The 115,343-nt window shown below is 64.2% G+C and carries 107 protein-coding genes and 2 pseudogenes (1 of these 109 running past the window's edge); 45 read left to right on the top strand and 64 right to left on the bottom strand.

The genetic code is table 11. The features are described 5' to 3' along the window. Positions 1-520, bottom strand: the beginning of a protein-coding gene (locus tag DFR67_RS09800; protein ID WP_245937875.1) for a citrate/2-methylcitrate synthase. 599 nt of this gene lie to the left of the window's left edge; only the first 520 of its 1,119 coding nucleotides appear in the window; it begins with the start codon at positions 518-520; its stop codon lies off the left edge, out of view. Between the two features lie 105 nt (positions 521-625). Between DFR67_RS09800 and DFR67_RS09795 the strand changes: the two genes are divergently transcribed. From DFR67_RS09795 to DFR67_RS09785, 3 genes are read left to right on the top strand one after another with little or no spacing between them, the layout of a single operon-like run. Next, complete coding sequence (locus DFR67_RS09795) at positions 626-1,864, top strand: citrate synthase (protein ID WP_110469541.1); 1,239 nt, start codon at positions 626-628, stop codon at positions 1,862-1,864. 31 nt (positions 1,865-1,895) lie between these two features. Further along, a complete protein-coding gene (locus tag DFR67_RS09790) occupies positions 1,896-2,303 on the top strand; it encodes a carboxymuconolactone decarboxylase family protein (protein WP_110469346.1) in 408 nt (135 codons plus the stop codon). Between the two features lie 3 nt (positions 2,304-2,306). Further along, positions 2,307-3,053, top strand: a complete 747-nt coding sequence (locus tag DFR67_RS09785) for a DUF429 domain-containing protein (protein WP_110469345.1) — start codon at positions 2,307-2,309, stop codon at positions 3,051-3,053. On the opposite strand, the gene DFR67_RS09780 is transcribed toward DFR67_RS09785, so the two are convergent. Together DFR67_RS09780 and DFR67_RS09775 are read right to left on the bottom strand one after the other, a co-directional pair. Continuing rightward, positions 3,050-3,535 (bottom strand): PPOX class F420-dependent oxidoreductase, encoded by a 486-nt coding sequence (locus DFR67_RS09780; protein ID WP_110469344.1) that lies wholly within the window; start codon positions 3,533-3,535, stop codon positions 3,050-3,052. The genes DFR67_RS09785 and DFR67_RS09780 overlap by 4 nt on opposite strands. 29 nt (positions 3,536-3,564) lie before the next feature. After that, a complete protein-coding gene (locus tag DFR67_RS09775) occupies positions 3,565-5,088 on the bottom strand; it encodes an acyl-CoA synthetase (protein WP_110469343.1) in 1,524 nt (507 codons plus the stop codon). A 123-nt stretch (positions 5,089-5,211) separates the two neighbouring features. Here DFR67_RS09775 and DFR67_RS09770 point away from each other — a divergent pair, with 123 nt between their 5' ends. Beyond that, the gene (locus DFR67_RS09770; protein ID WP_170135208.1) at positions 5,212-6,732 is read left to right on the top strand and encodes an amidohydrolase; all 1,521 of its coding nucleotides are present in this window, start codon (positions 5,212-5,214) and stop codon (positions 6,730-6,732) included. A 78-nt stretch (positions 6,733-6,810) separates the two neighbouring features. Here DFR67_RS09770 and DFR67_RS09765 read toward each other — a convergent pair whose 3' ends face one another. Continuing rightward, the gene (locus tag DFR67_RS09765; protein WP_342766723.1) at positions 6,811-7,632 is read right to left on the bottom strand and encodes a type IV toxin-antitoxin system AbiEi family antitoxin domain-containing protein; all 822 of its coding nucleotides are present in this window, start codon (positions 7,630-7,632) and stop codon (positions 6,811-6,813) included. A 187-nt stretch (positions 7,633-7,819) separates the two neighbouring features. On the opposite strand from DFR67_RS09765, the gene DFR67_RS09760 reads away from it, so the two are divergent. Further along, positions 7,820-9,319 carry a SulP family inorganic anion transporter gene (locus tag DFR67_RS09760; protein WP_110469539.1) on the top strand — a complete coding sequence of 500 codons (1,500 nt, stop codon included), beginning with the start codon at positions 7,820-7,822 and terminating at the stop codon, positions 9,317-9,319. On the opposite strand, the gene DFR67_RS09755 is transcribed toward DFR67_RS09760, so the two are convergent. Beyond that, positions 9,320-9,529 carry a dodecin gene (locus DFR67_RS09755; RefSeq protein WP_084839531.1) on the bottom strand — a complete coding sequence of 70 codons (210 nt, stop codon included), beginning with the start codon at positions 9,527-9,529 and terminating at the stop codon, positions 9,320-9,322. A 174-nt stretch (positions 9,530-9,703) separates the two neighbouring features. On the opposite strand from DFR67_RS09755, the gene DFR67_RS09750 reads away from it, so the two are divergent. Then, entirely contained in the window at positions 9,704-11,887 is a 2,184-nt protein-coding gene (locus DFR67_RS09750) for an FUSC family protein (protein WP_110469341.1), read from the top strand. A 195-nt stretch (positions 11,888-12,082) separates the two neighbouring features. Beyond that, positions 12,083-12,253 carry a hypothetical protein gene (locus DFR67_RS30475; RefSeq protein WP_158539937.1) on the top strand — a complete coding sequence of 57 codons (171 nt, stop codon included), beginning with the start codon at positions 12,083-12,085 and terminating at the stop codon, positions 12,251-12,253. A 133-nt stretch (positions 12,254-12,386) separates the two neighbouring features. On the opposite strand, the gene DFR67_RS09745 is transcribed toward DFR67_RS30475, so the two are convergent. Together DFR67_RS09745 and DFR67_RS09740 are read right to left on the bottom strand one after the other, a co-directional pair. Then, positions 12,387-12,689, bottom strand: a complete 303-nt coding sequence (locus tag DFR67_RS09745; RefSeq protein ID WP_146240412.1) for a hypothetical protein — start codon at positions 12,687-12,689, stop codon at positions 12,387-12,389. After that, on the bottom strand, positions 12,686-13,099 hold the full coding sequence (locus tag DFR67_RS09740) for a hypothetical protein (RefSeq protein WP_146240411.1): 414 nt from the start codon (positions 13,097-13,099) through the stop codon (positions 12,686-12,688). Before DFR67_RS09740 ends, DFR67_RS09745 begins: the two co-directional genes overlap by 4 nt. A 188-nt stretch (positions 13,100-13,287) precedes the next feature. Here DFR67_RS09740 and DFR67_RS09735 point away from each other — a divergent pair, with 188 nt between their 5' ends. Beyond that, positions 13,288-13,644: a UBP-type zinc finger domain-containing protein gene (locus DFR67_RS09735; protein WP_110469538.1), complete on the top strand. Its 357-nt coding sequence runs from the start codon at positions 13,288-13,290 to the stop codon at positions 13,642-13,644. Between the two features lie 39 nt (positions 13,645-13,683). On the opposite strand, the gene DFR67_RS09730 is transcribed toward DFR67_RS09735, so the two are convergent. Further along, a complete protein-coding gene (locus tag DFR67_RS09730) occupies positions 13,684-14,103 on the bottom strand; it encodes a VOC family protein (RefSeq protein ID WP_110469338.1) in 420 nt (139 codons plus the stop codon). Between the two features lie 107 nt (positions 14,104-14,210). Between DFR67_RS09730 and DFR67_RS09725 the strand changes: the two genes are divergently transcribed. The 4 genes from DFR67_RS09725 (at position 14,211) to DFR67_RS09710 (ending at position 18,382) form a co-directional block, all read left to right on the top strand. After that, entirely contained in the window at positions 14,211-14,798 is a 588-nt protein-coding gene (locus DFR67_RS09725) for a TetR family transcriptional regulator (protein ID WP_110469337.1), read from the top strand. Positions 14,799-14,864: 66 nt separating this feature from the next. Next, positions 14,865-15,740, top strand: coding sequence for an NAD(P)H-binding protein (locus tag DFR67_RS09720; protein ID WP_110469336.1), 876 nt, complete (start codon positions 14,865-14,867; stop codon positions 15,738-15,740). Positions 15,741-15,805: 65 nt separating this feature from the next. After that, complete coding sequence (locus tag DFR67_RS09715) at positions 15,806-16,696, top strand: alpha/beta fold hydrolase (protein WP_110469335.1); 891 nt, start codon at positions 15,806-15,808, stop codon at positions 16,694-16,696. Between the two features lie 111 nt (positions 16,697-16,807). Then, on the top strand, positions 16,808-18,382 hold the full coding sequence (locus DFR67_RS09710; protein WP_110469334.1) for an MFS transporter: 1,575 nt from the start codon (positions 16,808-16,810) through the stop codon (positions 18,380-18,382). Between the two features lies 1 nt (position 18,383). Here the strand turns inward: DFR67_RS09710 and zwf are convergent, their stop codons facing one another. Genes zwf through DFR67_RS09695 form a run of 3 tightly spaced genes read right to left on the bottom strand, consistent with a single transcriptional unit; the run spans position 18,384 to position 21,735 of the window. Then, the gene (gene zwf / locus DFR67_RS09705) at positions 18,384-19,856 is read right to left on the bottom strand and encodes a glucose-6-phosphate dehydrogenase (RefSeq protein ID WP_245937855.1); all 1,473 of its coding nucleotides are present in this window, start codon (positions 19,854-19,856) and stop codon (positions 18,384-18,386) included. A 60-nt stretch (positions 19,857-19,916) separates the two neighbouring features. Beyond that, entirely contained in the window at positions 19,917-20,468 is a 552-nt protein-coding gene (locus tag DFR67_RS09700) for an NADPH-dependent FMN reductase (protein WP_245937854.1), read from the bottom strand. Beyond that, complete coding sequence (locus DFR67_RS09695) at positions 20,452-21,735, bottom strand: hypothetical protein (protein ID WP_110469535.1); 1,284 nt, start codon at positions 21,733-21,735, stop codon at positions 20,452-20,454. Before DFR67_RS09695 ends, DFR67_RS09700 begins: the two co-directional genes overlap by 17 nt. A gap of 129 nt (positions 21,736-21,864) precedes the next feature. On the opposite strand from DFR67_RS09695, the gene DFR67_RS09690 reads away from it, so the two are divergent. From DFR67_RS09690 to DFR67_RS09675, 4 genes are all read left to right on the top strand, one after another. Continuing rightward, on the top strand, positions 21,865-22,737 hold the full coding sequence (locus DFR67_RS09690; protein ID WP_245937853.1) for an arylamine N-acetyltransferase family protein: 873 nt from the start codon (positions 21,865-21,867) through the stop codon (positions 22,735-22,737). Between the two features lie 141 nt (positions 22,738-22,878). Next, on the top strand, positions 22,879-23,160 hold the full coding sequence (locus DFR67_RS09685) for a hypothetical protein (protein WP_245937852.1): 282 nt from the start codon (positions 22,879-22,881) through the stop codon (positions 23,158-23,160). Further along, entirely contained in the window at positions 23,157-23,591 is a 435-nt protein-coding gene (locus DFR67_RS09680; protein ID WP_110469333.1) for a riboflavin kinase, read from the top strand. The genes DFR67_RS09685 and DFR67_RS09680 overlap by 4 nt, the downstream gene beginning before the upstream one ends. A gap of 200 nt (positions 23,592-23,791) precedes the next feature. After that, entirely contained in the window at positions 23,792-24,784 is a 993-nt protein-coding gene (locus tag DFR67_RS09675) for a helix-turn-helix domain-containing protein (protein WP_110469332.1), read from the top strand. Between the two features lie 27 nt (positions 24,785-24,811). On the opposite strand, the gene DFR67_RS09670 is transcribed toward DFR67_RS09675, so the two are convergent. Next, positions 24,812-25,909 (bottom strand): carboxylate-amine ligase, encoded by a 1,098-nt coding sequence (locus tag DFR67_RS09670; RefSeq protein WP_110469532.1) that lies wholly within the window; start codon positions 25,907-25,909, stop codon positions 24,812-24,814. Between the two features lie 133 nt (positions 25,910-26,042). Between DFR67_RS09670 and DFR67_RS30220 the strand changes: the two genes are divergently transcribed. The 3 genes and pseudogenes from DFR67_RS30220 to DFR67_RS09655 all read left to right on the top strand — a co-directional run bounded on the left by DFR67_RS30220 (position 26,043) and on the right by DFR67_RS09655 (position 27,306). Further along, positions 26,043-26,363: a hypothetical protein gene (locus tag DFR67_RS30220; RefSeq protein ID WP_146240410.1), complete on the top strand. Its 321-nt coding sequence runs from the start codon at positions 26,043-26,045 to the stop codon at positions 26,361-26,363. A gap of 19 nt (positions 26,364-26,382) precedes the next feature. Continuing rightward, positions 26,383-26,676 carry a hypothetical protein gene (locus DFR67_RS09660; RefSeq protein WP_110469531.1) on the top strand — a complete coding sequence of 98 codons (294 nt, stop codon included), beginning with the start codon at positions 26,383-26,385 and terminating at the stop codon, positions 26,674-26,676. A 20-nt stretch (positions 26,677-26,696) separates the two neighbouring features. Then, a pseudogene (locus DFR67_RS09655) lies at positions 26,697-27,306 on the top strand (flavodoxin family protein). Here the strand turns inward: DFR67_RS09655 and DFR67_RS09650 are convergent. Together DFR67_RS09650 and DFR67_RS09645 are read right to left on the bottom strand one after the other, a co-directional pair. Next, positions 27,300-28,643 (bottom strand): NAD(P)/FAD-dependent oxidoreductase, encoded by a 1,344-nt coding sequence (locus DFR67_RS09650; RefSeq protein ID WP_110469330.1) that lies wholly within the window; start codon positions 28,641-28,643, stop codon positions 27,300-27,302. The pseudogene DFR67_RS09655 and the gene DFR67_RS09650 sit on opposite strands and share 7 nt — an antisense overlap. 105 nt (positions 28,644-28,748) lie before the next feature. Then, positions 28,749-29,690, bottom strand: a complete 942-nt coding sequence (locus DFR67_RS09645) for a methionyl-tRNA formyltransferase (RefSeq protein ID WP_110469329.1) — start codon at positions 29,688-29,690, stop codon at positions 28,749-28,751. A 203-nt stretch (positions 29,691-29,893) separates the two neighbouring features. Here DFR67_RS09645 and DFR67_RS09640 point away from each other — a divergent pair, with 203 nt between their 5' ends. From DFR67_RS09640 to DFR67_RS09625, 4 genes are read left to right on the top strand one after another with little or no spacing between them, the layout of a single operon-like run. Beyond that, positions 29,894-40,114, top strand: coding sequence for a non-ribosomal peptide synthetase (locus DFR67_RS09640; RefSeq protein WP_110469328.1), 10,221 nt, complete (start codon positions 29,894-29,896; stop codon positions 40,112-40,114). Further along, positions 40,111-41,820, top strand: coding sequence for an ABC transporter transmembrane domain-containing protein (locus DFR67_RS09635; protein WP_245937850.1), 1,710 nt, complete (start codon positions 40,111-40,113; stop codon positions 41,818-41,820). Before DFR67_RS09640 ends, DFR67_RS09635 begins: the two co-directional genes overlap by 4 nt. Next, positions 41,817-43,613, top strand: coding sequence for an ABC transporter ATP-binding protein (locus DFR67_RS09630; protein ID WP_110469327.1), 1,797 nt, complete (start codon positions 41,817-41,819; stop codon positions 43,611-43,613). Before DFR67_RS09635 ends, DFR67_RS09630 begins: the two co-directional genes overlap by 4 nt. Beyond that, complete coding sequence (locus DFR67_RS09625) at positions 43,606-44,922, top strand: lysine N(6)-hydroxylase/L-ornithine N(5)-oxygenase family protein (RefSeq protein WP_110469529.1); 1,317 nt, start codon at positions 43,606-43,608, stop codon at positions 44,920-44,922. The genes DFR67_RS09630 and DFR67_RS09625 overlap by 8 nt, the downstream gene beginning before the upstream one ends. A gap of 10 nt (positions 44,923-44,932) precedes the next feature. On the opposite strand, the gene DFR67_RS09620 is transcribed toward DFR67_RS09625, so the two are convergent. After that, entirely contained in the window at positions 44,933-45,799 is an 867-nt protein-coding gene (locus tag DFR67_RS09620) for an alpha/beta fold hydrolase (RefSeq protein WP_110469326.1), read from the bottom strand. Positions 45,800-45,965: 166 nt separating this feature from the next. Between DFR67_RS09620 and DFR67_RS09615 the strand changes: the two genes are divergently transcribed. Further along, complete coding sequence (locus DFR67_RS09615) at positions 45,966-47,075, top strand: NAD(P)/FAD-dependent oxidoreductase (RefSeq protein ID WP_110469325.1); 1,110 nt, start codon at positions 45,966-45,968, stop codon at positions 47,073-47,075. On the opposite strand, the gene DFR67_RS09610 is transcribed toward DFR67_RS09615, so the two are convergent. Continuing rightward, the gene (locus tag DFR67_RS09610) at positions 47,063-47,596 is read right to left on the bottom strand and encodes a hypothetical protein (protein WP_245937849.1); all 534 of its coding nucleotides are present in this window, start codon (positions 47,594-47,596) and stop codon (positions 47,063-47,065) included. The two genes, DFR67_RS09615 and DFR67_RS09610, sit on opposite strands and share 13 nt — an antisense overlap. A 59-nt stretch (positions 47,597-47,655) precedes the next feature. Beyond that, entirely contained in the window at positions 47,656-48,333 is a 678-nt protein-coding gene (locus tag DFR67_RS09605) for a hypothetical protein (protein WP_110469324.1), read from the bottom strand. Between the two features lie 65 nt (positions 48,334-48,398). On the opposite strand from DFR67_RS09605, the gene DFR67_RS09600 reads away from it, so the two are divergent. Then, entirely contained in the window at positions 48,399-49,184 is a 786-nt protein-coding gene (locus DFR67_RS09600; protein ID WP_110469323.1) for a sulfite exporter TauE/SafE family protein, read from the top strand. 247 nt (positions 49,185-49,431) lie between these two features. Here DFR67_RS09600 and DFR67_RS09595 read toward each other — a convergent pair whose 3' ends face one another. The 10 genes from DFR67_RS09595 to DFR67_RS09550 all read right to left on the bottom strand — a co-directional run bounded on the left by DFR67_RS09595 (position 49,432) and on the right by DFR67_RS09550 (position 58,006). After that, complete coding sequence (locus DFR67_RS09595) at positions 49,432-51,066, bottom strand: solute symporter family protein (RefSeq protein WP_110469322.1); 1,635 nt, start codon at positions 51,064-51,066, stop codon at positions 49,432-49,434. After that, positions 51,063-51,425: a DUF485 domain-containing protein gene (locus tag DFR67_RS09590; RefSeq protein WP_110469321.1), complete on the bottom strand. Its 363-nt coding sequence runs from the start codon at positions 51,423-51,425 to the stop codon at positions 51,063-51,065. The genes DFR67_RS09595 and DFR67_RS09590 overlap by 4 nt, the downstream gene beginning before the upstream one ends. Positions 51,426-51,566: 141 nt before the next feature. Beyond that, the gene (locus DFR67_RS09585; RefSeq protein ID WP_110469528.1) at positions 51,567-53,348 is read right to left on the bottom strand and encodes a sodium/solute symporter; all 1,782 of its coding nucleotides are present in this window, start codon (positions 53,346-53,348) and stop codon (positions 51,567-51,569) included. Positions 53,349-53,362: 14 nt separating this feature from the next. Beyond that, the gene (locus DFR67_RS09580; RefSeq protein WP_110469320.1) at positions 53,363-53,740 is read right to left on the bottom strand and encodes a DUF485 domain-containing protein; all 378 of its coding nucleotides are present in this window, start codon (positions 53,738-53,740) and stop codon (positions 53,363-53,365) included. Continuing rightward, the gene (locus DFR67_RS09575; RefSeq protein WP_211324988.1) at positions 53,737-54,549 is read right to left on the bottom strand and encodes a LytR/AlgR family response regulator transcription factor; all 813 of its coding nucleotides are present in this window, start codon (positions 54,547-54,549) and stop codon (positions 53,737-53,739) included. The genes DFR67_RS09580 and DFR67_RS09575 overlap by 4 nt, the downstream gene beginning before the upstream one ends. Before the next feature lie 64 nt (positions 54,550-54,613). Beyond that, positions 54,614-55,087, bottom strand: coding sequence for a nuclear transport factor 2 family protein (locus tag DFR67_RS09570; RefSeq protein WP_211324987.1), 474 nt, complete (start codon positions 55,085-55,087; stop codon positions 54,614-54,616). A gap of 65 nt (positions 55,088-55,152) precedes the next feature. Then, a complete protein-coding gene (locus DFR67_RS09565) occupies positions 55,153-56,358 on the bottom strand; it encodes a sensor histidine kinase (RefSeq protein ID WP_110469319.1) in 1,206 nt (401 codons plus the stop codon). 29 nt (positions 56,359-56,387) lie between these two features. Beyond that, positions 56,388-56,684 (bottom strand): hypothetical protein, encoded by a 297-nt coding sequence (locus DFR67_RS09560; RefSeq protein ID WP_084839564.1) that lies wholly within the window; start codon positions 56,682-56,684, stop codon positions 56,388-56,390. Between the two features lie 102 nt (positions 56,685-56,786). After that, complete coding sequence (locus DFR67_RS09555) at positions 56,787-57,374, bottom strand: TIGR03086 family metal-binding protein (RefSeq protein WP_110469318.1); 588 nt, start codon at positions 57,372-57,374, stop codon at positions 56,787-56,789. An 83-nt stretch (positions 57,375-57,457) separates the two neighbouring features. Further along, positions 57,458-58,006 carry a MepB family protein gene (locus DFR67_RS09550; protein ID WP_110469317.1) on the bottom strand — a complete coding sequence of 183 codons (549 nt, stop codon included), beginning with the start codon at positions 58,004-58,006 and terminating at the stop codon, positions 57,458-57,460. 155 nt (positions 58,007-58,161) lie between these two features. Here DFR67_RS09550 and DFR67_RS09545 point away from each other — a divergent pair, with 155 nt between their 5' ends. Further along, positions 58,162-58,785 (top strand): DUF3558 family protein, encoded by a 624-nt coding sequence (locus tag DFR67_RS09545; protein WP_110469316.1) that lies wholly within the window; start codon positions 58,162-58,164, stop codon positions 58,783-58,785. 22 nt (positions 58,786-58,807) lie between these two features. Here DFR67_RS09545 and DFR67_RS09540 read toward each other — a convergent pair whose 3' ends face one another. Next, positions 58,808-59,281: a TspO/MBR family protein gene (locus DFR67_RS09540; protein ID WP_110469315.1), complete on the bottom strand. Its 474-nt coding sequence runs from the start codon at positions 59,279-59,281 to the stop codon at positions 58,808-58,810. Positions 59,282-59,458: 177 nt separating this feature from the next. Here DFR67_RS09540 and DFR67_RS09535 point away from each other — a divergent pair, with 177 nt between their 5' ends. Beyond that, positions 59,459-59,959, top strand: a complete 501-nt coding sequence (locus tag DFR67_RS09535; RefSeq protein WP_110469525.1) for a hypothetical protein — start codon at positions 59,459-59,461, stop codon at positions 59,957-59,959. A gap of 20 nt (positions 59,960-59,979) precedes the next feature. Here the strand turns inward: DFR67_RS09535 and DFR67_RS09530 are convergent, their stop codons facing one another. From DFR67_RS09530 to DFR67_RS09500, 10 genes are all read right to left on the bottom strand, one after another. Further along, positions 59,980-60,621 (bottom strand): TetR/AcrR family transcriptional regulator, encoded by a 642-nt coding sequence (locus DFR67_RS09530; RefSeq protein ID WP_110469314.1) that lies wholly within the window; start codon positions 60,619-60,621, stop codon positions 59,980-59,982. A gap of 80 nt (positions 60,622-60,701) precedes the next feature. Next, the gene (locus DFR67_RS09525) at positions 60,702-60,935 is read right to left on the bottom strand and encodes a hypothetical protein (RefSeq protein ID WP_110469313.1); all 234 of its coding nucleotides are present in this window, start codon (positions 60,933-60,935) and stop codon (positions 60,702-60,704) included. Continuing rightward, positions 60,932-61,900 carry an LLM class flavin-dependent oxidoreductase gene (locus DFR67_RS09520; RefSeq protein ID WP_110469312.1) on the bottom strand — a complete coding sequence of 323 codons (969 nt, stop codon included), beginning with the start codon at positions 61,898-61,900 and terminating at the stop codon, positions 60,932-60,934. Before DFR67_RS09520 ends, DFR67_RS09525 begins: the two co-directional genes overlap by 4 nt. Next, complete coding sequence (gene lanM, locus DFR67_RS09515; protein WP_158539936.1) at positions 61,900-64,641, bottom strand: type 2 lanthipeptide synthetase LanM; 2,742 nt, start codon at positions 64,639-64,641, stop codon at positions 61,900-61,902. Before lanM ends, DFR67_RS09520 begins: the two co-directional genes overlap by 1 nt. 132 nt (positions 64,642-64,773) lie before the next feature. Next, the gene (locus DFR67_RS09510; protein ID WP_110469310.1) at positions 64,774-66,960 is read right to left on the bottom strand and encodes a peptidase domain-containing ABC transporter; all 2,187 of its coding nucleotides are present in this window, start codon (positions 66,958-66,960) and stop codon (positions 64,774-64,776) included. Next, positions 66,957-69,938, bottom strand: coding sequence for a type 2 lanthipeptide synthetase LanM family protein (locus tag DFR67_RS09505; protein WP_110469309.1), 2,982 nt, complete (start codon positions 69,936-69,938; stop codon positions 66,957-66,959). Before DFR67_RS09505 ends, DFR67_RS09510 begins: the two co-directional genes overlap by 4 nt. Positions 69,939-70,033: 95 nt before the next feature. Next, entirely contained in the window at positions 70,034-70,186 is a 153-nt protein-coding gene (locus tag DFR67_RS30470) for a hypothetical protein (protein ID WP_158539935.1), read from the bottom strand. A gap of 34 nt (positions 70,187-70,220) precedes the next feature. Beyond that, positions 70,221-70,364 (bottom strand): hypothetical protein, encoded by a 144-nt coding sequence (locus tag DFR67_RS30465; RefSeq protein WP_158539934.1) that lies wholly within the window; start codon positions 70,362-70,364, stop codon positions 70,221-70,223. Positions 70,365-70,379: 15 nt separating this feature from the next. Further along, positions 70,380-70,547, bottom strand: a complete 168-nt coding sequence (locus DFR67_RS30760) for a class II lanthipeptide, LchA2/BrtA2 family (protein WP_168187149.1) — start codon at positions 70,545-70,547, stop codon at positions 70,380-70,382. 33 nt (positions 70,548-70,580) lie between these two features. Beyond that, positions 70,581-70,745 carry a plantaricin C family lantibiotic gene (locus DFR67_RS09500; protein ID WP_084839579.1) on the bottom strand — a complete coding sequence of 55 codons (165 nt, stop codon included), beginning with the start codon at positions 70,743-70,745 and terminating at the stop codon, positions 70,581-70,583. Between the two features lie 270 nt (positions 70,746-71,015). Here DFR67_RS09500 and DFR67_RS09495 point away from each other — a divergent pair, with 270 nt between their 5' ends. Continuing rightward, positions 71,016-74,735, top strand: coding sequence for an nSTAND1 domain-containing NTPase (locus DFR67_RS09495; protein WP_110469308.1), 3,720 nt, complete (start codon positions 71,016-71,018; stop codon positions 74,733-74,735). Between the two features lie 22 nt (positions 74,736-74,757). Here DFR67_RS09495 and DFR67_RS09490 read toward each other — a convergent pair whose 3' ends face one another. Continuing rightward, the gene (locus DFR67_RS09490; RefSeq protein WP_158539933.1) at positions 74,758-75,045 is read right to left on the bottom strand and encodes a hypothetical protein; all 288 of its coding nucleotides are present in this window, start codon (positions 75,043-75,045) and stop codon (positions 74,758-74,760) included. A gap of 152 nt (positions 75,046-75,197) precedes the next feature. Here DFR67_RS09490 and DFR67_RS09485 point away from each other — a divergent pair, with 152 nt between their 5' ends. Further along, complete coding sequence (locus tag DFR67_RS09485; RefSeq protein ID WP_110469306.1) at positions 75,198-75,977, top strand: class I SAM-dependent methyltransferase; 780 nt, start codon at positions 75,198-75,200, stop codon at positions 75,975-75,977. Positions 75,978-76,119: 142 nt separating this feature from the next. Next, complete coding sequence (locus DFR67_RS09480; protein ID WP_110469305.1) at positions 76,120-77,607, top strand: phospholipase D-like domain-containing protein; 1,488 nt, start codon at positions 76,120-76,122, stop codon at positions 77,605-77,607. A gap of 77 nt (positions 77,608-77,684) precedes the next feature. Here the strand turns inward: DFR67_RS09480 and DFR67_RS09475 are convergent, their stop codons facing one another. The 6 genes from DFR67_RS09475 to rsgA all read right to left on the bottom strand — a co-directional run bounded on the left by DFR67_RS09475 (position 77,685) and on the right by rsgA (position 83,172). Next, entirely contained in the window at positions 77,685-78,368 is a 684-nt protein-coding gene (locus DFR67_RS09475; RefSeq protein ID WP_110469304.1) for an NUDIX hydrolase, read from the bottom strand. Beyond that, positions 78,329-79,729, bottom strand: coding sequence for an adenylosuccinate synthetase (locus DFR67_RS09470; RefSeq protein WP_110469303.1), 1,401 nt, complete (start codon positions 79,727-79,729; stop codon positions 78,329-78,331). Before DFR67_RS09470 ends, DFR67_RS09475 begins: the two co-directional genes overlap by 40 nt. Next, positions 79,729-80,688, bottom strand: coding sequence for a hypothetical protein (locus tag DFR67_RS09465; RefSeq protein WP_110469302.1), 960 nt, complete (start codon positions 80,686-80,688; stop codon positions 79,729-79,731). Before DFR67_RS09465 ends, DFR67_RS09470 begins: the two co-directional genes overlap by 1 nt. Positions 80,689-80,754: 66 nt before the next feature. Continuing rightward, on the bottom strand, positions 80,755-81,654 hold the full coding sequence (locus tag DFR67_RS09460) for a hypothetical protein (RefSeq protein ID WP_110469301.1): 900 nt from the start codon (positions 81,652-81,654) through the stop codon (positions 80,755-80,757). A 107-nt stretch (positions 81,655-81,761) separates the two neighbouring features. Next, positions 81,762-81,977, bottom strand: a complete 216-nt coding sequence (locus DFR67_RS09455; protein WP_110469300.1) for a hypothetical protein — start codon at positions 81,975-81,977, stop codon at positions 81,762-81,764. Positions 81,978-82,098: 121 nt separating this feature from the next. Then, positions 82,099-83,172 (bottom strand): ribosome small subunit-dependent GTPase A, encoded by a 1,074-nt coding sequence (gene rsgA, locus DFR67_RS09450; protein WP_110469299.1) that lies wholly within the window; start codon positions 83,170-83,172, stop codon positions 82,099-82,101. 284 nt (positions 83,173-83,456) lie between these two features. Between rsgA and DFR67_RS09445 the strand changes: the two genes are divergently transcribed. After that, a complete protein-coding gene (locus tag DFR67_RS09445) occupies positions 83,457-83,780 on the top strand; it encodes a hypothetical protein (RefSeq protein WP_110469298.1) in 324 nt (107 codons plus the stop codon). Here DFR67_RS09445 and DFR67_RS09440 read toward each other — a convergent pair. Further along, the gene (locus tag DFR67_RS09440) at positions 83,762-84,736 is read right to left on the bottom strand and encodes a helix-turn-helix transcriptional regulator (RefSeq protein WP_110469524.1); all 975 of its coding nucleotides are present in this window, start codon (positions 84,734-84,736) and stop codon (positions 83,762-83,764) included. The genes DFR67_RS09445 and DFR67_RS09440 overlap by 19 nt on opposite strands. Before the next feature lie 98 nt (positions 84,737-84,834). On the opposite strand from DFR67_RS09440, the gene DFR67_RS09435 reads away from it, so the two are divergent. Further along, positions 84,835-85,230, top strand: coding sequence for a RidA family protein (locus DFR67_RS09435; RefSeq protein ID WP_211325002.1), 396 nt, complete (start codon positions 84,835-84,837; stop codon positions 85,228-85,230). Between the two features lie 33 nt (positions 85,231-85,263). Here DFR67_RS09435 and DFR67_RS09430 read toward each other — a convergent pair whose 3' ends face one another. Continuing rightward, the gene (locus DFR67_RS09430) at positions 85,264-86,493 is read right to left on the bottom strand and encodes a cation:proton antiporter (RefSeq protein ID WP_110469296.1); all 1,230 of its coding nucleotides are present in this window, start codon (positions 86,491-86,493) and stop codon (positions 85,264-85,266) included. 296 nt (positions 86,494-86,789) lie between these two features. Here DFR67_RS09430 and DFR67_RS09425 point away from each other — a divergent pair, with 296 nt between their 5' ends. After that, complete coding sequence (locus DFR67_RS09425) at positions 86,790-87,146, top strand: DUF2254 family protein (protein ID WP_146240408.1); 357 nt, start codon at positions 86,790-86,792, stop codon at positions 87,144-87,146. A 62-nt stretch (positions 87,147-87,208) separates the two neighbouring features. Next, positions 87,209-87,691 carry a DUF1877 family protein gene (locus tag DFR67_RS09420; RefSeq protein WP_110469294.1) on the top strand — a complete coding sequence of 161 codons (483 nt, stop codon included), beginning with the start codon at positions 87,209-87,211 and terminating at the stop codon, positions 87,689-87,691. A gap of 43 nt (positions 87,692-87,734) precedes the next feature. Here DFR67_RS09420 and DFR67_RS09415 read toward each other — a convergent pair whose 3' ends face one another. From DFR67_RS09415 to DFR67_RS09395, 5 genes are all read right to left on the bottom strand, one after another. Next, positions 87,735-88,163: a nitrile hydratase accessory protein gene (locus DFR67_RS09415; protein WP_110469293.1), complete on the bottom strand. Its 429-nt coding sequence runs from the start codon at positions 88,161-88,163 to the stop codon at positions 87,735-87,737. Further along, positions 88,160-88,762: a nitrile hydratase subunit alpha gene (nthA, locus tag DFR67_RS09410; RefSeq protein WP_110469292.1), complete on the bottom strand. Its 603-nt coding sequence runs from the start codon at positions 88,760-88,762 to the stop codon at positions 88,160-88,162. Before nthA ends, DFR67_RS09415 begins: the two co-directional genes overlap by 4 nt. Next, positions 88,759-89,469: a nitrile hydratase subunit beta gene (gene nthB, locus DFR67_RS09405; protein WP_110469291.1), complete on the bottom strand. Its 711-nt coding sequence runs from the start codon at positions 89,467-89,469 to the stop codon at positions 88,759-88,761. Before nthB ends, nthA begins: the two co-directional genes overlap by 4 nt. Positions 89,470-89,712: 243 nt before the next feature. Next, complete coding sequence (locus DFR67_RS09400; RefSeq protein ID WP_110469290.1) at positions 89,713-90,579, bottom strand: AraC family transcriptional regulator; 867 nt, start codon at positions 90,577-90,579, stop codon at positions 89,713-89,715. A 113-nt stretch (positions 90,580-90,692) separates the two neighbouring features. Further along, on the bottom strand, positions 90,693-91,637 hold the full coding sequence (locus DFR67_RS09395) for an alpha/beta hydrolase (protein ID WP_245937848.1): 945 nt from the start codon (positions 91,635-91,637) through the stop codon (positions 90,693-90,695). 76 nt (positions 91,638-91,713) lie between these two features. Between DFR67_RS09395 and DFR67_RS09390 the strand changes: the two genes are divergently transcribed. Continuing rightward, positions 91,714-92,244, top strand: a complete 531-nt coding sequence (locus tag DFR67_RS09390) for a TetR/AcrR family transcriptional regulator (protein WP_110469288.1) — start codon at positions 91,714-91,716, stop codon at positions 92,242-92,244. Positions 92,245-92,299: 55 nt separating this feature from the next. Here the strand turns inward: DFR67_RS09390 and DFR67_RS09385 are convergent, their stop codons facing one another. Beyond that, a complete protein-coding gene (locus DFR67_RS09385; protein WP_110469287.1) occupies positions 92,300-93,127 on the bottom strand; it encodes a MerR family transcriptional regulator in 828 nt (275 codons plus the stop codon). A 116-nt stretch (positions 93,128-93,243) separates the two neighbouring features. On the opposite strand from DFR67_RS09385, the gene DFR67_RS09380 reads away from it, so the two are divergent. The 3 genes from DFR67_RS09380 to DFR67_RS09370 are packed head-to-tail and all read left to right on the top strand — an operon-like array spanning position 93,244 to position 95,770. Further along, positions 93,244-93,582, top strand: a complete 339-nt coding sequence (locus tag DFR67_RS09380) for a nuclear transport factor 2 family protein (RefSeq protein WP_211324986.1) — start codon at positions 93,244-93,246, stop codon at positions 93,580-93,582. After that, positions 93,579-94,418, top strand: a complete 840-nt coding sequence (locus tag DFR67_RS09375; RefSeq protein WP_110469286.1) for an SDR family NAD(P)-dependent oxidoreductase — start codon at positions 93,579-93,581, stop codon at positions 94,416-94,418. The genes DFR67_RS09380 and DFR67_RS09375 overlap by 4 nt, the downstream gene beginning before the upstream one ends. Positions 94,419-94,459: 41 nt before the next feature. Continuing rightward, the gene (locus DFR67_RS09370; RefSeq protein WP_110469285.1) at positions 94,460-95,770 is read left to right on the top strand and encodes an MFS transporter; all 1,311 of its coding nucleotides are present in this window, start codon (positions 94,460-94,462) and stop codon (positions 95,768-95,770) included. On the opposite strand, the gene DFR67_RS09365 is transcribed toward DFR67_RS09370, so the two are convergent. After that, on the bottom strand, positions 95,745-96,767 hold the full coding sequence (locus DFR67_RS09365) for an ABC transporter substrate-binding protein (protein ID WP_245937847.1): 1,023 nt from the start codon (positions 96,765-96,767) through the stop codon (positions 95,745-95,747). The two genes, DFR67_RS09370 and DFR67_RS09365, sit on opposite strands and share 26 nt — an antisense overlap. Positions 96,768-97,174: 407 nt before the next feature. Between DFR67_RS09365 and DFR67_RS09360 the strand changes: the two genes are divergently transcribed. The 4 genes from DFR67_RS09360 (at position 97,175) to DFR67_RS30460 (ending at position 99,852) form a co-directional block, all read left to right on the top strand. Continuing rightward, on the top strand, positions 97,175-97,831 hold the full coding sequence (locus DFR67_RS09360) for a hypothetical protein (protein ID WP_146240407.1): 657 nt from the start codon (positions 97,175-97,177) through the stop codon (positions 97,829-97,831). Further along, positions 97,828-99,012 carry a PrsW family intramembrane metalloprotease gene (locus tag DFR67_RS09355; protein ID WP_110469282.1) on the top strand — a complete coding sequence of 395 codons (1,185 nt, stop codon included), beginning with the start codon at positions 97,828-97,830 and terminating at the stop codon, positions 99,010-99,012. The genes DFR67_RS09360 and DFR67_RS09355 overlap by 4 nt, the downstream gene beginning before the upstream one ends. Before the next feature lie 439 nt (positions 99,013-99,451). After that, positions 99,452-99,697, top strand: a complete 246-nt coding sequence (locus DFR67_RS09350) for a hypothetical protein (RefSeq protein ID WP_110469281.1) — start codon at positions 99,452-99,454, stop codon at positions 99,695-99,697. A gap of 8 nt (positions 99,698-99,705) precedes the next feature. Next, positions 99,706-99,852, top strand: coding sequence for a hypothetical protein (locus DFR67_RS30460; protein ID WP_158539932.1), 147 nt, complete (start codon positions 99,706-99,708; stop codon positions 99,850-99,852). Between the two features lie 13 nt (positions 99,853-99,865). On the opposite strand, the gene DFR67_RS09345 is transcribed toward DFR67_RS30460, so the two are convergent. The 8 genes from DFR67_RS09345 to DFR67_RS09310 form a co-directional block, all read right to left on the bottom strand. Continuing rightward, positions 99,866-101,461 (bottom strand): MFS transporter, encoded by a 1,596-nt coding sequence (locus DFR67_RS09345; RefSeq protein ID WP_110469280.1) that lies wholly within the window; start codon positions 101,459-101,461, stop codon positions 99,866-99,868. Positions 101,462-101,524: 63 nt separating this feature from the next. Further along, positions 101,525-101,725, bottom strand: a complete 201-nt coding sequence (locus tag DFR67_RS09340; RefSeq protein ID WP_146240406.1) for a three-helix bundle dimerization domain-containing protein — start codon at positions 101,723-101,725, stop codon at positions 101,525-101,527. A 68-nt stretch (positions 101,726-101,793) separates the two neighbouring features. Beyond that, complete coding sequence (locus tag DFR67_RS09335) at positions 101,794-103,104, bottom strand: diacylglycerol/lipid kinase family protein (RefSeq protein ID WP_245937846.1); 1,311 nt, start codon at positions 103,102-103,104, stop codon at positions 101,794-101,796. A 23-nt stretch (positions 103,105-103,127) separates the two neighbouring features. Then, on the bottom strand, positions 103,128-104,846 hold the full coding sequence (locus DFR67_RS09330; RefSeq protein WP_110469277.1) for a SulP family inorganic anion transporter: 1,719 nt from the start codon (positions 104,844-104,846) through the stop codon (positions 103,128-103,130). A gap of 10 nt (positions 104,847-104,856) precedes the next feature. Then, a complete protein-coding gene (locus tag DFR67_RS09325) occupies positions 104,857-107,601 on the bottom strand; it encodes a cation-translocating P-type ATPase (RefSeq protein ID WP_245937845.1) in 2,745 nt (914 codons plus the stop codon). A gap of 37 nt (positions 107,602-107,638) precedes the next feature. Beyond that, complete coding sequence (gene ppk2, locus DFR67_RS09320) at positions 107,639-108,448, bottom strand: polyphosphate kinase 2 (protein WP_245937873.1); 810 nt, start codon at positions 108,446-108,448, stop codon at positions 107,639-107,641. Between the two features lie 60 nt (positions 108,449-108,508). After that, positions 108,509-108,946 (bottom strand): DUF7144 family membrane protein, encoded by a 438-nt coding sequence (locus DFR67_RS09315; protein ID WP_110469275.1) that lies wholly within the window; start codon positions 108,944-108,946, stop codon positions 108,509-108,511. Positions 108,947-109,053: 107 nt separating this feature from the next. Further along, entirely contained in the window at positions 109,054-109,437 is a 384-nt protein-coding gene (locus tag DFR67_RS09310; RefSeq protein WP_110469274.1) for an SHOCT domain-containing protein, read from the bottom strand. Positions 109,438-109,781: 344 nt separating this feature from the next. Here DFR67_RS09310 and DFR67_RS09305 point away from each other — a divergent pair, with 344 nt between their 5' ends. Continuing rightward, on the top strand, positions 109,782-110,432 hold the full coding sequence (locus tag DFR67_RS09305; protein ID WP_110469521.1) for a response regulator: 651 nt from the start codon (positions 109,782-109,784) through the stop codon (positions 110,430-110,432). A gap of 10 nt (positions 110,433-110,442) precedes the next feature. Here the strand turns inward: DFR67_RS09305 and DFR67_RS09300 are convergent, their stop codons facing one another. After that, entirely contained in the window at positions 110,443-112,152 is a 1,710-nt protein-coding gene (locus tag DFR67_RS09300; protein WP_110469273.1) for a GAF domain-containing sensor histidine kinase, read from the bottom strand. Positions 112,153-113,074: 922 nt separating this feature from the next. Between DFR67_RS09300 and DFR67_RS09295 the strand changes: the two genes are divergently transcribed. Next, entirely contained in the window at positions 113,075-113,908 is an 834-nt protein-coding gene (locus tag DFR67_RS09295; RefSeq protein WP_158539931.1) for an iron-siderophore ABC transporter substrate-binding protein, read from the top strand. 442 nt (positions 113,909-114,350) lie between these two features. After that, positions 114,351-114,962, top strand: coding sequence for a DUF6328 family protein (locus DFR67_RS09290; RefSeq protein ID WP_245937844.1), 612 nt, complete (start codon positions 114,351-114,353; stop codon positions 114,960-114,962). A gap of 104 nt (positions 114,963-115,066) precedes the next feature. Here the strand turns inward: DFR67_RS09290 and DFR67_RS30455 are convergent. Continuing rightward, positions 115,067-115,343 (bottom strand): annotated as a pseudogene (locus tag DFR67_RS30455) (alpha/beta hydrolase family protein); the annotation flags it as partial.

The following is a 115,343-nucleotide window of genomic DNA, read 5'->3' as shown; positions in this document are numbered from 1 at the left end:
GCTCGGGCTCGTTGCCCGACAGGCAGTAGAGCCAGTTCTCCGCGGTCGAGAGATCCTCGCGGGGCGCGAGCGGATCGTTGCCGGTGCGTATACGATGCAGCGCAGAAAGAATAGTCGGCGTGACGGCCGCGACGGCCAGCGCGTCGGCGATCCGTTGCTCCGGGCCCGCATCCCACATGGGCAGGCTGCGGCGCGTGAGCGCGGTGGCCGACAACATTGTTCGCAATCCGGCGAGCAGCTGGCGTTCACCTCCGGCCAGGGCCACCGTCCGCAACAGCGGGGTCAGCTCGGGCGGGATGGTGCGTAGCGCTCTGACCGTGTCACGAAAGTCGGCCAGTTCGCCGGGGTCGGGAAGCCTGCCGTGGACGAAGAGATGCCACACTTCCTCGAAACTCCGGCTGGTCGCGAGATCTATGGCCGAGTACTGCCGGTACTGGTAGAAGCCCTCGTCTCCGTTGACGTCTCCGACCTTCGTATCCGCCACCACGACGTTGCTCAAACCCGGTGGTGCCACCATCATCGACATTGTTTCTCCGATCACTGTTTCGACCCTGTCCTACAGTCACATTCGACCCTCGGTCAGATGTATGTCAATGTTGATCAAATCAATGTTCATGGAGGAGAGATGCCCGGTACATCCGCCCGGCGCCGACGCGGCCCCACCACACCGCTTCGCCACGACGGCCGCGACTACCTGACCACCGCTCAGGTGTGCCGCATGCTCGGAGTCAAACCTCAGACGGTGTACGCCTACGTCAGCCGCGGCCAGCTCACCAGCGGGCGGATCGACGGCGTACGTGGAAGCGTCTTCCTCGTCGACGATGTCGAAGCCCTCACGCGGCGCTCGGTGAGCAGGCCACCGGCCGGCATGGTCGAGCGAATCCGTACTCACATCACACTCATCGACGACGACCACCTCTATTACCGCGGCCAGGACGCCACCGCCCTCACCGCTGCATGTGACTTCGAGCAGGTGACGGAACTGCTGTGGGACGTGCGACCGGAGCGTGGGCCGCAGTTGTTGCCGGACCGCACCTTTCGGCAGATCGAAGGCCTGTGCCGAGCACAAGATCGTCGCATCGATGTCATCCGCCTCGTGGTCGATGTTCTCGGCTCCCGTGACAGGTTCCGCCACGAAAACGCATCGGTGGACGTCGCAGCCCGCACCCGCGACATCTACGCCAACACCCTCCGAGCTCTTCCACTTCTCAGTGATCGTCCGGTACGGGTCAACACCTTTGCCGCGCAGCTCTGGCCGCGGCTGACACACGTTCCGGCCAACTCCCGCCGTGTCCGGGTCCTCGATGCCGCTCTGGTACTTCTCGCCGATCACGATCTGTCCGCCGGTACGATCGCCGCCAGAGTGGCGGCAAGTGCACGCGGAAGCATCTACTCGGTGATCAGCGCCGGTCTCGGCGCCCTCGACGGCACGCTGCACGGTGGCGCGACGACGCAGGCCTACCGATTCCTCACCGCTGCGCTCGACGATCCAGTGGGAGCACTCGCCTCGTACACGGCCGCCGGACTACCGGTTCCCGGTTGCGGCCACGTCGTTTATCAGCATCGAGATCCCCGCGCGGATGCTCTGTTCGAGTTGCTCGAATCGGCAACCGGTGGCGATCGAGCGGTGCTGGGTGCACTGGATGGGCTACGTCCGCAACTGGCCCGCACGGTCGGGGGTTTCATGAACTCGGACATGGCGCTGGCTGCGCTGGCCTTGCGTTACGAGATGGGTCCGGACGCCGCCGAGACCATCTTCGCGCTGGCCCGCATCGCCGGTTGGGTGGCCCATGCGCTGGAGGAATACCAGGAGCCACGGCTCCGGTTCCGGCCTCAGGGCGTGTACGTCGGTGTGCGTCCGTGAAGCGGCAGCACACCGTGGAAGGATCGACAGCATGACTCCCGATGACGCGACCGACACAGACCCTTCGCGCTATGAACCCGGACTCCGGGTACGCCGCGAGGTGATGGGCGACGAGTTCGTCGACAGGGCCCTGTCTCGCACGCAGGGCACCGAATCGGAGGCGGTGCAGACGGCCATCACCGACCTGGTCTGGGGCGGCGTCTGGACCCGACCCGGCCTCGAACGCCGAGATCGCAGCCTGCTCAACATCGGGCTGCTGACCGCTCTGCGCGCACATGAAGAACTCGCCGGACATGTACGCGGCGCACTTCGAAATGGACTGTCTCGCACAGAGATCACCGAAGCCGTCATCCACACCAGCGGGTACTGCGGTGCACCCGCGGCGATGTCTGCCATGCGCATCGTGCAGGAAGTCTTCGACAACACCCCCGCCGACTGACGGATGCGCACCCTCGGTATCGACCTCGCCTCGCAGCCTGAACGCACCGCAATGGCGACGATCGAGTGGTCCTCTACCGGCGCGAAGGTCGTCGATGTACGCACCACGGTCACCGATGAGATGATCCTGACCGAACTGCGGATGGCCGACCGGGTCGGTATCGATGCACCGCTCGGCTGGCCGGATGCCTTTGTCGACATCGTGACGGCACACCACGGCCACGACAGCACGAGCGAGAACGACCTGTTCGCCGAGCCCGGTGTCACCCGCTTCGTCCGCAGGATGACCGATGAATGGGTTCGTGCGACAACAGGTTTGGTTCCGCTGAGCGTGTCGGCCGATCGCATTGCGTACGTCGCGCTGAGGGCGGTCCGTCTACTGGCCCGGGCCGATGGCCCCGAGTTCGATTCCAGCAGGGTGACCGGAACCGCGGTCGAGGCGTATCCGGCTGCAGCACTGAAGACATGGGGCTTGAGTCACAACAGGTACAAGGGGAAGACGAACTACGAGGTCCTCGCGCGGTTGATCGACGATCTGCGCGCCCTCGCACCCTGGCTCGATTTCGGGCCACATCGTGCGCTGTGCACCTCCAGCGACGACGCTTTCGATGCCGTGATCACTGCACTGATCGCGCGAGCTGCGGCTCTCGGAATGACCGTATTGCCCGATGCTGCGCAGCTGTCCGTGGCCGAGCGGGAGGGCTGGATTCACGTGCCCGGTACACCGCTGACCGCGCTCGCGCCTGGCTAGCTGTCCTGCGAGTCAAGCTTCGCGGCGATGTCTGACGGGAATCCGCCGGTGGCGAGCGGACCCCATCGGGTGGGGGTGATACGAATCAATGACTTGTTCTGTAGCCGCATCGCTGCCCGATATTCGTCCCAGTCGGGATGCTCGCCGGAGATACTCCGGAAGTAGTCGACCAGCGCGTCCTCGGCCTCCGGCATGTTCAGGACCTCGGCGGTGCCATCGACCTGCACCCAGGCGCCGTTCCAGTCGTCCGACACCACGCAGACGCTGACATTCTCGTCCCTGCTCGCGTTGTTCGCCTTCGCGCGTCCCGGGTACGTGGAGATGACGATGCGTCCCTGGTCGTCGACCCCACCGGTCACTGGTGAGAGTTGGGGTCCACCGTTCTTTCTCACGGTGCTGAGCAACATCTTGTGCCGCGGCCGGATGAAATCCAGCAGCGCAGCGAGGTCGACGTCGGTGTTCGTTGCAACTGTGCGGGCCATGTCATCCACCCTAGCCGCGCGCGACTGTCCTACAACTCCGCCCGCAACTCTCGTTTGAGCAGCTTTCCGCTCTGGTTCCGAGGAAGCTCGTCCACGAACACAACACGTTTGGGCACCTTGAAGGGCGCGATCTGCTCCTTGACGTGGGCGATCAGGTCCTCGGCCGCCACCTCGCCGGCATCAGGGCGAAGGACGACCACCGCGGTGATCGCCTCGATCCATTTCTCGTCCGGCGTCCCGACCACCGCGACCTCTGCCACGCCTGGATGTGTGTAGATCACGTCTTCAACTTCGCGAGAGGCAACGAGGATGCCGCCTGTGTTGATGACGTCCTTGATCCTGTCGACCACAGTGATGTAACCCTGGGCGTCCCTGGTGACCAGATCCCCGGAGTGAAACCATCCGTCGCGGAACGCTTCCGCGGTGGCTTCCGGATTGTTCCAGTATCCCTGGCACAGCTGAGGCGAACGGTAGAGGACCTCTCCGGCGGTGCCGTCGGGGACGTCGTTGCCGTCGGTGTCGACGACGCGGGTCTCGACGAAGAACACCGCCTTGCCGCAGGAAGCGGGCCGGTCGGCATGATCTTCCGGCTGCAGAACTGTTGCCAGTGGCCCGATTTCGGACTGTCCGAAACAGTTGTAGAACTCGATCGCCGGGTAACGCTCCCGCAAACGGTTGAGGACCGTCACCGGCATGATCGAGGCCCCGTACTGTGCCTTCGTCAGCGACGACAGATCTCTGGTGTCGAGGTCGGGGTGCCCGGCCAGCGGAACCCACACCGTAGGCGCGAGGAAGAGTGACCCGATCTTTTCGTCTTCGATACGACGAAGGATTTCCGGGATGTTCGGGGTCTCCATCAGACTCACGGTCGCACCCACCGACAGGTACGGAAGCATGAACACATGCATGCCCGCCGAGTGGTACAGGGGCATCGCGACGAGCGGGTTGTCGCTCTCGGTGAACGACAACGCAATCACCGACGATACGTACTCGTGGACCATCGCACCGTGGGTCATCATCGCGCCCTTGGGCTTTGACGTGGTTCCCGAGGTATAGAGCAATTGCACCAAAGCCGACTCGTCGACGTCGACAGCCACCACCGGGATCTCACCCCCTGACACCGCGTCCAGGAGTGACCCCGGCTCGTCACGCAACGTGATGACCTGCCCGACCTCCAGCTCCCCCGCAACTGCAGTCAGGTTCGCCCGCAGCGCGGGGTCGACCAGCACCGCGCGACTGCCGGAATTCTGGATCAGGTAGGACAGTTCCCCACCTTTCAATGCGTAATTGACGGGGACGTGGACCAGACCGCCACGGGCACAGGCGAGAAATCCCACGACGTAGGCATCTGAGTTCGTCCCGTATGCCGCTATCCGGTCCCCCGCCACGAACCCGAGCGATAGCAGGTGTGCTGCGGCGCGTGTCACCGCCGCGTCGAGTTCGGCATACGTCCACATCCGATCAGCAAATCGGAGGGCAATCCGGTCAGGGAACTTTGCCGCAGACCGTCGAAGGACTCCATCGACGGTGCTGGCACGTGACGATGTGCTCATACCTCGGACTTTATAGGAAGTCCTAGTATCGGTCGGTGCTGTTCGGTGGCAAAGAACGCCCACCCGCCGGTGAGATGTCGGGCACGTTGCGCCCCGGCCTCGCCTACTGGAAAGTGATGACCCGTGGCCACATCGACCTTCATACGCGGCATCCGGCTCGTGCCGGTCAGGACCGCCTCGGCGCCGGACTCGCCCGTCGACATCAGGATCGACAACGGCATCGTCGCCGAGATCGGCCGGGATCTGCGGCCCCGTTCCGACGACCATGTGCTCGACGCTGCCGGGCGTTGGGCCATCCCGGGACTCTGGGATGCGCACGTCCACCTGACCGCGTGGTCGCAGGCCAGGGCCAAGCTCGATGTCTCCGGTACGGCCAGCGCCGCCGAGGTGGCCCGGATCGTCGCCGACCACGTTGCCTGCCTGCCGGCCCCTTGGCAGGGCGGGGCGATCATCGGATATGGATTCCGGCCTGCGACCTGGCCGACCGCGCCGACCGTCGCAGAACTCGACGCCGTCAGCGGTGCGCATCCGGTGATCCTCGGCAGCGCCGACATCCATACCGGCTGGTTGAACTCCAAAGCACTGGCGCTGCTTGGGGTCGAGCCCCGGACGGGTCCGCTGCTCGAGAGTGAGTGGTTCGACCTGCAACCGGCCGTCGCTCGGCTGACTGCAGCAGGCGGTGACGCCGACCTCATGCTCCGAGCCGCCGTCGCCGACGCCGCGGCAGTCGGGGTGGTCGGGGTGGTCGACTTCGAGATGGCCGCAAACCACCTCGACTGGCCGCGGCGCTTCGACGCCGGCATCGATCAGTTGCGCGTGCGCCCGGTCACCTATGCAGAACACCTCGATGACGCCATCGCCGCGGGTTTACGCACTGGTGCCACCTTCCCCTCCGGCCACGGGTTGCTGACCCAGGGCTCGCTGAAAATCTTTTCGGACGGGTCGCTCAACACCAGAACGGCGTACTGCTGTGAACCGTATGCCGATGGGTACGCACTTGAATCACCACGGGGCCGGCGGGTGTACACCCTCCCCGAGCTCGAGGACCTGCTCACCCGCGGACGCCGAGGCGGCTTCGACATCGCACTGCACGCGATCGGTGACGCGGCCGTCGATCAGGCGCTCACCGCATTCGATTCGACGGGAACCCGCGGCTCCATCGAGCATGCGCAGTTGATCCGCCTCGCAGACATCGCCCGGATGCGTGCGCTGGGAATCCGCGCCAGCGTGCAACCGGCTCACCTCCTCGATGATCGCGACGTCACCGATCAGTGCTGGCCCGACCGGGCCGACCGTTGTTTTGCGTTGCGATCGATGCTCGACGGTGGAGTGGAACTCGCGCTCGGATCCGATGCTCCGGTGTCACCTCTCGATCCGTGGGTCGCGATGGCAGCCGCGGTTCACCGTGCGACCGGCGACGACGCCCCGTGGAATCCAGCCGAGTCGCTGACCGTCGAGCAAGCGCTCGCGGCCAGTACCGACGGCCAGGGCACGATTGGGGTCGGCAGCCGGGGCGACGTTGTCCTTGTCGACGACAACCCGTTGAAGTCGACCGGCAGCACCGCAGAAGCCGCGCACCTGCTCACGAACATCGGCGTTGCGGCGACGGTGGCCGCCGGCCGGGTCACCCACTTGGCGATGTAGCCCTGAAAACCGGCAAATAGGACGCCATCGAGGGCATATACCCCTCCGCGGCCCTCTATCTGCCGGTTTTCAGGGCCATCAACGTCTCCGGTGGCGGTCGGCCCTCGTGATCGCCCGGATGTCCGCGAGGACTCCTTCCCACCCGTACATCACATCGTCGTACGTGACTCGCATCGTCAGCCAACCGTCGACCAGAGCGCGGCGATCTCGTCGACGATCGTTCTGGTAACTCTCCAGGCTGGTGTGATGACTGATGCTGTCGCATTCGATGATCAGGCGTCCGATCCTCAGGTCGGTCCGGCCCACGCCCGCGACCCGCGGTTGGACGACCACCGCGAACCCCTCTGCGCGCAGGCGTACGCGGGTGATTGATTCGGTGCCTGATTGGGCATCAGGATCACATCGTTGTAAGAGTGCGGATACCCTGTGCGCGCAGTCGCCCATCTCCGACACCATTTGCGGGACCGTCATCCCGGCGTTGTTCATTGCCGAGTCGCACGTGGCGATCCAGTGCTCACCGCTCATACATCTCGCCGCGCTCAGCAGTGCGACGGGAATCGGATCAACCGCGGTCAGGGCTGTGGGTGGGCGTCCGAAGCCGACGCAAGCCCGGGCACTCTTCAGTTCTCCGTCCCTGGTCGGTCGCATATGCACCTGCTGGTAGCCAGGCGCTACCCAGAGTCTGTGTTTCCGCAACGCCGACACACAGGCAAGAACGCCGCCGGTACGCACTGCGGCGACAACATCCGGGTCAGCGGTCGCTGTTGCATACCAACCGCGCCGCAGCCCGGTCAGCAGGCCGGTCTGTGCGTGCCGACGGATCTGCCAGGTGCTGAGACCGTGCTGGAGCAGTTCCTTGGTCGAGTACACACCGAAGTCCATGCTGATGAGACGTTTCACCGACGAGTTCAGCTTCAGTACCCTGAACACCGGCAAATACGAGGCCACCAAGGGCATATACCCCTCCGCGGCCCTCTATCTGCCGGTTTTCAGGGCAACCCTCGGTGAGCGCGCTCAGTTCGCCTCGACCGAGGCACAACGGTTAGGTTTTGCCGTGCCCACTTCCAAGCCCGTCTTGCATTCGCAGATGCCTCCGGCGACGGTGCGGTCGGTCCTCCGCTCACCGGCACAGCTGCGTCGCGAGGTCCTTGCCGGACTCGTTGTCGCGCTGGCGTTGATTCCCGAGGCGATCTCTTTCTCGATCATCGCCGGGGTCGATCCGCGGGTCGGCCTTTTCGCGTCCTTCACCATGGCCGTGACCATTGCCTTCGTCGGAGGACGACCGGCGATGATCTCCGCGGCGACAGGCGCGGTGGCACTGGTCGTCGCCCCGGTGGTGACCGAATACGGTCTCGATTACCTGATTGCCACGGTGCTGCTGGCAGGTCTGCTGCAGATCGTGCTGAGCCTCATCGGCATCGCGAAACTGATGCGCTTCGTGCCGCGCAGTGTGATGACCGGATTCGTGAACGCTCTCGCGATCCTCATCTTCATCGCGCAACTGCCACATCTGTTCGGCGACGACATCCCCTGGCTCGTCTACCCGCTGGTCGCGGCCGGATTGGCGATCATCGTCCTGCTACCCCGGATCACGTCCGCGGTGCCGTCCCCGCTGATCGCGATCGTGCTCATCACGGGCGTCGTCACCGTCTTCGGCTGGAGTGTCCCGACCGTCGAGGACGAGGGCGCACTGCCCGATTCGCTTCCGTCGCTGCTGTTGCCCGATGTGCCGTGGACGATGCACACCCTGTCCATCATCGCGCCGTACGCGCTCGCCATGGCACTGGTCGGATTGATGGAGTCACTGATGACCGCGAAGCTGGTCGACGACATCACCGACACCCATTCCAACAAGACCCGCGAAGGGTGGGGCCAGGGCATCGCGAACCTGGTCACCGGATTCTTCGGCGGCATGGGCGGCTGCGCGATGATCGGTCAGACGATGATCAACGTCAAGCAATCCGGCGCCCGCACCCGGCTGTCGACATTCCTGGCAGGCGTGTTCCTGCTGATCCTCGTGGTGGTTCTCGGCGACGTGGTCGGGGTGATCCCGATGGCGGCGCTGGTCGCCGTGATGATCATGGTGTCTGTCGGCACCTTCGACTGGCACAGCATCCATCCGCGGACGTTGCGCATCATGCCGATCCCGGAGACCACTGTCATGTTGGTGACGGTGGCGGCCACCGTGGCGACAGAGAACCTGGCCATCGGCGTCGTCCTCGGTGTGCTGACCGCGATGGTGATGTTCGCGCGGCGGGTGGCGCATCTGACGTCTGTCGATGCGGCCACCGAGGTCGACGACAGCGGCACGGAACCGACCGAGATCCGGCGGTATCGGGTGCGCGGCGAACTGTTCTTCGCCTCCAGCAACGACCTCGTCTACCAATTCGACTACGCCGGTGACCCGGACGCCGTGATCATCGACCTCAGCGATGCCGACGTCTGGGACGCTTCGACGGTGGCGAGTCTCGACGCCGTGCTCGGCAAGTACCGGGCACAGGGCAAGACCGCCACCATCGTCGGTCTCGAGGGCCCGAGCCTACAGCGGCTCGAGCGATTGTCGGGCCGACTCGGCGCCGGCGACTGACTAGTCCTCGAGTTTGAAACCGATCTTCAACGTCACCTGGAAGTGCGCGATCTCGCCGTTCTCGACGTGACCGCGGGTTTCCTTCACCTCGAACCAATCGACGTTGCGTAACGACTTGTTGGCCCTGGTGACTGCACCTTTGATGGCATCGTCCGTACTGACGGTCGAGGTACCGACGATTTCGGTGACCCGATAGACATTGTCGCTCATGTGCTTCTCGATTCTGTTGTGCCGGTGGTCGATCGCAGCTGACCGCTTACACGTTGCAACGTTACTGATCTCTTCTCGGCGGGGCGGCGAACACGCGGACATCCCTGACAATCAGCACGTCCGGGAGTCGACAGAGCCAGGCGCACCCGACGGCTAGCGGGTTACGATTCGCCCATGGGCACCCGCGTCCCCGGACTGCTGTCGACGTTCGAGGACGCCATGCGCCGCCGCGACCCCGGATTCGACGCGCTTCGACGCGCCATCCGACCGGCGATCGTCGTTCCGATCGGTGCCGCGATCGCGTTGCAGCTCGGCGGCGCACAGACTCCGCTGTTCACCATCTTCGGCTCCTTCGCGCTCCTTGTGCTCGTCGATTTTCCCGGCACGAGGGGCCGACGAGCGGTGAGCTATGCGGTACTCGCCGTGGTGGGCTACGCCTTCATCACAGTGGCCACGTTTCTGGCCAAACCAGGCTGGCTCGGCGCACTGTCGATGCTCGTGGTGGGTGTGGTCGTCTCGTTCGCCGCCATTCTCAGTTCGAGTTTTTCGGCGGCCCAGCGGGCTGCGTTGCTGCTGTTCGTACTACCGGTCGCCTCCCCGGCGGGTCCGCTGGCAGATCGGCTGCTCGGCTGGACTCTCGCACTCGCGTTCAGCGTTCCGGCTGCGTTGTTCCTGCTGCCACCGCGACACCACGATGAGTTGCGGGAACGGGCACGGGACGTGTGTGCGGGACTCGCCGCCCGGCTCGAGCAACGACCGCACGAGGCAGGACCGCCCGAGCGCGGCGCCGGCATCGACGACGCCATGGATCGACTGCGCCAGACCTATCTCGGCTCGGACACCAGGCCTGCCGGGTTGACCGCAGGCAGCCGGGCGCTGATCCGGGTGGTCGACGATCTGGAGTGGCTCACGTCCCAGGTGTCGACCGGGAAGACCTTTCTGCCTGAGGCGCTTCGGGGTCCGGCTGTCCGAGTGCTGCAGGGGTCCGCCGATGTGCTCGCTCCCGCCGGTCGACCCGACTGCGAGGAGTTGAGGGCCGCCGTGGACGAGCTCAGCACACTGCTGCGCAACCGGTTCGGCGCCAATATCGAAGCGATCGTCGCCGACGACAACGAAGCCGACGCGGAGGCGTTGGGTGTGTCGCTGCTCGATGCCCACATGGTCTGCAGCACGGCCAACCTGATTGGCCGCACTGTGGCGTGGGCGGCGGCAGCCGATGCCCGACCGGTGATCAAGAAAATTCTCGGCAGTCAGCTACCGCCGACCGGTGCCGCCGACCTCGTCCTCACCGAGTTCGCCGCGACCAGGATCTCCGTCTCGCCGGGCCTGATCAAGAACTCGGTCATGGCCCGCAATGCACTGCGTACCGGTGTGGGACTGGCCGCCGCCGTGGCGTTGATCCAGGTTGTCCCTGTGCAACACGGATTCTGGGTGGTACTCGGCGCGATGTCGGTTCTCCGTTCGAGCGCGCTGACCACCGGATCCAACGTGGTCCGCGCAGTTCTCGGTACGGCAGCCGGTTTTGTCATCGGAGCCGGCGTGGTCGCCGTTCTGGGGACCAACGAGGTCGCTCTCTGGATCGCGCTTCCTGTCGCGGCATTCGGCGCCGCCTACATCCCCAAGGTCATCTCGTTCGCCGCCGGACAGGCAGCGTTCACTGTCCTGGTGATCACCCTCTTCAACGTTCTCGATCCATCAGGCTGGCGCATCGGATTGGTCAGGGTCGAGGACATCGCGATCGGATGCGCAGTCGCTGTCGTCGCTTCGTGGTTGCTGTGGCCGCGCGGGGTTGCCACCGCCGCGTGGGCTGCCCTCGACGATGCCGCAGCCGTGCACCTGCGCTACCTCACCGCCGCGGCAGGCAGGATCACCTCAGGACCGAACGCGCGGATCGAGGCCGTGCTCACTGAGCTGCGCACCGAGAGTCTTCTGGCCTACCGATCCGCTGATGATGCTGCACGGCAGTACCTTTCAGAAACCGGTACAGCGGTCGATCAGCGAACGCCGGTCGTGCGAGCGGTGAACCGAGCGATTCGCCTGCGTATCATCGCGGACTCCGTGGCCGACCTCGACCCCACCGAGAATCCCTCGAGCGCCGGCCCACGTCTGTGTGCGGTGCTGGACAGACACATCGCCCTGATCACCCATCCGTTGACGTGGACGGCAGTCTCGACCGCACCGGAACGGATCGCCGTCGAGGCCGTTTCCGCACTTCGTGCCGATACCCGCGAGAACGCGATCGCCACCGAGCAAGCGCGTCCACTGATCGCCACCGCGGCCTATCTCGGTGAACTCGAACTCCTCCAGAACGCCGGCACAGCACAAGACCCTGCCGGAGCCGGTCAGCCGATCAACTGACGCGACCAATCGGTCCTCGCCTACGGCCGACGGGCAATGTTAGTGCCCGTAAATCAGTTGTTGCCACCCATTTTCTGGCGCAACACTGTCCTGACCTGCACAACCGACCGGTGCTGCGGGTTTTGGCAGAAAGTTTGCCAATACTGTCAATTCAGCCACTGTTGGCAAGAAGTATTTGAACGGATAGTTACTGCCATGGAACTCTTGGTGATCTTCGGACCGGCCCTCGTGGCCGGATTGATTGCGACGTACCAGAATCGGTCGTCGCTCGGGGCGCCTCACGGCGTCGGGTTCGAGCCGGACTCCGGCCGCGCCCAGTTGGAGCTGGAATTGGTCAATCGACGCGACGTGCTCGGACATGGCTGAGCCGGAGCCTGCACAGAGCGCCCCTGTTGCCGTCGAAATAGAGCTGCTCCGATCGTTCAAAGCAACTGCAGCGCTGCGCAGTTCCTTGCAGTGGCGCCTTCCTGGCGCAGGAGCGATCGGACCGCTAGTCCCGCTACGCGGCCTGTCGGGGTACACCGATGACGTGGCGCGCGAAATCGTCTATACGGCCACCGCCGGACTCGGACTGCACTTCACCGATCAGCAGATAGCTGCATTCGGAGATTGTGTCGCCGACCTCGCTGATCTGATCGATCATGCGGTCGCGGGCCGGTTGAACCGCCTCTACCGCGCGGCCGACCCCCAGCGCGGCCTGCGCACTCCGCAGCCGTGACCCGAACGTCGCCGTGACCACTGCCGCCTCGTAGGCGGTGAACAACAACGCGCGGTACATCTTCCACGCATCCTCGCTCTTCAATGCGGGACCACCCGCCATAGCGAGCGCAGCCAGATACTGCTCCACGAGGCCCTGCTCGTGGACGCGGCGGAGGTCGGGCTCGAGCGACGTCGCGTCGACGGCGGGATCACCGCTGCGGTTGCGCGGCGCGGATGTTGTACCGCAAGCGAACTCAGACCTCTCACGCTCGAGAGCCGGCGGGCAGAGCGTACGAATGCTGCCAGGTCGTCGATCAGCAACACCGAGGAGCCGGTGCGTTGATCCCACATCGCGACGAACAGCGAACGCGGCACATGCTCGTCACCGTCGAGAGACCACCGGGCCCGCAGGGTGGTTCCCTCGTCGGTGGCCGTCACCGCGACCGATTCGACCTGTCCGGGCAGGACCGACGACAACCACTGCGGCGTGAGTTGATCCACAGCGTTCGGCAACGGGCCAGGGCGACGGGATCTGGAGGCACGAGCGACCTCGCCACGTTCGACACCAACTGCTTCATGGTTCCCGTTCTCGCCTCGCCGACGTTGCAACGCGCAATCTCCGCCGGTCTTGTATGAAGGTAATGCCCGGCCCACATCTCATGGTCGTGTTCGGGCAGAGGACGAACGAGAGGTCTGTTGACATGACTACCCCAGAGATCGACCCCACGGTCCCACCGAGCGGGACCGGTTGTCTCGACTGCGAAAAGAGCGGTGGCTGGTGGTTCCATCTGCGCCGATGCACCGGTTGTGGCCACATCGGTTGCTGCGACGATTCATTGTCGCGGCATGCGTCGAAGCATGCGTCCGATACCGGTCACCCGATCATCCGTTCTTTCGAACCCGGTGAGGACTGGTTCTGGAACTACGAGACCAACGACTACTACAACGGGCCCGCGTTGGCCCCGCCGCAATCGCGGCCGGCAGACGAGACCGCCCCGGGGCCGAAGGGCCATGTTCCGGAGAACTGGGTGAGCCTGCTCCAGAACCGCACCGATTGATCGAGGTGTCGGCGTCGTGTGGTCGGCGCAGGTGGCACGTCACTCGTTGGCACCGACCGCGAACGCCGCCGCATAGCTCTCGTCCGGCTCGATCGGGGTGATGACATCGATGAGAACACCCTCCGGGCCGGTCACGATGAAGTGGCGCTGACCGAACTCTTCAGATCGGATCGGGAGCAGGGCCTCGAGCGGCCCGTCCGTGACCAGGCGTTGGTATTCGGCGTCCACGTCATCGACCTCGACATTGAGCAGCACGCCCGTCGACCCCTGGCCGCGGTGGCCGTCGGGGATCGTCGGGTGCGCGGCGTCGAGCACTGCGAGTTCGAACTGATCGCGGCGCATGCTCACGTACCAGTCCGCTTCGAAGGTGATGTCGAATCTCAGATGGTCATGGAAGAAGCGTGCGGTCGCGGCCACATCGTCGGTCATCAGGACGGGGTAGAAACTGGTCAGCACCATGACGATCTCCTATAGATACTTTGTGTATGTATTCTCGCCCTCTATAGATACACCGAGTATGTATAGTTTCGCAACGGGTAGATGACACGGCACGGGAGGCGCGGTTCATGGGCAGGGCGAGCAAAGAACAGAGCGAGCTGACCGCGGCCCGCATACTCGACGTCGCGATCAACGCCTTCGGATCCCGTGGGTTCACCGCGGTCGGCCTCGAAGACGTGGCCGCAGCCGCGGAGGTCACCAGAGGCGCTGTGTACCACCATTTCCAGAGCAAATCAGGACTGTTTCGGGCGGTACACGCCGAAACCCAGCGCCGCGTCGGCCAGGCGGTCGACGAAGCGACAACCGGCATCGACGATCCCTGGGAGGCCCTCGAGGTCGGATGCCATGCTTTTCTGCGAGCGAGTGTTCAGACCGACCGACGCCAGATCATGCTCATCGATGCACCGGCGGTGCTGGGCTGGGACGTCTGGCGAGCCCAGGACGCCGATAATTCCGGCCGGTTGCTGCTGGCGGTTCTCAGCGAACTCGACGACGCCGGCCTCCTCGACGTCGCGTCGGTCCCGGCAGCCAATGCTCTCCTGACCGGCGCCATGAATGAAGCCGCGCTGTGGATCGCGGCGTCGGAAACACCGGCCCAGAGCACCGACGACGCCTGGCGCACCCTCCGCAAGATCGTGCGCTCACTCCGCGCCTGAGCCGACCTTGTCGGTGCCCGGAGGCACCATGGGTGCACCAGCGCTCTGCGACGAGAGAGGTGCCCTATGACCATCGTGGTGACGACTCCGACCGGACGCGTGGGATCACGCGTCGCGGAACTGTTGATCCAAGCAGGCGAACGTCCCCGCTTGCTCGCCCGCGACGCCGAACGGGTCGACTCGGCTCTGCGCAGATGCAGCGACGTCGTCGAGGTCGATCTGGGTGAAGCCGACGAGGTGGCCGCCGCGTGTGCCGGCGCAGACACTCTCTACTGGGTCGATCCACCTACTACCGACGACGACCCGATCGCCGGCTATGACCGGATGGGCGCGAGCGCGGCGCACGCGATCACCAACAGCAGTATCGGCCGTGTGGTGTTCCAGAGCAGCGTCGGCGCCGAGGCGCGCGGCGGATTCGGCGAGATCGACGGCCTGGGTGCCACCGAGGAGAGATTGAACGGGACCGGCGCGGATGTGACGCATCTTCGGTGTGGTTACTTCTTCAGCAACCTGCTCATGGATCTCGACTCGCTGCGCGCGGGCCATCTGTTCACGACCCTCCCGCTCGAGAAGGCCATACCGCTCGTCGATCCCAGGGACATCGGCGAGGTCGCGGCCGCGCTCCTGCTGTCCCGGTCCTGGTCAGGCCGACGTACCCAAGGCGTACACGGTCCAAGGGATATGTCGTTCACCGACATCGCGAACACCCTGACCCAGACCGTCGGACACTCGATCACCGCGGTACAGGTCAGCGATGACGACGTCGCGCAACAACTGCTCGGACTGGGGATGACGCCGGCGCAAGTCGACGGCATCGTCGGCATGATGCGCGGCATGCGCGGCGATTTCACTCCCGAGGACCCCCGCGACGTCCATACCACCACCCCGACAACTCTTGCAGCGTGGTCTTTTTCGACGCTGCGGCCGGTATTGCTGAACTGAACGGACACCAATGGCGGGGACGTGTCCGTAATCTACGGTGAGATCTTGCCGCCGAGAGGACACCGATGCCGACCGAGTTCGATTTGCTGCCCGAGAACGCCGAAGAGATCGGGCTCGGGTCGACGCCCTTGCCCACGGTGACGCGCGTCGACACCGAGGTCGACGGTCATCTGACGAGCGCACTGAAGTGGACGGCGGAGCCACCTCGACTCGTCTTACTGCACGGGGGCGGCCAGAACGCGCACACCTGGGACAGCGTCCTGCTCGCCCTCGGGGTGGCGGCCTTGGCCATCGATCTTCCCGGACATGGGCATTCGGCCTGGCGTGACGATCACGACTACCGCCCTCTTCCCAACGCCCCACTGGTCGCGGCGACGATCCGCGAACACGCACCTCACGCCGAACTTGTGGTCGGGATGTCCCTGGGCGGACTGACGACCATCGCGATCGCGGCGCGCGACCCCGGGCTCATCGAGCGCGCGGTCCTTGTGGACGTCAGTCCCGAGTCACCGCGACGGTTCTCTGAACTCAGTGGCAAAGACCGGGGCACGGTAGCCCTCGCCAGCGATGGCCCCGATACCTTCGACGACCTCGAGGAATTGATCGAGCTGACTGCGATGGCCGCTCCCAACCGGAGCAAGTCGGCGATCCGGCGGGGAGTCATCCACAACACCCGTCAGCTCCCCGACGGCCGCTGGCAGTGGCGCTACGACCGCATGCGTGAACAGATCGACTCCGAACCGCTCTGGGATGCTTTCTCGGCGAGCACGATCCCGTACAAACTGGTGCGCGGCGGTGCATCCGCGTTCGTGGCCGATGCCGATGTCGACGAGTACCGGCGCCGGCGCCCCGACATCGACGTCGTCACCGTTCCCGGGTCGGGGCATTCGGTGCAGAGCGATGCCCCCCTCGAACTGGCCGAGATCATCCGGACCGTGCTGGACAAAACCAGATAGCACGAAGGGTTTCGACGCCGGCACAGACTCTTTCGCGATACCCTCGTTCGGACCTGTGCAGATCAGTGCGGTCGAAGGTGGTGCGTCACGCGCCGATGAGGGGAGTCATCGATGGCGGCCGAGATCGTCGACAAGGCGCCACCCAAAGCGAAGCTGGTACTCGGCACCCTGATCTTGGTGGCCGGGGTCGCCAACATCAACCTCGCGGTGGCCAACGTCGCCTTGCCCGACATCGGAAAGGCGTTCGACGCCAGCGCAGTCGGGCTCAACCTGGTCGCCGTGGGGTACTCGCTCGGACTGGCTGCATCGGTTCTGTACTTCGGCGCGCTCGGGGACCGGCACGGCCGCAAGCGGATGCTCGTCATCGGCATGAGCCTGTCGATCCCGGCATCGCTGATCGCCGGCTTCGCCCCCAGCATCGAGGTGCTCTTCGCAGGACGTCTACTGGGCGGTATCGCCGCCGGACTCGCCTATCCGACCACCCTCGCGATCATCACCGCCCTATGGCAGGGGGCGAGTCGCACCAAGGCCATCGCTGCGTGGTCGGCACTGGGAGGCGCGATCTCGGCGCTCGGCCCGGTTCTGTCCGGCGGCTTGCTGGAGGTGTTCAGCTGGCATTCGGTGTTCTTGGTGACCCTGCCACTGGCGGTGATTGCCCTGCTCGCGGCCTGGAAGCTCGTCCCGGCTGACAGCGGAGACGCGTCCGAGAAAGTCGACAACCTCGGCGGTGTCTTTTCGATCGTGTTCATCGGCGCGATGGTGTTGTGCCTCAATTTCCTTCCGATGGCGGGTGCCGGTCTTCTCGCCGCCGTCCTCGGCGCATTGGCGGTGAGTGCGGCGATCGCATTCTTCATCCGTCAGCGGCACGCGAGCACACCGCTGTTCGACCTGAAGATCGCCGCCCGCCCGACCTTCTGGGTGGCCGCATTCGGTGGTGTCGTCGTCTTCGGCACCCTGATGGGTGCCATGTACATCGGCCAGCAGTACTTGCAGAACGTGTTGCATTATTCAACGCTCGCGGCCGGGGCATCAGTCCTGCCCGCAGCGATCAGCATGGTGTTGGTTGCACCGCTCTCGGCGCGCCTGGTGGAGGCCCGCGGGTCCCGCGTGACATTGCTGATCGGCTTCGCCTTCATCGCGATCGGCATGGTGGCGGCCATGGTCCTGTGGACCGAGACCGCCCACTACTGGCGGGTCGCGTTCGTCTACGTCTGCATCGGACTCGGGGTCGGCGTCGCGGGCACCCCGGCATCGCGCTCGCTCACCGGATCCGTCCCGCTCTCCCGGGCGGGGATGGCCTCGGGGATGTCCGACCTCCAGCGCGATCTCGGTGGCGCCATCATGCAGTCGATTCTCGGCGCCATCCTCACCGCCGGGTATGCCCACAACCTCTCGAAGCAGATCGCGGGTTCACCGGATGCGAGCACCATCACCGACCAGACGCAGGCGGCGTTGACCAAGTCGTTCTCCAGCGCCGAAGACCTGGCCGCGCGGTACCCCGACCACGCCACCGAGATCCTCACGGCCGCGCGAGAAGCCTTCGTCCACGGGGACTTCCTCGCCTACGGCGCGGCGATCGTCGTAGTGCTGGGCGGCGCCCTGGTGGTGACGTTCTGCTATCCGGATGTCACCAAAGAGCGGGAGCTGATGAAAGAGTATGCCGCCGAGGATGTGAGCGCGATCTGACTCAGGTCTCCTTGCGGCCCCGCCAGATCCGTTCGAACGGCAAGCGCCACGCGTGCGGCGCGATGAGCTGGTGAATTGCGTTGGGGCCCCACGAGCCCTGGTCGTAGCTCCGCACCGGCGGCGGGTTCTCGAGCAGCGGGGCCGAGACCTCCCATAGTCTTTCGATGCCCTCCGCGGTCGTGAAGAGGGTGTGATCGTTCTTCATGGCATCAAGGATGAGACGCTCGTAGGCTTCGAGCACCATCCCGACCGAATCGGTGTCCTGCATCGCGAACTGCAGACTCAGTTTGTCGAGTTTCATACCCGGCCCGGGCTTCTTGCCGTAGAACGAGAGCGAGACCTTGAACGCGTCGGCGAGATCGAACGTCAGATGATCGGGGCCGTGCTGTCCGACACCGGATCCGTCCGGGAACATACTCTTCGGCGGCTCGTGAAAGGCGATGGAGATGATGCGCTGGCCTTCGCCGAGGCTCTTGCCGGTGCGCAGATAAAACGGGACGCCTGCCCAGCGCCAGTTGTCGATCTCTGCTTTGAGCGCGACGAAGGTCTCGGTCTCGGACTCCGGGGCGACACCTGGCTCGTCGCGGTAACCGGCGTACTGACCGCGCACCACATTGTGGGGATCGAGCGGTCGCATCGACCGGAAGACCTTGTTCTTCTCCTCCCCGATGGGCCCCGGCGCCAGCGCGGTCGGTGGCTCCATGGCGACGAACGCGAGGATCTGGAACAGGTGGGTGACCACCATGTCGCGGAACGCACCAGTCGACTCGTAGAAGTGCGAACGACCTTCGAGCGACAGCTTTTCGGGAACGTCGATCTGTATGTAGTCGATGAAGTTCCGGTTCCAGATCGGCTCGAACAGGCCGTTCGCGAATCGGAACGCCAGGATGTTCTGCGCCGACTCCTTGCCGAGAAAGTGGTCGATACGGAAGATCTGTTCTTCTTTGAACCATTGGTGGATCGAGGCATTCAGAGCCACCGCGCTGTCATGGTCGGTACCGAACGGCTTCTCCATGATCACGCGGGAACGCTTCACGAGGTTGGCCTCGTGCAGCATTTCGAGTACGGCCATCGCAGCCTTCGGCGGAACGCTCAGATAGTGCAGCATCCGGGCCTCGCGGCCGAGCACGTCGAGTTGCTCACGTACCGCCGCCGCAAGCGCCTCGGCGCCGTGGCCCTGCGGGACATACGTCAGCGTCGCACCGAACTCGGCGGCGGCTTCGGGGGTGAAGACCCGGCTCGAGAACTCACTGCACGCCTTGACCCCGATCTCGCGAAAGCCTTCGCTGTCCATGTCGTCGAGCGAGGTGCCGACGATCCGCATCGGCGGGGCGAGTTTGGACATGAAGAGGTGAAACAAGCCGGGCAGGAGTTTGCGGCGCGCCAGATCTCCTGTGGCACCGAACAACACGACGACGTGCGGGGGGAGTTCCCGCTTCTCTTGTGCCCCGCGGGGCTCGATCACATCGGTCACACCGTTGATCGTCCCACTTTCGGGCGGTTCGGGCGCGACAACCGAACCAGCCCTCGCCAATCAGCTGACTGCGCGTGCCACGTTCGTCAGCGACGCGAAGACCGCTGAGTATTCGGCAGCTGCCTTCTTGATGAAGTCGTCGAGTTGCGGCAGCTCGTCGATGACGAAGTACAGACCACGGCCGGGTATGGCCGCACCGAGTTCTAGCAGGAGCGGCGCGAGGGTTGTCTGGGGAGCCAGTGAGTGCGTCAGGTCGCCGCCGGTGAACACCGGGATGGCGACCACACCTTTGAGGCCGTCGGTGCCGTACTGATCGAGAAATGCCTTCAGCAGTCCGGTGTATGACGCTTTGTAGGTCGGGGTGGCGAAGATGACCAGATCGCTGGCTGCAACCGAGGTCTTGGCTGCGGTGACCTTCTCCGAGCCCCACTGGAACAGCTCGCCGGCGATGTCGGCGAGCTCGAGGACCTCGAGGTCGTAGGTTCCTTCACCGAGCAGCGCCGGGACGAGCGCCTCGGCGACAGTACGGGTCCGCGATCCCGGCTTCGGATTACCTACGACTACAGAGACCTTCACAGGGTCGGACATCGGGTTGTCAGCTCCAGACTTCATCGTGGCGGGTATGGCTCGGCAGATAGGCGCCGGGCCCGAACTTGTGATCATAGAAACCTCGATCGAGGTTCTGTGCTTGCAGATACATGAGCACGTGGACAGTCGGAACGGTGCCCGGCAGCTTCCCGAACCGTTTGTAGATGTACTCGGCCTGCACAGTGACGAGCTCTTGAAGATTCTGCGCGGGAAGATATTCGGATCTGACCTTCGGTGTATCCGACCAGGGTCCCGGGGTGTCCGGATGTCCGGGGCCACCGGGGCCGAACTTGCGCTGGTAGTACTTCTGGACGCCGTCGGCCACGGAGTCCACGAACGGGGGCACCAGCGTCTCGAACACGCCCTCGAGCCCGGTCGCGTTCGGGAACGCCCAACGATCGTCGGTGTCGTATGAGAATCCCAGACCCGGCGCCTTCGGGTCGCCACTGGCGCCGAGCACGCTGAGTCGGTCGAGTCCGTCGAACGTCCAGCCGCCCAGGCCGAGACCTTGCAAGAGCAGCACGCCCGTGTTGGTGGCGGTCGCCAGCTCCGCGCTCGCCTCGGCCAGGGTGTACTGCTCGACGAATGAGAGCGGCACCGGATCGTCGAAGTGCGTCAGAGATGAGAACTTTTCGATGCCGGGGACGGGATTGTCGTGCACATCGTCGTAGATCACGTATCCGTTGGCGGCGAAGAAGTTGAGGTTGGCCACCAGATGCTCGGAGAGATCGGCGACCGGGAATGCCAGCAGACTGCCGGGCCAGTTCGCGATCCAGGTGTTGTGGCCCTCCATGTAGGGCTCTTCGCGCGGCAGCACCAAACGGTCCGACGACAGCTGCCGATAGCTGTCCGCGGTCGATGAGATCCACGACTCGATGTCCGCAGGCTCGGCGGTCAGTTCGCGCTGCGGCGCGGCGTCTCGGGAGCCGAAGAAGTACGTTCCCGAGTCGTCGGTGAAGAACAATTGGCTCGTGTGGAAGGCCGCCGCCGACGGAAACGTCCGCCCGCCCGCCGACCCCGGGTAGTTCGGCACGTTAGGCGCATATCCGGGATGGCGCGTGATCCCGAAGTTCCAGCCCGTCACCCCGGCCAGCACACTGATGATCAACGCCCGCTCGACCTCGGTGATGGAACGTGAAGGCTCGGTCGATTCATAGGCCAGCGGGCCGTCCGGGATGCTGCCGCCGACCGGGAAGCGCCGCGACCGACGGCCGACTATCGCATCGAGCAGGGAGAACTGCCCGAGTTCGGCCAGCGCCTTCCGGTGTTGCTCCGAGATCTCCAGACTCACGTGCGTGACGTTACGACACCGCGGCAGGGTTGCCACGGGTTTGAGTCGGTTTGAGTTTGATCTGTTGTATGCCGAACCACGCCGCGCCGGTGTTGACTTCAGGTCGACTTGAGGTTCCATCATCGAGAGATGAGCAGCACAGACATGAGCACCCCTCGGCCGAGCACCACGGCCTCATCCGCGATCGATCTCGATGCCTATTTCCGCCGCGTAGGGCATGCCGGGCCCGCCGCACCCACCCTTTCGACCCTGCAGGCGCTGGTGGCCGCGCACACCCGCACCATCGCATTCGAGACACTCGACCCGCTGATGGGCGTGCCGGTCATGGACCTCGGCGCGGCCGCACTGGCCGAAAAGCTGATCACTCGCGGGCGGGGTGGCTATTGCTATGAGCAGAACGGCCTGATGCGGTACGTGCTGGCGGAGTTGGGGTTCACGGTCGAAGCCTATGCCGGAAGGGTGGTGTGGATGTTGCCCGCTGACGCCGCGACACCAGCCAGGACGCATCAGGTGCTGTCGGTGATCGTCCCCGACACCGGGCTCGAGTATCTCGTGGACGTCGGCTTCGGCGGCCAGACGCTTTCATCGCCGATCCGCATGGTTCTCGACGAGGCGCAGCAGACACGACACGAGCCCTACCGCATCACCCGGCATGGCGACGAACGGATGCTCGAAGCATTGGTCCGCGACGTGTGGCAGCCGCTGTATGTGTTCGCTCCGACCCCCGCGCCGCAGATCGACCTCGAAGTCGGCAGCTGGTACGTGTCCACTCACCCTGCGTCGGGGTTCGTCGTGGGGATGACGGTTGCCAGGGTCACCGACGACGCGCGCTGGAACCTCCGCGGGCGACACCTGTCCGTGCATCGCCGCGATGGGACGTCGACGAAGACGGTTCTGAAATCTGCAGGCGCCGTCGTCGAGCTACTCGAACGGCGCTTCGGTATCGATCTGACCGGGATCGAAGGTCTCGAGCGGCGGATTTCTCAGGTTCTCGACACCTGAGTCTTCAGCCCCGGATGAGGTTTCGAAAACATGAGTTTGGTTACTCTTGCTCAAAGATGTGATCCATTCGGTGGTTCAACACAGTAAATCCACGATATTTTGTGGTTAAGGTGAGCCCACTTACGCAAGAAAGGGCGTGCCATGACTTCCCAGCCGAACGCGGCGCCGCACAGTGATTCCGATGAGGGCGATCGCGACAATGCTTTCGCCATCGACGCCCGGGTGGTGATCTCCGAGGGCAGGTCAGGAAAGATCGTCGACGACTTCGGTCCCCCTGTCGAGGGCTCGGTGGTGGACCTCGGCGAAGGCCGCGAGACCAGACCCCGCCGCTGGGCAGTTGCCCTCGACGACGGCGACCTGGTGTTCGTGGACGACGAGGACCTCGAACCAGAGAGCAGCGGTCCCGCTACGCTCGAGGAGTGAACCTCCTCGGATACGCAGCGGGTGAAATCGTCCGCGGCGAAGGTCGAGGTGCCCCGATGGGGTACCCGACCGCGAACATCGCCGCCGAAGACGAGAGTCGGATCCCCGACGACGGCGTGTACTTCGGGTGGTTCACCCTCGCGGACGGCGACCCGCCCCGGGGCAGCTTGCACGCGGGTACCTGGCTGCCGGCCCTCGTGTCGGTCGGCAAGAACCCGACCTTCGACGGCCGCGAGCGCACCGTCGAGGCGTATGTCCTCGATTTCGACGAAGACCTCTACGGCGCGCATGCGATCACCGAACTCACCCACCTGGTGCGCACGCAGGAGCAGTTCAACTCGATAGATGAACTGATCGTTGCGATGGACGGCGACAAGGCCGCTGCGCGGACGCTGATGTCGCAGTACCCCGGTCGGCCGCAGGATTCCTGATCGCCCGGGCGGCCGAGTCGGCCGCCGGTGACACGTTGTGCCGTACCGCGTTGCCTGCGCTGACGCCGGCAGCGATCGCGCGGACGGAACTCCAGAACTTTTGCGCCACGTGGCGGTTTTCAATACCCATGCTTCGATCCTCGGGCACTGCCGACGCCCTCAACAGTGGCACCAATGCCCACTATCGATAAGATAGTGACATGGCCACCACCGTCGACACCGAGCCTCGTCGAGTAGCCGTTCTCGCATACGACGGGATGACAGCGTTCGAGATGGGCATCGCGGCAGAGATCTTCGGCCTCTCGGAATTGTCCGATCTCTTCTGGCCTGGGGTCGATCGACCCTGGTACGACCTACGGCTGTGCACCGAGACCCGCGACAAGGTACGCATCGTCGGCGGCGCCACACTGAGCACTCCCCACGGTCTCAGCGAGCTGGCTGCCGCACACACCGTCATCATCCCGAGTGTCGCCGACATACGCGCGCCCGTCTCACCGCGGCTCATCGACGCCGTCCGCGAGGCCGCCGATCGCGGTGCCCGAGTGGTCTCGTTCTGCTCCGGCGCCTTTGTCCTCGCCGCGGCAGGCCTCCTCGAAGGCAAGCGCGCGACGACCCACTGGCGCTACACCGCGATGCTTCAGGAGCGTTATCCCGCAATAGATGTCGACCCGCGACCACTCTACGTCGACGAGGGGGCGGTGCTGACGAGCGCCGGGTGTTCAGCCGGCGTCGACCTCTCACTACATCTCGTACGTCTCGACTACGGCCCTCAGATCGCGAACGTCGTCGCCCGGAGCCTGGTGGCCGCCCCGCACCGGTCCGGCGGCCAGGCACAATACATCGAGAGCCCGATGCCTGACCACGGCGACGACACCACCATCACCGACAGTATGACTTGGGCTCTGGCACACATCGATCTGCCGATCAGTCTCGACGAACTGGCCGACCGGGCGATGATGTCCCGGCGCAGTTATCTGCGGCAGTTCACCAAGGCCACCGGAACCACCCCGATCAAATGGTTGATAGCACAGCGCATCGACATCAGTCTGGAGCTGCTCGAGACGTCCGACCTCTCGGTCGAACGCATCGCGGGAATGGTCGGATTCGGTTCGGTGGTCACCTTCCGTCATCACTTCACCCGAATCATGAACACCTCACCCAGTGAGTATCGGAGCACCTTCACCGCCGCCTGACGGCCATACCGTCGCACCGGCGAAGATCTACTCTGCTGCGATCGTCTGGGTCGCGGCATGTTCCAGCACAGCCTGGACGCCGGACTCCACGAAGACCCGGCGTTGTTGCGCCGCTCCGTTGCCCTTCGCGAAGGTGCGGGCCACCCCGTCCCGAACCGCAGCTTTCTCGCCCAGCAGCTCCAGGGCCTCCGAGACATGTCCGACCAATGCGTCGACTGCCGCTCGAGCGGCAATCACTCCATCGCCGAGCGGGTCGAGCAGCGAGCCCGCGACTCCGTCGCGGGCAGCACGCCACTTACCGAGTCGCAGGAGTTCGGGATCGATCGCCGGCCCGCTCGGCCCACCGCGTTCGATCGCGGCCAACTCGGTCATCACCAACGCGCGGACAAGGGTTGCGTACACGACGGTTTCGGAGGCAGTGGCCGGCACATCGGCGACCCTGATCTCGACCGTCGGATAGTCCCTGGAGGGCCGCACATCCCAGTAGATCATTCCTTTGTCGAGTGCCGCACCGACCGTGAGGAGGCGGCTGACCGCAGCGTCGTAGTCGTCCTCCGAATCGAAATGTGGCAGCGGTCCGGCACTCGGCCATCGCGCCCAGAGGACCGATCGCCAACTGCTGTATCCGGAGTCCACCCCGCTGTGGATCGCCGAGTTCGTCGTGAGTGCCAGCAGCACCGGAAGCCAGGGGCGCAGCGCATTGCCGACGGCAATGGCTCTCGCCCGGTCCGGGACCTCGACGTGCACGTGGCACCCGCAGACACCCTGTTCGCGTGCCAGCAACCCGAAGTTGTCCGCGATCCGCCCATAACGCTCGGTGGGCGACACCGGCCGCGCATCACCGGCCGCCGGTGGCACGCCACAGGCCAGCACGCGACCACCGACCTCGCGAGCGGCGAGGTCGGCTGTGCGCCTGCTACTCACCAGATGACTGTGCAGTTCTGCCGCAGTGTTCAAGATGGGGGTAGCGGTCTCGACCTGGCACGGGGTGAGTTCGAGATCGAGATCCAGTCCCAGTGAGTCCGCAACATGGCGGACGGCGTCGCCCTTCATGAACGGGGCCCCCGACTCCGCGTCGACGAGCAGCAGTTCCTCTTCCACCCCAAACGTGGGTGCGGTCATCACTCGAGTCATGACGTTCCCTCCACCCGCTGTACAGAGGCGTTTCTTCCGGTCCCGACCGGTGCTGGTTTGTTTTCGAGCACTCTCACTGGGTACCCCGAGACCGAACTCATCTACCGAACTCGGAAGGAGCGAGATGACCAGAACAGAGAAGCCCAGATCTGTGAGACGAACTGTCCGCTCGAGGCTGGTCCTCCCGGTCGGATGGTCGGGGTTGGTGGCATTGATCGCCGGTACAGCCGCCCTGGCGATGACGCTGATCACGCTGGCAGGTGGGCACATGCAAGCGGCACTGCTGTGCGGCGTGGCGGCCATCGGACTGAACACCTGGGCATTCTTCGCCTACCGCGCGACGGATGCGTTCAGCGATGACCACCTCGAATACCTCAAGGCTCGTAGAGACCACGCCATCTACCGCACGCACTATCCGCTGCGGGGTGAGCATGGATCGCAATGACCGACAACGGGACACGCTGATGACCAACGACGTCGAAAAGCGCTGGAACGACCCCGCGGCGCTCCGCGGTGCGGGTGTGTACATCACGGGAGTCGTGGTGATCGCCGGCATCTGGCTCGTCATCGCGCTCACAGTCGGATCTGCTGGACTGGCATGGACTTTCGGCGTCACCGCGATACTCCTGTGCGGCGGCGTCGGGGCATTGATCCGCGCGTACCGGGTGTGGAGACGTGGAGGAAGCTGGCCCATCTGGCAGGGCGCCGGATGGCTGCTGTTCGCGCTGATGCTCGCCTCGCTGGGTCTGGCCACCTGAATCACCCGAAGGAACTCCAGATGGATTCACTCACTGCGCTCGCCCTGGTCTGCAGCCTCAAACCTTCGCCTGCGACGTCTAGTACCGACCTGCTCGCCGGTCAAGTCTTGAAGCAGCTCTCCGAACACGATGTCGGCGGACGATCCCTACGGGTTCTGGATTACGACGTCAAACCCGGTGTCGAGCAAGACATGGGCGACGGTGACCGGTGGCCGTCCATCCGCGAGGCCATCTACGCCGCCGACATCTTGGTGCTCGCGACACCCACGTGGGTCGGGCACATGTCCAGTGTGGCGCAACGCGTTCTGGAAAGGCTGGATGCCGAGTTGTCTCCAGACCGATGACGAGAACCGCCCGGGGATGGTCGGCAAGGTGGCCGTGACCGCCGTCGTCGGCAACGAGGACGGCGCGCACAAGATCACGGCCGACCTCTTTCAGGCTTTGAACGACATCGGCTTCACCATTCCGGCGCAGGGAGGCACCTACTGGAACGGTGAGGCGATGAGCACCGTGGACTACAAGGACCTCGACAGCACACCCGACCCGGTCGCCACCACCAATGCCGCGCTCGCCAGGAATGCCGTACACCTCGCATCGCTGCTCAGGTCGAAGCAGTATCCGGCCTACTGATTGGCTTCCTTATCCGCATTTTTGAAGTACTGATTCCGCGCGATCCGCGAATCCCCGAACGTGACCGCGCGTTCCCGCCGCGAGTTGGTCAAAATCGTCGCGCCCCAGTTCAGCAGTGTCCCTGCACGGTTACGCGCACCGGACAGGAATGCGATGTGGATGACACCCCACGAGATCCAGCCGAGGCTCCCCGACAGATGCAGGGGTCCGGCCTGGATGAGCGCGTGGCCGCGCGCAACATACGCCGCATTGCCCAGGTCTCGGTATTTGAACGGCGTCCGTGGCGCCTGGCCTGACTCGACCTCCGCAGCGATCAGTTTGCCCGCGTGGCGTCCACCCTGCATCGCGACCTCGGCCACACCCGGCAGCTTGTCGCGGGACGACATGTCACCGACGACCCACACATTCGGATGGCCGGGCACCGACAGATCCGCTTCGACTGCGATGCGCCCGCTACGATCCTGCGGCACCCCGAGCGCGGTTGCGAGCGCCTTGGCGAACGGCACCGCCTCGACCCCGGCGGTCCAGACCACAGTCCTGGTGTCGAAGCGGGTCTTCGTCTTCGGCTCGGCCTTCATGGTGGTTTCGATGTCCCGGGGAGTGACGTCCGTGACGTGAACACCGAGATGCGTTTCCACACCGACCTTCTCGAGGGTGCGCAGCGCGCGCTTCGACAGGTTCTTGTCGAAGCTCTCGAGCACACGGTCGCCGCCGTGGAACAGGAGCACACGGGCCTCGCGCGGATCGATGGACCTGAACTCGTGGGTCAGGGCGTGTACCGCGAGTTCGCGGATCTGCCCGGCCAACTCGACACCGGTCGGTCCACCGCCCGCCACCGCGAAGGTGAGCCACGGTTTGCGTTCCTCGGCGGTGGGCAGGGATTCGGCCATCTCGAAGGCACTGACCAACTTACGGCGGATCGTCAGCGCGTCGTCGAGGGTCTTCATACCCGGCGCCCAGTCGATGTATTCGTCGTGTCCGTGGTAGGCCTGTTGCATACCGGCCGCGACGACGAGGTAGTCGTACTTCAGGTCGAAGGTAGAACCGTTCACTCTGCTGGCGGTGAGAATTTTCGCTGCGGGATCGATCGATGTCGCTTCCCCGAGCGCCACGTGGGCGTTCTGCTGTCGGCGCAGTAGGTGTCGCAGCGGACTCGCGATCGATCCTTCCGAGAGCAGGCCGGTGGCACATTGATACAGCAGTGGCTGAAAGACGTGGCTGGTTCCCCGGGACAGCAGCGTCACCTGGACGTCGGCGTTCTTGAGTCGACGGGCCGCGTGCAGGCCGCCGAACCCGCCTCCCACGATCACCACATGCGGTCGTCCTGGTGCTGTCATCGCCCGTCGGCCCCTTTCGTCGGTCTACGTATCCTTTCCCGGCTACAGGAGAACCGCAAACACTTCGACGAGATCGACCAGCGCGTCAACTCCTTGACGAGCCCCTCAGACCGAGGTCAGATACCCGCCGCCGCGCGGGAAGAAGTCTTTGCCGGCATGCTCGACGCCGTCGTCGGTACGCAACCGCTCGATGACCAGCCCCCGATTGCAGCCCCGATATGCGTCCGCGCCGGCGACGATGACCATGCCATCACCCTCATGGATGAACACTCGGCCGGGGGTTCCGCCGTACACACCCTCCGACACGGTCGCCTTGGTGATCCGGATACGTCGGTCACCGAAGTGCGTGAATGCGTTGGGATACGGATCCGACTGAGCGCGAACGAGTCGTTCGATGTCCTCCGCAGGCCAGTTCCAGTCGATCTGGCTGTCGATGTCGGCTCGCTTGTGGAAGAACGTGCGGTCGGCGAGATTCTGCGGCTTCCACTCGGCGGCACCGGCTTCGATGAGATCGAGCGACTCCAGAAGCACCGCGGGAATGATGTCGATGGTTGCCCGGACCAGATCCGTTGCCGTGTCCGTCGGGCCGATCGGTACGGCTCGCTGCACCAGCACATCCCCGGTGTCGAGGCCGTCATCCATCCGATGGGCGGTTAGACCGACCTCCGGAGCACCGCTGATGAGCGCCCAGATGACCGGCGAGAAGCCGGTGAACTTGGGCAGCATCGAATCGTGGAGATTGAGCGTGCCGTGCGGCGGTAGGTCGAACAGTTCCCGAGGCAGCCATGTGCGCCAATTGTTGGCGACGATGATGTCGGGTTCGGCGTGCTTGACCCGTTCGATGAGTTCGTTGTCGGGACGCTGTGCCAGGTGCACCGGAATGTCGTTGGCGCGGGCAAGATCTTCGACCGAGTCTGACCAGATGCTCTCGTAGGAGTGCTCGCTCGGTGGGTGTGTCACCGCCAGGACCACGTCGTGCGAGGAGTTGATCAACGCGTCGAGGGTCTTGTGGCCCCAGGTTTGGTAGCCGAAGGTCGCTACTCGCATGAACTGACCTATTCGTTCGTTCGGGTCGACACCTCACGGCATCGCCACAGCAAATTATCGGCTTCAGCTTGACCGAGTAATACGCGTTATGCAAACCTAGCCTTACCGAACAGTTCTTAGCGAAGCATTCCCTAACGTCGAAGGTGCCACTGCGCCTCCGACCGGTGATTTACGCGCTCAGAAAAGATACGAGAGAGCGTCACGTGGAGTCGGTCGAACCGTCACAAAGTAGCCCCACCGGCCGTTCGGTCGGCAGCACCGATAACGCCGCTTTTCCGCTGACCGCAGCGCAGCGTGGAATCTGGTTCGCCCAGCACCTGATGCCTGACACCCCGATCGTCATCGCCAACTACGCGGAGATCAACGGTCCCCTGGACGTCGATCTGCTCGATGACGTCGTGCGCGCCGGCATGCACGAGATCGACTGCGGAATGCTTCGGCTGATCGAGATAGACGGCACGCCGTATCAGATAGTGGACAGCACGCTGTCCGACCGGTTCGAGAGGGTAGACCTCCGGCATGAGCCTGACCCGGTTGCCGCCGCGCAGGCCTGGATGGTCGCGAACTACTCGGCACCGATCGACCTGCTGCACGACCGGCTGATCAAGGGCGCGGTGCTCCGGCTCGCCGACGAGCACTACTACTGGTACTCCTGCATCCACCACATCGTCATCGACGGCTACGGCGCGATTCTTCTCATCAACCGCACCTCAGACCTGTACACCGCGGCGTTGGAGGGGCGCGAGCCGAATCCGCCGTCGGTACCACCACTGACCGAGCTCAACACTGCGGAGGACTCGTACCGCGCTTCTGCGCGCTTCACTAAAGACCGTGACTACTGGATGGGAAAGGCTGCGGGACTGCCGGACCCGCTCAGCCTGTCATCAACGGCCGCCGCGCCCGATGTCTGTCCTCGAAGAATCGGCGGTCTGCTCTCGCCGCAGCTCACCGCCGCGCTCGACGCCGCCGCCGAGCGGACCCAATCGTTTCAGACCCCGATACTGATCGCCGCGCTCGCGGCGTACCTGTCGCACCTGACGGGCGCCGACGATGTGGTGCTCAGCCTTCCGGTCTCCGGCCGCACCAGCGCGGTGCTTCGCCGGTCAGGGGGCATGGTGTCCAACGTCGTCCCGATACGAGTGACGATCTCACCGACCACAACACTTGCCGAGCTTGTCGGGCAGGTGCAGTTGGACCTCACCGGAGCCCTGCGACATCAGCGCTACCGCAGCGAAGATCTGCGGCGGGACCTGGGCGGAAACGGGGACCCTCGCGGCTTCTACGGGCCGGCGATCAACATCATGAACTTCCCGTCCGACGTGAAACTCGGCCCTGTGTCCGGTCGCTTCCAGATCTTGTCCACCGGTCCGGTGCAGGACCTTTCGGTGAACCTGTACCCGAGCGTCGACGGCACCACCCGCATCGATTTCGAGGCGAACCGCCGTTCCTACACCGACGTCGACCTTCGAAACCATCACCGCCGGTTCATCGATCTCCTGCAGACCTTCGCCTCCGCCCCGCCCGACTCGCCGGTGTTCGGATTCGACGTCCTCACCGCACCCGAGAGGCGATCACTCGTACCCGCTGCCGGAGCGCCCGCGCTCGAGCCGGTTGTTCTCGCAGACATCCTCGCCAGGGGGGTGGCAACGGGACGAACCGCGATCGTCTCGGGCGATCTCGAAATCAGCTACCGCGAACTCGATCAGACCACGAACCGGCTGGCGCGCAGACTGATCACACTCGGTTCGGCTCCTGGCACCGTCGTCGCCGCAGCCTTCCCCCGCGGCATCCACGGCCTGTGCGCCCTGTGGGCGATCGCGAAGACCGGGGCCACCTACCTCCCCATGGATCCTCGACTCCCCACCGAGCGCCTGGCGCACATGCTCGTCGATTCCGGAGCGACGATCGGCCTCACCGACATCTGCGCCCCGCTGCCGCAGACCGTCCCATGGCTCGAGATCGACGGCATCGAGTTCGGCGGCACCGGGTTCGACGAGGTCGTTCATGCCGAATCCGACGCACCGATCACCGACGCCGACCGCGGCGGGCGTATCCGCGACCAGCACATCGCGTACATCATCTACACGTCCGGCTCGACCGGCGTGCCCAAAGGGGTGGCCATCCCCCACACGGGCCTGGCCACTTTCACGAGACAGGCGCGTCCTGAGCTGGCCGTGACGCCGTCATCCCGGGTTCTGCGCGTGAGCTCACCCAGTTTCGACGCATCCATATTCGAGATGGTGCTGGCCTTCAGTGCAGGCGCAACGCTCGTGATCGCACCACCGGACGTTGTCGGCGGCGACGAACTGGGCGAGGTGATACGTCGGGGTGCGGTCACCCACATCGTTTGCGCCCCGGCGATTCTCGGCACCCTCGACGTGGCGGAACTCGAATCGCTCGAGACAGTCGTGGTCGGTGGCGACGTGTGTCCTCCCGATCTGGTGGCCAGGTTCGGGTCCCGGATGCGGTTCTTCAACAGCTACGGCCCGACCGAGACCACCGTGGTGGTCACCATGTCGGAGGCACTCGTCGCGCCCGAGTCGATCACGATCGGCTCGCCCCTGCAGGGCGTGCGGGCCCTGGTGCTCGACCGCTGGTTGCGGCCGATGCCGGAGGGAGTCGCCGGAGAGCTCTATCTCGCGGGAGCAGGTCTGGGCAGCGGATATCTCGGTCGCTCGGACCTGACTGCCGGGCGATTTGTGGCGAACCCGACCGCCCCGGGCCTGCGCATGTACCGCACCGGCGACATGGTCCGGTGGAATGGACATGGCCGACTCGAATATCTGGGCCGCAGCGACTTCCAGGTGAAGATTCGCGGATTGCGGGTCGAACTGGGAGAAATCGAGTCACAGCTGTACCGCCGCAGCGACGTCGGAGCAGCGGTCGTCGTCGCCCGTAAGGACCGCCGTGATCAGACGATCCTCGTCGGCTACCTCTCGCCCGCGCCGGGGCAGACGATCGAGCCCGCCGCGGTGCGAATGGCGCTGGCGCAAGCACTCCCCGCCCACATGGTGCCGACGGTCATCACCGTGCTCGAGCACCTTCCCCTGAACCGTACCGGCAAGGTTGATCGCTCGGCCCTACCCGAGCCCGAGCTGGCACCGGCTTCGCCCTATCGATCCCCCTCCACGACAAACGAACTCGTGGTGGCGTCGATCTTCTCCGAAGTGCTGGACACCGACCGCGTCGGTGCGGACGCCGGGTTCTTCGAACTCGGTGGCGATTCCCTCACCGCGACCCGGCTGGTCTCCCGGATCAATGCCGAACTCGGGACCAGGATGACGGTGCGCGACATCTTCGAGGACCCGACCGTCAGCGGCATCGCGCGGCGCCCCGGGTCGGCCGGGCCGACTCGAACCGCCCTGGTGGCCGGCGTGCGTCCCGAACGCGTACCTCTCTCCCCACCGCAAACGCGTATGTGGTTCCTCAACCGGTTCGATCCCTCCACGACCGCCTACCATCTTCCGTTGGTCGTCGGCCTCGACGGCGACCTCGATGTCGAGGCGCTGCACGCCGCAATGCGCGATGTCCTCCAGCGACACGAATCTTTGCGCACAGTGTTCCCGGAAGACGACGCAGGCCCGGTGCAACGGGTGCTCCCCATCGATCAGGTCTCCATCGACCTCACCCCGCGTCCGCTGGACGCCGCCAGACTGATACCGGCACTGGGGATGCTGGCAAGCACCCCCTTCGACATCACCACGTCGATGAGTCTGCGTACCCAGCTCTTTCGTCTCAGCGACCGCAGCCACGCGCTCGCACTGATCATGCATCACATCGTCGCGGACGGCGGATCGCTTGCACCCCTCGCCCGCGACATCGCAATCGCCTATGAGGCACGCAGGCGAGGAGCTGCTCCGGGGTGGCAGGAGCTACCGGTTCAGTACGCCGATTACGCAGTGTGGCAAAACGACTGGCTGGGTGCCTCCGATGACCCCGACGCTGCCGGAAGCCGGCAGGCAAAGAACTGGATGCACATCCTGAGCGGTGCACCCGCAGTCCTATCCCTTCCGACGGACCGACCGAGGCCCGCCGTTGTCAGCTATCGCGGTGCGGCAGTCGATTTCGCCGTTGATCGCGACCTCACGGATCGGGTGCGCCACTTCGCGGGTAGCCATGACGCGACCATGTTCATGACTCTGCACGCTGCGTACGCCACCCTGTTGGCGCGCATTTGCAGCACGCCTGACATCGTCATCGGAACGCCGATCTCGGGGCGTTCCGATCCGTTGCTCGACGACCTCGTCGGCATGTTCGTCAACACAGTGCCGCTCCGGACGATCATCGATCCCGGGACCCGCTTCAGTGAGCTCATCGGCCAGATACGCGCCACCGACCTCGCCGCCTATGCGAACGCGGACGTACCCTTCGAACGATTGGTCGACGAACTCTCGGTGCCGAGGTCCGGGGCATTCTCACCGGTGTTCCAGGTGACCCTGAGTGTGCACACCAACACGGTGACCACCAGCGACGGGGCAGCTGCGCTGCAACTTCCGGGATTGACGGTCCGCGCGCTCGACTTCGAACACGGGACCACACATTTCGATCTGGCACTGAACATCGATGAGCAGGCAGACGGCACACTGACGGGTGAACTGCGTTACGCCACCGATCTTTTCGATGCTTCCACAGCGCAGGCGATGGCGTCCCGGTTCGTGCGGTTGCTCGACAAGCTCACCGAGCAGCCGGAGGTGGCGATCGGTGATGTCGACATCCTCGATGCAGAAGAAACGGCGCGCCTGGTTCCTGCACTCGGCCCCGCATCCGTGGCTCCTGCAACGTTCGGCGAGTTGATCAGCACGGCCGTCCGGGCGAATCCTGACGGTGTCGCACTGCAGTGGCAGGGTGCGGCTCACACCTACCGTGAGGTCGACGATTGGTCGACCGAGCTGGCCCAGCACTTGACATCCCACGGCGCTGGTCTCGAATCCTATGTCGCCGTGGCTGTTCGCCGTTCGCTGGACTCCGTACGCGCAACTTGGGCAGTCATCAAGACCGGTGCCGCGTTCCTCCCCCTGGACCCCGCGTATCCGGGGGAACGAATCGCCCACATGCTCACCGACTCCGGTGCTCGCCTCGGACTGACCACAGCGGCCGATCGTCCGCACCTGCCGGACACCGTGCACTGGATCATCGTCGAGGACGAGCGCGGCCCCACCGATGTGCGGTGCACCGATGCCGCCGTGGACGTCGACCGTGCCGCGTACATGATCTACACGTCCGGTTCGACCGGAACACCAAAGGGCGTCGTGGTGACCCATCGCGGCCTTGCCAACCTCGCTGCCGAGCGTCGTTCGAGCTACGTGATGCACGAGGCGGCGCGCTTTCTCCACAACACCTCTCCGAGCTTCGACATGGCCATCGGAGAACAGATCGCGGCGTTGTCTGCCGCGGCCACATTGGTCATCTCACCGCCCGACCTGGCACCAGACGATTTGACCGAACTGCTTGCGACAGAGCACATCACCCATGCACTGATCACGCCGACGATGCTGGCCGCTCTCGACCCCGCCGGCCTCGACGACCTGGTCGTCCTGGGCGTGGGTGGAGAAGCTGTCACGCCTGAGCTCGTCGACCGCTGGGCGCCGGGCAGGCTCATGCGCAACGGCTACGGGCCCACCGAGGCGACCGACATCGCCACGGTTGCCCGCCTCGAAGCCGGCAGGCCGGTATCCATCGGTACGGCAGTCCACGGTGTCGAGCTCTTCGTTCTCGACCCCCGGCTCCGGCCGGTACCTCCCGGAGTCACCGGGGAGCTGTATCTCGCGGGACCGGCACTGGCACGCGGATACCACCGCAGACACGCGCTGACCGCAGAGCGGTTCGTGGCCAATCCCTACTCGGTCCCGGGTGCCCGCATGTACCGCACCGGCGACGTCGTCTCCTGGGTCGAGGGTGAACTGCGCTACCACGGTCGCTCCGACAACCAGGTCAAGATCCGCGGACACCGGATCGAACTGGGAGAGATCGATGCCGTCCTGGCAGTACACCCCACAGTCGACGTCGTCCGGACCACGGTTCGGAGGCTGCCAGGTGGCGACGACGGGCTGGTGAGTTACGTCGTCGGCGCGACGGCAGAGGCAGCAGTGCTCCGGACGTACGCGGCCACCCGATTGCCCGGCCACCTGCACCCCGCCGCGATCATGGTCATCGCCTCACTGCCGCTGTCTCCGAACGGAAAGCTGGACGATCGCGCACTCCCGGAGCCCGAGATGATCTCGACACGGGCCTACCGGGCACCGGAGACCGAGCGAGAACGTCTTCTCACCGGCATGTTCGCCGAGATCCTCGGAGTCGACGAGGCCTCAGTCGGTGCCGACGACAGCTTCTTCGATCTCCACGGCAACTCGCTGTCCGCGATTCGGGTTGTGTCCCGAGTGAATACGGTCACTGGGAGTAGACTGTCCGTGAAGACCTTGTTCGACCACCCCGATGTCGCATCGCTGGCCAGGCAGATCGACGACCGCGGCGCGGCTCGCCCGGCTCTCTCGCGGGTGGCTCGGCCGGTGGAGGCCCCGTTGTCAGCGGCCCAGATGCGAATGTGGATAGTCAACCAGTTCGACACGACCGCCTCCACGTACAACATCGTGCTGCCGCTGAGGATCATCGGCGACCTCGACATCGCGGCGCTGCAGGCGGCGTTCGCTGACGTCACGAACCGTCACGAGTCGCTACGGACCGTGTTCCCCGCCGAGCGACAGGCGCCCGTCCAGCGGGTGGTGGCCGCCGCCGGCGTCGACCTCACTCCGGTGCCCACCGATCCCACGAGGGTGCTGCAGGCGGTGTTCAAGCTGGCATCCAGCGGATTCGACGTCGCCCGTGAAGTTCCGGTCCGTGGACGGTTGTTGGCGTGCGGCAGCGACGACCACGTCGTCGTTCTGGTGTTGCATCACATCGTTGCGGACGGGCTGTCGATGGCGCCGTTGGCGCGAGACCTCATGGTCGCCTATACCGCGCGGTGCGTCGGCATCGCACCGGGCTGGGAAGAACTGCCGGTCCAGTACATCGACTTCACGCTGTGGCAACAGCGTGTTCTCGGCAGCGAAGACGACCCGGAATCCCCGGCAGCACTGCAGATCCAGTATTGGAAACGACAGCTCGCGGACCTACCTGCGGTGATCGATCTCCCCACGGATCGGCCGCGTCCCACGATCGCCTCGCACCGCGGCGCCGCGGTCGGTTTCGAAGTCAGCGCTGTCACGGTCGCCGGTATGGAGTCGCTGATGCAGCGGCGGGGTGTGAGCCTGTTCATGGTCGTTCATGCGGCGCTGGCGGCTCTGTTGGCGCGGCTTTCCGGTTCCGCCGACGTCGTGATCGGGACACCGGTCTCCGGTCGCGACGATGCCGACCTCGAAGCCATGGTCGGAATGTTCGTCAACACCTTGGTCCTACGGACAACGGTGGACGCTGACCGCACGTTCGACGAATTCCTCGACACGGTCCGATCGACCGACCTTGCCGCGTACTCGCACAGCGATGTCAGTTTCGAGCGTCTCGTCGAGGTCATGAATCCTCCTCGCACCCAGTCGTTCTCACCCCTGTTCCAGGTGATGCTGAACATCGACCCTGCACTGCCGACCAATGTCGAGCTGCCGGGACTGACCATTTCCCCGGTCGCCTTCGAGACCCACGCCGCCCAGTTCGATCTGGCATTCACCATCCGGGAACCGGCCGCGATCGCCGTTCCGTTGGAAGGTGAGCTGAGGTACGCCACGGATCTTTTCGACGCCGAGACTGCGACGAGTCTGACGGAGCGACTGGTTCGGGTCCTCGATGTGATCGCGGCGACGCCGTCGATCACCCTCGCAGATCTGCCTCTGCTGACCACCGCCGAAGCGCTGTCGTTCGTACCCGCACGAGGATCGGCGTCCGCACCACCCGCGACCCTGGACGAACTCATCGGCGCGGCCGTCACACGAAACCCCAACGGCACCGCACTCGTCTGGCGGGGTGCCGCACACAGTTACCGCGAGGTCGACGCCTGGTCCCGCAACCTGGCCCGGTTGCTCGTCGACGCCGGCGCGGGGCCCGAGACGTTCGTCGCCATCGCGCTCCCCCGCTCGATCGATTCGGTGCGCAGCGTCTGGGCGGTCACCAGATCTGGGGCCGCATTCGTGCCCGTGGATCCCCGCTATCCGGCCGAGCGGATCACTCAGATGATCTCGGATTCGGGTGCTGCCTTGGGGATCACGACGAGGGCAGAGCGACCCCACCTGCCGGGCACCGTCCGCTGGTTCGTGCTCGAAGACCTCGGAGACCTCACCAAGGCCGACGATCGCCGCTTCGAACCGGTACCGGCACGAGTCGATCAGCCTGCATACATGATCTACACATCCGGATCGACCGGACGACCCAAAGGCGTGGTCGTCACGCATTCCGGACTGGCGAACCTTTCGGCGGAGCGCCGCGAGAACTACCTCGTCGAATCATCGTCGAGATTCCTGCACAACACCTCGCCCAGCTTCGACATGGCGATCGGTGAGCAGATCTCGGCGTTGAGCGCCGCAGCGACACTGGTGATCTCCGATCCCGAGCTCTCGCCACAACAGCTCGCAGAACTGATGGCGCACGACAACGTCACCCATGCCCTCATCACACCGTCTGTTCTCGGGACCCTCTCCCCTGGTTCCCTGCCGAATTTGGCCGTGCTCGGTGTCGGCGGCGAGGCGGTGTCGGCCGAGCTGGTGGCCGCTTGGGCACCCGGTCGAACGATGCGCAACGGGTACGGGCCCACAGAGGCCACCGACATCGCCACGGTGGCCTCGCTAGAGCCTGGTCACCCCGTCGCGATCGGACGTGCGGTACACGGGTTCGAACTGTGTGTGCTGGACCAGCGATTGGCCCCTGTGCCCGTCGGCGTGCCCGGCGAGCTGTACCTCGGCGGACCCGCGCTTGCCCGTGGCTATCATCGCCGGCCGGACCTGACCGCAGACCGGTTCGTCGCCAACCCTTTCGGCACCCACGGCGAGCGTATGTACCGCACCGGCGACGTGGTCACCTGGTCCCGGAACGGCGAACTCCGCTACCACGGTCGCGGCGACAGACAGATCAAGATCCGTGGCCACCGGGTAGAGCTTGGTGACATCGACACTGCGGTCAGTCGACATCCCGCGGTCAAACGGTCGGTGACAGTCAGCCGCTCAACGCAATCCGGTGATCCTGTCCTGGTTTCCTACGTCGTCGCCGCGCCGGATGCCGAAGTCGAAGATGGGCAGATCTCCGCATTCATCGCCGAGTTCTTGCCCCGCCACATGGTGCCCGCGGCCGTGGTCGCGGTCGAACACCTGCCGGTCACACCATCAGGCAAGCTCGACGAAAAGGCGCTCCCGGCACCGGAGTTCACATCATCGGCGCCCTTCACCGAGCCCGACACCGGCACCGAACGGTTGGTCGCCGACGCGTTCGCCATGACGCTGAGAACGACAACAGCAATCGGCGCACTGGACGACTTCTTCGACCTCGGCGGCAACTCACTGCTCGCGATCGGGATGATGGACGCGATTCGACGCACGACCGGGCGACCGGCCCAGCTCCAGTGGTTGTTCCACGATCCGACTCCACGCGGCCTGGCCGGACGCATCGACGCGCCTGGCCCGGAGATCGCCGACGCTGCCACCCTCGACGTGGTCTTCCCGATCCGACCCGAAGGGGAGCGGCCTCCACTGTTCTGTATCCACCCCATCCTCGGACTCGCCTGGAGTTATGCCGGATTGGCCCGCCATGTGGATATCGACCAGCCGATCATCGGCATCCAGGTTCCCGGGATCATCTCCGACGAAGGACTACCCGACTCGATCGAGGCCACGGCTGCACGGTATGTGCGCGAGATACGCCGGATACAACCCCACGGGCCCTACCACCTCCTCGGTTGGTCGCTCGGCGGTGTCATCGCGCACGAAATGGCAGTGCAACTCGAACAAACCGGCTCTCCGGTGGCTGCCCTGGTGATGCTGGACAGTCATGCCGCCGTCGTCGACTCCACGTCGACGCCCTTGCGCGCCGCTGATCTCCTCGGAGCACTCGGCCTCGACCACATCGACTCCGGTGCTCTCGGCGAGGTCACCCTCGATGACGCGGTTGCCCTGCTCGACGGGATCGAAGACATGCCGCCGGGGTTGACGGCGGATCAGATCCGGCAACTCGTCGCAGCGGCCAGGCACAACTCCTCACTGCTGCACCAGCACACCCCCGGCATCTTCGGCGGCCAGTTGCTCGTGGTCGGCGCCGACTCGGTCGACGGTCCGGGGACGAACGCCGCCGACTCCTGGTTCCCCTTCGTCACGGGTGCCATCACCGATTGCCCGGTTCCCTTCACACATTGGCAGATGTGCAGTCATACCGCGCTGCAGACCATCGGACCGATCGTCGACCGATATCTGCGGGCGAGCAACGACGCCGAACCTGTGGCAGGGGAGGTGTCGTGAGCGCGCCGACGGTCAGTTCAGGCGCGTCCATCATCCGGCAGAGCCTGCGAGAGCGACGTGGCCCACTGACTGCGGCAGCTGTGCTGCTGTGTCTGCATCAGATGTGCGAGGTGGCGGTCCCCGTCTTGATCGGCGTCATCGTCGATCAGGCCGTCGACGGTGGCGACATGGGAGCCCTGGCCGTATGGATCGGCGTCCTCGCGGCAGTTTTCCTGGCACTGACGATCTGCTATCGGCTCGGTGCCCGACTCGGGATGAACGCGGCACTGCACCAAGCTCATCAGCTCCGCATGGACGCCGTTCGCCGGATACTCGGTCCCCGACGCCTGCGGACAGACCTCCGTAGCGGCGAACTGCTTGCCGTGACCGGGACAGACGCCGACGAAACCGCCGCGCTGTTGCGATATCTGCCACAGGCGCTCGGAGCCCTGGCCGCACTCGCCCTGTGCGCGGTAGCGCTCCTGATCATCGACGTACCGCTGGGTGTGGCAGTGCTGCTGGGGGTGCCGCTGGTCCTGGGCTCACTGCAACTGAGCGCTCCGCTGCTGACGCGCCAGACCCTCGCGCAGCAAACCCGCATCGCACGAGCGACCAGCGCGGCCACCGATCTCATCGCCGGACTGAGGCCACTCCGCGGTATCGGCGCCGAAGACGCAGCAGCACTGCGCTACACGACCGCGAGCCGCCACGCACTGACAGCCATGCGCCGGACTGCCGCCGGCCAAGGCTCATTCATGGGGGCTGCGGTCGGGGTCAGCGCAATGCTGGCGGTGGCGGTCGCCGCCGGCGCGGGGTGGTATGCACTCGAAGGCCGCATCAGCATCGGCGAGTTGATCACCGTTCTGGGGCTGGCCCAGTTCTTTCTGGAACCACTCGCCATGCTCTCCCTCTTACCCGGCAAGGCCGCGACAGCCCGAGCATCTGCCGAACGTCTCGCCCTGATCGCCGATGCTGATTTCAGCAAACCGGCCGGTGCGTCCCGGCTGGGGCCGGGACCACACGGCGTGGAGTTCCGCGATGTCCGGTACGCGTCACTGCGCGGACTCAGTCTGACCGCCAAACCAGGCGACTGCGTCGGCGTTGTGGTCGTCGACCCTGTCGACGGTACGAACATCATCGACTTGCTCGCCGGCCAGGCCTCCCCGGACCACGGCGCGGTGTGGGTGTCCGACATCCCTGCCGCCGCAGCTGATCTGGCCGAACTCCCGCGCGCGCTACTGGTGCAGCCGCACGCGACGGACCTGTTCACCGGTTCCCTGCTCAGCAACGTGATCTCGGGCGCGCCGGCCGCCACACAGTCGGACGCGACCGCTGCACTGCGGGCCGTCGCAGCAACCGACCTCATCGACTCCCATCCGGACGGCATCGGCCGGACGATCTCTGATCGCGGGCAGTCCCTGTCTGGTGGCCAACGCCAACGCGTCGCGTTGGCGCGCGCGCTGATCTCGGAGAGTTCTGTGCTCGTGCTGCATGATCCGACGACTTCGGTCGACTCCGTCACCGAACGGACGGTCGCCACCGAGCTCTACCGACGACGCCATGAAGGCCGAACCGACCACACCACGATCGTCATCACGAGCAGTCCTGCCCTCCTGACGTGGACAGACCGCGTCATCTTCGTCGACGGCGGCAGGGTTCGCGGCGAAGGTACCCATGCCGAGCTCGCCTCGGCCGATGTGCGGTACCGCGAGGCGGTGCTCCGATGACCCTCAGCCAGGTCCGGGCGCCCCACACTGCACTGCCGGTGGCGACCGGAGCGATGACGCGTCGCTGGTTGACCACCGCCCTCAGGGAGCGCAGATCCGCCCTCGTCAGGATCGCGGTCGCCTCCTTGATCGCCGGGATCGCCGCGGTGGCACCGGCTCTGGCACTCGGGGTGCTGGTCGATGAGGTGTCGGACGACGGCAGGCTCTCGGTCTTGCTGCCCATCGCCGCGGTCGCTGCCGGCGCTGCCCTGCTGGGCGGCGTCGCCGCCGGGTTCTCGATGTATGTGATCGCCGCCCTCGGCTCCGACCTGCTGGCGCAGCTGCGAGAAGCGGTGGTCCGGACCGCGCTGCGGCTGCCCGCGGACACCATGGAAAAGTCCGGACGCGGCGACCTCCTCTCCCGGGTCAGCAATGACGTTGCGGCGGTGAGCAAAGCGGTGTCGACAGTCTTGCCCACCGTGGTGATCTCCGCCGTCCTCGCAGCGGTCAGCATCATCGCGATGGCCGGTCTGGACTGGCGGCTCGGCGTTGCCGGCGCCATCGCGATCCCCCTCTACGGTCTCGCGCTGCACTGGTACCTGCCGCGCTCGACACCGCGCTACAGCGCCGAACGGCGTGCGGTCGCCGAGCGTTCCCAAGTGCTCGTGGAGAGGATCGTCGGCGCGCGCACCTTGCACGCCTACGGGATCGAGGAACGGGAAATCGCGCGGATCGACGCGGCGTCTGCAGCTGCGCGCGACATCTCCATCGCGGCTTTCACCCTCTTCACGCGCTTGGTGGGTCGGGTCAATCGGGCCGAATTCATCGGACTCGCATCGATTCTGGTGGTCGGATTCATCCTGGTCGAAGACGGCGCGGTCACGGTCGGAGCGACCACCGCCGCGGCACTGCTCTTTCACCGACTGTTCAACCCGATCGGGATGATCCTGTACAGCTTCGCCGATCTACAGCTGGCCGCGGCGGGGTTGACCAGACTCGTCGGCGTCGCCCAGGACGACACCGCGCACGCAACCGACAGCAGTGTTGCCGGAGCCGTACCCGCCGACAGCGCTCTCGAATTGCGCGATGTGCACTTCGGGTACGACCCCGGGCACCCGGTGCTGCGCGGGGTGAACTTGCGGATCGAGCCCGGGACCTCGGTGGCACTCGTCGGCCCGAGCGGCGCAGGCAAGTCCACTCTCGCGGCCATCGCCGCGGGCACCTACCCACCGACGTCGGGCTCAGCGACCGTCGGCGGACTCGACCTACATTCCTTGCCCTATCGCACTGTGCGGCAACACGTCGTGGTGCTGAGCCAGGACGTGCATGTCTTCGCAGGTACGGTGACCGACGACCTACAGTTGGCGAAGCCGGGGGCCGATGTCGGCCAGATCCGCACCGCACTCGCCGGGGTCGGTGCGCTGGAGTGGGCCGAGAAGCTGCCGCAGGGGCTGGACACCGTCGTCGGCGAAGGTGGTCACGAGCTCACCGACGCCCAGGCACAGCAGCTCGCGCTGGCCCGTCTCATGCTGATCGACCCACCGATCGCGGTGCTCGACGAGGCCACCGCCGAGGCGGGGAGTCTGGGCGCCCGTGATCTCGACCGTTCGGCTGCGGCGGCGACTGCAGGCCGTACGACGCTGATCGTCGCCCACCGGCTGAGCCAGGCGATCGCATGCGATCGGGTGGTCGTCATGGACCGCGGAGTACTGGTCCAGCAGGGAACACCTTCGGAACTACTTGCCACGCCGGGCCCCTTTGCCCAGTTGTGGACCGCTTGGAACATCCAAGGAAGGGATGGAGATCATGCTTGACCACACCACGGAGGCCGTCGACATCCTCGGCATCGGTTTCGGCCCGTCGAATCTCGCCCTCGCGTTAGCGCTGGAAGAGCTCAACGCCGAACTCCCACCAGAGCAACAGCTCTCGTCCCGGTTCATCGAGACAAAAGAGCAGTTCGGTTGGCATCCGGGAATGTTGTTGCCTCGTACGACCATGCAGGTGTCGTTTCTCAAAGACCTGGCCACGCAGCGCAACGTACGCAGCCGCTACACATTTCTGAATTACCTCTCCGAGGTGAACCGACTCACCGAGTTCGTCAACTTCCAAACCTTTTTCCCGACCCGCCACGAGTTCCACGACTACCTCGAGTGGGCAGCGCGCGGTGTGAACGCCGATGTCTCGTACGGGAGTCGGGTGGTCTCGATCGACACTGCCGACGATATGTTCGCGGTCCGGGTGGAGGGGCGGCATGCGGGCGTGGTACGGGCCCGCAACATCGTGGTCGCTGCCGGACTGGCAGCGAAGATGCCGCACGGCGTGGCGCCCTCGAAGCGGGTCTTCCACAATCATCAGCTGCTGTCGCATCTTGCCGAACTCCCCGAACCCACCACAAAGAACTTCCTCGTGATCGGCGCCGGCCAGAGCGCCGCCGAGGTCGTGGAGTACCTGCACACCCACCACCAGAACTCGCACATCCACGCGGTCTTCGCCAAGTACGGCTACAGCCCGGCCGACGACAGTCCCTACGCCAACCGTATTTTCGATCCCGCGGCTGTCGACGACTTCCATTCGGCTTCACCTGAGTTCCGTCAGCAACTCATGCGATACCACCGGGGTACCAACTACTCGGCCGTCGACCTGCCGCTCATCGAAGAGTTGTACGCCCGCGAGTACGACGAGCGGGTCCGTGGGCAACGTCGGCTGTTCGTCCACGGTGCTTCGCAGGTGGTTGCCGTTGCCGAGGCACAGGACCGGGTCACCGTGACAGTTCGCCATGAGCCGACGGGACTGACCGAGGACATCGTCTGCGACGCCGTGGTCTGCGCCACCGGGTTCAATCCGATGAACCTCCGTACGATTCTTGGAGACCTGACCGACAGCATCGCCTTCGACGCCCAGGGTGCACAGGTATCCCGCGACTACCGCCTGGTTGCCAAGTCGCCACTTCCCGGTGGCGTCTTCCTCCAGGGCGGAACCGAACACACGCATGGCATCTCGTCGTCACTGCTGTCCAACAGCGCAGTGCGTGCCGGAGAGATCGCGAAGACCATCGCCCGCGATCGCGTCGAGAGTCGCGCACGGGTGTCGCCGGGACAAAGGGGCACGCTCGCCCAGCGCTGAACCGTGGGCCTCACTCGACGGCAGCTGCGGTATGCCGGATGAGTTCCCCGATCACCTGGGGCCACAGCGCTCTCGGTGGCACCTCGTGCCCTACCCCCTCCAACGCAACGAATCTCGCGTCGGGGATCGCTCTCGCCAGGGCATGCCCGTGCTCGATGGGGAACAGCGGATCGGCGGTGCCGTGCATGATCAACGTCGGTGCCGCGATCGCCGACATCCGCAGCACCGGCAACGCCTTGTCGTCCGGCAGCATCGCGTGGTTCTTCACACTCGACTCGATGTTGTTGGTGCGTAGCACGATTGTCTGCACCAGCTCGCGAAGGGCGAACTCGTCCGCCGGAAGCGTTCCTGCGTATGCGCGCAGATCCTCCACCAGGTAGTCGATCACCGCCGCGTTGTCGCGCCACTTCGGTTCAGTCGGAGGATCGCCGAAATGCTCGGCGAGAGCGGCGCTCGGTCCGGGTAGTTCGTCGCCGACCGGACCGATCGCCGTGGTCGAGAGCAAGGTCAACGACGCGACGCGGTCAGGGTTGGTCAGCGACAACAGTTGAGCGAGACCGCCACCCATGGAGATCCCGACGATGTGCCCCGCGGTGACGCCCAGGGCGTCGAGCACTCCGATCGCGTCACCGGCCAGGTCACGCGAGGTGTAGGTCGGCTCCCCGGGCGGATAGTCGACGGACCGGCCGGTGTCACGCAGGTCGTACCGGATGACGAAACGGCCGGCTGTCGCGAGTTGATCGCAGAAGTCGACGGCCCAGTAGTCCATCGCACACCCGGCCCCACCGATCAGCAATACCGCGGGATCGCGGTGGTCACCGAAAGACTGCGCACACAGATTCACGCCGTTGGCAGTCAGCAACTGTGGCTCGCCCATGCCTCGCCCTCCTCTTGACTCGCCGGTTGCCACGACGATAGCGAGCCGGCAGCGTCAGGCGCCATCATTCGGTGGCCACGGCATTCGCAGCGTACGGCGTATTCTCAGGGCGGTACCCGAGACCGGACGACGTCGCCGGCGAGAAGAAACGCAGAGGTGAACGCCCGTGGCCGAGACACTCGATTGCCTGGTGATCGGTGCCGGCGTGATCGGGCTGGCCGTGGCCAGAGAACTCGCCCTCCGCGGTCGGGAGGTCGTCATCGTCGACGCAGAAGATGCGATCGGGACACAGACGAGTTCCCGCAACTCCGAGGTGATCCACGCCGGAATCTATTATCCGGTCGGGAGCGCGAAGGCGCAGCTGTGCGTGCGGGGCCGAGAGTTGCTGTACGACTATTGCTCCGAGCGCTCTGTCGAACACCGCAGGTTGGGCAAACTCATCGTCGCCACCGATTACGGACAGGTCGCCGAACTCACCGCGATCAAGGCCCGGGCCGCCGCGAACGGTGTGCATGATCTGCGCCGGGTCGAAGCCGCCGAACTCGCCGACCTCGAACCTGATCTCGTTGCCCTGGAGGCACTCCTGTCACCGTCGACCGGCATCGTCGACAGCCATGGACTGATGGCGTCCCTGCATCGCGACGCCGGCGACGCGGGCGCCGCGACCGTATTGCGCACGACGGTGACATCGGGCCGCGTGGTCGATGGACTACCCGAGATCGACCTCGACGGAACTCCGGTTCGGTGTGGCACCGTGATCAACTGCGCAGGCCTCGGCGCGTGGGATGTCGCGCAGGCGATCACCGGGTATCCAGTCGATCGGATACCGAGACGCGTTCTGGCCAAAGGGAACTACTACTCGCTCACTCATGGGCGGGCCCCGTTTTCCCATCTCGTGTACCCGGTTCCCGCCGGCGGCGGCCTGGGAGTACACCTCACCCTCGACCTCGCCGGCCAGGCGCGGTTCGGGCCGGACGTCGAGTGGATCGAGGCTGTCGACTACACCGTCGACGCAGGCCGAGCGGATGCGTTCTACGCCGAGATCCGAAAGTACTGGCCAGGACTACCCGATGAAGCACTGAGCCCGGCGTACTCCGGTATCCGGCCCAAGCTCTCCGGTCGCGGCGAACCGAACGCCGACTTCATGATCCAGGGCTCATCCGACCACGGGATCGTCGGACTGATCAACCTGTTCGGCTTCGAGTCCCCCGGCCTCACCTCGTGTCTGGCCATCGCCGAGGTCGTCGGCTCGCTCTCTGCGGATCAGGCCTTGTAGTCCGGATCGTCCGGGTCGTCCGGATTCTCGGGTTCGACGGGCGGCGGCTCAGCGGGGTCACGCAGGTTCGCGATCGCGGCGTCGATCTTGACCAGCGCTTGCGCCTTCTGCGCGTAATACAGTTCGCCGGGCAGGAGCTCCAGCCAGCGCACGGCCCACCCGATCCTCCGGAACTCGTCGGCGTCCCGGTCGGGGGCACCGGCGGCGGCGATCAGCTCGTCAGCCAGGACGAATACTGCATCGTCCAGTCGTTCTCGTGCGGCGCGCAGGTCGACGTCGTTGCGCAGGGACGGATTCTCGTAGACCAGACCCATGGCATACCGGATCCGGCGATGGAGCAGGGCTTCCGGTTCCGGTGACTTTCTCCACTCCGCCGGCGCGCGGCCGGGTTTACCCGGTACGAGATCGGTCGAGTTGGCGAACCTGCGCACCCTCTTGTTCGAGTCGTAAGCGAACCAGAGAAAGCCGAGCAGTGTCAGCACCGCGAACGCCACCGCAGCAGCGACGATCAGCCAAGCCACACCGATCACCTCCTCTTCCGATACGCGTGGACGGACATAGCAACACTCGCGAGGTTAGTTCACCCCAGACCAGAGTCCCGCGCCCAGCCCTGCTCGTCGAGGAGGTCGGCGACCGCCCGGGGGTCGGGGTCCGCCCGGGCCTGCCCGAATCCCCGGCATCCTTCGCTCAATCGGTCGAAGAGTTCTGCTTGCGACATCAGGGGCAGAACTGAACCTCCCGGCGGTGCGATGATGCCCCACCGGGACACGTACAGCTCCGCCCTGCCTTCCCCACGCAGATCACAGGCCACAGTGATGCGCCGGTAGTTGGGCTCGGTTGCATCGATCGCCGCGAGTTGATCGCCCGTGAACATGGTGGCCGTGAGGATTCTTCGGGCGCCGACGGTGGCATACGGCGCAGCTGGGATGAAACCGGCGACGCTGCGGTGCGCGCTGTGCCCCACAGAAATATCGGTAGCGGCACCCGTCAGGAACGGCACCGCGGAATCGACGCCCACCGACTCCAGCTTCCGCAGGATCACCGCCGCACAGGCATTGGAACCGACAGCGAGTACCGCAGTGCGGCCGGCGAGGTCGGTCAGACCGTGCCGGCGAAGAGCTGTGGTCAGATCATCTACGCCCTTTGCGGTCGAGAACCGACCGTCGAGGAGCAGCCCGATGCCGGGTACCGGTCTGCCGGGATAGTCCTGCGGCCGAGCCGACAAATTGTCATCGGTCACCGTGACGTCGTAGTTCATCACGCACCAGTGAAGCCGAGTCGGGCGATTGGTGCGGCCGAAACCGCGCGTGGCACGGTATACCAATGTCGATCTGGGAAGTGTTGGCGATCTTGTTCGCCGGTGTCGGCGCCGGGGCCATCAACGCCGTGGTCGGCAGCGGCACCCTGATCACCTTCCCCACGCTGGTCGCCTTCGGATTCCCTCCGGTGGCGGCCACCATGACGAACGCCGTCGGCCTCGTCGCCGGTGGTGTCTCCGGGACCTGGGGTTACCGGCGCGAGCTGGCCGGGCAATGGCCGCGACTGAAGTGGCAGATCCCGGCGTCGTTGGTCGGCGCGATCATCGGTAGCTGGTTGTTGCTGCACCTCCCCGAGAAGGCGTTCGAGACGATCGTCCCGGTACTGCTGGTCCTGGCGTTGATCCTCGTCGTGATGCAGACCCGCATCCAGCGGTGGACGGCGAAGCGGATGGTCGCTGATCCCGATGATCTGCACGACGCTTTTCTCGGGCCGAAGCGGACTGGTTTGTTGACCGGCTCGACGTTTCTCGTCGGCATCTACGGCGGCTATTTCACCGCAGCCCAGGGAATCCTGCTGATGGGTGCGATGGGCGTCATCGTCAACGACAAGATCCAGCGTCTCAATGCTGCCAAGAACCTGCTGTCACTGCTGGTCAATGTGGTTGCCGCCCTGGCCTACACGATCGTCGCATTCGACCGGATCAACTGGGTCGCTGCCGGTCTCATCGCGCTCGGATCGCTGCTCGGCGGCGTGGTCGGCGCCAAGTACGGGCGCAAACTCTCCCCCACCGCACTACGCGCGGTGATCGTGATCGTCGGCATCATCGGGCTGTGGCGCCTATTAGCTTGAGAACAACCGAATCCGGCCCCACCAGCTTTGAATGGTGAGGCCGGATTTTGTCGGAGGACGTGGCCGCGGTTGTTCTGGACTTCCGATGAACGAGCGCAGCTGTGCTGATGGTGGGGCGGGGTCTTTTCGGAGGACGTGGCCGCGGTTGTTCTGGACTGCCGACGAACGAGCGCAGCGAGGTGAGGAGAAGGGAAGAACAACCGCCTGATGGCCACATCCGACAAAGCGAGCGGAGCGAGCAAAAGACTCAGTGCGAGACTGCCTTCTCCACGCCCACTCCTGTGAGCGAGCGAACCTCCATCTCGGCCTGCTTGGCGGCGTTCTCCTTGCGGCGGCCACCGATGTAGGTGCCGATGATCGCGAGGAGGAAGCCTGCGGGGATCGAGACGATGCCCGGGTTCGACATCGGGAAGAAGTCGAAGTTGGCGTCCGGGAACATCGAGGTCGTCTTACCCGACACCGCAGGCGAGATGACGATCAGCCCGATGCAGGTGATCAGACCGCCGTAGATGCTGAACAGCGCACCGGTGGTGTTGAACCGCTTCCAGAACAGCGAGAACAGCAGGGTCGGCAGGTTGGCCGAGGCGGCGACGGCGAAGGCCAATGCCACCAGGAAGGCGATGTTCTGCCCCATGGCCGCGATGCCCAGGACGATCGAGATGACACCGATCACGACCACCGTGATCCGCGAGACCCGGACCTGCTGCTCCTCGGTGGCGTTGCCGCGCTTGATGACGCTGGCGTAGATGTCGTGGGCGAAGGACGCCGACGCGGTGATCGCCAGGCCGGCTACGACGGCGAGGATCGTCGCGAACGCGACCGCCGAGATCACCGCCAGGAAGATCGTGCCACCGAGTTCGAACGCCAGCAGTGGTGCTGCCGAGTTCTCCTTGCCTGGTGCGGCGAGGATCTTGTCCGGACCGACCGACTTGGCTGCGCCGTACCCGAGCACCAGGGTGAACAGGTAGAACGCGCCGATGAGGGCGATGGCCCAGGTGACGGAGCGGCGGGCTTCCTTGGCGGTGGGGACGGTGTAGAAGCGCATCAGGACGTGCGGCAGGCCGGCGGTACCGAGGACCAGTGCGATGCCGAGCGAGATGAAGTCGAGTTTCGACATGTCGCTGATGCCGTACTTCGCACCCGGAGCAGCAATGTCGCGACCTGCGACCGCCTCATTCGCCGAACCACTCACCGTGGCCTGCGCGTCGGCGATGAGCTGCGAGAAGTTGCCCTTCACCGCGAACAGGACGAGGACGAACATGACACCTGCACCTGCGATGAGCAGGACGGCTTTGACCATCTGCACGTACGTGGTGCCCTTCATGCCACCGATGAGCACGTACGCGATCATCAGGACACCGACGACGGCGACGACGACGCCCTGGCCGAACTTGCCGTCGATGTTGAGCAGTAGTGCGACGAGCCCACCGGCACCGGCCATCTGGGCCAGCAGGTAGAACAGCGACACGGTCAGCGTCGACAACGCGGCTGCCATTCGGACCGGACGTTCTTTGAGCCGGAAGCTCAGCACGTCTGCCATCGTGAATCGTCCCGTGTTACGGAGCAATTCGGCGACGAGGAGCAGCGCCACCAGCCAGGCGACGAGGAATCCGACGGAGTACAGGAAGCCGTCGTAGCCGAAAACAGCGATAGCTCCTGCGATTCCGAGGAACGAGGCAGCCGATAGATAGTCACCGGCAATGGCGAAACCGTTCTGCGGACCAGAGAACTGTCCGCCTCCGGTGTAAAAGTCGGAGGCCTTTTTGGTGGTCTTGCTGGCCCGGATCACGATCGTCATGGTGATGACGACGAATGCGACGAAGATCGCGATGTTGAGCGCGGGATTGCCGACCGAGGCGGCATCTGCGGCGAGTGTGGTCATTTCAGCGGGCCTTCCAGCTCGTCGCGGATCGCGGCCGCACGGGGATCGAGATCGCGGTTGGCGAACCGCACATAGACGGCGGTGATGACGAACGTCGACACGAACTGTCCGAGTCCGAGGATGATGCCCAGGTTGATGTTGCCCCAGACCTTGGTGGCCATGAACTCCGTGGCGTAGGTCGCCAACAGGACGTAGAGCATGTACCAGGCAAGGAAGAAGGCCGTCAGCGGAAACACGAAGACGCGCAGCCTGCGGCGCAGATCCTGGAACTCCGGACTGGCCTGCATGTCGATGAACGCCTGCTCATCCGGGGCGGGTCGCTGTGGCGACGCCTCCGGGCTCAGGTCTGGTGTGGTCACGGGAGACTCCTGGTGTGAAGGGATCTAGAACTCGTTCGTACGTTAGTGAGGTCTGGATCACAGCAAAATGATGTGGCCGCGCTCACACGGTGAGCTGTCGATCTGTGCGGTGAACGGTCGAAAATCTGCGACGAACGGCACTCACTCCGAGTGGGGTCGCTCCCCGGGATTGAGGTTCGATTCGCGGTCCTTACCCATGCCGAGACCCTCGGGAGCATGCAATCGGGTGAACAATCGACCGACATCGGCGGGGATCTGAGCCGCCGTCATCTTGCTGACCACCACCATCGTCGCGAAGGCAAGCGGCACGCTCACCGCTGCCGGATAGCCGACCAGCGCGGCCGGCCAACCTCCGAGGAGGCTCTCAGAGAAGCCGCCCACCGCCGTCGCCAGCGCCGCCCCGCCTGCCACCACACCACCGACGATCAGCCCTGCCGCGGCGCCGGTCGCGGTCAGTCCGCGCCACCAGATCCCGAGGACCAACAGCGGGCACAGGGTGGAGGCCGCAACCGCGAACACCAAACCGACGGTTCGGGACAGATCGATGGAGGTGACCGCGACCGCGAGCAGAAGTGGAACGATGCCGGCGAGCAAAGAGGCGATCCTGAAGTCGCGGACCCGACCACGCAGGACGTCGGTGCTCAGGACGCCTGCCACACTCACGAGCAAACCCGACGACGTGGCGAGGAAGGCGGCGATCGCACCCGCGGCCACCAGCGCCGCCAGCAACTGGCCACCGATGCCGGACACCACACTCCCCGGTAACAGCAGCACCGCGGCATCGGACGCCCCGGTGATCAGCAACTGCGGAACCCACAGCCGGGCGAACGCACCGAGCAGGGTCGGGAAGAGATAGAAGACGGCCAGCAGACCGACCACCGCCAGCGAGGTCGCGCGGGCGGCCCGCCCGTCCGGGTTCGTATAGAACCGCACCAGCACATGCGGTAGACCCATCGTGCCGAGGAAGATACCGATGATCAGCGAATAGACCTGATACATCGGGTGTTTCCCGCCGAAACCCCATCCAGGTGCCGCCCATTCGTCGTGGGTGGCCGGCGCGCCTGCGACCACCGGCACAGAGGAGCCTGCGGCGAGCTCCAGCGATGTTCCTGCACTGATCTCGTGGTCGCCGGGGCCCAGGCGCACCGGACCCGCGACCTGGTCACCGTCGATGCGACCCGTCGCGGCCACCAGTAGGTCGCCCGACACCCGTACGACGACATCGGTGGTGACGTCGACCGTGGTCTGCTCGGTCACCGTCGGCGGTGCATCCGACCCCAATTTCTGGTCGTCGCCGTAGAAGTGGATGGCGAGCACCAACGCGGGTACCGCGATCGCGGTGAGTTTGAGCCAGTACTGAAACGCCTGGACGAACGTGATCGACCGCATGCCGCCGCCGATGACATTCGCGATGACGATCACGCCGACCACCACCGCCCCGACCCACGCAGGCACTCCCAGCAGGATGTTGAGGGTCAGGCCGGCACCCTGAAGCTGGGGTACCAGATAGAGGATGCAGATCAGCACCACAACGCCGGTGGCGAGTTTACGAAGTCGTTTGGAGCCCAGCCGGAACTCTGCGAAGTCGGGGACGGTATAGGCACCCGACCTTCGCAGCGGGGCGGCGACGAACAGCAACAGGCCCACGTAACCGGCGGTGAACCCGATCGGGTACCAGAGCGCATCGGCACCGTATTTTGCGATGAGGCCGGCGACCCCGAGAAACGAGGCCGCCGAGAGGTACTCGCCCGAGATCGCGGCGGCGTTCCAGTTCGATCCCACACTGCGTGATGCGACGAGGAAGTCGGAGGTGGTGCGGGCCAGCCGGACCCCGTAGGTGCCGATCGCCACCGTGGCGACCGCAGCCGCGATCAGGGCGATCAGCGTCGGCAGCGGCACCGACTGGCCGGATATCGTCTGCATCTGCACCGGCGCCGTCAGTCGTCGACCAGGTCTGCGAACTCTTGTTCGTTGCGGTCCGCCAACCGGTTGTAGAGCCAGCACACGGCCAGCAACATCGGATAAACCCCTACGCCGAGCACCAACCAGGGCAGCCGGACGCCGAATACGGTCACGTCCGAGAGTTCGGGGAAGATGGCCGCCAGCAACGGGATCGACCCCAGCACCAGCAGCGTGAGGCCGCCCAGCCGCAACGCCAGTCCGAGTTGGGCCCGCATGAGCCCCCTGATCAGCGCGTCGCCGACCTCCGTGTGTTCCTGGACCTCGACACGCGAGCGGACCGTTCGCGCCCCGCGGCGCTTGGCGAGCACGACACGCTCGCGGGCCTTCGGTGTGCCGTCACCCGATGAGGTCATCGGCCCGGCTTCGTACTTCGGACCAGCCGGTCTTTGAGTTCACGCGTATGCCGCCGACTGACCGGCAACTCGACGAGTGCTCGATCCTGGCCGGGGCCCAGGCAGACGACAGTGCCCGAACCGACCGTGCGGATCCCGGTGACCAGGCGCAGCAACACCAGGTAGGAGCGGTGCACTCGCAAGAATCCCGCTTTTTCCCAACGACTTTCAAGAGTCGAGATGGGTATGCGAACCAGGTGCGACCCTGTTTCGGTGTGCAGTCTCGAGTAGTCGCCGTCGGCCTCGACCCACAACACCGCCGAGCGGTGCACCAGCGTGGTGGCCCCGCCCATCTCGACAGGGATCACCTCGTCGGAGTCGTTCTCGGCGGCGGGGCCCGGCGGTGTGACCGACGACTCCCGCTGCTCACGGAGCTCGACCACCCGGCGTACCGACTCGGAGAGCCGCTGTGCCCGCAGAGGTTTGAGTAGATAGTCGACGGCACCGAGATCGAACGCCCGGACCGCGCGGTCGTCGTGCGCGGTCACGAACACCACCGCGGGCGGGCTCGCGAACGCGGCCAGCACACCCGCCAGTTCGAGACCGTCGAGTCCGGGCATGTTGATGTCGAGGAACACCGCGTCGATGGTGTCCGGCCGATCCTTGATCACCCGCAGGGCTGTCGTGGCGTCGGCGGCCGTCATCACCTCGCCGACAGCCTCCTCCTTCCGGAGCAGGTAGGCCAGTTCATCGAGGGCGGGCGCCTCGTCGTCGACAGCCAGCACCGTCAGCGGTCCGTGCCGGTTCGGCGGCAATGAGTTCTGCGTCACAACGCATCCATGATCTCATGCCGGGGCCCCTGCCGGGCCAACCAACCCGGCGAGAAAGGGCAGTTCAGTCGGCGTGCCGTGTGGAGGAGCCCGCCCCGGCCGGACCGGCGGGGCGACGATCTCCGACGGGACTGCCGAACCAGACGTTCTCTTCCCGAAACGCCCTGGTGCGCCATCCTTCCGGGGTGCGGACCAGTTGGTGCCGGTACCAACCTCCGCAGATCGTGAGCTCAGTCTGCCCCGGCAGCATCATCGGGTTGTAGAACATCGCCAGTGCCTGCGCAGTATCGCCGTCCACGTCGCACTCGATGTTGGTGATGTAGTGCTGTTTCATCGGCAGCAGGGCCATCGACTCGGCCAGCCACTGCGACACTTCTCCGCGGCGACCCACGGGGCCGTCGACGGCGCTGTAGTCGATCTCGGCGTCCTCGGTGAACAGCGACCGCCAGAGGTCCCAGTCGCCCGTGTCCACCGCACGCGCGTACCTACTGAGAACGTCGGTGATCTCGAGCCTGTCGGCGACTTCGGTAATCTCCACCAGCTGACTTTAAATCACGCGACTGACGTTCGTGGCCGGTCGAGGATTTCGCGGGCGCCCACGCCTCACACCGCGACCCCGGGGCGAAACTTCGGCACCCTCATGCTGACCTTGGTACCCGCGCCGGGCGCCGTCTCGACGACCAACCCGTAGTCGTTCCCGAATGCCGCGCGGAGTCTGTCGTCGACGTTGGCCAGCCCGACGTGAGCGCTCTCGGTGGCACTGTGACCGCTCGCGCCGGAGATGATGGCGTCGAGATCGCCAGACCTCAGTAGGTCGGGATCCATCCCGATCCCGTCGTCTTCGACGCTGATCACACAATCGGTGCCTTCGTCCGCCGCCACGATTGTCACCGTACCGCCGTCGGGTTTGCTCGAAATTCCGTGTCGTACCGCATTTTCGACCAAAGGCTGCAAAGCCAGAAACGGCAACACGACATTGAGGACCTCGGGCGCCACCTGCAGACGAACCTCGAGCGAGCCACCGAAGCGAGCGCGCTCGAGTGTCAGGTAGCGGTCGATGTTGCGCAGTTCATCGGCGAGCACGGTGTACTCCCCTGCCGCCCGGAACGAATACCGGGTGAAGTCCGCGAACTCGAGGATCAGTTCACGGGCCTGCTCGGGGTCGGTGCGCACGAACGACGCGACGGTGCCCAGTGCGTTGTAGATGAAGTGCGGACTGATCTGCGCGCGCAGGGCGCGGACCTCTGCACGATCGAGTCGGGCGCGCGATGCGTCCAGTTCGGCGAGTTCGATCTGGTTGCCCGCGTAGCGCGCCACCTCGGCGATCGCCGACAGCATCCCGGGGCCGGGCTGGGTACGGGTGACCACCCCCATCACCCCGACCGATCCCGACTCGCCGGGCAGCAGCGGTTGCACCACCAGCGCCCGTACCCCGGGTTCGTCGAGTTCGTCGGCCTTGATCAAGATCCGTCGCCCCTCCTCCGAGGCGCGGACGGCGGCGTCGGCGAAGTGTGTGCTCAAGCGTGCGTGTGGTCCGGTCCACGCGAGGACCACACCGTTCGCGTCGGCGAGACCGAGGGCGTCGGCGGCGGTGAGACCGCGCAGGTGGGGCGCGGCCTCGGCCGCCGAATCCGCGTCCAATCCGCGCCGCAGCGGACGGGCGGCCAACGACGCGGTGTGCAGCGTCGCGTGCACCGCCCGTTCAGCCGGCGTCGTCAGGGTCGGTCGGGTGCGGACCCGCAGGGCCAGGACGGCCACCACCACGAGGAGGACTGCGAGCAGAGCAAGGGTGATCGTGAGCCCGGACATCAGTGGTCGCTCACGTCAGCACCATGCGGTCAGTGGTCGGCGACCGCGTACGCCGCACCTGCTGCTGCGGTGGTCACCGCGAACACCGCGGGCCAGGCGCCGATTTTCTTGGCCAGTGGATGCGAGGCGCCGAACGCGACGAGATACCCGCCCAGGAGCGAACCGGCAACGACCGGACCCTTCGCCTTGAACCACTCCGTGGTGCACCAGGCGCCGGCGGCAGCGAGCACCACGCCGCCGAGTTCACGGCGTCCGCTGTATCGGGCGGCAGCAAATCCGCCGATGAGTCCGGCGGCGACAACAGGTGCGGTGAAGGATTCGGTCACAGGCCGACTCTACCGCCGAACCAAACCCACTCGTTCTGGGCAAACCCAGGGGTCCCGAACCCGTGGGTTTGACCGGAACGGGTGGGTTTGAGCGGGCGGGGGTCAGGCGGAGGCGCTCCACCGCGGGTCCCGGCCGGACAGACCCAGCAACGCGTCGAGGTCGGAGGCGTCGTTCGGAGTCGGTATCCGCGGACCGAAGGGCTTGCCCGGACCCTGGTAGTCATCTGTCAGCATGTTCGGCGCGAATGCGGCAGACGCTGCGGCCGCCTCGGGGGCCGGGTTCCACTCCTGCCCGGTTGCCACGGCGAGGTCCCAGCCGTGAACGATGTACTCCCACAGGATCATCGACATGGCCATCTCGCCGGGCATCGGACTCTCCCCGAGGTACAGCGGTCGCTGGTCGGCGCCCGATCGCACGGCAGTGTCGAGTCGGTCCGCAGCGGAGCGGATCACGTCCGCCGCCCCTGCGGCATCCTGCGGCACCTCCGCGCCGGAGGCCTCGGCACGGCCTTCGGGATCAGCGAATCCGGACGCGAACGTGGTCAGCCATCCCGCGATGTGAGTGCGCAGCTCAGCGACGTCGAGTTCGGTGCACGGGGTCGGGGCGCTCTCGTGGCCGCCGGAGTTCTCGACCACTACCGCGAGGTCGGCCAGTACCGGTCGGAGCAGGTCAACAGTTGTCGTTGTCATATGCCCGAGTCTCGCCGACAACCGGGACGGACGCTTGAAGAAATGCGACGAACTCGCAAATCGCGCAGCCGACGTCGGGGCGGCTACCGCCCGTACAGCTTTCTCGCGGTAGCCGTGTCGACGGCACCATCTGCGGGCACCTCCAGGAAGTATTCGATCTGCCATGCCCGGGTCAGCGTGGCCTGACGACTGTGCACGCTCACCCAGGGCGGGTACACGCGGAAGCCGCGCTTGCCGCCCACGGAGTTCGTCGACAGCACTCCGTGGGCGCCGAGTACCTCTCGCGGAAAGACGAACTGGCCGAATCCACGCTCATCACGGACGCTGATCACATACAGGTCGACATCGTCGGTCATGTCGAAGGGCGCGATGGGTCCGTGCGCAGTCCTGGTCCACAGGGTGACGAACTGCCCCGGCTTCTTCGGGGTCATCCTGGCCACCCGGAATCTGATCGCGCGGTCTGCCACGGCGAACTCGTGGGCGCCATATCCCGCGCTTTCGACCTCCGGCACGGGGCGCGAACATGCCATTGCGGCAACGTCGTAGATCAAGTTCTTTGCGGCGAGAAGGTCGTCCGGAAACGAGTTCGCCGACCAGTGCGTCGACGCGGGTTCCACCTCGAGCGCAGTCATGTCGCCAGTCTCCCATCGCTCGTTTCACGGCGTTGCAGGCGGTCTGACTGTCATTCGAGCGGTACCGATCCGGTGAACCGAGTCAGGCCGGCTTACAGACGAATTAATCTTGCTTCTGCAGGTCGCGTCCGCGGCCAGTCAGAAGAGGATGAGCGATGCGACGTATTCTGCCGGCCGTGGCCGCTGCGGCATTGACCATGATGGTGATCACCGGATGCTCTGACGGCGGCGACGGCACTTCCGCTGAGAGTAGCTCCACGGCAACGTCTTCGACTCGAACGCCGAGCCCGGCCAGCGAACCGTCCTCGACGGACCCTTCGTCGACCGCATCGGCGACGAACCTGCGAGATGATTGCGCCGGTCTGACCCGCGACGACCTCGGCTCGATATTCTCCATCGATTTCGAGCTGCCGACCGAGTCCAGCGGCGGGGTCAGCACCGTCGACGACTTCAACTACAAAACTGTCGGGTGCAGTTTCGAATCCACCGATTCCGAGATCGAGGTCGACGTGAACCTCTCGTTCGCAGAACAATTCGACGACGGTGCGGTCCACTGTGTCGAACCCTCTGACCATCTCTATCCGGTCATCGCAGTCGATGGTCTCGGCGACTCTGCGTGGTGGCAAGCGCAGGACTTCGAGAACTCCACCGACGCCGAAGGAAAGCTGACCATCTGCGTCGAGGAGGCACTCATCGCCATCGAGATCGAAGGCCCCAAGGATCTGCAGGGCCCTATGCAACAGCACGCCACCGACATCGCGCGTCTGGTGGTCGCCTGACCCACCACGTCTTCGGTGAGCGTCAGCGGTTGCGGCGCCAGATCTCCGTCGAGAGCGCAGTCGCGAAGGCGCACCATCCGGCGTAGGGCACCAAAGCCGCTGCTGCCGGCGGTGATGCCGGGGCCGCGCGCCGGATCAGGTCGGCACTGCTGAGGGTGAGCACCGCCGCCGTGATCGCAGCGGTTCCGGTGCGGTGCGCGCGGAAGAACACCCAGGTCCATGCGCCGTTGAGCACGACGTTGACCGCCAGTGCCCGCTCGAACGCCGCTGCGTCGATATGCCGCATCTCGTCGCGGAGGGTGTCGATCGTGACGGCCGAGCTGATCGCGATGTCGGTGTAGAGCAACGTCCACACGATGGGGAACGCGACCGCAGGCGGTTGAAAGGGCGGTTTCGACAGCCGCCGGTACCAGCGTGAGTCCGCATCACGCGAGGCAAGTGCGCCGACACCTGCCGCCAGGGCCGTGCCGATACCCGTTTTGATGATGGACCGCATCGGGTCTCCTGTCGTCGAGTCGCGCGTCGAACCTCTCCTACGGCCTCAAACTACGCCGCCTGTCGTTCGCCCGACTGACATTCGTGGGTAGGACAGCGGGCCCTGTCGGTTAACGCGGGGAGTCGAGTTGCGATAGGTAAGTACCGGTTCGTAGACATTCAAGAGATAGGAATGCAGATGCGATTCCCACGACAGTTCAGCACAGTTGCCACGAGCCTCCTGGCGGCGTGCGCCTTAACCATGGCCGGCGCACCCTCCGCGTCAGCGGCACCGGTCGGTCCGACCCTCACCGGAGCGCCGGTCTCGGTATTCCAGATACCGGCCATCGGCGTGAAGGTGAGCGGTCTGGTGATACCCGGCCCGCATCTGGCGTCGGTGAACGCCTCGTCCGCGGCGCCGGGTCGGACGACCTTCTCCGCGCCTGCCAGTCCCGAGACGTGTGCGACGACGGTCGGCGGTTCTCTGGTCCGGATCAGCTATGTCAATGTCCGCACCGGCGACCGCGGCACCAGCGTCGTGAAACCGTGCCCGTTCTTCCTCGATTCGGCACCGACACATCAGACCGTGCGCACCGGTTCCGGCCCTGTTGTCTTCACCGTGTCGATCACCGGTTCATGGGCCTACCCGAATGCGGGTCAGCCGTCGCTTCCCGGTGGAGGCGGGTTCGTCGCACCCTGACCCCACGCTGCGCAGCCTGTCTACTCGGTCGGCTGCCGGACCAGTGCGTCGAGAACTGCGGTGATGACCGCGATGAGGTCGTCGATCGGCGGCCGCGGGTCGCTGCTGCTCCATGTGTGCACCAGTTCGGTGAGAGCGCCGAGGAAGGCCGCCGTCGCCAACGCGTATCCACCTGGCGGCGTGAAACCCCCGTCCGAGCGCTCGGCGATCGTCGCAGCGATGAACTCCGCCCACAACGCTCGGCGGTTGGCGCGATGAGTCTCAACCCGGGAACTGACACCGATCATCTCGACGAAGACGATCCGGGCCCGGCGCGGATCATCACCCACCGAGCGGACCAGCGCTGCCATCGCGGCAGCGGTCAGCAGCGACTTCTCGGCGTCGGCGTCTTCCCGTTCGAGAGCTGCGACCACTGCCGCCTGTGAATCATCTTGGATTACGTCGTAAAGACCGAGCAGGAGATCTTCCCGACTACGGAACTCCGCATAGAACTGGCTGCGCGCCAGGCCCGCCTCCGAGCAGATGTCGGCAACGGAACTGCCCGCGTAGCCCTTGCCACTGAAGACCGTCAGCCCCGCTTCGATGAACTTGGCCCGACGTTCTGCGCGTCGCACCGCCATCGACTGGCCGCCGTAGGTGCGGGTGTCTGTGAACGTCCCCATACGGCTCAGAATAAGTGAACCTATGCTGGCACAGAGGCGAGATCACCGATCTGAGTCAACTGCAGAAATACGCAGTCGGCTCACCGTGTCGGGGAATTGCGCTCCAGCTCTCGCCTGCGACGCGGGCGGTCCGAGAACACAAAGATGGCGATCGTTCCGACCACCGTGACAATCGCGGTGAAACCGGCGGCCTGCGCGTCGTAGACGACGAGCATGACTGCGGACATGATCGCACCGACAGCAAATACGCTTCCCCAACTCCCATGCGTCATCCAGTACATCAATCCACCTTTCTCTTCGTTGTCGCTCGTCACTTCAGTACCCCACCCTCCAACAAGGCCATCGCGCGGTCAACGCTGCCCGTGCGACGGATGATGCCGAAAGGATTGAGGAACACCTCGTCTGCCCCTGCTGCTGCATAGGCAGCCACACCCTCTGCCAGGTCTCGGCCCGCGACCAAGACCAGGTTCGCCTCGACCAGACTCTCGCCGGTGCGGTGCGGTGAATCCGGGTCCCAGGTGATCCCGGATTCGACGAACATCTTTCGGTAGTGGTCGCGCGAGCCGTGCAGTGCGCACGCCTTGAATGCATCCGTCGCCCACTCCTTGGAATCAGCGATGATGGGGACGCACACCGCAGTTCGTGGTGCGGGGCGGCCTGCGTCGTCCGCGGCGGCCGCAGCCTTGTCGACCAACTGGGCGAGCCGATACGGCGGGGTCATCCACGGAATCAGGGCGTCTGCCGACGCCCCCGCCACGGTGGCCAGCTTCGGCGACAACGCCCCGAGTCCGATCTCGACCGAATCCGTGGCGACGTCCGTCAAACGCAATACGGGATCGTGATAATACTCCGGCCGCTCGAGCTGCCCCCCGGGCTCGCGTCCTAGCACGGCCCGGACTGCACCGATGAATTCGGTGGCCGCGCGAGTCGGACTCGCGTACGGGTCTCCGTGTAAGGCGCCGACCATCAGCGGCTCCGAGACCCCCAATCCGTATGTGATCCGCTGGTCGGTCATCCGAGCCAAAGTGCTGATGGCGAGGGCAGTTTCGAAAGGTGTCCGGACAGGTATCAGCCCGACACCGAGACCGAACGGGATGTCGTAGCCGGCACCGAGCAACCAGTGCATCGCCGCGACCGGATCGACCATGAGCGATTGGCCGAACCACAGTCGATGAAAGGGACCGTGCCGAACCGCATCTGCCATCGACATCACATTGGCCATCTTGTCGACCGACATCGGGTAGACCACCGACAGATCGGGCGTCGTCTTCTCCTTCATCAGCGAACTCCGTTCAGCGCCACGGGGATGAGCTGATCGTTGTCGCCCGCGACCGCGCGGCCGAGCAGCACGTCGGTGTCGCCGATGCCTGCCCACCCGAGCATGTAGCCGAGCGTCGACGTCTTACCAGCTGTTCCGGTGGAGTAGCCGTGTGCGACAGCGTGGGAGTAGAGCCGGTCGCGATAGTCGACAGCCCGAGCCAACAGCTCGTCCTCGAGCAGCCAGGGTTGCAGGGCAAGCAATGACTGGATGACTCCCGAACCACCATGGCATACACTGAGATCTGCAGGATTCGTAGTCTTGATCGTCGTCATGTGATCGAGCAGGCCTGACATGCGCCCCGTAGGGAGTGCATCGATCCGACCTGCGCGGGTCAACACCTCACCGGCGACGAGCGCAACCCCCGCCGACCCCGCGCACCAGGCTTTGCTGCCCTTGAATTCCCCACCCTCAGAGTGACAGTCGGTGTCGAGCGCAGCAATGATCCAGTCCGCGACCTCGCCGAGCAGTCGATCGTCTCCGGTGGAGTCTGCTGCACGCGCCGCTGCCCAGGCGGTCCCGAGTCGGCCGTGGGCAAGATCGAACCACGCCCTGTCGGAATGCCCTTCTGCTGCCCACAGTCGACGCGGAGCCTCTGCAACCAGGTCCGCTGCCCGACCCCGCAGCACACGGCGGTCCGTGTGCTGTGCGGACAACATCAGCAACACGCCGGCGACTCCCCCTGCCACGTCAGTTTCTGCTGTCCCGGCCTCGAAGCGATCCCAGATGGTGGTGAGCAACTCATCGAACATGTTGTCCATCAGAGGAACAGCGCCGAACAGAGCTCCGGCCTCACCCGAGAACACCGATTCCGGACTGTCGCGAAGGACGCTTCGATACTCCTCGGCCAGTTTTTGATGACCCCGCGCCGCCGCTTCCGCAAACGACGATGCCGCGAGACCAGCACCTGCCGCCCGATCGAGGAACACCGGGATTCCACCGCCGTCGTGGAAGGCGATCAGGGTCCCAGGGGCCAGCGTCGGCGACGACGGTCCGCCACCGCCATACACCCAGCCCACCTGCGGCCCATCCGGATCCTCATGGCGATGCGCCAACTCCGAGACGATCTCGGCAACAGCCTCCCCCGTCTGAGGCGTCGGACCCGCACGGAGCGTCGATGCGAAGACTCCGGACTTCCACAGAGGAGATGCCACACCCTCGCCGACCAGCTCGTTGAGACTCTCCTCGAGGACGAACTCGTGCACCAGCCCTGAGGTCTCACGCAATGCGGTGATCGAGTCGCGGGTGATGCTCCTCGGAGATCTGTCGAACACCTCCGGCCCGACCACCGACCGGGTTCCGAGACGTCGCGAATCGGCGTCGACACTGAAGTATGGGACATCCCTGTTGTGCATGTCCGCCGACTCTGTGGATGTTATGAACTCCTGCCCGGCGTCGTTGTACGACGACGGGGCCTTGAGGAGGCCCAGTAACCTGCCATACTCGTCCGGTGAACTCAGATAATCCGGATGCGTTGCAGCATCGATGAACTGAGCGTAGACGGTGGTCGCCCGGACCAGGTAGCGCACCGGTAGTTCGGGAAACAGATCGAAGACCCCGTCGATGTCGATGCGGCCGGACCGGATGGCCTCGAAGCAGGCGAGGTAGCCACTCCTGATGGTCTCGAAATGGTCCAGCGGATCCACGACTGCTGTACCGATCCGGACGAGGTTGTCGGAGTGGTTGTAGGTGAAGGTCTTACGAAACACTGAGACCGCGTCGGTGTCCCGGTCCGACATCTGGAACGACTTACGCTCCGACACCTGCTCGCGAGGCACCCCGATACCGGCGAGGATCACGTCGAACGGCCCGTTCGGGATCTGGATCGGCAGTAGCATCGTCGTGGTCGGTGCCTGCTTCATCCGGTTGACCAGCAAGTGCGCGAGACTGTCATCGAGCACCCCGTTGTCGGGCCGCAGCGCGGTCTCCACGTCGACAAAGCAGGGATACTCGCCGCACGCGACCACGTTCTCGTGATGCATGTCGCTGGTGCCGATGGCACCGAGCACCATTGTCGTCACACCGAAGCGGTAGAAGTAGCGCTCAGCCTCCTCCGTGGTCACCGAGCGATCCGCTTGGATGAACTCCTGCCAGCCGTGCTCACCTCGGTCGAGAACTTTGGGGACACATCGATCCAGCGATACGCCCACCACCTCGGATACCCGCTCGAACAAACTCCGCACGAACCTGTCGATCGCGAGGGGGCGGGGTTTGTAGACGATCTTCACGCCCGATTCCTGTGTGACGATGAAGACTTGGCGCCCGCCGTTGTGCGAATCCGATCCGGTCGCGACGATGGTGCTGATCAGGTCCTCACCGCCGATCCAGCCTTCATCTCGAAGGACCGCCAGGTCGGCTGCGTAGTGGTCGATCAGTTCTTCGACAGACCGGACGAAGTTGCGTTGCACCACCTCGAGGTTCTTGGCCAGCACCGGGTGCCGGGTCAAAATGTCGGCGCGAACAGATTCACTTGTCAACAGGGCGGAATACCGGTCCAGAGCGGTGGTCGATTCCGCATCAGATGGCAGGCCCCACCGCCGGCGATGCTCGTGGAAGTCGCTGATGAGCACTCGGAAGCTCTCCATCTCGACCTTCCGGGCAAGTGCGGCATCAAGCTGTTCACGTACTCCACCGCGCGAATCGTCGGCGATCACCGGCGATGCCACCAAGGCGTTCAACGCGTCGGTGGCCGATTGCATCACAGGGCGATAGAAGGGTGAAAAAAGCTGGTTTGCAAACGGATTGGCTGACACTGTTGCAGTCATGATGTCCTCTCGGAAAGTACCGGACAGGTTGATCAGGCCGAACGCAAAGCCTGTCTGAGCAGACAGCCGTCAGGCAGTCACGGGTTCGAGCCGGCCATAGAGCTCGCTGTAATGCCCCCCGCTGCCGATGAGTTCATCGTGGTCGCCACACTCGACCACTCGGCCGCCGTCGAGGACGTAGATGACATCGGAACCCCGCACGGTCGAGAGACGGTGGGCGATGATGATCTGGGTGCAGCCCAGGTTCTCCAGGATCTCGGTCACGCGCCGCTCGTTCAATGAATCCAACGCTGCCGTGGCCTCATCCAGGACCAAGATCGCCGGCCGCTTCAGAAGCGTGCGGGCGAGCGCCAGCCGCTGCCGTTGACCGCCGGAGAAGTTGGCACCCATCTCCGAGATCACTGTGTTGTACCCCATCGGGAGTGCATCGACGAAGTCGATGATGCCGAGGCTCCTGGCGAATGCGATGACCTCGTCGTCGTCCATCGTCGCTCCTGCTTTGAGGTTGTCCACCACGGTGCGGTTGTGCAGGTGCACTTCTTGGGAGACATATCCGATCTCGCTGCGGAGTGCGTCGGTTGAGTAGTCCCGACTATCGTGCCCGCCGAATCGGATTGTGCCGCTGGTGGGTTGGTAGAGACCGCAGATGATCCGTCCCAGAGTGCTCTTGCCCGAACCAGACGCCCCGACCAACGAGACCTTGGCTCCGGCCGGGATGTCGAGATCCACGCCGTCCAGCACGTTCGCCGAATGCTTGTCGAAGCGGAACCGGACGGAGTCGACATGAACGGACGCCGCGTCGAGTGTGTCGAGATCACCGCCCGCGGACTCGGGCTCAGCAGAGGTGATGTCGTGGATGCGCGACATGTAGCGCGATGCCTCGACGAACTCGTTGTACGCGGCGAAGATCGAGCTGGCGACGGCGAACAGCATTCCCGACACCGCCTGGATGGCCACCGCCGCACCGAGCGAGATCGTGCCGGTGGACACCATGTGCAGACCGATCAGCAGCATGGCAAGCGGGCCTGCCAGCTGAATGGTCGAGACCAGACCCGAGATCCACCCCTGCTGCAAGCGCATGCGCCGCTTCATCGCGGTCAGCGACCGGGCGTACTCGTCGTTCCAGCGATTCAAGAACTGCGCGCTGTAGCCGCCCATCTTGATGGTCTCGATGGTCACCGTCGCATCGAGCTGGATTGCCTGGCTCTTGCTCATCTGACTGATCTCGGAATCGAGCGCTTCATTCACCTGCCTGCGCGTGGTCACGAGCACGACAATGGTCAGACTGTAGATACCCAAGGCGACGAGACCGATCTCCCACGAGACCCAGAACATGTAGCCGAGTACGCAGAGCGCAGTTCCGATGTCCAGTGCGCCCTGGACGAACCGGGCCGAGAGCAGGTCGCGTATCGAGTTGACGCTGTTGAGACGAAAGAGCAGTTCACCGGGCGATCGTGTGGAGAAATACTTGTACGGCAGACTCAGCAGCCGGCTGAAGGTGCCGAACATGAGGTGACTGCCGATGAGTGTCACAGCATGTGCCAGCACATGAGTACGAATCACCTGCAGCGCATAGAATCCGACGGCCGCTGCGGCAACCAGGGCCAACAGTGTCGACAGCCGCGAAGAATCCGGAGAGCTCGTAAAGCTGTTCACCGCCCACTGCGTGATGAACGGAAGACCAAGTGTGGCTGCGTAACCGCAGATGGCCAGGATGGCGGTGACACCGAGCTGGCGCGCAGCCGCGCGGGTCAGCAACGGGATGTTGCGCCATTCGTGCAGCACAGGCATCCGTTTACGTTCGAAATCCGCTCCCGGCGTGGCGTCGATGGCGACGCCGCTGAACGATTTCTCGAGTTCGTCGAGCGTCACCTTGCGACGCCCGGCCGCCGGATCCACGATGACCGCGTGACGTTTGCCGACCGATTCGAGCACCACGAAGTGGTAGTTCTCCCAGTAGAGGATGACCGGGTTGAGAAACGCCTTCAGGCCTCTGGCTGCGCGTACCCGATAGATGGCGACATCCATGTTGCGGGATCGGAGCAGATCTCCGATCCGTTTCGCGCTGAGACCATCTCGTCCCGCCTCGAACTCCTTGCGTAGTTCTGCCAGTTCTTCGTCGCGGCCGTAATAGGACAGGAGCGCAATGGAGCTGGCGAGTCCGCATTCGGTCTGGGAGAGCTGCATGACCGTCGGTACCCGACGGAGCGCAGGCTCATGTTGTGCTCGGGGCCGCCGTGTGATGCCGATGTTCATGCTGCACCACCGATCTTCAGGGTGAGTGGCGAATAGGGCAGATCGGGTTCGAGCCTTCTGGCCAGGTGATAGGCCACGCCCGCGGTGCCGACCATCAGGCTCGCCGTGTTCGCGTGTCGACTGTGCCGGTCGTGGGACTTTGCCCCGACGACCTGTGCAGTGAGCAGTTCCGCAACCTCGCGCGTTTGGGCTTCCGAACCCACCCGCTGCACGACCTCCCAGTTACCGAGATCGCCGTGACAGAGAGTCAGATTGCGCGAGAATCCGTGCTGTTGCAGGGTATCGATGGCGAGAGCGGTGAACTCGGTCGCCCGGTTGCCGACCGCAGCCTCCGAGGCGGCGAACTCGTTGAGCGCGAGCGCCATACCCGACACTCCGTGGCACCAACCGGTGGAGTGGTGCGGTTCATCGAAGCTGGTGCGCCAGTTGCCCTGCTCCGGTGAGAAGAATTGCGGGAGCTCATCGAACAGGTCCCGCGCGAGAGGTTGCGCATCGCCGCCGCCGAATCCGTCGGACGCGAGGGCCGTGAGATGGAACACCAGACCCGCGATGCCATGGGCGAAGCCGGACTGACGCAGGACCTGATCGCGCTCGTCGCGCGGAACCTGCATTGCCACCCGGATCTCGTCGACCGCGTCGCGGGCCACGCCGTCCACCATCGCGAACGATTCGCGGTGGTCGCCCGCGACTGCACGCAGCGCCGACGCAATCCCGATGCGTCCTCTGATCACGTCGATGGCGCCGAGCGAGGCGCCGGCTGAAGCCCTGGCGACCACCTCCGGTATCGACGCCCTGGCGGCGGCGATCCAATCCGCCCGGCCTGCCACCTCACCTGCTGCGGCAAGCGCAAACAGGCATCCCGACAGTCCTGTGTACGCGCCCGCCCCGATGGCCGAGAGCGACCGGTCTTCGTAGCTCTGATCGGTGAGGATCCCGGCCATGGGATCGAATACCCTTGCCGCGGCGGTATGAAAGCGTTTGTGGTCGAGCACTGTCCCGAGGGTGGCGAGCGCCAGCGCAGGACCCATCCGACCGCTGTAGAGGTCGTATCCGAGGACACCCGGTGGCCAGGCACGCCGGGTTTGCATCGACGCCAGCGGGCTGAGCCAGGTCGTCGGCAGATGCCCGAAAAGGTCAGAAAGCATGGACTCGGTGAACTGATCGCCGAGGCGCCGGGCCAAACCTGGCAGACCCTCGTCGCGTCGCAGGGTGGGCATCGAAGCGGGCGAGTCTGCTTCCAGGTGGTTGTCCGGAAAGCGTGCCGTGAAGGCCGCGTAGATGAGGTCGATCTGTTGCGCGAGGTCCGAGTCACCGAGACCGCGGATCTTGTCGACAACCGTCCCGAGAGGCGACGCTGGAACAGTCGCCCCTGCTGGATTGCCCTCAGCGTCCCGCACCTCGGTACCGGTCGCGTCGACCAGCAGATACGGCACGTCCCGACTGGCCATCTGCGTGACCTCGGTGGCTGTCAGCTCCGGAGCGCAGTACCGGTTGGCGATCACCAGACGCTTGAGCAACAGCGCAGACAGCTCGGGCGACGCGAGAGCCTCCGGCGACGTTGTCGTCCGAAGCAATTGGGCGTAGGTCGCGGTGGGATTGTGAACGTACCGGACCTTGGCACGATTGAATGTCCGGATGACGACGGCTTCGAACTCGGCCGCCTCAGCCGAAATCGCCTCGTAGGCACGTCTGAAGCCGGCAGCCATCGCGTCGGCGAGTTGCAGTACATCGGCGCGGCTGTGGCCACGAATGGTACTCGCACGCAGACCCTGCTTGTCAGGACGGGAAAGGACGACAGCCATGTCGTCACGGAAAGGGTTTGTGAAGGTCAGCGCTGAAAAGGGCGAGCGCCCTTCTTCGTCGGCGCCGAGAAATCCCAGGTCGATCTGGTCGTAACCGCCCGATGCATCTTCCCGAACGAGGACCAGCGGCAGCAGACCTACACCGTAGATCGAGGTCCTGAGGATCTCGTGGGCGTTTCGCGGGACCTCGGGGATGCCGCCGCTCCGGTTACGGGGAGGATGCATCAGCGTCTCGAGGTCCACCGGAACCGGTCCACGATGATCGGCGATCACGTTCTCGTGGTGCATGTCCCGGGCGTTGAGGAGGTAGAGCACACAGGCCAGTTGGCCTGAGGCGTCCATGAAGGCGTTCCGGTCGCTGTCGTCGACATCGACGGCGGTGATGAACTCGACGAATCCGTAGCCGTCGCAGCGGACGACCTCGGCAGCAGGCAGGACGATGCCACGCTCGGCGCACCAGTCGACCAATTCGGCATAGCCGGCCTCACAGTCGACCGGGCGCGGCTTGTACACCACCTTCATCCCGCCGTCGAAAGTGATGACCGCGACGCTTCGGCCCCCGGCATGGGTATCACCGCGACCGAGGTCGACCGCGGTGATCTCGGCATCGGAAGGTATCGACAGCCGGCCCTCGAGGTCAGCCCTGTGGCGGTGCACGCGGTTCAACATCTCGACCAAGGCACGGCGTCGGGTGGTCACATGGCTTCGGTGAATACGTTCGAGCATCGGATGGTCGCGATGGAGCTCCTCGAGCACGGAGTTGCCGAAGCCGCTGACGTACGACTGGTACCGCTCTTCTGGCGTCTCGCCGTCGAGACCATTCGCCGCCGAGACCGTCGACAGGTGACGGACGAGCACCCGCACGTACACCTCATACAGCGCGGCCTCGAGCGACGAAGCCCATTCTTCGATGAGCTGTTGGCGGGGGCTGTGACCGTGGGCGGCCAGTGCCTCTTCTGTCTCCGCGCGTTCGGGCTCGACCAACACACGGACGATGGATTGAAATGGACGCGATTCGTGCTGGGGGGCAGGCGAAACCAGGACCGGCGGGAAGGAATGGAATGTGTCGTGCGATAGCGCCGCGTCCAGTCGGTCGTCGAATTGCGCGAGCGGCTCCAGCAGTTCTCGGGTCTCTTCGGCGGTGAGTTCGGGATACACCTGCAGATCCGCGGTCATGGGTGACTCCTTCGTGGACGGGATTCGAGTGGTGAGGCGCGGGCCGGAGCCAGATGACACGTCCAGGCACCGGCCCGCGCCGACGCAACCGAGGGTCAGGCCTTGGTCACGATGATCGAGACGGGAATGATGGTTGTTCCCGGCAGGCTGGTGACAGTGAGAGTTCCACCGTAGGTATCGGAATCCCGGTCGTCGGCCAGGGCGATCAGCTCTGCTTCGTCTACTCTTTCGATATTGCTGTAGGGCATTGTCGAGCTCCTTACTGGTGATTGACTCTTGTGGTCAGGCCGCGGTGACGATCGATATCAAGATGGTCTCGACCAGACTGGTCATGCTGATCGTGCCGGCATGGGCGTCGGACTCCTGCTCATCCGCCAGAGCGATGAGATCGGCTTCCTGCGCCTTCTCGATGTTGTTGCAAATCATGTTCTTCTCCTTGTGCTAGCCGCAGCCACCGTCGACGCCGGTGCACTTGAACGTGGGGCACAGCGCGACGGACAGTGCAGATGCGAGGCTGATGGTCGTCGGATGAGTGCCACCCGCCGCTTCGGTCTCGTTCAGTGCGATCAATTCGGACTCGTCGTACCGCCCGGCCTTGTCTACTGCCATGTTTCACACCTCTCCGTGATGTTCGAACGCCACTTACTGGCAGTTGTTCTGGGATTCTTTGGTCAACGTGCACCAACCACCGTCGTTTCCGAGGAAGTCGGACAGGGTGAATGTGTTCGTGGTGCACGCGCCGTAAGCGACGCCATCGAAATGTTGCTCATCGATTTCTTCGGCGAGCGAGATGCTCTTGTCGATCATTCGATTTCCCTTCATTTCTCTCGGTACCGGCACCGAGGCATTCGGCCACCGGGTGCTACGCCGCTGTGTCCGGACCAGGCTGTTCGCAAGTCGGGTGGACCACATGGACGCAGATCAATTTGATCGCCGACCGGCGACAGCCACAGCGGAGGACGGGGGAAAGTGCAGTTCAGCGGCAACTTCTGATGTTTCCGCTTTGGACGCCTCCGGTTAGGTTCCGGATGATCGCAATAGTCCGGTAGCTTGTGAACCGGGGTAACGAACTGGTTGATGAGTCGGTTGGGGGACCGTTTGCGAGCACGTCGCGAAGTCATCAATACGTGGTTGGTCGAGCTGTTCGCTGCCGCCGGGGATCCGATCCTGGTAGCCGTCGCGAGGCGCGCCAGGTCGTACGGGGCCCGCGGCGGAACGCAACGTCTGAGCGATTGGCGGCGTGGCGTGTCCTCGCCCCGACAATTCGACGATCTCCGGCCATATCTGCTGGCCCTCTTCGACATCGCCGATAAACGCGGAGCCGATCCGGAGTCCTATCGCCGCCAGCTCGACGACTGGGAAATGCTGTGGACCTCACATTCCATAGCCGCACCGGAGTCGGATTCTCAGGAATGTCCGTACCGGGGTTTGCTTCCCTTCAGGGCCGAGGATGCCGACGTGTTCTTCGGCCGGGAGGAATTGACCAAACGTCTCTATCGGCAGATCACGCCCGGGGCCGGGATCACGATGGTGCTCGGTGCCGCGGGCGTCGGGAAGACCTCCCTGCTGAACGCTGGGATCGGCCCTCTCGCCACCGGAGCAGGTCTGTACCTGGGCAGGCGAAAAGTGTCCTGCACGATGACCTCGATGCGGCCGGGCTCCGACCCGGTCAGGGAGTTGCTGACCGGCCTCGGAGTGGCAGATGAGATCGGGCCCGATGGCGCGTCGGCGACGGAGATCATTGCCGCGCTCGAGCAACGCGAGAGCCCAGTCGTCCTCATCGTCGTCGACCAATGCGAAGACCTGTACACCGAGGTGAACCCGCAGGATCGCGCTGAGTACCTGTCGGTCCTCCACAGCCTGGGAAGCTGGTCCGGGGCGGCCGTTGTCACTGTCCTGCGCGCCGACTTCTATGGGCGGGCGCTCGGGGATCAACCCTTCGCCGAAGCGCTCGAGCATCGATCGATCGTGGTGAAGCCGGTCGCGCCCGAGGGCTTCCCTCAGATCATCGAGAAGCCGGCGAAGGTACGGGGCGTGGCGGTCGCCACGGGCCTCTCGGATCTGATCATCAAAGATCTCACCGCCGAGACCGGGAACGTCGCGCCACTGGCCATGCTGCAGCTGCTCATGCGCCAGACCTGGGAAGCGCGGGAGTCCTCATCGCTGACGATCGCCGCCTACCAGCGCACGGGCGGGATCGCGGGCATCGTCTCCACCGTTGCCGAAGGGGCATTTGTGAGGCTGACTCCTGACGAGCAGGAAGTCGCCCGGCACGTGTTCTTACAACTGGTGCACCTCACTCCGGACGGGTCGGTCGTGGCGATTCGGACGCCCGTCCAATCGCTCGAGACCTTCGACCGCCATGACGTCCGCGCCACCGACGTCGCCGATCACTTCCTCGATCAGCGACTACTCGTCCTGTCCAACGATCAGATCGAGTTGTCGCACCGCTCACTCCTCGATTCGTGGCCACGGCTCCGTGATTGGGTCTGCGCCGAGCGCGAGTGGGCTCCCATCCGCCGGTACGTCGAAGTCGACGCCGAGCAGTGGGAGGCGAGTGGGCGGGACCCCCGCTTGCTCTACCGTGACGCACAGCTCAATTCGACGAAGCAGTGGCTCGATCACCAGGGCACCCCGGGACCCGGCATCAATGAGTTTCTCGAGACGTCGCGCCGTCGCGCGAAGCGGAGTCACCGCCGACGCCGCATCGCCCAGGTCTCGGTCACCCTGCTCGCGACCATCGCCCTGGTCGCCGGCTTGCTGGCGACGATGAAGAGCAACGATGCTGCGCGGGCGCTGGACCTGGCCAATCGCGACGCAACCCTGGCCGAGATCGATCGCTCCGCCATGACCGACCCGACGGCCTCCGCACGTCTCGCCTCGGAGGCACTGTCCAAGTATCCGTTTGATCAGTCGATCGTCGCGCGGGTGCTGGCGACCCAGGCCGATGGCCTCTACCAACGTTTCCCGGATCCGGCAGGGGCTGCCTGGAGCGTGGCCGGCAACGGTGACGTACTTGCCTTCGCCGGAGCCGACGGCTCGATCGAGCTGTGGCGCAACACCTCCCCGCCGACCCAGCTCGCAGTGGTTCCCGACGCACATGCGGGTTACACCACGACGACAGCATTCGATCCGCGGGGAAGGGGTATGGCCAGCACCGGGGCCGATGGCTCGGTCCGATTGTGGCGATTCGACGATCAGGGCGGGATCGAAGGCTCCGCCACAGTGGAGACGCGGGGATCGCAGGCCACCTTCACCGTCGCTTATTCGCCCACGCAACCGTTGCTGGCAACGACAGACGGGGCGGGCATGATGACCTTGTGGGATGTTGCCGACGACACTGCGCCGCTGGAACTGTCGTTGTCGCCCACCGGGGGATCGCCCGCACGCACGATTGCCTGGCATCCCACTCGTCCCCTGATCCTGACCGGAAATGACGACCACACGATGACCTTGTGGGATGTCACCGACCCCCGAAGACCGCGAGCGCAGCAGACATTCGCCGACACCTCCGGCGTCCACTCCGTCGCTTTCGCTCCCGACGGAACTCTCGCAACGTCGGCCGATGATTCCGGAGAGACCCAACTCTGGTCGATCGATGGCGCATCGTTGACACCCATCGGCACTCCACTGAAAGGGCCAACTGCGGCCGTCTGGTCCACCGCATTCAATTCGAATGGTTCCGAGCTCGCCGTGTCCAGCCTCGACGGCAGCATTCACGTCTGGAACGTCTCCCGTCCGGAGAACCCGCTGTTGACGGGAGTGCCGCTGCGGGCGCAGGGAACGCCGATCTACGCCTCCCGGTTCCTCGATGACAACAGCCTCGTGAGTGCCACCGACGGCGGACCGCTCCGATGGCAGCTACCCGACGGGCTGGTGCCGGGCGCGGCCGGCCAGGGTCAGCAGCCCAGCTGCGCAGTCGAAATCAGTCTCTGCGTCGCGACGTTCGACGACGGCGTGACGGTTCTTGCCGATACATTCGACCCCCGACGCCCCATGGTCACGACACTGCTACCCGAGCAGCGCTTCTCGTCGACCGCACTCAGCGGTGACGGTCGACTGATCGCCACGATCGCGGGGCGCTCACTCGCTCTATGGGATCTCACCGATCGACAATCGCCCCGGCAGATCGGGCCAACCCGCCTCTTGGACAACCGCTTTCGGAACCATCTTGCCTTCAATCCGTCAGGAACGCTGCTGGCCACCACCACCACGGACAACGCGATCGGGACGTGGGCGGTCACCGACCAAGGACTGGTGGCACGGTCAGACGCTGCGTTGGCCGGGCACTGGATCAACGCGCTGGCGTTCGATCCGACCGGCGACACCATCGCGATCGGCGGGGTCGACGGCGCCATCGCGCAGTGGCACGTATCCGCAGATGGCCGCCTCACCCGCACTGCTGAACAGGTTGGTGACGGGGACGTGTCTACTCTGACCTATTCAGCGGACGGAACGGCACTCGTGATCGGTCGTTCGGATGGAAGCCTGCGCTGGTGGCGGGACGGGGATCCGACTCCTGGAGATCCGACGGAGTCAGGTGTCGGACCAGTTCTGTCGATCGTTCGGGTTGGCGGATCAGTGGCCATCAGCGGCGGCAGTGGTGTCATCCAGCTCATCGAGACCGAAGGCGATCTCGCGGTCACCGACGCGACGATAGGACCCAGCCAGCGGGGTCGGACCCGCCTTGTGGCGATCGACGATCGCAATCTGTTCGTGGTCGGCGGTTCCGGTTACGCACAGGTGGTCACAACCGATCCAGGAATCGTCGCCAACCGGATCAGATCACTCACGTGACCCGGCGCGCCGGTTCGAGCATTCAGCGCTGAGTACCTTCGGAAGGAACGGCTTGGACGGAGCCGGCCACTGGAACGCCGATCGCCTGACCTGAGACCGCCATCGCTGCCGTGTGGACCTCGATGGTTCCGTCGGCGCGCTGGCAGATCGTGGTCACGGAGCCATCGGGATTGACCAGCTCGATGAACTTGTCGTTGCTGATGGGACGGTTGTTCGGAACCCGCGCACGCACCTGATTGTCGGCGGCACGATGCCGCATGTCGCCCTGTGTCCGCATGTCGCCCTGTCTGGCAGTCACGCTGGAAGCCATCGTCGGCACCCCTTCTCCGGTTGCATCTATCTTGAGTTCGTCGCGGACCGTCTGCCGGATGGGATCAGTCGCGTCAAGAGAATGAGAGTCGAGGCCTCAGACGGTCCCGGTGCGGCACAATTGTGCCTCGGGGGCCTTCGAAGGAGTTGCACGTGGTCGATTGGGACGGCGATCGGTACTCGGACGTCAGCGCCCTACAGCGGATGGTTGCCGAAGCGTCCATCCGGGGCCTAGAACTCGCCGGTGACGAGCGCCTTCTCGACGTCGGCTGCGGCGACGGATTCATCACGATGCAGCTGGCAGAGCGGCTGCCGAGAGGATCCGTGGTCGGGGTCGATGCGTCCCGTCGCATGATCGAGAAGGCGCTGGGTCGGGTGCCCGCAGATCAGCTTCGCGTGCAATTTCACGTCGACGACGCCCTGGCGCTCCCCTTCGACCGCGACTTCGACATCGCGGTGTCCTTCAACGCGCTGCACTGGGTGCATGATCAGACCACCGCCCTGCGAGGAATCGCCCGCAGTCTCGACAGCGGTGGCCGAGCCGTCATCCAGATGGTTTGCGCCACCGACCAACGCAGCATCGAGGACGTCGCGATGGAGGTCGCGACGGGCCCACGCTGGCAGAAGCACTTCTCCGGCTACGAGCCGCCGCACTTTCATGTCGAGCCCGGCCGGTTCCGGGAGTACGCGACCGAGGCCGGATTCACCGTCACCGACCTGCAGACCCAGACTCTGCAGTGGCAGTTCGACTCGACCGGCGACTTCGCCCAGTGGTTCGCCGTCGGCGCGAGCGACTGGACCGCCAGACTCCCCGACTTCGAGGTGGGGCACTTCGTCGACGACGTCATCGAGCGCTACCAGGAACAGATCGGCGAACCAGCGTTGTTCCGGTTCAGCCAAATGCGGGCGGCCCTGACCATCGCCGATCGCTGAGACCTCGGCGCAGGTCGGATTGACGGCTGCCACCCTCTACTCTGTACGTGGCACTCGGCGCACCGGGTGATCCACTGTGCTGCGACGCGCGACTGTCGGTAGATCCACCAAACCAGCCGCGCGGAAGGAAACCGAGTAACCCGTGAGTGATGAACGACCTGTGCTGGTCCCCGGCGAAACATGCTGGCAGATCGCTGAGGCCGACCGCCTGTCCGTGATCGTCGACGCCGCGGATTACTTCCGGCATGCCAAGGCCGCGATGCTGCAGGCCCGCCACAGAATCGTGCTGATCGGCTGGGATTTCGACACCCGCATCAAACTCGAACCGGCCGAGAAGACCCTCGACGGTCCGAACCGGCTCGGACCCTTCCTCAAGTGGCTCCCGGAACAGAACCCCGACCTCGAGATCCACCTCCTGAAGTGGAGTCTCGGCGCGTTCGCCGCGGTCACCCGAGGCATGGCACCGATCTTCGTGGAAAATTGGCTGACCGACCGGAAACTGCACTTCGAGATCGACACAGCGCACCCCGTCGGCGCTGCGCATCACCAGAAGATCCTGGTGATCGACGACCAGATCGCGTTCTGCGGCGGTATCGACATGACTGTCGACCGGTGGGACACGTCCGACCACAGTGACCGCAACGGCTACCGCACCAAACCCAACGGCAAGGCATACGGCCCGTGGCACGATGCCACCACCGCAGTCGACGGCGCAGCCGCCCGGGCGGTGGGAGAGATGGCCCGCGACCGGTGGAAGGCGGCGACCGGACGGGTGCTCGAGCCGATCACCGACACCGTGTCGGATCACTGGCCGCAAGACCTGGAGCCGACGATGCGGTCCGTCGACGTGGCGATCGCCCGGACGCTGCCCACGATTCCCGGACGCGAAGAGGCGCGAGAAGTCGAGGCGTTGTACCTCGCGGCCATCGCCGGCGCGAAGAGGTACCTCTATGTCGAAAGCCAGTATCTCGCATCGAGAACGCTCGCCGAGGCCATGGCGGAACGGTTGCGCGAGCCTGAGGGACCCGAGATCGTGCTGGTCCTCCCCCGGCACGCAGATGGGTGGCTCGAACAAGAGACCATGGACGGTGCCCGTCACACCCTACTCAAGATGCTGTGGCGCGCCGATGCCGGAAACCGTTTCAGCGCATACCATCCCGTCACCAGCAGCGGCGAACCGATCTACGTCCACGCAAAAATTCTGGTCATGGACGACGAACTGTTGCGCGTCGGCTCATCGAACCTCAACAACCGATCGCTCGGATTCGACAGCGAATGCGATCTCGCCGTAGAAGTACGGCCCGATACTGTCGACGCCGCAGACCGGCGAACCGCCATCCGGGGTGTACGCAATCGGTTGCTCGGTGAGCACCTCGATATCGATCCCGACGAGTTCCAGCGCACCCTCGACGACACGTCCTCACTCATCGCTGCAGTCGAAAAACATAGCGGCGACGGCAAGACGCTCGTCGAGTTCGACCACGATGTGATCGACGGCGAAGACAGCCCGTTGGCCGAGAACGAGTTGATGGACCCCGAGACCGCTCACACCACCATGCTGCAGCGGACGTACCGGGTGATCATCGGCCGCAGGGCAGCACGGCGACAGGTCGTGCGTTCTGACGTCTGATCCCCCGCCGCTGGACCGGTAGGAACCCGGGCACCGAGGTCGACAGGTAGCACCGTATTCGACAGCTGCGACATGCGTTACCTCATGCGTTGAGTGGACCCCGCCGGGGTCACCGCCTCCCACCGCCACAATTTCGGCGGCCGCCCACCTGTTCCCGCGGCGATACCTGCCTGGATCAGACCAGATGTATGTGCGAGTTCGCGGTTGAGATTCGCCCGATGCGGCGGGGCCCCGCTGAGTTGCTCGGTGATGGCCACCGCGTCGGTCGCGGTGAACTCGGACCCCGTGAGGTTGCGGGTGAAATCGGCATCGCGCCAGAGCCTTTCCGCCAGAATCGCGCGGGCGTCATCGACCATCAGATTGTGGTCGAACACCAACGGGGGCGCCGCGTCGATGGGCACCCACAACGCGGGCTCCTGCGGTAGCACGGTGTGATCAGGCAATGCCGCCCACATCGCGATGGACAGCGACGGACCCCGCGGGTCACGCGACGGCTCATCGAACGTACGCAACTGTCCCATCGCCGGTGTCGGCGTGGTGATCCCGAGTTTCACGAGTGCGCGGCCTGCGGCATCGCGCAGTCGTTCGCCGCTGTGCACCACGACCCCGGGGAGTGCCTGCTTGCCGCGGAACGGTGCGATCTCCCGGCGATGGGTTCCGATCAGCACACGCCGCGCGACGCGGTCGTAGGTCAGTGCGACCACGTCGACGCAGACGATGCTCAGGAAGCTCTTGTCGGGCCCTGAGTGCTCGGTGGACATCGGATGCTCCTGTCGATACGACGTGGGCCTGCGGCGGTGATCACAACGGGAGCTCCGGTTGCTCCCGCTATCAGGTCGGTGACGCCGTCGACACCTACCGGTAGTGGACGGTAGTCGGGCCGCGCCGCGGAGGCGACTGCGGCCAGTTGTTCGAGGGCCGTCGTGTCCTGCGCCTGGACCGGCGCGAGGGGTTGCCGATTCCCGTCCCAGGTGTCGGCCACTTGGAGTTCGGCAGCGCCGAGAATGTCCAGGTGTGAGACCGCGATGCCGTCGATCCGTCCTGTGATCGCGGCCGCGTAGCGCAGGGCGGGCAGGTCGAGATGACCGGTTCGCCAGGCTCCCTGGTACAGCCCTTCTCGGTTGTGGACGTCCGGCAACTGGAGCTTCGTGTCCTCGGTGGGCATCGGCCCCGCGCCATGGCGAGTGGCGTAACAGCGGGTCAGCCCCAGCACATAGGGAGTATGGCCGGTGCGGGTGATCCACTCGACAAGGTCGGTGGGAACGACCGTCGACCATGTGGTGTGCGGGTGAAATCCGTTCCACTCGTCCAACAGCACGCCCTGACTGCCTTCGAACAGGACGGTGCCCGCAGCCATCGCGGCGACGATCTCGTTGTCGACGTCGTCAGTGATCCGGATCTGGGAGGCGACGCCGCACAGTACGTCTGCGATCGTCTCGATCGGTTCGTGCAGTGCGCCCTCACCGGCGGCCGCCAACAGTGGCTGCGCATAGGCAGCCAAAGCATCGAGGGCCTGTACCGTCGCAGCGCGATTTTGCAGGGTCGCCAGCGTCGGAGCCGGTACTGCGGGAGCATCCACGAGTACCGGGAAGTTACCGACCATCGAACCGGCACGGGCCCGTCCCGCAACCGCGAGAGCGTATGCCGACGTCTCGCCGATGCCCTCACCCGTCGAGCCGTGACGCGCATTGCCGCGCAGGATCTCTCGTGCCCGGTTCATCGCGACGTGTATCGGGGTCGTCACCAGGGCACGATCGTCTGCCGTGATGAGTCCGAGTGGGTCCACGACGCCGAGTTCCTCGAGTTCACCAGCCTCGGCTGCGAGGTTGATCGGGTTCACCATCATCGGGGCCCGCAGGATGGTCCGGACGTCCAGCAGCGACGCTGACCCGAACTGTCGGAACGTGTGGTGGCGCGGGCCGTGACTCACGTTGTGCGCGGCCTGGGCCCCACCGGACCAGCGCACCACGGCAGCTGTGTCGGGAATCTGCGACGCCAGGAAGTCGACCGTCGCGCCCTTGGCCTCATCGCCGTAACCGAGTCCGACGACGATGACGGGTGCGCCGGCGGTCCGGCCGGGGAGCAACGCTCCCCGGCCGGTACCGTTTGTTGCTGCGTTCATCACAGATCCGCTGGTAGTCGGCCACCACCGACGACAACGTCTGTGCTGGTCCGGATCCGGGCAAGTGCGGTGCCGACGGCGGCGGTCGTGGTCGCCCCCGCGCTCTGCAGGTCCGCCAACCCCTCATCGAGCGAGATCGCGTCCTCGACGATGCCGATGGTCAGAGCGATCAGATCGGCGACACCGTCCGGATCGTCGAGCTTGAGAAACAGCTCACCGACAAGCGCCCGCCAGTGCTCCTCGACCTCCGGGTCGTTGTAATAGCTCGTGAGATTCGGCAAGACGTAGTGGACATTCCACTTCTCCTGCAACTGTCGGAACACCTGTCCGACGTCGACGTTCTCGGTGAGGTCATCGCCGATGAAGCGGCGCACCGATTCTGCGAACAGCACCGGCTTGTTCATCTCGTCCCCGATGAAGAACACGTATCCCTTCTTGCCGCGTTTGTCCCAGGCGTCGGTCTGCGCACGCGTGTTCAGAAAGTACGCGGCAAGGGCATAGCCTTCGCGTTTGTCGCCGCCGCCGCCACCCTCGAGGTAGATGTCCCGCAGTTGCTCGTCGATCCGGTTGTCGGATTCGAATTGGCCCATCTGCAATGGCACGGCATCGAATTGGTCGTCGCCGATCGCACCGACCATGATCTGAGGATCCTCGACGTACCCACCCCTGGTGAGCAAGCCGAGCAGATCACCAAGGCGCCGCTGCACGGTCACCGGTACCCGTCCCATCGATCCGGTGACGTCGAACAGCACGACGATCGGGGTCGAGGTGGGGTGTTCATCCGAATCGCGCGCCTCGCGGGTCCGGGCTCCGTATACGTCAAGAGCCGGAGCGGCTTTACGCTTGTTACGCGGGACGTTTCGCATCGTGGCCGAGTAGCCGAAGTCATCGACGCCGGCGGTCCGACGTGACGCTGCGGCCGCCTGGTAGGCGCTCGTGTCCCAATATCCTCCACCCATGGTGATACTCCTTCATCGTTCAGCGCGTCCGGAGTGGACGCCGCTGTGGTTTGGTTGCCGCCGGACCTAGTGGTGGGCCAGTACGAACGGCCGAAAGCGGCGTTGGCCGTACAGGCGTCGCAGGAGCAGGTCGTATTCGTGTAGTTCCTTTGCCGGAGATACTCGTTCGGACGCTCGCGCGAACGAGACCTGTTGTGGTGATCGACCATTCAGCATGGTTACGAACAGGTCTGCGGCCGCCGCCCCGTCATCGGCACTGGCGTGGCCCGTAGGCTCCCAGCCGGTGAGCATCACGCCGTGCTCAGCGGGATGGATCAGCACCGTGTCGAGGGTCAGAGCCCCGTGGGTGCGATTGGCAGCCGCCAACGTCATGAGAATCCGGCGAGCCATCCAGGCCCAGTCGCGGCCGTCCAGGCCCGCTGGGAAGGCGGCGTACACCTCACGCAAAGACCGCATACCCGCAGGCAAACGGTAGGCGACCCACGGATGGCCGTCGGTGATCGCCGACTCGAGAATCTCCGGCACGAAGGCCTCCATGCGTTGAGCGGCGAGTGCGTCGCACAGATGCCCGAGCACCGGTGCGCCGCCACCGGCTCGCCGGGCGATCTCGATCCTCACTCGCGGATCAGCAGCGCGGTACGCGACGGTGCCCGGCGTCGTCCACACCCGATCTTTCAAACGGTAGGTGCTCCGTGGCCCCACAACGTGCGGTTCCCGGACGTCCGCTTCATCCACCACCCACGCGTTGTAGAGCCGGTTCAGTTCCGCGCTTGCCCGCGCCGCAACCATGCGATCGAGGCCAGAGGCCGCAGCGTGGTCCGGATGGACTGCGGCGATCAGTACGCGATGTATACGACGGCCGGCACGCTTGCCGGCCGGTGTCACCGGATCTGATCCGAATACGTCAGATGCGCTGCGAGCCTTGCTGATCAGGTCCACTGCTTCTGCTGCCGTCCAGACGTTCATGCCTTTTACTCTAACTGAGTAATTAAACGATGGCAAGGGCCTACCGCACAGACAAGCCCGCTGATCGCGACGCGACCAGCGGGCTTGGCAGGGCTTGGAAAAGAGGTTCAGGCTGCGACGGTGTCGAAGTAGCCGTCGTAGTCGGTGTCGTATTCGGTGACGTCGCTCCAGCCGTCATAGTCGACGTCGGTCATGACGGTGTCGGTCCAGCCATCGAAGTTGGTGTCGTATTCCTCGACGTCGGCCCAGCCGTCGCCGTTGGTGTCGGTCAGGACGGTGTCGATGTATCCGTCTGCGTTGGTGTCGTAGTTTTCGATGCTCATGATGAGGTGTCCTTTGCTGTGCGGTGGGGGTCGTTCTCGGTTGTGTAGGTAAGAGCACCGCGCTGGGCAGAAAGTTCCCGAGCATTCACAGCAATCGCTGGAGTCGGGCTCGCTGCCGGATTCAGCGCTGACGGTTGCGGAACCGGTACATCGCCCGCTGATCGCGACTGATGGACTTGTCGCGGTTCTTACGCTCCGTGGCTTTCCGCACGCTCGAACGCGATGCTTCCCAGTCACTTTCCCGTTGCAAGGTGCGATAACGCTGCAGCCGATCCGCGGCGAGTTGGCCCGCGTCGACTGCCTCACCGACTGCGCAACCCGGTTCCGTCCGATGCGTGCAGTTGCGGAAACCGCAACGCCTCGCAAGTTCATCGATGTCGCTGAAGACGCTCTCGAGCGCGGCACCGACATCCGCGATACCCAGCGCCCGTAGTCCCGGGGTGTCGATCAGCACGCCGCCGCCCGGCAACGAATGCAATTCTCGATGCACGGTCGTGTGCCGCCCCTTGCCGTCGGCTGCCCGCACCGCTCCGGTGGCAATGGCGTCCACCCCGAGCAAGGCATTCGCGAGTGTTGACTTGCCCGCGCCGGACGGCCCGATCACCACCGCGGTGCCGTTCAGCGCCGCCCGAAGTGAATCCAGCCCGGCAGTCGTTGTCGCGCTGGTGACAACGACCTCGACGCCCGGTGCCACTGCACAGACTGCGGCCGCGAAAGCTGCAGGGTCGTCGCTGAGATCGGCCTTGGTGACGGCGACGACAGGCGTCGCGCCGCTGTCCCAGGCCACGGCGAGCAGGCGTTCGATGCGCGCACTCCTGACCGGCATCGCTGCCGACACGGCGATCACGACAGTGTCGATGTTGGCCGCCAACACTTGATGTCTGGAGGTGCGATCCGCCGCTGACCGAACGAGTGCACTGCTTCGGGGTAGCACCGCGACCACCCGTGGGGACGACGCCCCCTCGATGGCCACCCAATCGCCGGTGCACACCGGATCGGCACCGGTCAGCGGCCGGGTATCCGCCCGAATCGTGCCAGTTGGGGTCGCGACGTCGCACTGGCCGCGGTACACGCAGACAACGCGCCCTGGGACCGTGCTCGGGCCGGCGAACGGGGCGAACGCGTGTGCCACGCGGTCACCCCAACCGTGCTTGATCAGGTGCGCGAGTGGGATTTCTTTCGGTGATGAAGACATGGTGAGACCTTTGAGAGATGAAGGAACAGCTGATGCGGATGAGGACGCTGGGCGTCCGTGGCGACGGTCATCGCAGTCATGAGTTCAGTCCTCGGTCTGGTCGGTCTATGTCGAGCGACACGCTAACAGGCAGCTCGGCGATACCGCGAGGCATTTACCGGCCAACCACCATCGCGATCGGCCGAATCTGCGATTGACGATCGTTTGGGCGGTCCAGTACTGGGTATTCAATCCCTCGACGGTCGGGAGACGACCTCGCTGATCCATAATCGAAGGGACATCAGATGCCGGGAGACGCCAAGGAACGACGGCGCAAGATCGTCCGGTTGCGCGCCAAGGGCTGGACGGGTTTTCTCAGCGCGCTCGCGACGTTCGGAGGAATCGCTTTCGCGCTCTTCTTCTGGGCAGGCGGTTCAGCGTTGGGCGCGGTGATCGCGGTGGTGGCCGCCGTGGTGTTCGCGTCCGTCACCGTCGCCGTGATCATCTCGAACAGGCACGAAACCGACGATCCGGACTTGGACAATCGGATGGCGAGGCTTCGTCGAGCCCGCTACCGCAGTGCGTATCCGCGACCGGAATCGGCCCGGCGTCAAGACAAGAGCTCGTAGCGTTTCATCACGGCGACAGCGCGTTCGTGCAGAGCTGATACGAGTGACTCGGGAGCCAGGACCTGCACGTCCGGACCGAATTGCCACAGGGCCCAATCGGCGTGCCGTTCATCCTGATATGTCACTTGGAGTCGAAGCCAACCGTCTGGATCGGTGTGCTCGGTCAATACTGCCAGCGCGGCCGTCGCCACGTCATCACGGCGCCGACGGTGCACTCGGACCACAACTTTGAACTGCCGGTCGCCCGCGCGAAACTGCGCGCTGCGCTCACGCCACATCTGCGCCAGGTTTATGTCGTCTGGCCGTTGCGCTGCCTCGGGCAACTCCTCGGCGGCCAGTACTCGCGACAGCCGATAGGTGCGGTCGGCGCCTGATCGCGTTGCCAGCAGGTATGCGTTGTCGCGGGCCGTCACCAGCCCGATCGGGTCCACCGTCCGCCACTGCGGTTGTTGCCCGGTGGCCGCGTAGTGAATACGCAGCTTGTGTCCGGTCAACACCGCTCGGCGTACCTCGGTCATGGCTGGGCGCGACAATTCCTCGCTGTGCGGACGGCGTGAGAGCAGGTCGAACTCGGCGTCGATGAGCAGACGTTGCGCCGCGCCGCTCGCGGCCGCGCGATGGTCATCGGGTAGCGCGTCGACGACCTTTCGTAGCGCAGACGACAGCGCGGACCCGAGGCCGAACGCGTGCTCGCCGCTCCCTGACCCGGCCGCCAACAGCGCCAAAGCCTCGTCGTGGTTGAGGCCGGTGAGTTCGGTTCGGAACCCCGGAAGCAATGCGAAGCCGCCATGGCGGCCGCGTTCGGCATACACGGGAACTCCCGACACGGACAACGCTTCGATGTCACGAAACACCGTACGGGTGGAGACCTCCAACTCCCGGGCAAGCTCGGTCGCCGACATCTGGCCGCCCTGGCGTAGCAGCAACACCAGGGAAACCAGTCGGTCCGCTCGCATCCACAGACGATACCGGAATACATGACAGTAGATGTCGTGTATTGCTGCGAAGCTCACCGGAGTAGATATTCGACAACTCAATTGGAGCTGAAATGGCAGTGAATCGAACAGCAATCAACCCGGTGACGTGGTCTTTGGATATGGGTTTCAACCAGGGCGAGCTTGTGTCCGGGCATACCCAAGTCCTCTACTGCTCAGGACAGACTGCAGTGAACAACGACGGCTCGCCCGAGCACGCCGGTGACATGGCCGGCCAACTGAGGTTGAGTGTGGACAATCTGTTGTCCGTACTCCGCGATGCGGATATGTCCTTGGCAAACCTGGTGCGGCTCAACGTTTACACCACTGATGTCGACCTATTGCTGCAGCACTACGGCGAGTTGGCGTCGCGCCTGGGGGCTGCCGCCGTCGCACCCGCAACCACCATGCTGGGTGTGACACGGCTGGCCATACCGGGTCAGATGGTGGAGCTAGAGGGCACTGCCGTCGCCTGACCCGCGCCCGGCCGGCCACGACGTCGATCGCTATCAGCCCTGCTCCGCCGCGGGTTTCTCAGTGCCTTTCGAAGGCGATTCTTCGACCTCCCCGCGGCCGAGGAGGCTGGCGATCATCGGCAAGATCAGCACGGTGACAGCTCCGGCGGCAACCAGGATCGATGCGTTCGACGGCGTCATCGGTCCCGCGTCGACCGCGACAGTGGTCACCGCGACGATGAGGGGTAGACCCGTGGTGGAGTAGAGCGAAATCTGAGCGCGCTCGCGCAGGTCGAAGACCCTCGCACCGTTGTCCTTTTCAAAATGAGTGGAAATGAACACCGGAAGTCCTCGAACGAGCAGCAACGAGGCGATCGTCAGAGCGAGGAGATCTGGACGACCGAGCACACTCTCCACGTCGATGTTCATACCCGAGGTGACAAAGAAGACCGGGATCAGCAGGCCAAATGCCAGTCCCGCCAACTTCATCTCCAAGCCCTCATGACCGACGGGAAGTGTCCGCCGGAGAATGAACCCGGCAGCGAACGCGCCGATGATGATGTCGATCTGAAAGGTCGCGGCGAGTGCAACCAGTCCGACGAGCAGCAACACCGTCAGGCGCACCGGGGTTTGGGACGTCGTGTCGGCACCCCGCCGGATCGTTCCAGCCAGACGGGAATCGGTCTTCCCCATGCGTCGCGGCAACATCGCGACCACTACTGCGGCCATCCCGAACAGTACAAGGACGAGCAGGGACCCTGCCGCGTCCCTGACACCGAGCAGAATCGCCATCGCCAGCACGGGGCAGAGTTCCCCGATCGCACCGTGGTTGAGAATGGTGCGGCCCATGCGGGTTTCGATCAGTCCTCGTTCGTCCAGAATCGGTAAGAGCGTCCCGATGGCAGTCGAGGTCAGTGCTATCGCTGTGGCAACCTCGGCCCGAATGGTCATCACCTGTGCCACGCCGAATGTCACCGCGAAGGCGAGCGCCAAACAGCAGACCCACGTGATGAAAGCCCGGCGACCGCCGCTGCCGACGAGCTCTCGTTGATCGAGTTCGTAGCCGGCAAGCAGGAACAGCAGACCGAGACCGAGATCTTGCAGCACGTCGATGCCCGGAGACAACTCCGCGATGCCGAACCCGAAGGGGCCGATCGCGATACCGGCAACCAGTAGGACCACCACCTCGGGCACCAACCGCCTCGGTACGGTCGATGCGAGCAGCGGGGCCACGGCTGCCGCCAACACGATCCAGAACAACGACTGCGCGACATCGACACTCATGCGCGCTCACTGTCCGCGTATGTCGTCTTCTGACCGGATGACCGGAGGGAGGGTGTCTCGCGATCGGTCTCACCGGCGGACAGGTCGCAGAGGTTCCTCATCGGCACAGCTTTCTCGCGCGAAGGCATATTCGGGTATCGCCACTGTCATTGGTGCGCGAAGTCTAACCGCGAACACGCCGTCAGGTGACCTTTCTCTGCTCAGCAGTTCAGCATTCATCCGCTACGGATGAGGGCCGAACGCAGCTGGTTTCCCGCCGGCGCGGCGAGGCCTGGCGAGAGCTGGCGGGCGGAACGATGTGGATTCTGCCTCTCGCTGCCATGGTGATCGCGCAGTACTCGCCGCGCATCGTGCGAAACTTACTGCGGGACAGACCGAACCAGATCGTCTTGAGCGTATTCGTCGCCACGTTCACCGACACCGCAGCGGGACTGTACACAGTCGGAGTCTCGGCGGGAGATCGCAGTGAGTCATTTCCCCGAGCTGCGGTGTCCGGCGCCATTGCGCTTCTCTTCCTGAGCCTGGTCGCCCTCGTCTACGAGGTCCACCACATCTCGCACTCGACGCAGATTGATGAAATCGTTCGACTCTGTGAAGGCGGGCACCCGTGCATCAGGCGGCACCAACGAGTTTCGACGCCACCCGTCCTCTGACTGACCGACTGCCGCGCAGCCGATATAGCAGTAGTTTGGTGCGCGAAGGAGGAACGGCACACATGGGACTCATCCAGTCATACACCAGACTCAGCGACGCCGACCTACACGAGATTCACCTGCGCGGCTCGACTACCGACGTCATCGAGTTCGTCTACGCGCTGCGCGACGCCGACCCGACCGTCACAGTCAGCATCGACAAGGCACACACCGCACTCGAGCTGATATTCGACCGGTCAGGACTGCCGGTCAATCCGATCAGGGGCCAGGGTTCCATACCCGGCGACATCAACTTCAGCGAAGGCATTCCCAACTACATGTGTCCCGAGTACGTCAAGGCCACCCGTGACATACTCGCTCACACCACGTTCGACACACTGCGCGATGCCACTACGGCAGCCGACCTCACCCGGCAGCAGATAGATCCCTTCCGGAACTGGAAGGACGAGCACTTCGAATACCTCAGATCCAAGTTCACCATCATGACCGAGTTCGTCAACGAGGCGGCCCAGCGCGACAACCACGTCGTACTCGAACTCCACTAGCTAGCCGGGGGATGCCTGTACAAACCCCAACCTGCCGGCGCGGTCAGCTTTCTCCTGCAGTGATCGCTGCGTCGATCGCGACGGGATCGAGTATCGCTCTGTGGTGGTTGCGGTTCGGCGGCGCGGCCAGCACATCTGCCGTCCGGCTTTCCAGGGCTTCGTGGTCAATGGCTCCGGCCGTCGCCAAGACCTCCTCCAGGGCACTCACCCAATGGTGGTAGTACGACCACGAATCATCGGAGGCGCCGGAGCGGGTCGATTCCCACTCGTCGATGGAGTCGATGAGTGCGCGCTGGAACACTTGCCAATCCAGCTCGCCTGCGGTGTGCGCCGCTATCGCCAATGCGAATGCTCTTATTTCCCATGGTTGTTCGAATGACGACTCCCCTGGCCGGCCACCTGGCAGGTCGAAGACCAGGTTGTCCACCGCGCGGCGGTCCACATCTGGCGCGGCAGCGCTCACGTCGTTCACGGTGCCGCCTTCACCGGGCCAACACCGATCATCGAGTCCCGCGTGACCAGTGCGGCGAGTTGTTCTTCGCTCCACCCCTCGGTACCGGCGGGTCGCTGAGGAAGTACCCAGTAACGCATTTCCGAACTCGAGTCCCAGATACGGATCTCGACGGAGTCGGGGACGGTGAACCCGAAGTCGTCGGCGAGGACCCTGCGCGGCTCACGCACGATGCGAGCCCGGTATTGCGGACCTTTGTACCAGTTGGGAGGGAGTCCGAGTACGGGCCAGGGATAGCACGAGCACAAGGTGCACACGATGGCGTTGTGGGCGGCGTCGGTGTCCTCGAGAACCACCATGTCTTCACCCTGCAAGCCACCTATACCCATCTCTCTGCAGGCTGCGGTCGCGTCGTCGAGGAGGCGTCGCCGGAATTCGTTGTCATTCCACGCTTTCGCAACCACCCTGGCGCCCAGCTGAGGGCCAACCTGATTTTCGTAGATGTCGACGATGCGGTCGACCATCGAGGTCGTCATGACCCCGCGTTCGATGAGCATCGACTCCAGTGCCTTGACGCGGGCCGCAGTTGCCTCCTGACGCGAGGGTCCCTCTGTGCTCATGCGCTCCTCGCTTCTTCTTTCTCATCGATCGATTCGAGGTAGGGATCCCATACGTCGAAGCACACCGACCCACTGGGATCCCCAAAGCCTCTGCCCCACAGTTCTTCGCTGGAGAACTTGACGGTGTAGACATGCTCCGGCGCATCTCCGAACCCATTTCCTGCGGAATCGGGGTAGATGAACGACCCGCGATGGGCAACGACCACGGCCTGCTTGCCTCGAATGTACCGAGCCAAACGGGTGTGTCCGAACGGGCTGATGTCCGCAGCGCGCACCTTGTCGCCGACCGAGAAACGCGGCTGTTCGACCGTTCTTCTTCCAGCGGAAGCACCCACCGATACCGCGGCATCGACGAAGTCGAGCAGATCTTGGCGTTGTTCGTGTTCTGGGAGAGGGGCTTCGGGGTTGTCGAGATAGTGCTGGGTACGGCGATCCAGTTCATCCGGATCGATGGCCCCAACCGCGACGGCGTGAGCCTCAATGGAGTGCAGCCAATGCTCGTAGTAGGCCGAAGTGAGGTACGTCGCCGGGTCCATCTTCTCGACGCCGTGGCGGAACTGGTCGATTCCGAAGTACCCAGCGCCCACGCAGGCCGGGTACATGGCGAATACGGCCTTTTCCCATTCGGCCCTGAATACCGGTTCGCTGTCCGGAGGATTGACCGGACCAAGACCATCGGTCCCCCCGAGATCGAATACGCCGTTCACGTTGTCCTCCCAACCTGACGTGATCGGTTGTCACGCAGCGTGCCGCTGGACTTCAGATCAACACGCGCCGGACGTCGATCACCCGAAAATCGAGCCACCACGCCAATGCTGTGATTCAACTCACATATCGTCCGGCGAGACGTCGCAGATGTCAACCGCGACCGCTCGGCCACACCTTCATCGATGATGCAACGGCAATGACCACCGATCCGGTGGGAAGGCATACCAGCCCTGTGTGGTGCGCTACGCGCGCTCGATCGGCAACCAGAGTTCAGTTGTCGCAGTGGAGAAGTCTTCAGCACGGTCGAGGACAGCGGCAATTGATGGCCCCGGACGCAGGCGCCACGGGTTCGACGGGAACCACTCGGTCGCCGACGCGGCGTAGGTCTGCTGTAGCGCGGTCGGGTACGGGCCACTGGTGCGAAACACGGCCCACACGCCCGCTGGGACCTCAATCACATCGAGGTCATCTGGCGCAGCAGTCGCCGCATCGAGTGCGACGCCATGCATGTAGGTGAGTTCGCTCCCTTCGGTGTAGTCGGGATCGACATCGGCACTGACCTGTAGGAGGCCGGCCGGTTCGGTGTTCGCGAGTGCTTTGAGCCGCGCATGCTCGACTCCGGGTAGCGCGGCAATGTGCGCCGCGATGTGTGGGTTCACTCCCTCGTGCAGGAGTGGGACGCGCGTGGCGTGACCGACAAGACGGAATGCCGGTCGGTCGGCGATGCGAGTGTCCATTGATGTGTTCCCTTCGACGGTCAGGCGGAGCCTGAGTTTTGGTTGTGACCGAAGGGGGCCGCCGTTCCTGCGCACTTCACCCGGGCCGGCACCGTGCACGGCCAGAAATGCCCGGCCGAACGCCTCAGCGGAGCTGTACCCGAACCTGACCGCGACATCCAGTAGCGGCGCACCCTCGACCACCTCGGCCGCTGCGACGGTCATCCGCCGCCGCCGGACGTACTCCGACAGCGGCATACCCGTCAGCGATGAGAACATCCGCCGCAAGTGGTATTCAGTCGTGCCCAGGCTGTTCGCCAGCGCAGGAATGTCGAGGCTTTCGCACAGATGCGTCTCGACGCCCTCGAGTAACTTGTTCAGCTCAGTGATCACGGCGACCCCTTTCTCAGTTGAGTCTGCACGTCGATCGCGGCCCCCACCCGACAGTTCCGGTCCGATTCAATCGGAATGCCCTGCGGCCTCAGCTGCGCGCGCAGTCTTGTCTGTCAATCCCTTTGGGACACCTGCCTGGCGCCGACGGGCACAGTCTCGGTCAGGAATTGGAGTTGGTCTGCGACCACTCGGGGAAAGTCGGGGTCAACATAGGGATCGAAATGACCGCATTCATAGCGCCGCAGCGTCGACCGCGGAATCTTCGCGGCAGCTTTCGCCGCGGCCACAGCAGGCGCGATGTTGTCCAACGTAGCCACCTGGATCAGCGCTGGACACATGATCTTCCGGGCCGTTCGGGCAGGAGAATAGAGCCCGATCTTCACCAGGATCCGCGCCGCCACTGTCTCCGGGTAATCTCCACGTCTCAGGCCTGATTCGGCAATCAGTCGCTCGAACCCGGCCATCGCGCCGGGCGCAGCGAGGGCCGCCACCGCATTGTTGTCTCCGACCGCCGCGACGTAGCGTGGCGGCCGCCGAAAGTACGCTCCCACGAGGTCGGCCACACCCACCGGCGCGAGCCGCAGCACCTGCCGCAGACCGGTGGCTCGCACCGCCGCCGGTCCACTGACGTGGGGAACCTGAGCGATCACTGCCGCCAACCGCTCACCACGGCCGGCCAGCGTCAACACATGACCTCCGGCAAACGACGTGCCCCACGCGACGACGCGGTCGCCATCAACGCACTGCAGAGACCGGGCAAAACCGATCGCGGCTCGCCAGTCATCGAGTTGCGCTCGCACGTCGAGCAATTGGCGGGGCTCACCCTCACTGTCGCCGAAGTAGCGGTAGTCGAACAGGACCACGGCGTATCCCGCAGCGGCGAAGGACTCCGCGTAGGACGGCAACCGGATCCCCCGCGTTCCGGCGAAGCCGTGAGCCATCACAACCACCGGCACCCGACCCACGGGTGCACTCGGTCGGTACACCGTCGCAGCGCACCTGACCCCGCGGCTGGAGAAGAACTCTTCGGTCTTGGCGTACTCACTACCACTCGACACGGCGCGCCCCCATCTTCTTGATTGGTGTTCAAGAATAGTAGCGCCTTCTTGAACGCCAATCAAGTAAGGTGTTCGCATGCCGGCCAACCGTCGTCCACAAGCACGGGCAGAAAAACGGGACGAGATCATCGCCGCCGCCCGTCTGCGCTTTGTGGCCAACGGCTACGACGACACAGCACTGTCCAAGATCGCGGCCGATGCCGGAGTCACCGCCAACACCGTCTACTGGTACTTCCCGGACAAAGACCATCTACTGGTGGCAGTACTCGAGCAACTGCTGGCCGAGGCGATGGCGCGATACGAGCCGGTGGCACAGCGTCCCCTGGCGGACAAGATCATGTTCGCGGTCAGTGAGTTGTCACCCTTGCGCAACCTCGTCGACACTGTCCATTCGCGACGCTCCACCTCGCCGGTGATCCACAATTGGCACAACGGTTTTCACGCAACGGCCGACGCCCTCACCCGTGCTGACCTGCCACCTGAGGATGCGCAGCCCGCAAGCCACATCATCGCGTTCGTGGTCGAAGGTCTACTGACCCATCCCGGCGACGAAACCGAACAACGAGAGATCATCGACCTACTCGTGAAAAGCATTACGCAACGGTGACCTACTGGTCATGCACCATCCACGCCGGAAGCGGTGACTGCGGGACGTGCTGCTGTCACTGCGGCGCAGGAGTGGTGCTGAAGATCGGCCAGCAGATTTCGGTGGCGGTGAACTGTGTTGGCGCTGAGGGCGTGCCACCGAAGTAGTGTTCGCGGATTGGCCCCTGGTGGCTGATCAGGTGCTCGTTTGCGTAGGTGCCCAGGGCCGCGTAGCTGCGGTCGATGCCTTCGTGGCCGCCGGGGTGGGTGAGTACCGCAAATTCGGCCGGGGGTAGGACCTCGGCGCGGACGCCCTCCGGAGGTTCCACTGAGTGCGGCGCAGGGACGAAAAGGGTTGCTCTACCACGTGATTCGAGAAAGAGCTCTCGGTCATAGAGGCCGCCTGGCACTACCGTGGACGGCGCCCTTGTGGCGATGGCCACTGCGTCCCACAGTTTCATCAGCGTCGCCGCGAACCAGATGTCGATCTCGGAAGCCTCGACGGTGGCGCCAATCGACCACACCGCGAGTGCCGGTTCGTGGCGCACCGCCACGAAGGCCGGGGTGTGCACCGGAGACAGCAGCTCACGCAGCGCGCCGACAGTGTCTCGAGTCTGCTGCAGCTGCATTTCCATCTGTTCGAGATGAGTCGTGATGATCTCGGTGCGAGTGGCGGGGTCGTCCGTACTCAGCAGCGCTTTGATGTCGGGTATGGACATACCGAGAGAACGGAACCGCCGGATGATGTGCGCATGATCGACCTGGCTGGTGTCGTAGAAGCGGTAGCCCGTGTGGGCATCGATGTGGGCTGGTTCGAGGATGCCGATCTCGTGGTAGTGCCGGAGCGCCTTCCTGCTCAGGCTGGTCATCACTGCGAAGTCACCAATCGAGACCTGTGCGCTCACGGCGTCCTCCTCTGCGCGTTACCGGTGTAAGAGCATCCTGCAGTGTCCCCCTGGGGCAAGGTCAACAGCGCACCCCGGGTTGACTTTCCCCTTAGGGAAAGTTCCACCGTGGTGCCATGACAACAGAATGGGATGCACTCCCGAACACCGTGAAAACGTTTATGACCGCGCTCGACAACCGAGAAGATGACCGAGCGCTCGCCACCCTCTCCGCCGCCGCCGTCGTGACCGATGAGGGCCGCGACTACACGGGCCACGAAGAGATAGGAGCCTGGCTGGCCGGCTCGGTCAGTGAGTACACCTACACATCCGAGTTCACCGGCGCGACCACGACCGCCACGACCGTCGACCTCGGGCAGCACCTGGAGGGCAACTTCCCCGGCGGGGTCGCCGACCTGCACTATCGCTTCACGTTGGACGGCGCGCTGATCAGCCGGTTGGTGATCGAGCCATGACACGGCGATGGTTCATCACAGGAGGCACGCCCGGCGGCTTCGGTGTTGCGTTCGCCGAGGCGGCGCTGGAGACGGGGGACCGCGTGGTGCTCACGTCCCGTCGTCCGCAGGAGCTGGCGACGTGGGCCGAGCAGTACGGTGACCGTGTTCTCGTCGTGCCGCTCGATGTCACCGACAGCGCGCAGGTTCAGCGCGCGGTGCGCGCCGCCGAACAGCACTACGGCGGTATCGACGTGCTGGTCAACAACGCCGGCCGCGGGTGGTTCGGATCGATCGAGGGCATGACCGAGTCTTCGGTGCGGGCGATGTTCGAGCTGAACTTCTTCGCTGTGTTGTCCGTGACGCGCGCGGTGCTACCGGGGATGCGCGCTCGCGGCAACGGGTGGGTCGTGAACGTCTCATCGGTGGCCGGGATCGTGGCGGCGACCGGATTCGGCTACTACAGCGCGACGAAGTTCGCCGTCGAAGCAGTCACCGAGACGCTGCGCGCCGAAGTCGCCGCACAGGGGATCTCCGTGCTGGCAGTCGAACCGGGGGCGTCGCGCACGAACGCGTACGCCGGCTTCGCCGACGAGCCGGTGTCAGAGCCGATCGTGGAGTACCACGAGATGCTAGAGCAGGTCCGCTCCGCGTTCGTGGACATTGACGGTGCGCAGCCCGGCGATCCGCGCCGCGGTGCCCGTGCGGTGATCGCAGCAATGGCCCAGCACCCTCCACCCCGGCGGCTGGTGCTGGGCAACGGCGGTTTTGACGCCGTGACCGACACCCTGGAGGAAGCGTTGGCAGACATCCGGGCAAACGAAACTCTCTCCCGCGGCGCGGATTTCCCTGCCTAGCGATTTCCATTGGCGGCGTTGCGGGCAATAGGGTCTCGACTGTGGTGCTCAGCGCGCGATTCTTTCCTGGTAGCAAGACGATCGCGAAGCTGCGCGTTGCGCCTCCCGTGGTCAGGCTGCTACTTGTCTCGATGGTGCTGTTCAACATCGGCTTCTACCTCGTCGTTCCCTTTCTGGCAGTGCATCTGTCACAGGATCTCGGCTTCGCGGCGTGGATCGTCGGCCTGGTGTTGGGGCTGCGAATGTTCAGCCAGCAGGGCATGTTCTTCCTCGGCGGAAGCCTCGCCGACAAATTCGGCACGCGGCCGGTCATTCTCGTGGGCATCGCCATTCGAGTTGCAGGCTTCCTGCTGCTGGGACTGGCTCAGAGCGTGGCCCTCGTGATCGCCGGGATACTGCTGGTGGGCTTTGCCGCGGCGCTGTTTGCTCCTGCGGTGGAGTCTGCGAACGCGGTGTACGGACGTGGTCTCGAAGAGGCCGGGGTGATGCGGCGGACGGAGTTGTTTGCTCTGGAACAAATGTGCAGCCGACTGGGCACCGTCATTGGGCCGGCGCTGGGGGCAGCCTTGCTGGTGGTTCCGTTCTCGTGGACGGCGTCGGCCGCAGCAGTGTTGTTTGCTGTGCTGTGGGTCGGTTTCTATCGCTACTTCGAGCGGCCCACCGGCGGCATTGACGGCCGGTTGCCCGACGTACCGGCCGTGACCCACAGTTTGCGCACTGTGTGGCGGAGTGTGTTGAGCAACAGGCCTTTCCTGCTGTTCGCGGCGCTTTGCAGCGTCCAGCTGGCGGCCTACAGTCAGCTGTACCTCATGCTGCCCGAACAACTCGACCGTGGAATCGGCTCGCAGTCGTCACTGGGCTGGTTCTATGTCGGCGGCGCGGTGTTGGTGATCGTCGGCCAGGGGCCCACGGTGTCGGTTGCCCATCGGTTGGGACATCGGCGGGCGATCACCATCGGACTGTTGCTGATCGCTGCGTCATTCCTCGCTCCACTGGCCACGGGCGTGATCGCACCAGCGTCGTATTCCACCCAGATCGTGGGTCTCGCCATGTGGATCGCGGTGTTGCATCTGGGCCAGATGCTGATGGTCCCACCCATGCGCGACACGATCGCGATCTTGGGTCGTGAGAACAACCTCGGAGCGCATTACGGCATGCTCAACACCATCGGCGGCACTCTTGCGCTTCTCGGAACCGTCACCGTCGGCGGCGTGTACGACCTCGTCGACAACGGCCACGCCGTACCGGCCACACCGTGGTTGCTGGTGGCGACCGGAGTTGCTGCCTCGGCGGCGGGACTGTGGGTGTGGTCGGGTCGATCGAGCGTTATCGCGGCGCACCCGCGGCATTGATCTTCGCAACCAAATCATCCAAGACAAAGGGGATCGTCAGTGGATTCGGCATGGAAACCGCGTCGCTGACAATGGGATCCAGGGCGATCAGACGACCGGACTCGACGACCTCGAGACTGGTGAACGTCGCTTGCGCCTCCATGTCGGCACGGGACTTGTCGTAGTTGTCGAAGACCAGATAGTCGCACTCGAGGATGTCGTAGTTCTCGGCTGCGATCTCGTAATTCAGCTTGCCGGCGAACCGATCTCTCAACCCCGCAGGGGCAGCAAATCCCAACTGGGTCAGCAGCTGCGAACGTGCGGCCTCGGGGCTGAATGCGCGCAGCATTCCATCGCTCCAGCGGATCACCAGCACTGCTGTTTTGCCTTCGAACTGCGGGTTTTCGGTGCGCGTGCGAACGATCAGCTCCTCGATCTCGCGCACGTCCTCGCCGGCGCGGGCAGCCAATCCAACTGCTGTACCAATTCTGGTGGTCACTTCCTGCCACGGGAGCACCCAGTCAGTCTGGTCGGCAGCATGCAGGACAGTGGGCGCGATAGCACTGAGCTGAGCATAGAGCTCTTCGTCGATCGCATTGTTGACCGCGATGATCACATCCGGCGCCGACGCAAGAATGGTCTCGATATCGAACTCAGTGGTGGCGTTGGCCAACGGTGTTGGTTCTGCGCCCGTAACGCTGGAGTCCGCCCAGACACCGATCCCGTCATCGGTCGACCCCTTCCACACCGGAACAAGCACCGGAGTCAATCCGAGCGAGAGCAACACGTCCGCATCGCCGATGCCCACCGCAGCGATGCGCTGGGGCGCCCGGTCGATCGTGGTGGATCCGAACTTGTGATCGATCGTCACCGGGAACGCGTTCGGTTCGCCCTCGCCGCGGTTTGCGTCGGGCGACGCGGGGTCGCTCGAATTCTGGCCGCACCCTGCGAGCACAAATCCCGTTGCCGTGGCAAAGGTGACCGACAACATCGCGCGGCGACTCAACACAGGGTTCACAAACAGCCTCATCCTTCGAAGTTAAGAGAGCCTAACTATACCCTGCCGGTTGCACCGTCAGGTCAACCGCACGCCTGAACGGCTGAGCCAGTCTTTGCGACCGAAGGGCGGCGCCCGATACGGAAACGGCCCTATCCCGACCGGAACAGCCCTTTCGATGCCCTCGAAACGAACCCAATTGTGCTGCAATTCTCTTCGTCGGGCGCTGTGCACAGTCTGTGCCTCCCGCCTGCGCTCTGAGACCCCGAGATCGACTTGGCATCTACGACTGCTGGACCTTTGACTCGCCCCATGGGCAGAAGCCTTTTCCCAGAAGTCTCGACCAGATGCGGTATCCCGACCACTGCGCCAGCTCGACACAACTCTGCATATAGTTACTCTCAACTTCAACCACCAGGAGGGTGGCTTTGAGCACCTCAACCGGTACCGGTCCGCGGCACCAACCCAGTCCGCACCGCCGACGCCCTCCGGCCGATCACCGGTTCCTCGGATTCGACACGCGCGTGTTCCCGCACGCAGCAGCGATCCTCCTGGTCTGGTTGCTGTGGACCGTCATTGTCCCGGCCATCGATTCCGCTGCCTCGAGCGATGACCCAGCCGTCACCGGTGACCAACTCGCAATCACGCCGACACTTTCGTTCGTGCCGGCTACCGACTGGAACATTGCCAGTGGCTTTCGCGTCGGTGAACGTAGCGCATCGGATACGGTCCCTTCCGTCGAACTAACCCGCGGCAACATCGTTCTCACCGTCACGGCCGACTCGTTCACCGGAACGCCCGACGAATTACTCACGCAGATCGACGCGGTTGACACCGCCACCAACGGCAAATCGGTGCTCGCGATGTCAGGCTCACGCCAGCCCCTTGCCACCGATGCCGGTTTGATCGGAGTGCAGATCACCTTCAACACCCCCAGCAGCGCCGGCTCCATCACGTCATTCGTCGTCGACGACACCGGCGTCAACGTGCAAGTGGTCGGTCCCCCTGACCAGATCACCGACCGCAGTGCAGAGATCGCCGACATGATCTCGAGCATCGGCGCAACCGAAGGACGTGCCTCGTGAGTACCCCCACGCTCGACGCCCGGGCACGTGCACTGGAGACCACGGCGTGGGGCGAGAAATTCCATTTCTTTCAGCCCCGCAACATCGTCTTCTGGATGTTCTTATGGCTTTGCGGAACCGGCGTAGTCAAAGGCTGGCAGATGTTCTCACCCCTGTCGGGGTACTTCGGGCGCGCCCTGCTGATCGCCAGCGTGGTCGGTGTCGTCAGCGCTCTGGTGTGGGGCTGGTGGTTCCGTTTCGTGGACCGATACGAACGTCAGCCGATCTCGCTGGTGATCACCGCATTCGTATGGGGGGCAACGGCGGCGGCTTTTGCCATAGCCGTGACCGCCAACACCGCACTCGGATCGCTCTACGGGAAACTCTTCGGCCAGGTCTGGGCACAGGACTGGCATGCGGGCCTGTCAGCGCCCTTCGTCGAGGAAACAGCGAAGGGTGTTGGCATCGTGGTGCTCCTCGCACTAGCGCCTCGGCTGGTTCGCACCGCGACTGACGGCCTGCTGCTAGGCGCATTCATCGGGCTCGGGTTTCAGACCAGCGAGGACCTGCTGTATTCGGTAGCCGGTGCCACCGAGGGTTTCGGGGCACACCAGACCGACGGACTGGTGGAATCAATCGCCACCCGCATCTACTCCGACATCATCTCGCACCCACTGTTCACCGCCCTGTTCTGCGCTGGAGTCATCTATCTCATCGGCACACCCGCTCAACCCCGACGCATCGCCAGAGGACTCGCACTGATCGTCGTGCCGGTCGTCGTCCATGGAGTCTGGGACTCGATGCTCGCCATCGCCGGCGGCACCGGGCTGCTGGTGTTCGTCATCATGCTTGGCGATGCCATCTTCGCACTGACCGCCCTCTGGATCGCGTTCGTCTGGGCCCATCCGCGCGAGGCGCACTTCGTCCGTGATGTCCTTGCACCCGAAGTCGAGTCCGGAGTCCTCACGGATGACGAGGTGACCGCCGCTGCCGGATGGCGTCAACAGCGTCAATACGTGAAAGCCGGAGCCGATCGCGCCGAACGAAAGACGCGACGACACATCATCCGAGGCGCTCTAGACCTACTGTCGGACCTAGCGATCAGCAAGGGACACGACAGTGACGATGTTCTGCAAGCGCGCGCCGAAATCACCCGCCTCCGTAGTAAGACCGCACCGGTGCACGTACTTGCCGAGAGCTGACAACGCCATCCAGCTTTAGGTACTCCGGCAATCATCAAAAGATTCCTTCTGCCAAAGCTGGGCGACCAGACAGCATCGAAGTATACAATTTGCAGGTGACGATCGTTTCAGGCTGACCATGTATTTCATATCAGCCATTTTTGGTCGTTAGAGGGCGATCACCAACGTCCCATAAGTGCGCCCGCTAAGGGCGTCGAGGACGCTGCACCCGAGTTCCCGACTGCGTCCTAATCTCACCTTTGTTCCACACGGACGGGCCACGCGACGGCCCGGACGAGAGGGGTGGAGCACCTCAGAACGCCTCGATACGGCGATCGCCGACTCAGTCCTTGCCGACCGCTGCGGCGCTCCGAATCAGCTACACAAGAAGCACTTTTCGACGCTCTCCACCGCAAAAACAACTCAATATATATGACTCGACGGCGAAAGGTTGAGCAGCATGGCTACCGTGATTCACGTTGCTGCTGAGGTCGAACAGGCCCGTTATCTCTTCACTGAATTGAAACGATGGGTTGCTGTACTCAAACTCGAAACGAATGATTCGAATATACCTGGTGTTGTTTTCCTCAAACGACGTGAGCTCGAAGAAGTATACCGACTGATGAATGCCCTCATCGCCGATTTTCCTGAGGCCTTCGCGCAGCCTGCCCGTCCGGCATCCGATGTTGACCGCGATGTCTCATGAAACGCGGCATGGGTGAACCCCGACGTAATGCAAGCCATCATCGCCGACTCAAACGAGACGAGGTGTTCTTCTTCGCATGGATTGTCGTGACGGCCTCACTGTTGGCAGGCGTTGTGCTCTTCTTCGCGGTATCCACTCTCACTGCCGCGCCCTGACGATCGAGACCAATCACAGCGGCCCCGCACTCGATGGTGGCGACTGAATCCGGTGGATCTTTGACATTCGCGTCGAAATGACCGTACCGACGAGACCGGCGAATAGCGGTATGAGCAAAGCGATCTGCAGGGCCAGGGGCCGCGCGTCGGTGTTGATACGGACTATTTCGTCCCGGATACTCGCCGGCTGCTCGACGAGCAGTTGTTCGAGCTGGCTGTTACTCATCAGCTCAGCGTCGTCTTCGAGGGCCTGCGCGACCTGTTGTTGCTCCGCAGGAGGCAGAACACTACTGGATTCGGTCAGGGTGGTGAAGGCAATGCTCATCGCTGCCAGCATGATCGCGCCCGCGACCGCCAGTCCGAATGACAAGCCGAATGACCCCGCTGCTGAGTTGACCCCGGCGGCCTCACTGATCCGATCTTCGGGAATCGGTGCCAACGTGTAGTTGTTCAGCTGTGACACCAGGAGTCCCAGTGCAGAGCCCATGATCACCAGTGGGATCATGAGCCCCCACCCGAATTCCGCACGAGGCACGATGGGAATCAGCGCTACGGTTCCGATGATCAACAGTACGAAACCCCATCGGATGATGCTGCTCGGCGACCGACTACCGCTCTTCTTACCCGCGAGCAGTGCCACAGCAAACATGCTCAGCGACAACGGCGCCAGCGACAGGCCGGCCTGCATCGCGTTGTACTCGAGCACCATCTGCAAGTAGATGGGCAGCACAATCATCGTCCCACCGAGCGCGATCTGCTGGAGCATCTGTGCCGAAATTCCCAGCCGGTACATTGCTGAGCGGAACAGGTCGGGGTCGAGTAGCGTCGACTTTTCCTCACGTGTGCGCCTGACGAGCCAGTACGCGAGCCCTGCCAGCGACAGCGCGCCGATCGCCAGCAGGAGTCCGACCGCCTCGCCCCCTTCTTGCCACACCAGGACGCCCAACACGATTGTTCCCATGCCGATGACTGACAGCGCTGCACCAACGAGATCGATACTCTTGGGTCCGGTGTACGGCACGTCCTTGACCAGACTCATGCCCGACAGCACGATCGCGATTATGGCCACCTCGAGTACGAAACCGATTCTCCAGGAGAGGAAGGTGGTGATGAAGCCTCCGAGAAGGGGGCCGATGGCGGCGGCTATCGCTGCGGCCGCGCCGACCAGCGCGTAGACCTTCTTCTGAGCGGCTCCGTGGAAGTTGCCGTGGATGAGCGACTGCATGGCGGGGAGGAGAAGTGAGGCACCGATTCCGCCGAGAATCGCCCAGAAGATGACGATTGCGGTCAGGGTCTGTGCGAACGCCATGGCCGAGGCCCCGATGGCGTACCCGAGCAACCCCAGCACGTAGGCCCTTCTCCGGCCGATGAGATCACCGACTTTACCGCCGATCAGAATGAATGCGGCCGACACCAGGGCCTCCAACGCGATTGCTGCTTGCACTCCACTGACTGTGGTGTCGAGGTCGCGGACCACCGACGATATCGAGACATTCATCAGCGAGGTGTCGACGACCAGGACGAACATGGCCATGGCCAGGAGCAACGCGAGTACGCGATTCGAGCTCGTCAGCTGCCCAGAACCCTCCGAGGGCGACTTGTCGGTCATCCATCCTCCCAGTCTGCGCGAGTGATCGCCTGGCTCGTCCTCGTACGGTAGGTACGCCGTCGATCACACCTTCGCCAAGGCCTCCCGGGCGCTGCGTTCGACCAACAATGGTACGAAGTCACGAACCCGCGCGTGCGCGAAACGCTCGTGAATGGACCAGACCAGGCTTTCCATGTCCGCCGTCGAGGTTCCAGGATGGCAATCAATGAGGCCCTGAACAACTTTCGCGATGCTCTGGTGCTCTGGGTCCAACTTGTCACCCATCTTCCACATCCTCACATTGTTCTCTTGTGCCCGTAGACCACGAGATGCATGACCAGTTAAAAATCGAGTCAGGACGCACGCCGCCGCCCACGGTGCCATGCCAGTTGGCTCAGCCGAACCCAGTCGATCGGAGGTTCAGCAGGACGGAGATTGGGCAGGTTTCGCGGCAGCCTGACGCGAAGTACCCCCGGCTCGATCGTGCATCGCACCGGAGAAGTCAGCATCAACGTTTCTCCATCCACACCCACAGGGACTTCGGCTGTATCGGCTTCGACGACGGCCTCGACGGTGGTGTGCTGGGTCAGACCTCGAATCTTTGCGCGGCGCAGCAACCCCACCGCCTGTCGCGTGTTGGCGACCGACAGCGTCACCACTCCGAGAACGCCGCGGTCGAGCCTCGCTCGCCGGCTCAGTCCTGCCAGATCTCCGGTGCCGTAGGGGTTATTGCTCACCAAGACTGCCTGCGGACCGGTAACCTGCACACCACCGAATCGAGCAGTCAATCGCGAGCCGGTGTGCTCTGCGAGAAGGTCCGGGATAGCGGATAGAACGGTTCCCGCCTTGTCATTTCGGTAAGCAGGACTTCGTACGATCTCGGCGTATACACCAAACGACGCATTGTTGACGAAAGGCCTGCCGTTGATCCGCCCCAGATCAACCGACACCTCCACGCCATCGCGCAAGGCATCGAGGCAAAGGCTCGGGTCGGTGCGATCGAGTCCCAGATCCATGGCGAAATGGTTGCGAGTTCCCGCACTGATGACCACGAACGGCACTCCGCACTCGGCGGCCACCGCGGCTACGAGGGCCTGCGTTCCGTCACCACCGGCCACGCCGAGCAGATCAGCGCCGCGTTCAACAGCGTCCTGCGCCAATGCGGTGACGTCCACCGTGGCAGGACCTAACAGCACGACCTCGGCGCCGAGGTCCTCGGCCTTACGTTCGAGGTCGAACTTGGCCACCTTCCCGCCCCCCGAACGAGGGTTCATGATGAAAAATGGCCTCTCGGCCCGGGCAACAGACGGCGCGATGTTTTTGTCCGACAACGGCTTGTGCAAGGCAGCCCTCGCACAGCACACCGCCGACAGGGCCAAGACGCAGGCAGACATCACCGCGGCCAACAACTCGGCACGGATGAACACGATCAGCATGACGAGGGGGGCGATCAGCACGATCACAGCCGACACCCACCGCAGGATCCCCCGGCTGGCCAGGACCCAGTACAACCCCGCAACCGTCACCACGACCGTACCGACACTGACCAGCAGGACACCCATCGTGCTCGCAACACCTGCCCACAGCAGCGGCACCGCAGCGGTCAAGAACGCGAACAGGAACGCTGCTCGTGCCCACCAACGGCTGCCTGCCGATTCGAACAAGACCGCATCCTTCCGCCGGTTGATCATGGCCGGTCCGCAGAGTCGGAGGTGCGACCTGTTCTGTCGGCGTACGCCTGTACCGCGTATTCCAGCGTCGGGTAGAAGTGCGATGCATCGAACCTGTCGCTCAGGCCGTATCGGATGAGACGGTCCTTGATGGGGCCCTTCATCTCGGCGAATACCAGTCGGATGTCTTTCGTCTCCAGGTACGTATCGAGGTCGACGAGTTCGTCGACGGCCGTGGTGTCGAGGCCGGTGATCGGTTCTGCCGCAATGATCACCCACTCGACGGGCTCCGCTGCCTGCATCACGAGTGTGCGTACATACTGATCGAAGATCTCGCCGTTCGCGAAGAAGAGCGGGGCATCGAACCGCACCAGAATCAGCCCAGGGATACGCCGGCCGTCCGGATGGCGTTGTACGTCGTGGAAACCCGGACGACTCTCCGTCTGCACCAGTTCAGTGCGATATGGCTGCCAGGCGCGCGCCACCACAGCCACGAACGACAAGCCGATCGCGACCAGTATTCCCTGTAGCACCCCGACAAGTGCCACACCGAGAAACGCCGCGGCGGCAAGGCTGAATTCGACCGAGCTCATCCGCCACAGACGAACCATGCCGCCTACATCGATCAAGGCCGTGGCTGCCACGATGACTACGGCGCCGAGGGCCGCGTCGGGAAGATAGGAGGTCACCCCGGGCGCAAGCAGGATGAAGAGTAGTACCGCAGCTGCACCCACTACACAGGCCAGTTGGGTTTTGGCGCCGCTCTGTTCGGCCACCGGGGTCCGAGAGCCACTGGCCGACACCGGAAACCCTCCCAAGAGTCCGCCCGCAATGTTGGCTGCACCCACCGCCTTCATCTCAGTGCTGCCGTTCACGTCTTCACCTCGACGCGCTGCGAACGTACGCGACAACACACCCGTGTCCGCGAAAGCGATCAGAGCGATACCGGCAGCGGGACCGACCAGACGACCGACGTCTCCCCAGTCGACTCCGTCGAACGAAGGGAGCGGAAGACCTTCCGGTAGGGCGCCGACCATCTCGATCTCGTCCTGCAAACCCAGGATCGCGGATACGACGATCGCCCCGGCAACCGCCACCAAGACCCCCGGCACGACCGGAAGCCATACCCGGAACGCAAGAATCACGGTCAGCGAGCACAGTCCCACCGCGGCAGCAACGGGATCAATGCCGCCCGTGAACACTGCTCGAACGATCTCCCGTATCTCGGTCAGGACGCCGGTTCCTTCGACGTCGAATCCGAGTAGTTTGGGCAGTTGCCCGACGATCACGACGAGCGCGATGGCGTTCAGGTAGCCGAGCCTGATGGGCTTCGAGAGCAATTCGGTCACAAAACCGAGTCGGAGATAGCCGCCGAGCAGAAGGATCACACCCACCAGGACGCCCAGAATGCCGGCCAGGGCCAAGGCTTCCTCGGGGTCGTCGGTGACGGTGAGCGGAATTATCGCAGCAGCGATGAGTGGGGCCAAAGACGAATCAGGGCCGAGAACCAAGATTTTTGAGGGACCGACCAGCGCGTACACGGTAAGAGGGACGATCGTTGCGTACAAGCCGGCATAAGCGGGCAGTCCCGCTGCCTCGGCGTACCCCATCCCCGCCGGGATGAGCAGCGCGGTGAGCACGAGCCCAGAGGTCACGTCAGCTCGCAACCACCCGCGACGGTATCCACGCGCCGTCACAATTCCCGGAAGCTGTGCCAGACCGGCCACCCACGACATGACGCGGTTCTCAGCGAACGCTTCGGGGGTTGACCGCCGCGGCGACGGTCAGTACGGGCGGCAGATCCGTCCGCCTTCGACGCCGAAGGAGTTTCTCGGCTTCGACGACGACCGGAATGATCAATGCCCAGCCGATACAGGCCAGCCACTGCCCACCCGTCAACGGTGCCGTCATGAGCAAGTCCTGGAGGAATCCGACTTCGACGGCACAGACCGTGACGATCACGGGTACCGACAGTATCTTCAGTGCACCCAATATCGGTGATGCACAGCCCGATTCGGGATCGCGGCGCATGACGAGCCCTGCGAAAACCGAACCCAGGGACAGCACAACGAACGCCGTGGTCATTGGAACACTCGATTCCGAGGTACTCATCTCACCAGGTGCGAGCAACATCGCGGCAAGGGTGACGGCGAACTGCAGGACGCCATAGAACAGCCACTGCATCAGGGCTCTTCTGTTGGCAATAGGTGTCCGCGGATCCCTTGGGCGTCTGCTCATCAGGTCAGGGGACGGCGGATCGAGCATGATGACGGCAACAGGAAAGAGCGTGATGAAGAAGTGCTGGAACAGCACCATGAGGGGGGTGAGCGCGACACCGTCGTTGATGTTGAACACACTCGCAGCGAGGAACAGCAGGACGAGAGAGAAGAGTTTCGACATCTGGTAGCGGATGTACGCGACGATCTTCTCGTAGATGTCCCGGCCCAGTCGGATGGCGGTGATCAGGGTCCCGAAGTTGTCGTCCGTGAGGACCATCTTGCCGGCCTGCTTGGTCACCTCGCTGCCAGAGCCCATTGCGACCCCGATGTCTGCCTTCTTCAGGGCTGCAGCATCGTTGACTGCATCACCGGTCATCGCCACCACGGCACCGCGTTCTTGCATCACACTTGCCAAGCGAAGCTTGTCCTGAGGCGTGACTCTGCCGAAAACATGAAGACGAGGAAGGCTATCGCCCAGAGTCTCATCGTCCATGGCGAGCAACTCGGCGCCGCTGACGGCCCCTGGCCCGAGCCCCAGTTCGTCGCCGATCGCCGAAGCAGTGATCGTGTGGTCACCGGTGATCATCCGGACTTCGATCCCGGCCGCTTGGGCGGTACGCACCGCCTCGACGGCGGCGGGCCGCAGCGGGTCGATGATCCCGACCATTCCGACAAATGTCAGATCTTCCACGAACGACATCGGGTTCGACCGGACCTCCTCCTTTCGCCCTGCGAGCCGTCTTTCTGCGAAGGCCAGTACCCGAAGGCCTTTCTCTGACAACTCGCGATTCACCCTGAACAACTCTTCACGCATCGTCGCGATCGGGACGAGCCGTCCGTCGGCGCCCACGGCGCCGCTACACCGCGCCAAGACCACGTCGGGACCGCCCTTGACCAATCCGACGAACTGCGTGGAGCCACCAGCCGGCAGATCGTGAAAGGTCGCCATGAACTTGTATGACGAGTCGAACGGCACCGCTGCCAGACGCGGATACGCCAACCGCGTACGAGGGCCATCGACTCCCATCTTGGCGGCAAGCACGATCAGCGCGGCCTCGGTCGGGTCGCCGACGACTTCTCCCCCATCGGAGACAGTGGCATCACTGTCGAGGCACAGCCCGTACGCCAACAACGTGAAGTCGGACGGTGCCTCACCGGCAACCTGAACTATTCTCCCGGACTTGCTGTACCCCTCCCCTTCCACCGTGTACCACCTGCCGTGGAAGTACAGAGTTCTGACAGTCATCTGGTTCATGGTCAACGTGCCGGTTTTGTCCGAGTTGATCGCGCTGGTCGCCCCGAGAGTCTCGACATCGGTCAAGTTCTTCACAACGGCGTTCACAGCGGCCAGCTGACGGGCACCGTAGGCGAGCATGGCCTGCACAAAGGTCGGAAGGCCGGTAGGTATTGCCGATACACCCATAGAGATACCGAGCAGCAACACCGTCGTCAGAGTTTGTCCACGAACCACACCGATGACGACGATCAGCGCTACGGCCGCCCAGGCGATAACGCCGAGGACCTTGGTCAGGGAGTTCAATTCACGTTGCAACGGCGACTTGCCAGGGCTGACCGCCGACAGCATCGAAGCAATCCGACCGATCTCCGTCTTCATCCCCGTTTCGGTGACGATCATGGTTGCGGTGCCGCGCGTGACCGACGTGTTCTGGAAGACCATGTTCGTCCGGTCGCCCAGCGGCACATCAAAGGCGTTGAGGGATTGCGCATTTTTCGCAACGGGTGCGCTCTCGCCCGTCAACGCGGCCTCTTGCGTCTCCAAAGACGCCGCGGTCAGGAGCCGGCCGTCCGCCGGCACGATGTCGCCGGCCTCGAGTTGAACAATGTCTCCTGGCACAAGTTCTGTGGCATCGAGGTTACATAAAGTATGGTCGCGAACCGCCCTGGCCGAGGGAGTGTGCATCTTGGCGAGCGCGTCGATACTGCTGCGAGCCTTCAGCTCCTGGCGGGTACCCAGCACCACGTTGAGCCCGACCAGCACAGCCACCACTGTCGCGGTCGGGACTTCCCCGATCCCGATGCTGACCACCGCCACCGCGATGAGCATCAGGTTCATGAGGTCTTTGAACTGCGTCGACGCAATTGCCCATGGTGACAGAGCCGGCGCGGAAGCGATCTCGTTCGGCCCGACCTCTGACCGACGCTCTGCGGCATCACGTGAGGAGATGCCCGCCACCTGACTCGACCCCATGGCCGCGACCACGGAGTCGGCTTCCTGCGCGTACCACCCGACCTCTGGTCCAGCCGATCTCATGACAACCATGTGCCGATGCGCCTTCCGAGTCGCGCCGTCAGTACGGCGTCGGTATCCAATGCAACGGTTGTGTCGGTTCCGTGTACCCATGGCGCTTTTGCCGTTTCGGCAAGGTGACGTCAGGGCGTTCCATCCGCTCGTACGGAACTTGTTGCAGCAGATGGCTGATGACGTTCAGCCTCCCGCGCTTCTTGTCGTCATTGTTGACCACAAACCATGGAGCCCAACCGGTATCGGTCAGATGAAACATGTCATCGCGTGCACGGGAGTAGTCGTACCAGCGACTGTACGAGTCCAGGTCGAGATCCGACAGCTTCCAGATCTTCCGCGGATCGTCGATTCTGCTACGGAGGCGCGCTGTTTGCTGCGAATCACTCACTTCGAGCCAGTACTTGAGGAGGATGACACCCGACTTCGCTATGGCGTGCTCGACCATCGGGGTGATCTGGAGAAAATGCTGGGCCTCCTCCTCGGTACAGAAGCCCATCACGCGTTCGACGCCCGCACGGTTGTACCAACTTCGGTCGAAGATGACGACTTCGCCGGCAGCAGGTAGATGTGGCAGATACCGCTGGATGTACATCTGCGATTTCTCGCGATCGGTCGGAGCCGTCAGCGCCACGACCCGGAACACACGCGGGCTCACCCGCTCTGTCATGGCCTTGATGACACCACCCTTCCCTGCGGTGTCACGGCCCTCGAAGACGATGCACACCCGCGACCCGGTCGATTTCACCCATTCCTGGAGTTGGACGAGCTCTCCGTGCAGCGGCCGGATGAGGTGCCGGTATTCCTTGTTCTTCATCAACCGAGGACCGTCTGCATGAGGTCCGCCTGGCTCGACCAGCGCCGACCGTGACTTTCGCTTCTTCGCGCTCACGGCGACATCCCCGACGAAAGCCGGCGTTCACACGCCATCCGCGCGATCGCGGCTCCACGTGGCAACGGCCCAAATGATGACCGCGTCAAGAGCGATCAACACAAGTGACCAGATCGGGTAGTACGGCAACCAGAGGAAATTGACGATGATGGACACCGCCGCGATTATGACCGCACCGACTCGTGCCCACACAGCCCCGGTGTACATCCCGCACGCGATCACTGGCCCGACAAGGCCGAGGATGAGCACGATCCAACCCCAGGTGGTCAGATCGAACTTGTAGACATAGTCGATGCCGGCGACGAATATCTCATCATTTGCCAGAGCTGAGATCCCTTGAAGCACACCCAGAATCGAGACGACCAAAAGTAGCGTCGCGGCTGCGAAGTTCGTCCCGGCGGCAAATCCCTCCCTCACTGGATGGCGGTCGTAGTCATGGGCTGTTGTTCGCTCGGTCGAAGTCATTTGGTTTCTCCATCAAGTGGTTCGTCGATCGTGGATGCCTACAGTGCGTTCGGGGTTGAGTGCGTTGCTTCGAGTACGGGGCGATGACAGCCGGTCCGGGCCTTGATCTACGCGCTCATTGCCGCACTCTTCAGTTGCTCGAATTCGGCCCGGTCGATCACACCGTCGTCGAGCAACCCCTTCGCGGTCGAAATCTGGTCCGCAGCCGACGTTCCGGCCGTCCGTCTGATGTACTCGTCCGCTTGTTTCCGGGCTGCCTCGTGCGCCTCCACGGACCGTTCGGCCATACCACCACCACGGGCGATGAGATAGACGAACAAGGCGATGTAGGGGATGAACACCAGGAACAAGATCCACGCGGCCTTCACCCAGCCTGATGTCGTGTTGTCACGAAACAGATCACCAATGACGTGGAACAAGATCACCAGATAGGCGACGAATGCGAAAACTACGATTGTGTACCAGATGAAGTCCCAAAAAGAATCCCACATGCGTTCGTTCTCCGCTTCTGTATCGTCTTGCTCATTTGGAGATGACGTAGCACAGTCAGTAGACCACTTTGCCGCTTCGGTGTACCAGGGCACAAAGTCACACGGATGGGAGGACGAATGGCCCTTGTGCTGAACATAATCCACGCCGGGCGTTCGGTATTTAGCGAAAAGAACCTATGAATGAACCTAGACGATACTGACGACCGCCAGCCTCATGATCATGAGAGAGTACGTACCTCGAAGACATGCCGGCTAGGCCGAATCAGGTATTGGATATCGCGGCATTTCAATTTCGTGTACGAGAGTATAGAATACAGGCGCACTCACTCTCGAGGAGCAAGACCATCATCTCAGTGTTTTTGGCCGATGATCACGAAGTCGTTCGTCGTGGTCTCATCGAACTGATCAACGCCGATGCGGAGCTCTCCGTCATCGGCGATGTCGGCACGTGCGCACAGGCGCGGATACGCATTCCGGCGCTGAAACCGGATGTCGCTGTGCTTGATGTACGAATGCCTGACGGCAGCGGCATAGACCTGTGCAGGGAGTTGCTGTTCAGAGTCGATGGTCTCCGGTGTTTGATGCTCACCTCGTACACCGATGACCAGGCGATGATCGATGCGATCACGGCCGGCGCCAGCGGGTACGTCATCAAAGACATCACGGGTATGGATCTGACCAAGGCAATCCGCGATGTGGGCGCAGGAAAGTCTCTCTTGGACAATCGCGCAGCGGCGGCCCTGATGGATCGTGTCCGCAGCGGACAGAACTCTGCGGGGCGCCTCGACGGGCTCACAGAACAAGAGCGCAAGCTGCTGACGCTGCTCGGTGAGGGATTGACGAACCGGCAGATTGCTGAGCGGATGCACCTGGCCGAAAAGACTGTGAAGAACTACGTGTCCAGATTGTTGGCGAAGCTGGGAATGGAACGCCGGACCCAAGCCGGGATCTATGCATCCAAGCTCACCGCCGACCGTAGAAGCCGAGAACGCTGACGGAGTCCGGTCACTGATCGAAAGGCGCCCACCACTTCAGCGCGACGCCCGAGCCCGTTGCATTGGCGGTGAGTGCGAGGTCCCCACCGAGCTCGTGCGCCCTACCGCGCAGATTGGTCAAGCCGCTGGGGGTCACATCGCCGTCCATACCGATACCGTCATCGACGATCTCGATGACAAGATCGTCGTCGACGGAGATGCTCACGGTTATCGTCTCGGCCTCGGCGTAATGCACCGCGTTGGTCACGCCCTCGCGCACAACGGCCACCGCATGCTCTGCCAGCCTGGGCGTCACCACCGACATCGGGCCAGACATCCGGACAAAGGTCCGGCCGGCGAAGTCTCGGGTTTGCTGGTCGATCACTTCATGAACCCGCTGTCGCAGCCGCGTGGATCCACGACTGTCAGGCTGCAGGTCGAAGATGGTCGTGCGAACTTCTTGAATGATGTCCTGCAGGTCATTCGTCGTCTCGGTCAAACGACGCCGAATGACCGGGGACTGAGCACGTTGCAAGGTACCTTGCACATTCATTCCGGCCGCGAAAATCCGCTGGATCACATGGTCGTGAAGAACGCGTGCAATGCGCTCACGATCGGCCAACACCTCGAGTTCACGGCCCCGGTCGACAGCAGCCGCCATCGAGATCCCCTGCGCAATCTGGTCCGCGAAATCTGACGCGAGTGCCAACGTTTCCTGCGTGTACGAGCTCCTCCCAGCCAGCCGTGACACCACCAACAACCCGCAAAATGTCTGATCTGTAGCAAGGGGCACAATCATGGCCGGGCCGTCGACGCCGGCCTGACCCACGACCGCACACAGATCCAGCCTGCTGCGACGTAGGGGCCGTAGATCGGCATATGTGTGGCCTCGAGCGACTTGCCCAATGCTTATGACCCTGCCCAGCAGACTCGCCACTGAAGAATCGCCTTCGGCCGCTGCGATGACCAGTTCGCTGACTGCGTCAGGGGGCTGGTCGACGACCAAGGGCCGGGCGACCAACACCATGTCGGCATCGGTCAGTCCGACCAGACCACGTGCGATCATCGCGAAGGCGCAGAGCGTTCCAGGCCCGGCCATCAACTCGGTGCGAATTTCACTGCTGATCTGGTTCCAGGCCAAACGCACCCGGGCCTTCTCGTGCATGCGTGCGTGATCGACTGCGGTGGAGGCCGCCGCGATGAACGTCCGGATGTTCACCTCGTCGACTTTCGTGAAGTCTCCACCACCCCGCTTCTGAGTCAGGTAGAGCGCTCCGAACACCTCGTTACGCACCCGAATCTGGACACCGAGAAACGTGGTCGTCGCCGGCTCGCGGGACGGAAGACCTGTCGATTGCGAATGTCGCGATAGTTCTTCGTGCCGCAGCCGGTCGATCCGACCCCGGCCCGTCAGCCTACGACTGACCCCCGCCGGTCTCGCCGTCCCAGCGCCATCGGGAATGACCTCATCGAAGCATCCGTCGGGTCCCCACACACCCAGACCGCCGTACTTCGCGTCAGTCAACGCCATCGCCGACGTCACCAAGGCCTCAAGGGTCGCGTGTAGATCCAGGTCCGCGTTGACGTGCATTATCGCCTCGGCGAGGCCATGAACCCGGCCGCCGGCAACGGACGTGGCGCCGGACGCGTCGGGCACTTCGTCGAAGGTTCTGCGCAGGCCTGGCCGCGTTCCTCGCAGCAGCCGATGGCCTGTCGTAGGCAGTTCGGTCGACGGCTTCATGCGAACTCCCCAAAGTTGCGCGACGTCGGTTTGCAGCACGCAAGATAACCGTAGCGAGATAACTGCACTTATGCCAGAGCTGCAGTGCGATATTACCTCCGAAAGCGACGCTGCGGGTGCAGATCAAGAAATCGGCTCTTGATTTCAATTAGTGATGCGCACTAAGAGCTAACGCTCATCGCTGGATATTGTCGGCCCTTTATCTTAGTGAATTCTGCTTTCTGCGTGAATTCTGCGAACCGCCACCTCGCCGCAAACGCCGACGGGCTCATCAACGGCTGCACTCCCTCACACCCCCAATGAAGTTTAGTTAACACAATCAGTAATATTTGGCGCAAACTTCCGCTTCGCGATCTACTTCGTAACAGAGTGACGTCGCTAGGCACTTGCCACAAGCAGAGCGCAGGCTCGGAAGCAGTCAAAAAGCACCCGTGATGCAGCGCGCAACAACGTCTCGGTCACAACCAAACCAATCGACGTCCTGGTGAATGATGCTGACGACCCTCTCCTGCGGCTACTCGGACAGCACCAGTCCAGATCAGATGCGCACACACCGGAACCCGGATAGGCGATGCCGCGTCACACAAGGAGATAGCCTATCCTAAATTTGGCGTTGACTGTGCGAGACTTTGGACTTGTGCTTCCGGTGACCACCTTTGTACCCGTCGGCCGCACCTATTGACAGCCTAGGTTTCGGTGATTTCTGTGACTACAGACGCTCGGCATTCCTAGAGAAGAGGACCAGATGACCACGCCCTTTCCATCGCGGCGTCTCGCGACACTCGTCGCGGCGATTCTCAGCACACTGCTGCTGCTGACCGCATGCAGTGGCAGCGACGGCTCCAGCGACACCGACGCCAATGATTCCGCCTCCGGCGCCGGCTACCCAGTGCGCGTTGATTCGACATACGGCGAAATCACCGTGGACAAGAAGCCCGAGCGTATTGTCGTCATCGGCGCTGATTACGTCGATATGCTGGCGGCCCTCGGAGAGAAGCCGATCGCCTATGCGGGCTCTGGAGAAGCAGATGAGGAGGCGCTGTTCAAGTTGTACCCTTGGCTGGCCGATGTGCAGACGGGCCCCTTCGACGCCTCGCTCATCACGACCGAGTACAAGGCCAACGCCGAGGCGATCGCACGTCTCAATCCGGACTTGATCATTGGCACGCCGTACTACATCGAACAGCCGCAGTACGACCAATTGTCTGCAATCGCGCCAACGTTCGTGACCATCTTTTCGCCAGATCGTCAGTGGACTGACAATCTGACCGACTTTGGCACGCTCACCGGAAAGTCTGCGGAGGCTGCTCAGGTGATCGCCGATGTTGACGCCGAATTCGTCGAGGCCCGCAAGCTTCTCACGGGGTTGCAGGACAAGACCGTCAGCATCGCCGACTTCTACGGCGGTGGGCTACGTCTCATGCCTACCTATCGGTGGGTCGAGGATCTTGGTCTGAAGCCGGCAGCCAACCAGCCGCCCGCAGGCAGTCCTCTGGAGCCGTTGTCGCCGGAGAACCTTGATCAGTTCGAGGGTCAAGTGTCGCTCATCGCCACCTACGACGAAGAAACCCGCGCGGCCCTCGAGGCTGATCCACGTTTCGCCGACCTGCCTTCGGTGCAGAACGAGGCTCAGTTCTTCGTCGGACGACCGATCATCGACGCGGGCCTAGCCGCCGGCCCGGCGAGTTTGTCCTGGCTGCTGAATCAGATCATGCCGTTGCTCGAGTCCACACCGCTCAACTCCGCCGGCCAGTAATCGCCGATGGATATGGCACTCGCATGACCTGACCTCGATGTGCGGACGCCCGTCTGTGGCGTCCGCACATCCGTATGGCGTGCGATGAGTGCGAAACTGGTTCCGGAGAAAACGAAGCCGACGACCGTGCGATCTCGGCGTGCGCCGATTACGTCCTGGCCAAATCACCCGTTGCTGGTGGCCAGGTCTGAGAGTAGATCGAGGACGCCGCGTACGACCTGCCAGATTCCACCGTCGGCAGGATCGGTACATAGCGTCAATGACTACGCCTGTAGATCACATAGACCGCCTGATGGCCTCTGACCGACAGCGGGTCATCAGCGCGGTGGCGATTGGCGGGATCATCTCGTACCGCGCATCCGGCGGGTACTCGCATGTTTGACGGAGCTGTGCTCTGGCGATCCGGAGCCTGTGCGATCATCGATCAACGGGGGCAATATCGATGACTGACACATTTCGAGCCCGCCCTGAGCGGTGCAACGACGAATACAATGCTCTGCTTCGCGGGGAAAGCCCGGTGCAGTCGCTCGACCGCAATTGGACCAGTCTTCTGCAGGAACTTCGGGTCGTCCAGACCGGCATTCAATTGCTGACCGGATTTCTGTTGATTCTTCCGTTCCAGGAACGGTTCGCCCAACTTCCCACCTCCGACAAAGCCATCTACATGGTCACTGTCCTGGCCTCGGTGGCCGCGACCATTCTGTTGACCTCCCCCGTGGCCGCTCATCGCTTACTGTTTCGGCGACGGGCACTCGCGGACCTGGTCTCTGCCGCCCATCGAGCAGCATTGACCGGGTTGATGTTGTTGGGCGTGGCGCTGACCGGTGTGGTGGTCCTCGTCACCGACGTCGTTGTTGGTCTGCCGTCGGCCATCGCTGTAGCGGTTGCGGCGGTAACAGCATTTGTCGCCATCTGGGTGATTCATCCCCTGCTACTGCGCCGCCGATTTCCCCTCACCGCAGGCGCTCCCGACGACAGGAAACCCCTGGGCAGCGCCGATGGCGCCGCATCACCGGGAGAAGTCCGCTGGGCGTCGCATACCCGCAATGGCTAGCTGCCCTCGCGATACTCGAACCGTGACGCAAGGACCTCAGCGGCGACCGCAGGCGCTTGGCCTCAGGTACCACCACGCCGCGTGCGGCCTCATCTCGCAGTCTGTCAGGCCTGTGGAGTGAGAATGGTGTCGAGCCAGTCGAAAACGATTCGTTCCCACACCTTCTGACCGAGACCGCCACAGTGGCCTGCCAACCCGCTCGACGCCGGCGGGCTGATGAGCTCTTTGGTGGTGGAGCTGATGGCGTCCAGAAGTGCAGGGCCACCGCCGCCGACCGGGTCGCCAACAGATTCGAGAAGTAGTGTCGGACAAGTGATCTGTGACGCCATGTCAAGCATGGTGAACGTCTTGAGTTGGTCGAAGTAGTCGGCGATCGTGGAG

It is taken from the genome of Williamsia limnetica (assembly GCF_003217475.1).
GTDB lineage: Bacteria > Actinomycetota > Actinomycetes > Mycobacteriales > Mycobacteriaceae > Williamsia > Williamsia limnetica.
Note: the sequence above shows the minus strand (reverse complement) of the source record. Positions and strands in the feature narration are given on the sequence as shown.

Excerpts from the sequence above, each read along its gene's own strand:
- DFR67_RS09785 (WP_110469345.1), top strand. The coding sequence starts at position 2,307 with ATGCGCACCCTCGGTATCGACCTCGCCTCGCAGCCTGAACGCACCGCA.
- DFR67_RS09720 (WP_110469336.1), top strand. The coding sequence starts at position 14,865 with ATGACCATCGTGGTGACGACTCCGACCGGACGCGTGGGATCACGCGTC.
- DFR67_RS09700 (WP_245937854.1), bottom strand. The coding sequence starts at position 20,468 with ATGAAGTCTGGAGCTGACAACCCGATGTCCGACCCTGTGAAGGTCTCT.
- DFR67_RS09380 (WP_211324986.1), top strand. The coding sequence starts at position 93,244 with ATGACAACAGAATGGGATGCACTCCCGAACACCGTGAAAACGTTTATG.
- DFR67_RS09330 (WP_110469277.1), bottom strand. The coding sequence starts at position 104,846 with ATGTCGTGGGTGGCCGGTCTGGCACAGCTTCCGGGAATTGTGACGGCG.
- DFR67_RS09565 (WP_110469319.1), bottom strand. The coding sequence starts at position 56,358 with ATGTCCGGGCTCACGATCACCCTTGCTCTGCTCGCAGTCCTCCTCGTG.
- DFR67_RS09675 (WP_110469332.1), top strand. The coding sequence starts at position 23,792 with ATGGCCACCACCGTCGACACCGAGCCTCGTCGAGTAGCCGTTCTCGCA.
- DFR67_RS09445 (WP_110469298.1), top strand. The coding sequence starts at position 83,457 with ATGCCGGGAGACGCCAAGGAACGACGGCGCAAGATCGTCCGGTTGCGC.
- DFR67_RS09540 (WP_110469315.1), bottom strand. The coding sequence starts at position 59,281 with ATGCGGTCCATCATCAAAACGGGTATCGGCACGGCCCTGGCGGCAGGT.
- DFR67_RS09315 (WP_110469275.1), bottom strand. The coding sequence starts at position 108,946 with ATGACTTCGACCGAGCGAACAACAGCCCATGACTACGACCGCCATCCA.
- DFR67_RS09660 (WP_110469531.1), top strand. The coding sequence starts at position 26,383 with ATGACCAACGACGTCGAAAAGCGCTGGAACGACCCCGCGGCGCTCCGC.
- DFR67_RS09620 (WP_110469326.1), bottom strand. The coding sequence starts at position 45,799 with ATGGGCGAGCCACAGTTGCTGACTGCCAACGGCGTGAATCTGTGTGCG.
- DFR67_RS09775 (WP_110469343.1), bottom strand. The coding sequence starts at position 5,088 with ATGAGCACATCGTCACGTGCCAGCACCGTCGATGGAGTCCTTCGACGG.
- DFR67_RS09420 (WP_110469294.1), top strand. The coding sequence starts at position 87,209 with ATGGGACTCATCCAGTCATACACCAGACTCAGCGACGCCGACCTACAC.
- DFR67_RS30475 (WP_158539937.1), top strand. The coding sequence starts at position 12,083 with ATGGAACTCTTGGTGATCTTCGGACCGGCCCTCGTGGCCGGATTGATT.
- DFR67_RS09310 (WP_110469274.1), bottom strand. The coding sequence starts at position 109,437 with ATGTGGGATTCTTTTTGGGACTTCATCTGGTACACAATCGTAGTTTTC.
- DFR67_RS09780 (WP_110469344.1), bottom strand. The coding sequence starts at position 3,535 with ATGGCCCGCACAGTTGCAACGAACACCGACGTCGACCTCGCTGCGCTG.
- DFR67_RS09325 (WP_245937845.1), bottom strand. The coding sequence starts at position 107,601 with ATGAGATCGGCTGGACCAGAGGTCGGGTGGTACGCGCAGGAAGCCGAC.
- DFR67_RS09645 (WP_110469329.1), bottom strand. The coding sequence starts at position 29,690 with ATGCGAGTAGCGACCTTCGGCTACCAAACCTGGGGCCACAAGACCCTC.
- DFR67_RS09350 (WP_110469281.1), top strand. The coding sequence starts at position 99,452 with ATGGCTACCGTGATTCACGTTGCTGCTGAGGTCGAACAGGCCCGTTAT.
- DFR67_RS09495 (WP_110469308.1), top strand. The coding sequence starts at position 71,016 with ATGAGTCGGTTGGGGGACCGTTTGCGAGCACGTCGCGAAGTCATCAAT.
- DFR67_RS30760 (WP_168187149.1), bottom strand. The coding sequence starts at position 70,547 with ATGGCAGTAGACAAGGCCGGGCGGTACGACGAGTCCGAATTGATCGCA.
- DFR67_RS09550 (WP_110469317.1), bottom strand. The coding sequence starts at position 58,006 with ATGACTGCGCTCGAGGTGGAACCCGCGTCGACGCACTGGTCGGCGAAC.
- DFR67_RS09460 (WP_110469301.1), bottom strand. The coding sequence starts at position 81,654 with ATGAACGTCTGGACGGCAGCAGAAGCAGTGGACCTGATCAGCAAGGCT.
- DFR67_RS09345 (WP_110469280.1), bottom strand. The coding sequence starts at position 101,461 with ATGACCGACAAGTCGCCCTCGGAGGGTTCTGGGCAGCTGACGAGCTCG.
- nthA (WP_110469292.1), bottom strand. The coding sequence starts at position 88,762 with ATGAGCACAGAGGGACCCTCGCGTCAGGAGGCAACTGCGGCCCGCGTC.
- DFR67_RS09685 (WP_245937852.1), top strand. The coding sequence starts at position 22,879 with ATGACTTCCCAGCCGAACGCGGCGCCGCACAGTGATTCCGATGAGGGC.
- DFR67_RS09735 (WP_110469538.1), top strand. The coding sequence starts at position 13,288 with ATGACTACCCCAGAGATCGACCCCACGGTCCCACCGAGCGGGACCGGT.
- DFR67_RS09510 (WP_110469310.1), bottom strand. The coding sequence starts at position 66,960 with ATGAACATCGGCATCACACGGCGGCCCCGAGCACAACATGAGCCTGCG.
- DFR67_RS09465 (WP_110469302.1), bottom strand. The coding sequence starts at position 80,688 with ATGGGTGGAGGATATTGGGACACGAGCGCCTACCAGGCGGCCGCAGCG.
- rsgA (WP_110469299.1), bottom strand. The coding sequence starts at position 83,172 with ATGTCTTCATCACCGAAAGAAATCCCACTCGCGCACCTGATCAAGCAC.
- DFR67_RS09475 (WP_110469304.1), bottom strand. The coding sequence starts at position 78,368 with ATGTCCACCGAGCACTCAGGGCCCGACAAGAGCTTCCTGAGCATCGTC.
- DFR67_RS09715 (WP_110469335.1), top strand. The coding sequence starts at position 15,806 with ATGCCGACCGAGTTCGATTTGCTGCCCGAGAACGCCGAAGAGATCGGG.
- DFR67_RS30470 (WP_158539935.1), bottom strand. The coding sequence starts at position 70,186 with ATGCCCTACAGCAATATCGAAAGAGTAGACGAAGCAGAGCTGATCGCC.
- DFR67_RS30220 (WP_146240410.1), top strand. The coding sequence starts at position 26,043 with ATGACCAGAACAGAGAAGCCCAGATCTGTGAGACGAACTGTCCGCTCG.
- DFR67_RS09600 (WP_110469323.1), top strand. The coding sequence starts at position 48,399 with ATGTCGATCTGGGAAGTGTTGGCGATCTTGTTCGCCGGTGTCGGCGCC.
- DFR67_RS09535 (WP_110469525.1), top strand. The coding sequence starts at position 59,459 with ATGCGATTCCCACGACAGTTCAGCACAGTTGCCACGAGCCTCCTGGCG.
- DFR67_RS09545 (WP_110469316.1), top strand. The coding sequence starts at position 58,162 with ATGCGACGTATTCTGCCGGCCGTGGCCGCTGCGGCATTGACCATGATG.
- DFR67_RS09580 (WP_110469320.1), bottom strand. The coding sequence starts at position 53,740 with ATGACCTCATCGGGTGACGGCACACCGAAGGCCCGCGAGCGTGTCGTG.
- DFR67_RS09390 (WP_110469288.1), top strand. The coding sequence starts at position 91,714 with ATGCCGGCCAACCGTCGTCCACAAGCACGGGCAGAAAAACGGGACGAG.
- DFR67_RS09300 (WP_110469273.1), bottom strand. The coding sequence starts at position 112,152 with ATGAAGCCGTCGACCGAACTGCCTACGACAGGCCATCGGCTGCTGCGA.
- DFR67_RS09500 (WP_084839579.1), bottom strand. The coding sequence starts at position 70,745 with ATGATCGACAAGAGCATCTCGCTCGCCGAAGAAATCGATGAGCAACAT.
- DFR67_RS09595 (WP_110469322.1), bottom strand. The coding sequence starts at position 51,066 with ATGACCACACTCGCCGCAGATGCCGCCTCGGTCGGCAATCCCGCGCTC.
- DFR67_RS30460 (WP_158539932.1), top strand. The coding sequence starts at position 99,706 with ATGGGTGAACCCCGACGTAATGCAAGCCATCATCGCCGACTCAAACGA.
- DFR67_RS09630 (WP_110469327.1), top strand. The coding sequence starts at position 41,817 with ATGACCCTCAGCCAGGTCCGGGCGCCCCACACTGCACTGCCGGTGGCG.
- DFR67_RS09425 (WP_146240408.1), top strand. The coding sequence starts at position 86,790 with ATGTGGATTCTGCCTCTCGCTGCCATGGTGATCGCGCAGTACTCGCCG.
- DFR67_RS09710 (WP_110469334.1), top strand. The coding sequence starts at position 16,808 with ATGGCGGCCGAGATCGTCGACAAGGCGCCACCCAAAGCGAAGCTGGTA.
- DFR67_RS09760 (WP_110469539.1), top strand. The coding sequence starts at position 7,820 with ATGCCTCCGGCGACGGTGCGGTCGGTCCTCCGCTCACCGGCACAGCTG.
- DFR67_RS09795 (WP_110469541.1), top strand. The coding sequence starts at position 626 with ATGCCCGGTACATCCGCCCGGCGCCGACGCGGCCCCACCACACCGCTT.
- DFR67_RS09585 (WP_110469528.1), bottom strand. The coding sequence starts at position 53,348 with ATGCAGACGATATCCGGCCAGTCGGTGCCGCTGCCGACGCTGATCGCC.
- DFR67_RS09505 (WP_110469309.1), bottom strand. The coding sequence starts at position 69,938 with ATGACCGCGGATCTGCAGGTGTATCCCGAACTCACCGCCGAAGAGACC.
- DFR67_RS09730 (WP_110469338.1), bottom strand. The coding sequence starts at position 14,103 with ATGGTGCTGACCAGTTTCTACCCCGTCCTGATGACCGACGATGTGGCC.
- DFR67_RS09290 (WP_245937844.1), top strand. The coding sequence starts at position 114,351 with ATGACTGACACATTTCGAGCCCGCCCTGAGCGGTGCAACGACGAATAC.
- DFR67_RS09625 (WP_110469529.1), top strand. The coding sequence starts at position 43,606 with ATGCTTGACCACACCACGGAGGCCGTCGACATCCTCGGCATCGGTTTC.
- DFR67_RS09430 (WP_110469296.1), bottom strand. The coding sequence starts at position 86,493 with ATGAGTGTCGATGTCGCGCAGTCGTTGTTCTGGATCGTGTTGGCGGCA.
- DFR67_RS09555 (WP_110469318.1), bottom strand. The coding sequence starts at position 57,374 with ATGACAACGACAACTGTTGACCTGCTCCGACCGGTACTGGCCGACCTC.
- DFR67_RS09755 (WP_084839531.1), bottom strand. The coding sequence starts at position 9,529 with ATGAGCGACAATGTCTATCGGGTCACCGAAATCGTCGGTACCTCGACC.
- DFR67_RS09725 (WP_110469337.1), top strand. The coding sequence starts at position 14,211 with ATGGGCAGGGCGAGCAAAGAACAGAGCGAGCTGACCGCGGCCCGCATA.
- DFR67_RS09605 (WP_110469324.1), bottom strand. The coding sequence starts at position 48,333 with ATGAACTACGACGTCACGGTGACCGATGACAATTTGTCGGCTCGGCCG.
- DFR67_RS09750 (WP_110469341.1), top strand. The coding sequence starts at position 9,704 with ATGGGCACCCGCGTCCCCGGACTGCTGTCGACGTTCGAGGACGCCATG.
- DFR67_RS09340 (WP_146240406.1), bottom strand. The coding sequence starts at position 101,725 with ATGGGTGACAAGTTGGACCCAGAGCACCAGAGCATCGCGAAAGTTGTT.
- DFR67_RS09650 (WP_110469330.1), bottom strand. The coding sequence starts at position 28,643 with ATGACAGCACCAGGACGACCGCATGTGGTGATCGTGGGAGGCGGGTTC.
- DFR67_RS09690 (WP_245937853.1), top strand. The coding sequence starts at position 21,865 with ATGAGCAGCACAGACATGAGCACCCCTCGGCCGAGCACCACGGCCTCA.
- DFR67_RS09470 (WP_110469303.1), bottom strand. The coding sequence starts at position 79,729 with ATGAACGCAGCAACAAACGGTACCGGCCGGGGAGCGTTGCTCCCCGGC.
- DFR67_RS09455 (WP_110469300.1), bottom strand. The coding sequence starts at position 81,977 with ATGAGCATCGAAAACTACGACACCAACGCAGACGGATACATCGACACC.
- DFR67_RS30465 (WP_158539934.1), bottom strand. The coding sequence starts at position 70,364 with ATGATTTGCAACAACATCGAGAAGGCGCAGGAAGCCGATCTCATCGCT.
- DFR67_RS09490 (WP_158539933.1), bottom strand. The coding sequence starts at position 75,045 with ATGGCTTCCAGCGTGACTGCCAGACAGGGCGACATGCGGACACAGGGC.
- DFR67_RS09440 (WP_110469524.1), bottom strand. The coding sequence starts at position 84,736 with ATGCGAGCGGACCGACTGGTTTCCCTGGTGTTGCTGCTACGCCAGGGC.
- DFR67_RS09530 (WP_110469314.1), bottom strand. The coding sequence starts at position 60,621 with ATGGGGACGTTCACAGACACCCGCACCTACGGCGGCCAGTCGATGGCG.
- DFR67_RS09520 (WP_110469312.1), bottom strand. The coding sequence starts at position 61,900 with ATGAAGGAGAAGACGACGCCCGATCTGTCGGTGGTCTACCCGATGTCG.
- DFR67_RS09375 (WP_110469286.1), top strand. The coding sequence starts at position 93,579 with ATGACACGGCGATGGTTCATCACAGGAGGCACGCCCGGCGGCTTCGGT.
- DFR67_RS09790 (WP_110469346.1), top strand. The coding sequence starts at position 1,896 with ATGACTCCCGATGACGCGACCGACACAGACCCTTCGCGCTATGAACCC.